100 protein-coding genes, 1 tRNA gene and 2 pseudogenes (2 of these 103 cut by a window edge) are annotated in these 115343 nt (G+C 42.5%); 75 read left to right on the forward strand and 28 right to left on the reverse strand.

Annotated features, from left to right (window positions below):
* The 4 genes in view from C7391_RS06955 to C7391_RS06965 are tightly spaced (at most 12 nt apart) and all read left to right on the forward strand, a layout consistent with a single transcriptional unit that may run on beyond the window.
* On the forward strand, positions 1-1227 hold the 3' portion of the coding sequence (locus C7391_RS06955) for a class I adenylate-forming enzyme family protein (protein WP_208107083.1). The gene continues 39 nt to the left of window position 1, outside the view; the window shows 1227 of its 1266 coding nt (coding positions 40-1266); its start codon lies beyond the left edge, outside the window; the stop codon is at positions 1225-1227.
* 12 nt (positions 1228-1239) lie between these two features.
* Complete coding sequence (locus C7391_RS08470) at positions 1240-1581, forward strand: AMP-binding enzyme (protein ID WP_279526731.1); 342 nt, start codon at positions 1240-1242, stop codon at positions 1579-1581.
* A 6-nt stretch (positions 1582-1587) separates the two neighbouring features.
* On the forward strand, positions 1588-3618 hold the full coding sequence (locus tag C7391_RS06960) for an ABC transporter ATP-binding protein (RefSeq protein ID WP_133517836.1): 2031 nt from the start codon (positions 1588-1590) through the stop codon (positions 3616-3618).
* A gap of 1 nt (position 3619) precedes the next feature.
* Positions 3620-4453 (forward strand): energy-coupling factor transporter transmembrane component T family protein, encoded by an 834-nt coding sequence (locus tag C7391_RS06965; protein WP_166627445.1) that lies wholly within the window; start codon positions 3620-3622, stop codon positions 4451-4453.
* 630 nt (positions 4454-5083) lie between these two features.
* Here the strand turns inward: C7391_RS06965 and C7391_RS06970 are convergent.
* Positions 5084-7264 (reverse strand): helix-hairpin-helix domain-containing protein, encoded by a 2181-nt coding sequence (locus tag C7391_RS06970; RefSeq protein WP_133517838.1) that lies wholly within the window; start codon positions 7262-7264, stop codon positions 5084-5086.
* Between the two features lie 418 nt (positions 7265-7682).
* Complete coding sequence (locus C7391_RS06975; RefSeq protein WP_223610971.1) at positions 7683-8486, reverse strand: queuosine precursor transporter; 804 nt, start codon at positions 8484-8486, stop codon at positions 7683-7685.
* 194 nt (positions 8487-8680) lie between these two features.
* Between C7391_RS06975 and cca the strand changes: the two genes are divergently transcribed.
* Positions 8681-10075 (forward strand): CCA tRNA nucleotidyltransferase, encoded by a 1395-nt coding sequence (gene cca, locus C7391_RS06980; RefSeq protein ID WP_133517839.1) that lies wholly within the window; start codon positions 8681-8683, stop codon positions 10073-10075.
* Between the two features lie 111 nt (positions 10076-10186).
* On the opposite strand, the gene C7391_RS06985 is transcribed toward cca, so the two are convergent.
* From C7391_RS06985 to C7391_RS06995, 3 genes are all read right to left on the reverse strand, one after another.
* Entirely contained in the window at positions 10187-10462 is a 276-nt protein-coding gene (locus tag C7391_RS06985) for a hypothetical protein (protein ID WP_166627446.1), read from the reverse strand.
* A 502-nt stretch (positions 10463-10964) separates the two neighbouring features.
* Positions 10965-11414 carry an N-acetyltransferase gene (locus tag C7391_RS06990; protein ID WP_133517841.1) on the reverse strand — a complete coding sequence of 150 codons (450 nt, stop codon included), beginning with the start codon at positions 11412-11414 and terminating at the stop codon, positions 10965-10967.
* Between the two features lie 141 nt (positions 11415-11555).
* Positions 11556-11628: transfer RNA gene (locus C7391_RS06995), tRNA-Arg, on the reverse strand.
* A gap of 256 nt (positions 11629-11884) precedes the next feature.
* On the opposite strand from C7391_RS06995, the gene C7391_RS07000 reads away from it, so the two are divergent.
* From C7391_RS07000 to C7391_RS07040, 9 genes are all read left to right on the forward strand, one after another.
* Positions 11885-13615, forward strand: a complete 1731-nt coding sequence (locus tag C7391_RS07000; protein WP_133517842.1) for a right-handed parallel beta-helix repeat-containing protein — start codon at positions 11885-11887, stop codon at positions 13613-13615.
* Between the two features lie 247 nt (positions 13616-13862).
* Positions 13863-14714, forward strand: coding sequence for an Mrp/NBP35 family ATP-binding protein (locus tag C7391_RS07005; RefSeq protein ID WP_133517843.1), 852 nt, complete (start codon positions 13863-13865; stop codon positions 14712-14714).
* Positions 14715-15051: 337 nt separating this feature from the next.
* Positions 15052-15621, forward strand: coding sequence for a biotin transporter BioY (locus C7391_RS07010; protein ID WP_133517844.1), 570 nt, complete (start codon positions 15052-15054; stop codon positions 15619-15621).
* 81 nt (positions 15622-15702) lie between these two features.
* The gene (locus C7391_RS07015; protein ID WP_133517845.1) at positions 15703-16635 is read left to right on the forward strand and encodes an ATP-binding cassette domain-containing protein; all 933 of its coding nucleotides are present in this window, start codon (positions 15703-15705) and stop codon (positions 16633-16635) included.
* Positions 16636-16716: 81 nt separating this feature from the next.
* Positions 16717-17910 carry an energy-coupling factor transporter transmembrane component T family protein gene (locus C7391_RS07020; RefSeq protein ID WP_133517846.1) on the forward strand — a complete coding sequence of 398 codons (1194 nt, stop codon included), beginning with the start codon at positions 16717-16719 and terminating at the stop codon, positions 17908-17910.
* A gap of 179 nt (positions 17911-18089) precedes the next feature.
* A complete protein-coding gene (locus C7391_RS07025) occupies positions 18090-18845 on the forward strand; it encodes an ABC transporter ATP-binding protein (RefSeq protein ID WP_133517847.1) in 756 nt (251 codons plus the stop codon).
* A 12-nt stretch (positions 18846-18857) separates the two neighbouring features.
* Positions 18858-20090, forward strand: a complete 1233-nt coding sequence (locus C7391_RS07030) for a SufB/SufD family protein (protein ID WP_133517848.1) — start codon at positions 18858-18860, stop codon at positions 20088-20090.
* Positions 20091-20509: 419 nt separating this feature from the next.
* Positions 20510-20776 carry a DUF2798 domain-containing protein gene (locus C7391_RS07035; protein WP_133517849.1) on the forward strand — a complete coding sequence of 89 codons (267 nt, stop codon included), beginning with the start codon at positions 20510-20512 and terminating at the stop codon, positions 20774-20776.
* A gap of 287 nt (positions 20777-21063) precedes the next feature.
* Positions 21064-21321, forward strand: a complete 258-nt coding sequence (locus C7391_RS07040) for a DUF2798 domain-containing protein (protein WP_133517850.1) — start codon at positions 21064-21066, stop codon at positions 21319-21321.
* Positions 21322-21491: 170 nt separating this feature from the next.
* Here C7391_RS07040 and C7391_RS08625 read toward each other — a convergent pair whose 3' ends face one another.
* Positions 21492-21965 carry a hypothetical protein gene (locus C7391_RS08625; RefSeq protein ID WP_317852544.1) on the reverse strand — a complete coding sequence of 158 codons (474 nt, stop codon included), beginning with the start codon at positions 21963-21965 and terminating at the stop codon, positions 21492-21494.
* 279 nt (positions 21966-22244) lie between these two features.
* Here C7391_RS08625 and C7391_RS07050 point away from each other — a divergent pair, with 279 nt between their 5' ends.
* Positions 22245-23564, forward strand: coding sequence for a hemolysin family protein (locus C7391_RS07050; RefSeq protein WP_133517851.1), 1320 nt, complete (start codon positions 22245-22247; stop codon positions 23562-23564).
* A 205-nt stretch (positions 23565-23769) separates the two neighbouring features.
* Here the strand turns inward: C7391_RS07050 and C7391_RS07055 are convergent, their stop codons facing one another.
* On the reverse strand, positions 23770-23991 hold the full coding sequence (locus tag C7391_RS07055) for a hypothetical protein (RefSeq protein WP_133517852.1): 222 nt from the start codon (positions 23989-23991) through the stop codon (positions 23770-23772).
* A 582-nt stretch (positions 23992-24573) separates the two neighbouring features.
* Between C7391_RS07055 and thsA the strand changes: the two genes are divergently transcribed.
* A complete protein-coding gene (gene thsA / locus C7391_RS07060) occupies positions 24574-26208 on the forward strand; it encodes a thermosome subunit alpha (RefSeq protein ID WP_133517853.1) in 1635 nt (544 codons plus the stop codon).
* A gap of 467 nt (positions 26209-26675) precedes the next feature.
* Here thsA and C7391_RS07065 read toward each other — a convergent pair whose 3' ends face one another.
* Positions 26676-26873: a hypothetical protein gene (locus C7391_RS07065; RefSeq protein WP_166627447.1), complete on the reverse strand. Its 198-nt coding sequence runs from the start codon at positions 26871-26873 to the stop codon at positions 26676-26678.
* A gap of 287 nt (positions 26874-27160) precedes the next feature.
* On the opposite strand from C7391_RS07065, the gene C7391_RS07070 reads away from it, so the two are divergent.
* The 3 genes from C7391_RS07070 (at position 27161) to C7391_RS07080 (ending at position 31723) form a co-directional block, all read left to right on the forward strand.
* On the forward strand, positions 27161-28411 hold the full coding sequence (locus C7391_RS07070) for a cofactor-independent phosphoglycerate mutase (protein ID WP_133517855.1): 1251 nt from the start codon (positions 27161-27163) through the stop codon (positions 28409-28411).
* Between the two features lie 135 nt (positions 28412-28546).
* Positions 28547-28987, forward strand: a complete 441-nt coding sequence (locus tag C7391_RS07075; RefSeq protein WP_133517856.1) for an Hsp20/alpha crystallin family protein — start codon at positions 28547-28549, stop codon at positions 28985-28987.
* A 231-nt stretch (positions 28988-29218) separates the two neighbouring features.
* Entirely contained in the window at positions 29219-31723 is a 2505-nt protein-coding gene (locus tag C7391_RS07080; protein ID WP_223610968.1) for a DEAD/DEAH box helicase, read from the forward strand.
* A gap of 37 nt (positions 31724-31760) precedes the next feature.
* Here the strand turns inward: C7391_RS07080 and C7391_RS07085 are convergent, their stop codons facing one another.
* Together C7391_RS07085 and C7391_RS07090 are read right to left on the reverse strand one after the other, a co-directional pair.
* Complete coding sequence (locus C7391_RS07085) at positions 31761-32585, reverse strand: endonuclease VIII (protein ID WP_133517858.1); 825 nt, start codon at positions 32583-32585, stop codon at positions 31761-31763.
* A gap of 156 nt (positions 32586-32741) precedes the next feature.
* A complete protein-coding gene (locus C7391_RS07090) occupies positions 32742-33167 on the reverse strand; it encodes an Sjogren's syndrome/scleroderma autoantigen 1 family protein (protein WP_133517859.1) in 426 nt (141 codons plus the stop codon).
* A 399-nt stretch (positions 33168-33566) separates the two neighbouring features.
* On the opposite strand from C7391_RS07090, the gene C7391_RS07095 reads away from it, so the two are divergent.
* The 3 genes from C7391_RS07095 to C7391_RS08370 all read left to right on the forward strand — a co-directional run bounded on the left by C7391_RS07095 (position 33567) and on the right by C7391_RS08370 (position 34832).
* On the forward strand, positions 33567-33839 hold the full coding sequence (locus tag C7391_RS07095) for a UPF0147 family protein (RefSeq protein WP_133517860.1): 273 nt from the start codon (positions 33567-33569) through the stop codon (positions 33837-33839).
* A 337-nt stretch (positions 33840-34176) separates the two neighbouring features.
* Positions 34177-34584, forward strand: coding sequence for a hypothetical protein (locus C7391_RS07100; protein ID WP_133517861.1), 408 nt, complete (start codon positions 34177-34179; stop codon positions 34582-34584).
* 104 nt (positions 34585-34688) lie between these two features.
* On the forward strand, positions 34689-34832 hold the full coding sequence (locus C7391_RS08370; protein WP_166627448.1) for a hypothetical protein: 144 nt from the start codon (positions 34689-34691) through the stop codon (positions 34830-34832).
* A 337-nt stretch (positions 34833-35169) separates the two neighbouring features.
* Here the strand turns inward: C7391_RS08370 and speB are convergent, their stop codons facing one another.
* Both speB and C7391_RS07110 read right to left on the reverse strand, forming a co-directional pair.
* Positions 35170-36051 carry an agmatinase gene (speB, locus tag C7391_RS07105; RefSeq protein WP_133517862.1) on the reverse strand — a complete coding sequence of 294 codons (882 nt, stop codon included), beginning with the start codon at positions 36049-36051 and terminating at the stop codon, positions 35170-35172.
* A 248-nt stretch (positions 36052-36299) separates the two neighbouring features.
* A complete protein-coding gene (locus C7391_RS07110) occupies positions 36300-37934 on the reverse strand; it encodes a methylamine methyltransferase corrinoid protein reductive activase (protein WP_133517863.1) in 1635 nt (544 codons plus the stop codon).
* 523 nt (positions 37935-38457) lie between these two features.
* Between C7391_RS07110 and mtbA the strand changes: the two genes are divergently transcribed.
* The 7 genes and pseudogenes from mtbA to C7391_RS07145 all read left to right on the forward strand — a co-directional run bounded on the left by mtbA (position 38458) and on the right by C7391_RS07145 (position 45606).
* Entirely contained in the window at positions 38458-39480 is a 1023-nt protein-coding gene (mtbA, locus tag C7391_RS07115; RefSeq protein WP_133517864.1) for a methylcobamide:CoM methyltransferase MtbA, read from the forward strand.
* Between the two features lie 722 nt (positions 39481-40202).
* Positions 40203-40847, forward strand: a complete 645-nt coding sequence (locus tag C7391_RS07120) for a corrinoid protein (protein ID WP_133517865.1) — start codon at positions 40203-40205, stop codon at positions 40845-40847.
* Positions 40848-40858: 11 nt separating this feature from the next.
* Positions 40859-42238 (forward strand): annotated as a pseudogene (locus C7391_RS07125) (monomethylamine:corrinoid methyltransferase).
* A gap of 839 nt (positions 42239-43077) precedes the next feature.
* Positions 43078-44490: an APC family permease gene (locus C7391_RS07130; protein WP_133517866.1), complete on the forward strand. Its 1413-nt coding sequence runs from the start codon at positions 43078-43080 to the stop codon at positions 44488-44490.
* Complete coding sequence (locus C7391_RS07135) at positions 44483-44764, forward strand: monomethylamine permease (RefSeq protein WP_133517867.1); 282 nt, start codon at positions 44483-44485, stop codon at positions 44762-44764. The genes C7391_RS07130 and C7391_RS07135 overlap by 8 nt, the downstream gene beginning before the upstream one ends.
* An 11-nt stretch (positions 44765-44775) precedes the next feature.
* A complete protein-coding gene (locus tag C7391_RS07140) occupies positions 44776-45030 on the forward strand; it encodes an AcrB/AcrD/AcrF family protein (RefSeq protein ID WP_133517868.1) in 255 nt (84 codons plus the stop codon).
* Positions 45031-45168: 138 nt separating this feature from the next.
* Positions 45169-45606, forward strand: coding sequence for a GNAT family N-acetyltransferase (locus C7391_RS07145; protein WP_133517869.1), 438 nt, complete (start codon positions 45169-45171; stop codon positions 45604-45606).
* Between the two features lie 78 nt (positions 45607-45684).
* On the opposite strand, the gene C7391_RS07150 is transcribed toward C7391_RS07145, so the two are convergent.
* The 4 genes from C7391_RS07150 to C7391_RS07165 all read right to left on the reverse strand — a co-directional run bounded on the left by C7391_RS07150 (position 45685) and on the right by C7391_RS07165 (position 50387).
* The gene (locus C7391_RS07150) at positions 45685-46038 is read right to left on the reverse strand and encodes a hypothetical protein (RefSeq protein WP_133517870.1); all 354 of its coding nucleotides are present in this window, start codon (positions 46036-46038) and stop codon (positions 45685-45687) included.
* 425 nt (positions 46039-46463) lie between these two features.
* Positions 46464-47513 carry an AAA family ATPase gene (locus tag C7391_RS07155; protein ID WP_133517871.1) on the reverse strand — a complete coding sequence of 350 codons (1050 nt, stop codon included), beginning with the start codon at positions 47511-47513 and terminating at the stop codon, positions 46464-46466.
* A 247-nt stretch (positions 47514-47760) separates the two neighbouring features.
* Complete coding sequence (locus tag C7391_RS07160; protein ID WP_317852543.1) at positions 47761-49470, reverse strand: preprotein translocase subunit SecD; 1710 nt, start codon at positions 49468-49470, stop codon at positions 47761-47763.
* A complete protein-coding gene (locus C7391_RS07165) occupies positions 49467-50387 on the reverse strand; it encodes a protein translocase subunit SecF (protein WP_133517872.1) in 921 nt (306 codons plus the stop codon). Before C7391_RS07165 ends, C7391_RS07160 begins: the two co-directional genes overlap by 4 nt.
* A gap of 110 nt (positions 50388-50497) precedes the next feature.
* On the opposite strand from C7391_RS07165, the gene C7391_RS07170 reads away from it, so the two are divergent.
* The 7 genes from C7391_RS07170 to C7391_RS07200 all read left to right on the forward strand — a co-directional run bounded on the left by C7391_RS07170 (position 50498) and on the right by C7391_RS07200 (position 58877).
* Positions 50498-50971 carry a deoxycytidylate deaminase gene (locus C7391_RS07170; protein WP_133517873.1) on the forward strand — a complete coding sequence of 158 codons (474 nt, stop codon included), beginning with the start codon at positions 50498-50500 and terminating at the stop codon, positions 50969-50971.
* A 381-nt stretch (positions 50972-51352) separates the two neighbouring features.
* Positions 51353-52381 carry a flap endonuclease-1 gene (gene fen / locus C7391_RS07175; RefSeq protein WP_133517874.1) on the forward strand — a complete coding sequence of 343 codons (1029 nt, stop codon included), beginning with the start codon at positions 51353-51355 and terminating at the stop codon, positions 52379-52381.
* Between the two features lie 66 nt (positions 52382-52447).
* Entirely contained in the window at positions 52448-54022 is a 1575-nt protein-coding gene (tgtA, locus tag C7391_RS07180) for a tRNA guanosine(15) transglycosylase TgtA (protein WP_133517875.1), read from the forward strand.
* Between the two features lie 303 nt (positions 54023-54325).
* Complete coding sequence (locus tag C7391_RS07185) at positions 54326-55273, forward strand: UbiA family prenyltransferase (RefSeq protein ID WP_133517876.1); 948 nt, start codon at positions 54326-54328, stop codon at positions 55271-55273.
* 92 nt (positions 55274-55365) lie between these two features.
* A complete protein-coding gene (locus C7391_RS07190; RefSeq protein ID WP_133517877.1) occupies positions 55366-56556 on the forward strand; it encodes an NAD(P)/FAD-dependent oxidoreductase in 1191 nt (396 codons plus the stop codon).
* A gap of 21 nt (positions 56557-56577) precedes the next feature.
* Positions 56578-57777, forward strand: a complete 1200-nt coding sequence (locus tag C7391_RS07195; protein ID WP_133517878.1) for a radical SAM/SPASM domain-containing protein — start codon at positions 56578-56580, stop codon at positions 57775-57777.
* Between the two features lie 44 nt (positions 57778-57821).
* Positions 57822-58877 carry an ArsR/SmtB family transcription factor gene (locus C7391_RS07200; RefSeq protein WP_133517959.1) on the forward strand — a complete coding sequence of 352 codons (1056 nt, stop codon included), beginning with the start codon at positions 57822-57824 and terminating at the stop codon, positions 58875-58877.
* A gap of 98 nt (positions 58878-58975) precedes the next feature.
* On the opposite strand, the gene C7391_RS07205 is transcribed toward C7391_RS07200, so the two are convergent.
* Together C7391_RS07205 and C7391_RS07210 are read right to left on the reverse strand one after the other, a co-directional pair.
* Positions 58976-59296, reverse strand: coding sequence for a hypothetical protein (locus tag C7391_RS07205; protein WP_166627449.1), 321 nt, complete (start codon positions 59294-59296; stop codon positions 58976-58978).
* A gap of 231 nt (positions 59297-59527) precedes the next feature.
* Positions 59528-59902, reverse strand: a complete 375-nt coding sequence (locus tag C7391_RS07210; RefSeq protein WP_133517880.1) for a DUF356 domain-containing protein — start codon at positions 59900-59902, stop codon at positions 59528-59530.
* 527 nt (positions 59903-60429) lie between these two features.
* Between C7391_RS07210 and C7391_RS07215 the strand changes: the two genes are divergently transcribed.
* Genes C7391_RS07215 through proC form a run of 3 tightly spaced genes read left to right on the forward strand, consistent with a single transcriptional unit; the run spans position 60430 to position 63786 of the window.
* Positions 60430-61773 carry a glutamate-5-semialdehyde dehydrogenase gene (locus tag C7391_RS07215; RefSeq protein ID WP_133517881.1) on the forward strand — a complete coding sequence of 448 codons (1344 nt, stop codon included), beginning with the start codon at positions 60430-60432 and terminating at the stop codon, positions 61771-61773.
* 15 nt (positions 61774-61788) lie between these two features.
* Positions 61789-62934: a glutamate 5-kinase gene (proB, locus tag C7391_RS07220; RefSeq protein ID WP_133517882.1), complete on the forward strand. Its 1146-nt coding sequence runs from the start codon at positions 61789-61791 to the stop codon at positions 62932-62934.
* Positions 62935-62973: 39 nt separating this feature from the next.
* Entirely contained in the window at positions 62974-63786 is an 813-nt protein-coding gene (gene proC, locus C7391_RS07225) for a pyrroline-5-carboxylate reductase (protein WP_133517883.1), read from the forward strand.
* A gap of 339 nt (positions 63787-64125) precedes the next feature.
* Here proC and C7391_RS07230 read toward each other — a convergent pair whose 3' ends face one another.
* Complete coding sequence (locus C7391_RS07230) at positions 64126-64653, reverse strand: multiprotein bridging factor aMBF1 (protein ID WP_133517884.1); 528 nt, start codon at positions 64651-64653, stop codon at positions 64126-64128.
* A gap of 329 nt (positions 64654-64982) precedes the next feature.
* On the opposite strand from C7391_RS07230, the gene C7391_RS07235 reads away from it, so the two are divergent.
* From C7391_RS07235 to C7391_RS07275, 9 genes and pseudogenes are all read left to right on the forward strand, one after another.
* Positions 64983-66557 (forward strand): proteasome-activating nucleotidase, encoded by a 1575-nt coding sequence (locus C7391_RS07235; protein WP_223610963.1) that lies wholly within the window; start codon positions 64983-64985, stop codon positions 66555-66557.
* Positions 66558-66869: 312 nt separating this feature from the next.
* Complete coding sequence (gene ftsZ, locus C7391_RS07240) at positions 66870-67991, forward strand: cell division protein FtsZ (protein WP_133517885.1); 1122 nt, start codon at positions 66870-66872, stop codon at positions 67989-67991.
* Positions 67992-68276: 285 nt separating this feature from the next.
* A complete protein-coding gene (locus C7391_RS07245) occupies positions 68277-68507 on the forward strand; it encodes a protein translocase SEC61 complex subunit gamma (protein ID WP_133517886.1) in 231 nt (76 codons plus the stop codon).
* Between the two features lies 1 nt (position 68508).
* Positions 68509-68985, forward strand: coding sequence for a transcription elongation factor Spt5 (locus C7391_RS07250; protein WP_133517887.1), 477 nt, complete (start codon positions 68509-68511; stop codon positions 68983-68985).
* Between the two features lie 225 nt (positions 68986-69210).
* Positions 69211-69696 (forward strand): 50S ribosomal protein L11, encoded by a 486-nt coding sequence (locus C7391_RS07255; protein ID WP_133517888.1) that lies wholly within the window; start codon positions 69211-69213, stop codon positions 69694-69696.
* Between the two features lie 252 nt (positions 69697-69948).
* Complete coding sequence (locus C7391_RS07260; RefSeq protein WP_133517889.1) at positions 69949-70590, forward strand: 50S ribosomal protein L1; 642 nt, start codon at positions 69949-69951, stop codon at positions 70588-70590.
* Position 70591: 1 nt separating this feature from the next.
* Positions 70592-71431 (forward strand): annotated as a pseudogene (locus C7391_RS07265) (50S ribosomal protein L10); the annotation flags it as partial.
* A gap of 74 nt (positions 71432-71505) precedes the next feature.
* Positions 71506-71811 carry a 50S ribosomal protein P1 gene (gene rpl12p, locus C7391_RS07270; protein ID WP_133517891.1) on the forward strand — a complete coding sequence of 102 codons (306 nt, stop codon included), beginning with the start codon at positions 71506-71508 and terminating at the stop codon, positions 71809-71811.
* A gap of 213 nt (positions 71812-72024) precedes the next feature.
* Complete coding sequence (locus C7391_RS07275; protein ID WP_133517892.1) at positions 72025-73062, forward strand: radical SAM protein; 1038 nt, start codon at positions 72025-72027, stop codon at positions 73060-73062.
* A gap of 16 nt (positions 73063-73078) precedes the next feature.
* Here the strand turns inward: C7391_RS07275 and C7391_RS07280 are convergent, their stop codons facing one another.
* Positions 73079-73624 (reverse strand): hypothetical protein, encoded by a 546-nt coding sequence (locus tag C7391_RS07280; protein WP_133517893.1) that lies wholly within the window; start codon positions 73622-73624, stop codon positions 73079-73081.
* 430 nt (positions 73625-74054) lie between these two features.
* On the opposite strand from C7391_RS07280, the gene C7391_RS07285 reads away from it, so the two are divergent.
* The 5 genes from C7391_RS07285 (at position 74055) to C7391_RS07305 (ending at position 77409) form a co-directional block, all read left to right on the forward strand.
* Positions 74055-74576 (forward strand): 50S ribosomal protein L16, encoded by a 522-nt coding sequence (locus C7391_RS07285; RefSeq protein ID WP_133517894.1) that lies wholly within the window; start codon positions 74055-74057, stop codon positions 74574-74576.
* A gap of 220 nt (positions 74577-74796) precedes the next feature.
* Positions 74797-75405, forward strand: coding sequence for a translation initiation factor IF-2 subunit beta (locus C7391_RS07290; protein WP_133517895.1), 609 nt, complete (start codon positions 74797-74799; stop codon positions 75403-75405).
* 64 nt (positions 75406-75469) lie between these two features.
* Complete coding sequence (locus tag C7391_RS07295) at positions 75470-76672, forward strand: radical SAM/SPASM domain-containing protein (RefSeq protein WP_133517896.1); 1203 nt, start codon at positions 75470-75472, stop codon at positions 76670-76672.
* An 84-nt stretch (positions 76673-76756) separates the two neighbouring features.
* Positions 76757-77059, forward strand: coding sequence for a hypothetical protein (locus tag C7391_RS07300; protein ID WP_133517897.1), 303 nt, complete (start codon positions 76757-76759; stop codon positions 77057-77059).
* A 14-nt stretch (positions 77060-77073) separates the two neighbouring features.
* On the forward strand, positions 77074-77409 hold the full coding sequence (locus tag C7391_RS07305; protein ID WP_133517898.1) for a DUF3784 domain-containing protein: 336 nt from the start codon (positions 77074-77076) through the stop codon (positions 77407-77409).
* 769 nt (positions 77410-78178) lie between these two features.
* Here the strand turns inward: C7391_RS07305 and tmk are convergent.
* Positions 78179-78817, reverse strand: a complete 639-nt coding sequence (gene tmk / locus C7391_RS07310; protein WP_133517899.1) for a dTMP kinase — start codon at positions 78815-78817, stop codon at positions 78179-78181.
* A 90-nt stretch (positions 78818-78907) separates the two neighbouring features.
* Between tmk and serB the strand changes: the two genes are divergently transcribed.
* On the forward strand, positions 78908-79828 hold the full coding sequence (gene serB / locus C7391_RS07315; protein WP_317852541.1) for a phosphoserine phosphatase SerB: 921 nt from the start codon (positions 78908-78910) through the stop codon (positions 79826-79828).
* Positions 79829-79952: 124 nt separating this feature from the next.
* Complete coding sequence (locus tag C7391_RS07320) at positions 79953-80807, forward strand: coiled-coil protein (RefSeq protein WP_133517900.1); 855 nt, start codon at positions 79953-79955, stop codon at positions 80805-80807.
* 362 nt (positions 80808-81169) lie between these two features.
* Here C7391_RS07320 and C7391_RS07325 read toward each other — a convergent pair whose 3' ends face one another.
* Positions 81170-81409, reverse strand: coding sequence for a hypothetical protein (locus tag C7391_RS07325; protein WP_133517901.1), 240 nt, complete (start codon positions 81407-81409; stop codon positions 81170-81172).
* A 221-nt stretch (positions 81410-81630) separates the two neighbouring features.
* Positions 81631-82461, reverse strand: a complete 831-nt coding sequence (locus C7391_RS07330; RefSeq protein ID WP_166627450.1) for a sugar phosphate isomerase/epimerase family protein — start codon at positions 82459-82461, stop codon at positions 81631-81633.
* 228 nt (positions 82462-82689) lie between these two features.
* Here C7391_RS07330 and ppk1 point away from each other — a divergent pair, with 228 nt between their 5' ends.
* Both ppk1 and C7391_RS07340 read left to right on the forward strand, forming a co-directional pair.
* Positions 82690-84864, forward strand: a complete 2175-nt coding sequence (ppk1, locus tag C7391_RS07335) for a polyphosphate kinase 1 (protein WP_133517903.1) — start codon at positions 82690-82692, stop codon at positions 84862-84864.
* An 861-nt stretch (positions 84865-85725) separates the two neighbouring features.
* Positions 85726-86631: a hypothetical protein gene (locus tag C7391_RS07340; protein ID WP_133517904.1), complete on the forward strand. Its 906-nt coding sequence runs from the start codon at positions 85726-85728 to the stop codon at positions 86629-86631.
* A gap of 198 nt (positions 86632-86829) precedes the next feature.
* Here the strand turns inward: C7391_RS07340 and C7391_RS07345 are convergent, their stop codons facing one another.
* Positions 86830-87381 (reverse strand): hypothetical protein, encoded by a 552-nt coding sequence (locus C7391_RS07345; RefSeq protein WP_133517905.1) that lies wholly within the window; start codon positions 87379-87381, stop codon positions 86830-86832.
* Positions 87382-87476: 95 nt separating this feature from the next.
* Positions 87477-90068, reverse strand: coding sequence for a CYTH and CHAD domain-containing protein (locus C7391_RS07350; RefSeq protein ID WP_133517906.1), 2592 nt, complete (start codon positions 90066-90068; stop codon positions 87477-87479).
* Between the two features lie 223 nt (positions 90069-90291).
* Between C7391_RS07350 and C7391_RS07355 the strand changes: the two genes are divergently transcribed.
* The 5 genes from C7391_RS07355 (at position 90292) to serA (ending at position 96270) form a co-directional block, all read left to right on the forward strand.
* Entirely contained in the window at positions 90292-91419 is a 1128-nt protein-coding gene (locus C7391_RS07355) for an ORC1-type DNA replication protein (RefSeq protein WP_341777452.1), read from the forward strand.
* A 13-nt stretch (positions 91420-91432) separates the two neighbouring features.
* On the forward strand, positions 91433-92206 hold the full coding sequence (locus C7391_RS07360; protein ID WP_133517907.1) for a fumarylacetoacetate hydrolase family protein: 774 nt from the start codon (positions 91433-91435) through the stop codon (positions 92204-92206).
* A 101-nt stretch (positions 92207-92307) separates the two neighbouring features.
* Entirely contained in the window at positions 92308-92613 is a 306-nt protein-coding gene (locus C7391_RS07365) for a winged helix-turn-helix transcriptional regulator (protein WP_133517908.1), read from the forward strand.
* A gap of 188 nt (positions 92614-92801) precedes the next feature.
* Entirely contained in the window at positions 92802-94511 is a 1710-nt protein-coding gene (locus tag C7391_RS07370) for a glutamate--tRNA ligase (protein ID WP_133517909.1), read from the forward strand.
* Between the two features lie 184 nt (positions 94512-94695).
* The gene (gene serA, locus C7391_RS07375; protein WP_133517910.1) at positions 94696-96270 is read left to right on the forward strand and encodes a phosphoglycerate dehydrogenase; all 1575 of its coding nucleotides are present in this window, start codon (positions 94696-94698) and stop codon (positions 96268-96270) included.
* A gap of 328 nt (positions 96271-96598) precedes the next feature.
* On the opposite strand, the gene C7391_RS07380 is transcribed toward serA, so the two are convergent.
* A complete protein-coding gene (locus tag C7391_RS07380; RefSeq protein WP_133517911.1) occupies positions 96599-97783 on the reverse strand; it encodes a mechanosensitive ion channel family protein in 1185 nt (394 codons plus the stop codon).
* Positions 97784-99285: 1502 nt separating this feature from the next.
* On the opposite strand from C7391_RS07380, the gene C7391_RS08375 reads away from it, so the two are divergent.
* The 7 genes from C7391_RS08375 (at position 99286) to rpsB (ending at position 103047) form a co-directional block, all read left to right on the forward strand.
* Positions 99286-100290 (forward strand): hypothetical protein, encoded by a 1005-nt coding sequence (locus C7391_RS08375; protein ID WP_166627451.1) that lies wholly within the window; start codon positions 99286-99288, stop codon positions 100288-100290.
* 269 nt (positions 100291-100559) lie between these two features.
* Complete coding sequence (locus tag C7391_RS07390) at positions 100560-100940, forward strand: 50S ribosomal protein L18e (RefSeq protein ID WP_133517913.1); 381 nt, start codon at positions 100560-100562, stop codon at positions 100938-100940.
* Between the two features lie 11 nt (positions 100941-100951).
* On the forward strand, positions 100952-101374 hold the full coding sequence (locus C7391_RS07395; RefSeq protein ID WP_133517914.1) for a 50S ribosomal protein L13: 423 nt from the start codon (positions 100952-100954) through the stop codon (positions 101372-101374).
* Between the two features lie 5 nt (positions 101375-101379).
* On the forward strand, positions 101380-101787 hold the full coding sequence (locus C7391_RS07400; protein WP_133517915.1) for a 30S ribosomal protein S9: 408 nt from the start codon (positions 101380-101382) through the stop codon (positions 101785-101787).
* Positions 101788-101798: 11 nt separating this feature from the next.
* Positions 101799-101987 carry a DNA-directed RNA polymerase subunit N gene (locus tag C7391_RS07405; RefSeq protein ID WP_133517916.1) on the forward strand — a complete coding sequence of 63 codons (189 nt, stop codon included), beginning with the start codon at positions 101799-101801 and terminating at the stop codon, positions 101985-101987.
* A 107-nt stretch (positions 101988-102094) separates the two neighbouring features.
* Positions 102095-102280, forward strand: a complete 186-nt coding sequence (locus C7391_RS07410; RefSeq protein ID WP_133517917.1) for a DNA-directed RNA polymerase subunit K — start codon at positions 102095-102097, stop codon at positions 102278-102280.
* Between the two features lie 140 nt (positions 102281-102420).
* Positions 102421-103047: a 30S ribosomal protein S2 gene (rpsB, locus tag C7391_RS07415; RefSeq protein WP_133517918.1), complete on the forward strand. Its 627-nt coding sequence runs from the start codon at positions 102421-102423 to the stop codon at positions 103045-103047.
* Between the two features lie 14 nt (positions 103048-103061).
* On the opposite strand, the gene C7391_RS08380 is transcribed toward rpsB, so the two are convergent.
* Positions 103062-103235 carry a hypothetical protein gene (locus C7391_RS08380; protein ID WP_166627452.1) on the reverse strand — a complete coding sequence of 58 codons (174 nt, stop codon included), beginning with the start codon at positions 103233-103235 and terminating at the stop codon, positions 103062-103064.
* A gap of 456 nt (positions 103236-103691) precedes the next feature.
* Here C7391_RS08380 and thiL point away from each other — a divergent pair, with 456 nt between their 5' ends.
* A complete protein-coding gene (gene thiL, locus C7391_RS07420; protein ID WP_166627453.1) occupies positions 103692-104819 on the forward strand; it encodes a thiamine-phosphate kinase in 1128 nt (375 codons plus the stop codon).
* A 96-nt stretch (positions 104820-104915) separates the two neighbouring features.
* Positions 104916-108758 (forward strand): S-layer protein domain-containing protein, encoded by a 3843-nt coding sequence (locus tag C7391_RS07425; RefSeq protein WP_133517920.1) that lies wholly within the window; start codon positions 104916-104918, stop codon positions 108756-108758.
* 89 nt (positions 108759-108847) lie between these two features.
* Here the strand turns inward: C7391_RS07425 and C7391_RS07430 are convergent, their stop codons facing one another.
* Positions 108848-109366, reverse strand: coding sequence for a helix-turn-helix domain-containing protein (locus tag C7391_RS07430; protein ID WP_133517921.1), 519 nt, complete (start codon positions 109364-109366; stop codon positions 108848-108850).
* A 457-nt stretch (positions 109367-109823) separates the two neighbouring features.
* Between C7391_RS07430 and C7391_RS07435 the strand changes: the two genes are divergently transcribed.
* The 4 genes from C7391_RS07435 to C7391_RS07450 all read left to right on the forward strand — a co-directional run.
* Positions 109824-110819, forward strand: coding sequence for an ABC transporter substrate-binding protein (locus C7391_RS07435; protein WP_133517922.1), 996 nt, complete (start codon positions 109824-109826; stop codon positions 110817-110819).
* A 156-nt stretch (positions 110820-110975) separates the two neighbouring features.
* Positions 110976-113915 carry a DUF3656 domain-containing U32 family peptidase gene (locus tag C7391_RS07440; protein WP_133517923.1) on the forward strand — a complete coding sequence of 980 codons (2940 nt, stop codon included), beginning with the start codon at positions 110976-110978 and terminating at the stop codon, positions 113913-113915.
* Positions 113916-114427: 512 nt separating this feature from the next.
* Complete coding sequence (locus tag C7391_RS07445; RefSeq protein WP_133517924.1) at positions 114428-114820, forward strand: DUF1699 family protein; 393 nt, start codon at positions 114428-114430, stop codon at positions 114818-114820.
* 322 nt (positions 114821-115142) lie between these two features.
* Positions 115143-115343, forward strand: the beginning of a protein-coding gene (locus tag C7391_RS07450; protein WP_133517925.1) for a hypothetical protein. The gene runs 282 nt beyond the window's last position; the window shows 201 of its 483 coding nt (coding positions 1-201); it begins with the start codon at positions 115143-115145; its stop codon lies beyond the right edge, outside the window.

Raw genomic sequence — 115343 nt, forward strand, 5'->3', positions numbered from 1 at the left:
CGTCTTTCTAAAAATGTCTTCCATTGCCCCGAACGGGAGACATACTATACATCCGCTGAGATTCTTTCAATCGCGTCGGGACTTGCCGGGAAATTGAAAGAGAAAGGAATCGGAAAAGGCGACCGTGTTTTGATTTATTTGAATAATTCTCCGGAATATTTATTTTCATATTTCGCGATTTGGAGAATTGGCGCCGTTGCCGTTCCGACAAACCGCGTTTACACAAAATTTGAATTGGATTACATGATCCAAAATGCCGGCATCCGTTTGGTGATTACAGATGAAGACGGCGTGGATTCGTTTGAAGAAAGTTCGGATTTTTCGATTTTTATTCCGACGGGAATTGAAGAGATGCGGAATTATCCGATTTTGCCGCCGACGCAAACAGAACCCGAAGATTTGTGCCAAATCCAATACACATCAGGAACGACCGGAAAGCCCAAAGGCGCGATGCTGACACACGGCAACTGGCTGGCCGCCATTTCCAACGAAACGGATGTCATGGAATTTGTGGAATCCGATGTTTATTTGGGGATTTATCCGATGGGGCATGTCGGGCTCAGCTGGGGCATTGCTGCGCTTCAATCCGGCGCGCTTTACATCATGGTGGAACGCTACGAATTGGAAAATTATCTTCATTTGATTGAAAAGCACGGCGTGACCGCCCTTTCCGGAATGCCGCCCGTGATTCATTCGTTTGTCAATTGCCCAGCGGGAACGGAAGAACGCGTCAAAACCGTTCGGGAAATCATTTCAGGCGGCGGTCCGCTTCACAATGAAATTTGGAAAACGTTCCACCACCGATACAATATTCCGATTGTCAACGCCTACGGCCTTTCCGAAACGATTGTTATCGGAACGGGAACCGTCATTCGTCCCGTCGATTACGCGACCGCCGATAAATTCCAAAGTGTCGGGCACCCGGTTTGCTTCTCGGAAGTCAAAATCGTGGATGAAAATGATGCCAACCGCGAGCTTGCGCAAGGAGAGATCGGCGAAATCGCGCTTCGCGGACCGGCTGTTGCCAAAGGATATTACGGCATGCCGGAAGAGACAAAACAAGTCTTTTTGGCGGACGGATGGTTTTTGACCGGCGACATCGGGTATCTGGATCAAGATTTGCGCCTTTGTTTAACAGACCGTAAAAAAGATATGATTGTCATGTCCGGCTGGAAAATTTATCCGACGGAAGTGGAAGATGTATTTTTAAAAAGTGGACTCGTGTAGGATGTTGCTATAATCGGAGTTCCGGATATTCATAAAGGAGAAAAACCAATTGGATTTGTAATCTCAGACTGTGCTACACACAAAGAATTAAAAGAATATGCAAAAAAACATTTGGCAGGTTATAAAGTTCCAAGAGAGATTTGGGTTGTTAGAAATATCCCTCGAATAAATGGGTGGAAATTGTCAAGAAAGAGTTTAAAAAAACTATATGAAACTTTTTGGGAAAATAATGCAATTCCAATAGATGAAGAGATCTATGATATAACAATAATACTTAATGATCCAAAAAAATATCAGGATTATGTTATACAAGAAGAACTTAAAAACGAGTTAAGAAGATTTAAAAATTATTGATCACAAATGAAATCAAGAGATATCGCGCTTGTCGGCATATTACTTGCCGCGGGCGCCATTGCCAGATATATTTCACTATTTATACCGGGCGCAATTGTCGCGAATTTGACAATCGCATTCTACTGCCTGGCGATTATTTTAGTCGTTCCGAAATACAAGGAAACACTCGGCATCGGATTAGTGGCGGGCATTATTTGCGCCGTCTTCAGTCATTCCATATTCCCCCTCGGAAATTTGATATCAGAGCCGATTGGTGCTTTTGTTTGTCTGCTTGTTTACAAAATGATTAAAGACAAAACAAAATTAGCGCCCGCGATTACGACAGCAATTGCAACACCTGCAAGCGGGTTTACATTCATTGCAATCACTTGCTTGGTCAACATTGCAACAACGGGAGCAACGACCGCCATGATGCTGTCATTTGCAATTTCAATGATCCCGATTGTCGCGGGAGCCGTCGTCGTTAACGTTATTATTGTACAATTGATTGCGATGCCGGCAACAACCGTCATGCAGAAAACACATCCGATTCAAATCGGAACACATACAAAACCTGCCGATGAAAACGCGGTCATTAAATTGGAAAAGGTTCGTTTCACTTACAATGCCGCCGAGAAATTGGAAAAACCGGCACTGGAAGATCTTACGCTGGAGATCGGAAAAGGCGAATTTGTTGTCGTCACCGGTCCGTCGGGATCCGGGAAAACAACCTTCTGCCGAACCGTTACAGGCGTCATTCTTCATTCATACGGCGGAACCGTCAACGGTGAGATCACTGTGATGGGGAAATATGCCGACGAATACAAAGACATGGAAGAACTCAGCTCATATGTCGGCATGGTCTTTGATGATGCCGACGCGCAATTGATTTTCACGACCGTCGAAGAAGAAATTAAAACGGGTCTCGAGACCCGGAAATTGACGGCGTCTGAAATTGATGACAGGCTAAATGAATTATACAAAATGACAAACACGGAAATAATTAAAGATCAAGCTCCTCATGCGCTTTCGGGCGGACAAAAGCAACGTGTCGCCTTTGCCGCCGCGCTTTCTAAAGAAACGCCGATTTTGGTTTTAGATGAAGCGACATCCGAATTGGATAAAGAAGCGCGAAAACAAGTTTATTCTGTTTTGAAATCATTGACGGAAGCAGGAAAGACAGTCATTTTGGTAGAACACATGGTTGATGAAACCGTTGATTACGCGACGCGTCAGATTCGCTTGGAAAACGGAAAAATCATTTATGACGGCGTTCCGGTCAAAGATACGGCCGTGATTCCGGAATTTAAACGCGGGTCTGATGAAAGTAAAAAATGCATCATTTCTGCGAAAAATCTGGTTCATGTTTACGGCAGCAACCATTTGAAAGCTTTGGATGATGTTTCATTGGAACTCTTTTCGGGCGAAATCGTCGCTGTTGTCGGCGAAAACGGATCCGGAAAAACGACACTGATTAAGCACTTGAACGGTCTTTTGAGACCGACATCGGGAACCGTTGAAATTTACGGCGAAGATATTGAGAAATGCAGTGTTCCGAAAATATCGGAATATGTCGGATTGGTATTTCAAAATCCGGATACGATGCTCTTTGAAAATACGTGTTTTAAGGAAATTTCGTTCGGTTTGAAAAATATCGGAAAAGCAGATGATGACGCTGTTTTAAAAGCGCTTGATGAAGTCGGCCTTTTGGAAAAGAAAGATGTGAATCCTCGCCACCTCAGCCGCGGGGAACGACAGCGTCTGGCACTTGCCTGTGTTCTTGCGATGGGACAGCCTGTGTTGATTTTGGATGAGCCGACGACGGGATTGGATTTGAAAGAATCTTTTGAAATTATGGAACTTTTGATGAAAATCCGAAATGAAGGAAAAACCGTTTTAATGGTCACGCACAGTCCGAAAATCGCGGAAATTGCGGCGGACAGAATTATTGAAATGGAACACGGCAAGATTACAAAAATGACCGTCACAAGCGTTGATGATCACGGTTCCGGAGAAATTCTTGAAAGCACGGATATTGAAATTGCGGGAGGTGTCTGAAATGGATGACATTATGCAGTACACGCCCGGCAACGGATTGTTCCATAAATTGAATGCGATGACAAAGATTGTTTTTGCCGTCGGTATGCTGATTGCCGCGGTAATGACCGAAAATCAATCTATTTTAGCGGGAATGATTGTATTTATCGCAATTCTTGCGATTGTTTCCGGCCTCGGCAAGGCTTTGCTGAAGCAGCTCCCGATTCTGATTATTCTCGGCATTTTATTGGTATTGCTGACGATTTTGACAATGAAAAGCGGAGATGTTTTGTTTAATTTGATTCCAATCGGCGCGGGATATATTCCCGTAACGATGGGGGCAATCACGTTTGCCGTTACAATGATCCTCAGATTCACGGTTCTGATTTCATCATTCCAGCTGCTTGTCATTTCAACAAAGCCGAGTGAGCTTGTCAATGCGCTTTATGTTCTCCATGTTCCGAGCGATTACGCGCTGATGTTTTTGATTGCGATTCGCTTCATTCCGACATTGCAGCGCGAGGGCGTTCGAATCAACGAAGCTCAGCTTTCGAGAGGATACAATCCGGGAGGCGGTTTTATCGGGAAATTAAAGCAAACAGGTCCCGTCATGCTCCCGCTGATGCTCAATTCGCTTGCAAAAGCCGACACGCTCGGTTTGACGATTGATATGCGCGGATACAGAAAAGCCGCGGAAAATAAAAGAAAAATCAAATACAAAGCATTGGATTTGATGATGATTGCGATTGTTTCAGCCATTTTAATCTTAACAATTGCAATCGGTTTTGGTTTGATTGATTTCAATTCAATCGGCTTTGGTTTGATTGATTTCGGTTCAATCGGTTTATCGATTTAAACCGAAACATCATTTTATTTTTTTGAAAAACCCGAACGCCCGTTAAAATCTGAAAATAAAGAACCGATTTATTATCAGAAGTTTAGTTGGCGTTCGGTTTTATTAAATTAAAAAATTAATGTTTCCATTTTTGTAAAAAATGATTAAAAACCACACCAACCACCTCCAACGACGCGTTTCACGAACGAAGTGAGTGAAAGAAGGAGTTGGAGATTCTTCCCCCTCGTTGAATAAACAAGTTTATCAGATTTAATTTCACACGAAGAAAACTCTGATTTTAATTTTACATGAAAAAAATCTGATTTTAATTTTACATGAAAAAAATCTGATTTTAAATTTTTGTCTCGTCGTGGTAGAATCCGCAATCCTCGATTTTGCGCGCTTCGCTTGCAAAATCTCCGGGTTGCGGTCGTATTTGGACTTTTCTTTAATTATACAAAAATTAAACATCGGTTTTTAATAAATCATTAAATCCGAACTCCCTTTTCAATAAAATTAAAAAAAGAAAAGAGGGAGTTCGTTTTTTCGTAAAATGAAGAAAAAACGATGTTTCATTTTTCAAAAAAATAAAAATAAAAAAACAAAACGAAAACAAAAAAAACAAAATACGATTTGATTCGATTTTTGTTTTTAATTTTTTGCTTCAAACTTTTTCTTCAGCTTTTCATAAAATGCATTCTCAACACCCGTTGACGTCAAAAACAATTTTTCAACAATCAATTCGGGCGTGCTTTTCGCGATATGATTTTTAATCGGGTTTCTGTTAACGATCAAATTTAAATCGTCATCTAAGCCGCCGGCTTCGATGCCGTCAACACGAATCGGAATGTCGCAATTTTCCATGATGGATTCAGCCAAGTGGGAAACGAAAAGTGAAAGCGTTTTGCCGTTTTCACAAAATGTTTCTAAGAGGCCGGCAATGATTTTAGCGGATGCGCCGGGCTCGGTGATGGATTCCAATTCATCGGCGAAAACCGCGCGTTCGGTGCCGTTGCTTTCGGAAACGATTGAGAAGTTCCGAAGCGTCGTTTCAAACGCGCCGGCATCGAGCGTGCCTTTGGATTTCCCGAAATAATAAAATTCTTCAATCGGCGAGAATTCAAATAATTCAGCCGGCACCGGAAATCCCATGTGTGCTAAAATCAAACATTGCCCGACAAGTTCCAAAACAGTTGTTTTGCCGCCGGAATTCACGCCGCTCAAAAGAACGGTATTTTCAACATCATAAGAAACAGGCGTAATCGCGTCAAATCCGTATTTGGAAGAGAGGAAAAGATTGCGGCCGCCTTCCAGATTGAAAAAGACGTTCCCTGATTGATTTTCGGGATTTGCCGGCAAATTCAAATTCAATTCAGTGTTTTGCGATGTTTTGGCAAAAACCGGAAACGTCATTTGATAAGCATTTGCAAAAGACGCCGCCGAATACCAACAATCAAATTCGAGACAATCATTAATCAAAAGCGACATCGCTTCTTTTCGGCCGGCCAGCTCTTTGGAAAGCTGTTTTTTCTGTTTCTGCTCAAGCTCGGCTGATTTACCGGAGATTTCTTTTTTAAACCGTGTCAGCGATTCCAAATTAAGCTTAACGGGACACTCGATTTCGTCACCGTAAATATCGGATAAAATCATTTCTTCATCGCGCTTCAATGAAAGCGTTTCGGTGATTTCGGTAAGCGTTTCCTTTAAAAGTTCACGGTAGGGTTTTGACACATTCGCCGTCACGATTTGTTTCAAATCAGCCCCGGATAAAATATGCATAAGCTGATCGCCGTCCAGCGTCAGCGTGTTTCCCGTCAAAACATTTTTCAATTTATCGGAAAGTTCAGCCGCTTTCCGGAGAAGGATTTCATCGCACATGACTGAAATATTCCTCAATCGATCAGCTTCAGGATCAATCCCCGGATTCATACTGCCGTCTGCATTCAATCTTTTAAGAAGCGTTCGAAGTTCAAGAGACTCTTCCGCGGTAAATTGTGAAAATAATCCGCTCATAGAGCCGGCGGCCAATATTTCCGCCAAACGGAGAGAAGCGTCAAAGCTTTTCAGATTTTTAACAAAATATGAAAGCGCCATTTCGGGAATGAGCTGCTCGATTTCAACCGCGTCAATGTCGCGGAAATATTCATACCCGGATTCAGGAAGATCGAATTCAGGGAAATCAAATAAAATAACGGAGCGGTAGGAGAAAAAGAAATCTGCGCATTCCTGCGGATCCGTGACAAGATGAACAGGCAGAATGCTGCCGAATTTTTCATGGGCTTCAATATAAACAACTTCGGAAAACGCCAAAACAGCGCGGTCACGAATCTTTTGAACCGTTCCGTCTTTGGTGGGAGTGATTTGAGAAAGCAACGATTGAATCATTTCGCGCTCGTCGGGAGAAAACGATTGTAAAATCGTCAAATGGGTTTCGATTTTTTCACGAACATCCAACGCCAAATCCAATCTTCTTTTCGGATAAGGAACCAGCCGCTCAATAAAATCCGCTGAAAATTCAGTGCAGCAATGTTTTTTTATAATTTTTAAAATGCCGGCATAAAGCGCTTCCGCTTCTTTTGTTTTTAAGAAATCCTCCAATGAAACGCCGTTCTGCTCTTTTGAAACATTCAAAATTAATGATTGAGCTGACTTTCGGGTCATTCCTTCAACGCGACACAATTCATGAACATCGCCTTTCAAAAGCGTTTCAAGAGCCTTTTCTTCGCTGCCGAAACAAGTGACTAAACGCTTCTCTAAAATGGACCCGATTCCCGAAATATCTCTGAGGCGCATGTTTGTTTTAATCGCCGTGCTTTCTCCATCCGAAATCATAAAAGAATAATCGGTGAAAAGACATATAAGACTCAAGCAAGCGGGGTGAAAGTATAAATTAAAAATCGTTCCGCCGCTCTTCGGGAGGCTCATGTTTTTTACAGGCGGCGGGAGGGCGGTGTTTGTAGAAAATTCGCTGCACGAATTTTTAATGGCTGCGCCGCCGAAGGCAGGCGTCAGACACAACGTTTGGAATCAGGTTTAAGTTTGCTGCTTGGAGTCAGGTTTCTGTTTCCATATGGGTTAGGGTGTTTACTTAAAAATCGCTTCGCGATTTTTAGCGGCTCCGCCGGCAGTAAAACAGTACACAAAACAGACTCATTAAGCAAAGCGCCGTCACGCGCGAACAACATCAATTTTTAACAAATAACACAAAACTAACCCACGGTTTTTAAAAAAGAAAAAATAAGAAAAAGAATCAAACTTTTTCTTCAACAAATTTAACGTTTTCTAAATCCGTTTTACCGAGCATACGCTTGTAAAGAACGAACCAGGGTGTATCAGCAACGCCGATAACCACTTTAACGACCAGCTGGTCGACAATCAAGCCGGTAACAACTTCCCAGGGCATGCCGCCGATGAGATAGAAAGCGATGACCACGAAAATGATAGAGTCGACCGCCAAACTGAACGCGTCTGTGACGAGTGAGCGAATCCAAATGTACGGGTTTAAGAAAGCGTCGCCTTTGAAAGAGAGTTCTCTCGGGCGGAGCTTGCGTTTGATGTAAGAAAACATGTATGTGTCCAGCAACGAGCAGACCAAAAAGGAGATCCAGCTGGCAAAAGTCACACCGACGCTGAGCGCGAAAATCGTTGTCCATTCCGTGTCCAATTCATAGAAAGCGGCGGCCGGAATTTTAACGGCCATTGCGATAAACATCACATAAAGAACTTGTGTCGCAAGCGCGATCATAACGGCGGCAACTGCCTTTTTTTTGCCGTAAACTTCATTGATCATGTCCAGCACTTGCGCGATGAACGGATAAAGAATCGCGGCGGCAGGGGTTGATAAAATAATGCTGTATCCGAACCATGTTCCGAAATCGAATGTCGCGAGTTTTGTCGCAATGACTTGAGAGCTGAGCAGGTAAGCGACGTAAAAAGCAGTTAACGCGGCAAATCCGTAAGCCGGGTATTTTTTAACAATTTTGACAGAAGAAATTGTCACAATTGTCATTGCAATCATCCAAAAAATAAGAATAAACAAAAGATCATAATTCATTCATGAAACCTCGGTTGACTAAAACGTTCAATCCTATAAAAAGCATTTCAAATAATTCAAGACTGAAAATAAAAATGAGGAAATAAAAACAGAGACTAAAAAATAAAATCAGCGTTGACAACTAATTATAAATATTTTTTAAACCCATGAAGTGATTGTAAGAAAATGTAAAGAAAAATCGGAATAGATAAAACATGACTGCCGACTCAAAAAAAGAAAAAATCGCTGAAATTAAAGACGAAATTTTAAAACGCGTTCGTCCGACAGCCGAAGAAAAAACAAAGCTTGAATCGGTTCGAAAAGGCATTATTGACGACATCGTCAGAATCGCTCAGGAACAAGGCCAATGCGATATCATTCCGCTGTCCGTCGGCTCGGCCGAGAGAAGCACGTGGCTTCACGGCAATCACGACATCGATGTTTTTATTTCATACCCGGAAGACATTCCGTTTGATGAATTCCATGGCCGGAGTCATAAAATTTTAATGGAAATGGCAAAAACCGGTGACACATGGGAAGACCGCCATTCTGAACATCCTTACATTCATATCACAAAAGAAGGGTTTGAAGTCGATTTGGTTCCGTGTTTTCGCGTAAAAAGCGGCGCCGAGATTAAATCCGCCGTTGACAGAACGCCGTTTCATTGCGCTTACATCAAAGAAAATATCCGCGGACTGGAAGAAGATGTTTTGATTTTGAAACAATTTATGAAAGGCGTCGGCGTTTACGGCTCGGAAGTCAGAACCGGCGGATTTTCCGGATATTTGACGGAAATTTTAACCATTCATTACGGCGGTTTTGAAAATGTTTTAACCCGCGCCGCCGATTGGAAATGCGGCGTTGTCATTGATTTGGCAAATCATCAAACACTGGAACATGACCACCCGCTTGTCGTTGTTGATCCGACGGATCCGAAAAGAAACGTGTCAGCTGCTTTATCGCTGACAAAATTCGCTCTTTTTATTGACCGTGCCCGCTCATTCATGAAAAATCCGAGCCCGGATTATTTCACGCCCAAAGAATACCCGCCGATGTCTTCTGAAGAATTTGAAAAAATGATGGCAAAGCGCGGAACGGAAATGATCGGCATTTCATTTCAAACGCCGCCCAAAGCGGAAGATACGCTTTACCCGCAGCTTTTCAGAATGGAAAAATCATTGGAAGAGCTTTTGGAACGAAACGAGTTTACGATTGTGAACACGTTTTCATGGTCGGAAGAGGGTGAAAAAAGCATTGTATTCATAGAGCTTTTGGATGCCGAGCTTCCGCCGCTTCAAAAAAGAGCCGGCCCGCCCGTTTGGAATGAAAGCAACGCGGAAACATTTTGTAAAAAATACAAAAACAATCCGAACACCTTCTCTTTCGCCATTGAAAACGAAAGATATGTCGCTGAAGTGCCGCGGAAATACAAAACCGCCGAATATTTAATTGAAGATTTGATTTTCAAAGAAGCAGCATTAGGAAGACACATTCGCGATTCCATGAAAACCGGTTACGATGTTCTTCGGGAAAAAGAAATCATGGAAATCAAAAGCGAAAGCTTTTGGAAATTTATGAACGAAAAATTAACGGCTCAAATCGAACCTTAATAGAGGGGGAAAATACCGGCGGCGCTCGCGCGAGTGCTGCACTTTCCCAGTATTTTTTAAAAACCAGGCTGTTTTTTCGAAAAATTAGAATCACGGGCAGAATTTTTAATTTCAGCAAAATACAGGGCCGATAGCGGTGCTGTTGCGGATGACAGCGGCAGAAACGGCAAGTGGCGGCAGCAACGCAAACCGTAAGGTAGCAGTAGCAATGCAAACAGTAAGGTAGCAGCGGCAATGCAAACAGTAAGGTAGCAGCGGCAACGCAAACAATAAGATAGCAGTGGCAATGCAAACCGTAAGGTAGCAGTGCCACGTTCGCGCAAGCGAACGGATGTGATAAAAAGACGCTGATGCACACAGCAATGCAGACGCAAATGCACACAGCAATGCAGACGCAAATGCACATAGCAACGCAGACGCAAATGCACACGACAATGCAGATCGTGTACACAGCAACGCAACTGCGCACGGTAATACAGGACAGATGAATCTCTTTAATTTGAAAAAATGTTCATTCGTTTTTGCTGTATCGGCCGGGTACGAATCCGCAAATTTCCGTTCCTCTCTTCGCTTTGCTCAGTTCGGAACGTAAATTAGCGGGCGGTTGTTTTGGGTTTAATTTATTTTCGTCAAAATCCGAACATCCGTTTCTCTTATTTTGTGAAAACCCGAACGCCGATTCAAATCCAAATATCAGTTTTTTAGGATTTAACAGGCGTTCGGTTTTTGTTATTTTTTAAAAAATGATGTTCGGTTTCAAAATGAATCGAAATAAAAACGAATCGAAATAAAAATAAATCGAAATAAAAAAGAATCAGGAATGAAAAGTGAGTAAAAAATGAAAGTGAGTAAAAATAAAAAAAGTGAATAAAAGGTGAGTAAAAAATGTTTAAATCTTTTTAATTAATGAGGTCGAGTTGCAGTCCGGATATTTGGAACAATTAACGCAATCCGCCCATATTTTCCACGGGAGTTCTTCACGTTTGATTTCTGTAAAACCTTTCTTTTCAAAAAAGTCGGGACTGCTGGTTAATACAAATAATTGGGCGAGGCCGATGGTTTTGGCATCTTCGACACATGCTTCCAAAAGCCGTGATCCGTTTCCTTGGCGCGTGTACGGTTTGGCAACCGCAAAAGAAACAACTTCTCCCAAATCTTCCCAATCCGGATGAACGCCGCAACAGCCGACAACTTTTCCTTCATCTTCCATCACGACAAAATCACGAATATTCGTAAAAAGACTGTCCAAGGAACGCGGAAGCATACAGCCTTCCGTTGCATAGGAATTAATTAATTCCTTCATTTCAAAAACATCACTCATCTTTGCTTTTCGAATCACGGTGCCACCCCGATTGAATTGGTTTGATTTCAAATCATCTGTGAGAATAAAAAACAATCGGTAAAGTTTCATTTTTCATGATAATTTCATTCATGAATTTGCTCATAAGGTTGCTTATACTTCCGTTTTTGTAAAAATAAGCGAGCGCGGGAGGATTCGAACCCCCGACCTGCAGCTTAGGAGGCTGCTGCCATATCCGCTAGGCCACGCGCCCGATGTGAGCAGATTCCTAATGTTTTGTCTTACATATTAATATTATGTTTTTTTTGTTTCACCGAGTTTAATCCTGCTTTCATTCTTCGTTGTTTTTTTCCATGCCTATCCATATTCTTTTTGGCATCAAATATTTTTATATATCTTCTGCTCAATTCATATTATCAGCTATATCGGAATTTTTCCCGATGTATAATCTGTTATTCTTACAAATTCTTTACAAGTAGGTTATTTACAACGAAATTAGGGGATAAATAATGCAATCCAAAATTGTAAAAACACTCGTTTTATCTGTTTTGATTTTGTTCCTTCTCACCGGTGTTGCCGCTGCCCAAGAGTGGGTTGTGACGGCTCCCGGAGATGTTGACAAAGTCAATCTCAGTATGGTCAATCTTGATAAAATGACTTTACGTGAAGCAATCGCTAAAGCCGGCTCCGGTGACACGATTGTTTTCTCGGAAAACATTTCAGCAGTTACAGTTACATATAATACATTGAACGTTTCCAAAGATTTGACAATCGGCGGCAATACTAAAGTGACGGTCGCGCGTGATTCCGGTCCAGTCACTCAAGAATTCTCCGTCTTTACCGTCTCCGGCGGCGATGTTGTTTTCAAACAATTATCCATTGAAAACGGTTACCTTATGAACGGTACCGGCGGTGCTGTTACAATTGACCGCGCAAATGTTACTTTTGAGTCCTGTACGATTCAAAGAAACAAAGCCGATTTGGGCGGCGGTGTTTATGCGGCAAACAGCAGCAATGTTAAATTTGTCTCAACATCCGTTTTCAAAAATAACGCGACGACTGACGGCAGTGCAATTTATTTGAAAGGCGGGTCGGTCGAACTCCAAAACTCCGTAATTGACGGTCACTCCGACAAATACAATGTCATCAAAGTGGAACAGGGTAAAATTATCGGTTCTCAATCCCGCATCATCAACAATGCCGTGACTTCCAAAGGCAGTCCGTTGAACGCTTCTGCCGGAACAACCGTTGAATTCAGAAACAGTACTTTCTCAAACAACACGGCAACAGAAGGTGCCGGCATAACATCTTACGGCGCGTTGCTCGTTGAAAATTGTGTTTTTAACGAAGGTAAAACATCCGGAAGTGGTGGCGGTATTCTTCTTGAAAACGGTTCAAGCGGAAACATCAGATACTCCATTTTCTCCAACGCAACTGTTGCAGATGACGGCGGCGGCATTCACATTGCATCCAATGCATCCGCAACGATTGACACATGTACTTTCCTCAACAACCTTGCAAACTACGGCGGCGCTTTCTTTAACCGCGGCACCGTTAATGCAAACGCAATTACGGCAGTCAACAACACAGCTAAATTCTACGGCGGCGCAATCGCTTTCTGGAATGACGCCAATTCAACGTTAACAAAATCCGCAATCGCAGGAAACATTGCAAAATCCAACAACACTGCAAAAGATGTCGGTGGCGGCGGTTTGAATGTTTCTAACAGTCAGGCAACATTGTCAAACAACGTGATTGTCGGAAACACCGACCCGAGAAAAGTCGACTTCGGTGAACTCAACTCAACCGTTAAAAGTGGCGGCAACAACCTTGTCGGCACTTACCACGGTAACGGCAGATTCCCGATTGACTCAACAGATGTTTCAGGCATCCAATTGGCTGATGTTTTCGTAATCGAAAACGACCTCCCCGCTGTCACAAAATCCACCGGACACACGGCAGGATATGACAAGGTTCCTGTTTACACAATCGCATTGAACAGCAGTGCAGACAACCCGGCAGCAAGCATCCTCGGCGGCGCAAACCAAACGCCGACACCGGAGCCGCCGGAAGAGAATGAAACCAATCAAACACCTCCCGAGCCCGATGGTGTACCGCCGGAATCCGGCTTAAAATGGCTGGTGTACGGTGCAATCATTGTCATTCTTTTGATTGTTGTCGTGATTGGTATTGTCGCATTCTTGAAATACAGACAAAAGAACCAATACAAATTCGGTTAAACGCTGAATGATATTCATTCGTTAAAGGCTCATTTTTAATTTGAGCCTTTAATTTTTTTCTTTTTTAATATTTTGAAATTTTGACTTTTTATATTTTGAAGTTGATTAACGTTTTTTATTTTGTATTTTGATTCGATTATTTGAAAAAATGAAATTTAAACAAATCTTAAACAAATCAAAGAGTCGAATTTTTAAATCATTTGTATTATTCATACTTTCATTCTTTTTCAAATTCAGGAGATTTTAAATGACAGAATTAAACGTTGTGAATAAAACGCCTCAAAAACCAAATCAACCGTCAAAAGCAGCACCGGCAATAGACATGAGCCGCATCAAAAATGTTTTTGTTGTGATGAGCGGCAAAGGCGGCGTCGGCAAAAGTACGGTCGCTTGCGCGCTTGCAGCAGGTCTTGCGATTCGCGGCAACCATGTCGGACTCATGGATTGCGACATGCACGGGCCGAGCGTTCCGGCAATTTTCGGCATCACATCCGGAGATTTGCAGGTTGTTGATGAAAAAATGATTCCTGCAAAACCCGAACCGAATCTGAATCTCGGCGTCATTTCAATCGGCTTGCTTTTGCCCGATGACGATACGCCCGTTATTTGGCGCGGTCCCGCAAAAGCCGGTGCCATCCAACAATTTTTCACCGATGTCGAATGGGGAGATTTGGATTATTTGATCATTGATCTGCCGCCCGGAACAGGTGACGAGCCGCTCGGCATTATGCAGTTGCTCCCGAAAAACAACGGCGCAATCATTGTCACTATCCCGCAGGACATCGCACTGACAAGCGTCCGCAAATCATTAACTTTCCTCCAAAAATTAGATGTTCCGCTGACAGGAATTGTCAGCAATATGGACGGTCTCATCTGCCCGCACTGCGATGAAAAAATTGAGCTTTACAGCTCCGGCGGAATTGATAAAGCAGCCGCAGATTTCGGCGCGTCAATTCTTGCCCGCCTGCCGATGGATCCTGAATTTTCAAAAGCACAGGAAAACGGAAAAATGGTGGAATGGATGATGAAAGAATCCGCTTGGACTCAAAGTTTCCAAAATGTTTTAGAAACGGTTGAAAAGAACAGTTCAAAACAGTAATAAAACTAAATTTCTTTTCTTCTTTTCTTTTTTTACTTTTTATTTTCCATTTTTATTTTCCACTTTTATTTTCCATTTTTATTTTCCATTTTTACTTTTTATTTTTCTCTTCCATTGTTACCCTATTTTTTTCTCTCTTCTTTACTTCCTCTCTATTCGTATTCTTCCTGTATCTCTTCTATTTTCGATATATGGTGATGACTTTTTTTCAAATTGAACTCTTGAGAAAATATATATAGCAGAAAGTAATTGTTTACTTTTGATCAGAATCAGGTTTACAATTAACTCGATTGATGTTATTTTTATATGTTTTATATTTTTATGACTTGTGATATTTATGGGTGAAGATCTCGATTACAAAGACGATTCCGTCAGAATTAAAAAAATGGTATTGGCTGCTCTTTTTGCAGCTTTGATTGCTGTCGGCGCATACATCAAAATTCCGATTACGCCTCTTGGCGTTCCGATTACGCTTCAGACATTCTTCGTTCTGCTCGCGGCTGTCACACTCGGCAGAAATTGGGGAACCGTCAGCATTATTGTTTACCTGATTGTCGGATTCATCGGCTTTCCGGTCTTTGCCGGCGGTAACAGCGGACTCGGCATCCTTTTCGGTCCGACCGGCGGTTACCTCTATTCATTCATCTTCGTCGCTTTCTTGGCCGGCTGGATGAGTGATCTTGCTAAAAATAAGAACCCTGTAACCATGTTTGGAATCGCTGCGTTCGGCAGTATTCTGATATTGGCTGTCGGTTCCGTTCATTTGGGACTCTCAACGGATATTCCGATGGGTGTCGCATTCACAGGCGGTTTTGTGCCGTTCTTTGTCGGAGATATGATTAAATCCATTGCAATCGGATTGGTTGCTCCGGCCTTAATCAAAAAAGTAAATTTCAGCGCATCGTAAATTCGGGCGCAGCATTCAATTATATTAAAAAACATTTCAAAAACGAATTTGCACTCTGTTGGTGCGAACGAGGGGATATATATGGAAAACGAAACGGGAATTTCCGATCCGGTCACAGATTTTTCTGAAACCGATTCGGAATCAAATTTAACTTTAAACGCCGAATCAAAGTCCGACAGCAGTCGCTCTTCAAACGAACGTGAAGTTGTTTTTGAAGCAATCAATTTGTCTTTTGCTTATCCCGGCAGTTCCCCTATTCTGAAAAACATTAATTTGAAAATTTACAAAGGCGATTTTACAATCATTGTCGGCCTGAACGGGTCGGGCAAATCGACTTTCGCTTATCATCTAAACGGGCTCTATCGGCCGACTTCCGGACGAATGACTGTTTTCGGCTTGGATACAAAATTCCGAAAAAATGTCTCTGCGATTCACCGCAAAGTCGGTATTGTTTTCCAAAACCCTTACACACAGTTTGTCGGAAATACGGTTGAAGAAGACATCGCGTTCGGACCCGAAAACTTAGGCTTGGACCGCGAAGAAATCAAAAAGCGCGTTTCAACGGTCTTGGAAGCGGTTCATTTGAAAGACCTTGCTTATCAGGATCCGTCCACGCTCAGCGGCGGCGAAGCGCAGGCAGCAGCCATTGCAGGTGTACTTGCAATGGATCCCGAATGTATCGTTTTAGACGAAGTCACCTCTATGCTGGACATTGCGGCCGAAGACCGCATTTTAAATCTCATCGACGGTCTTCGCGAGCGCGGCAAAACGCTTGTTTATATCAGTCACAATCCCAAAGATTTGCTGAAAGCGGACAGAATTATCGTTTTCGATAAAGGCGAAATCTCATTTGACGGCGATCTTCTCGACTACATCGCGTCCGGAAAATACCGGTTGCCGGATATGGTTGAATTGCTCAAACATCTTCGTGAAAACGGTATGAATATCTCAGAAACGATTTCAGATCCCAAAGAAGCCGCCGATGAAATCTTAAAACAAATTCGTTCAAAATAAAAGACCGGCAATTAGCAAATCAACAAACAATCAACAAACAAATCAACAATTTTCATTTCAAAATAAAAACGGAAGGTAAAGATGCATAAACAGTTTTTGGCTTATGTCGACGGCAAATCCTTTTTGCACAAATTGGATCCGCGGACAAAGATCATTACGTTGATGATATTGAGTATTATCATCTTCAACACAAATCGTATGTGGAGTTTAATCTCTCTTCTCCTTCTGTTTATTGCCGTCTCAATGGTCGCCCGCATTTCAGTCAAAAAACTTCTTTTATCCGTCAAACCGATGCTTTTTTTCATCGGAATCGTCTTTTTGCTGCATTTCCTTTTTGCGCCTGCTCCCGTTTTTTCGGATGTTACAATGTCCGTCAAATTGATGGATGACCAACTCAATCAATGGGACGATCGCTTTAATCCCGCAAAAGAATATGCGCCTTACACCCCTGTCCGTCTTCAATATTTCGAAAATTACCCTTATTTGGAAGAGCCGGAAAATGCAGGTGAATCCTGTTATGTTATTATAACTCGACCAATGCCATCGAATCTTTCAACGACTGAAATGCAGAATGTATATTTTGAGGCCGGTCATTTCAGAATCGAAAAAATTCCGTTTGATCAGATTCCGGAGGAAAAGCTTCATGAGTTCTCAATTGAATCTGTTCCGGCCGAACCGGATCCCTCAAAGCGTGTTTATTTCGGGGAGCCGGCCGTTTATCAAATAAAGGTCACGCCCGAAAAAAGCTTTTCAATTTACCCGAGCACGTACAGTTTCATGACCGGACTCGGCGTCGCTTTGAAGTTTATCTTATTGATTTTGTTCGCGTCGTTGATGGCGGCAACAACTAAGCAATCGGCATTGATTCAGGGAATTGAACGTCTCATCCGGCCGATTCCGCTGAAGTGGGCAAACATGACTTCTCATGACTTGGCGCTTATGGTTTTCTTGACGATTCGGTTCATTCCGCTTTTGACATCTACGGCGTATCAGATCAAAGTCTCTTCGCAGTCACGCGCTTTCAAGCCGTCCAAGAGTCCGCTCCGCGCCATTAAAATTATTTCCACTTCTTTAATTAATTCGATAATCAATTTCGCAGATGACGTTTCAAGAGCGATGCTGAACAGAGGGTACACAGGTGTCGGCAAAACTTCCATGAATGAATTGAAATTCAAGCAAAGAGACGGCGTTTTCTTCTGCTCGTTTATTCTTTTGATGCTTTCCATTATCATGTTTGTCGGCTGGCTCCAGCTTTCTCTCGGCGTCGGTGTTTGAAAAAACAAACATAATTTCTCTTTTCGCAACTCTTTTATAGAAATGCATCACTATTCAAGTATCTTTTTGATACTACGGTGTTTTATAGAAACACAGCAAAAGAATGATAAAAAAGGTTGAGAATCTTTTTATTTCTCAAATCGTATTTGGAATTATAATTATTAAACGGAGTCAAAACGATGCTTCAAATTGAAGACTTATATGTCGAAGTGGCCGGGCGTCCGCTTCTTAAAAATGTGTCACTGACAGTGGAGAAAGGGGAAACGACGATTTTATTCGGTCCCAACGGTGCCGGTAAATCCGCGCTTTTAAGCACGATTATGGGCTTTTCCAATTATAAAATCACTTCCGGTAAAATCTATTTCAAAGGAAAGGACATCACAGAAGCGCCGATCAATGAACGCGCGAAAATGGGAATCGGCATCATGTCACAGCGTCCGCCCAACATCGCAGGCGTTAAACTGCGCGATTTATTGGAAATCGAAACGCATAAAAATCTTTTAAATTTAGAAGAAATGGCGCGCAGCATTGACATGGAACGTTTCTTGGAACGTGATATCAACGTCGGCTTTTCCGGCGGCGAAATCAAACGCTCCGAACTCCTCCAGCTCAGCGTTCAGCGTCCCGATTTCTATCTCTTGGATGAACCGGAATCCGGTGTCGATCCTGTCAACATGGCGCAAGTCGGCAACATGATTCGGAAACTGATCTGCAACAAAAAGGCGTGTACATCACACGACCCTGAAAGAAAGGCATCACTCGTGATTACGCACACCGGTGAAATTTTAGATTATTTGGATGCTGACAAAGCGTATATTTTATGCAACGGAACCGTTATGTGTTCCGGCAATCCGAACCGTTTGCTCAAAGAAATTAAAACGCAAGGCTATGACGAATGCATTCGCTGTAAGATGAATTTAACACAAATTCAGTAAGAGGTGACAAAAATGGCAGAAAATAAAAGCAATGCAAAAGATAAAGAAACGGCAGAGCGCATTTCAAAATCTTTGGACAAAGAAGCCATGTACGGCGGGCACGTCGATTTAAAACTTTATCATATTCCCGATGAATCTATTGAAGTCAAAAAGATGACTGATTTGGATTCCATAATCAAATCGTCCTTAACGAATGTCGGCATTTCCGCAGACGGTAACGCAGGCGGCAATTTCCTGATGTACAACAATAAAGTTTCTCACCGCTCTTCCGCTCAAGAAGGGTTGGAAATCATGTCCGTCAAGGAAGCGCGTGAAAAATATGACTGGCTGGAAGATTATTGGTGGAAGCTGGTGAGTCCGGAGGCTGACAAATACACAGCCCGCAGTTACATGGAAGATTCTGACGGCTATTTCATTCGCGTGCTGCCCGGCACTAAAATCACATCGCCTGTTCAGTCCTGTTTAATGATCGGATCAGAAGAAGCGCTTCAGACGGTTCACAATATTATTATCGTAGAAGAAGGTGCCGAGCTTGAAGTTGTGACAGGCTGTCTGACGCATGACGGTGTTCAACGCGCGCTTCATATCGGTGTTTCAGAAATGTATGTTAAAAAGAACGGCAAGCTGACGTTTTCCATGATTCATGATTGGGACGAATCAGTTGAAGTCCGTCCGAGAACAGGCATTCGCATCGAGGAAGGCGGTCTTATGACCAACAATTATGTCTGTCTCAAGCCGGCTAAATCCATTCAAACAAATCCGTCCGCTTATTTGGAAGGCGAAGGCGCAACAGCTTATTTCAACACAATCGCTGTCGCCCATCCGGACTCTGTTTTGGATATGGGCAGCCGTGTCTTTTTGAATGCGTCGCACACCAAAACCGAAATTATTTCCCGAACGATTACAATCGGCGGCGAAGTGATTTCCCGCGGCGACATCATCGGAAACGCGCCCGAAGTTTACGGACATTTGGAATGTAATGGTCTTGTTCTCAATGAAAACGGCTCTCAAAAAGCTATTCCTGCGCTTGAAGCACACGCAATGGATGTTGAAATGACACACGAGGCCGCCATCGGCAGAATCGCTCGTGACCAAGTGGAATATCTCATGACGCGCGGTTTGGATGAAAACGAAGCGACAAGTTTGATCGTTCGTGGTTTCCTGAGTGCAGGCATTGAAGGCATTCCTGAAATTTTAAAAGAAGATATTGACGATATTATTAAAAAGACGGCAGATGCTTCCTGATCTTGCCGTTTTTCTTTCTCTTTTTTTCTCTTTTTTATTTTTTAAAACATCATTTCCGTTTTTCCCTTTTTCTCAAAAAAACATATTTCGTTTTCTATTTTTTAAAAATTTGTACGGCTCGCGCGTGCGGGCTGTCGGCAGAGGCAGTACCGGACTTGGTAAGGAAACGGCTTAATCTTTTTTTATTTTTGGATTTATAAAAAATGTCATTCAATATTCATGACAAATATACTTTTGCGAACTCCACCCTCTGCTTCTGTTTTTTGCTATAACTCATCTCTTACTATGAAATTCATATGCAAAATGCTTAAATACTTTTTCAAAAAGGTTGAAGCTGCATATTGAATATTTGAAAACGAATTTTCTAATATGCCTCTTTGCCTGAAAAGGATTATTTAAACTTTACATGAGGTATATTTATGGTTAAAAGAAAACTTATTACCGCTTTCTGCATGACATTTTTCATGTCCTGCGGTATGTCTTTAATTATGCTTTTGATGAACGCCGGTTTACCCGATCCGTTCTTAACAACTTGGTTTAAAGCATGGGCAATCGCATTCGTCTTTGCATTTTTGCTGACGAATATCATTTCTCCGATTGTGCTGACTAAAATCGTTCCGTTTATTATGGGCGATAATCGTCAGGCAGCTGCAGAAAATATGACAGCCGTTCCGGCTGAAAGCTAAATGTTCAATTAAAAAAGTAATATCGAAAATGTTAATTTTAAGGTTATTAAAATTCAACATTTCATTTTTTTGATTTTTTCACATTTTTTGATTTTATTTATTTTTTAATTTTATTTATTTTTTAATTTTATTCTATTGTTCACTTTTTTTAACGTCTTTATATCTTGTTTTCAAACACCGCTTATACATTACTGTTTAATTGTCAATGCGATTTTCAACATTTTAAAATACAATATGGTTGACTCTAAAAAGAAATATTTATATACGGCTTCCTCAAAGAAAATGGCATGAACCGAAAACAGTTTCTTTCCAATGTTGTCATGTCTGTTTTTATGTCCGGCTGCATGTCGCTTACAATGGCAGTTGTCAATCTCGGACTCGGTCCGCATCTCCCGTACGCATGGGCGCGCGGCTGGGCAATCAGTTTCTTAGTGGCACTGCCGCTGGTCTGTTTTATTGTTCCGCGTCTGCACAGCATTGTCGGCAGGTTCTGTCCGGAAGACTGTACGCCTCCATCTGATTCTGTTTCGGTTTCAGATGAATAAATGCCATTTCAGATCAAAATTCAAAATTTGAAAAAGGCGTCGAATCTTGATATAAAGAAAAAATAAGGTCAAAAATTAAAAAACGTGAAAACAAAGAAAAAATAAAAACAAAGAAAAATAAAATCAAAAAAAATTAAACAAAAAGTAAAAACAAAAGTGAGTCGAAGGTCTTATTCCTCATCCTCTTCAGTTCCATCTGATTCGTCGTTTTCTCGCTGTTCTTTCATTTTTTCGCGTCTTTCAGCTTTTTCCTTTTCTTTTTCCATACGTTTTTTGTCAGCCAACTGCTGTTCGTAAAGTTCTCTTTTTTCTTCGTTTGTTAAAACAACATCTGTTTGACCGATGAACCGCTGAAGCGTGCCGGCGGTGGTAAAAACTTTTTCACGTGCGCCTTTCTGGTTAATCATCAGACCGAGGAAAACAAGACCCAATCCGAGAAGTTGCATTGATTGGATTAAGAAAATGCCGAGCAGCACGACGGATGAAGCCAGGATTCCTTTTAACGCGCCTTTTCTGTAAGAAACGTAGCCGGTTCTTCTGAAGATACGCATGTCTCTAAATGTCAGGAATAAAATCGTAAAGTAGGCGAAGACGCCGATTCCGATGTAAATAAGCGTCAATGTATCAATGTTTTCCAATACCATATTTTCCCTCTGTTGTTTGTTAAACCGTTCTGTAAAAGTTAAATTAAAACCGTTTTGATTCTATTAAAACATGGTGCAGGTTTGATTCAATTTTAAATACGTTTATATTGAATGGAATTTATCTTACGCTTTACATTTAATCATTAATTTACAATCAATCTACATCTAATCTTATCTACATCTAATCAATCTACGTCTAATCATTAATCTTCAATTTACTTCTATTTTCAAAACAGAAATTCTTCGACAGAGAATTATTCTTTTAAGAGTGCATGAATTATGGAAATTCCTTTGACTTTTTGGTATGTCCTGTTATTTATTTTGCTGGCTTTGTCCGCTTTTTTCTCGGCAACGGAAACGGCTTATTCAACAGCGAATAAACTTCGTTTAAAAGCAATGGCTGAAAACGGAAACACAGCCGCGACACGCGTTTTAAAAATAACGGAAGATTACGATAAGTTCATTTCAACCGTTTTGATCGGCAATAATATTGTCAATATCGGTGCGTCTTCAATCGCAACAATTCTTTTTGCGCGTTTATTTCCGGAAGAATTGGCGGCGGCAGTTTCAACGGTTGTTGTGACGGTCGTTGTTTTGATTTTCGGGGAAACGCTTCCAAAAAGCATCGCAAAGGCGAATGCCGAAAAATACGCTTTGATCACATCAAGAGTGGTCGGTATTATTATGGTTGTTTTTTCGCCGCTTGCGTTCATTTTGGTTAAACTGATTAACGTATTCAGCCGGAAAAAAGAATCTGAAGCTCCCTCTGTTACGGAAGATGAATTGAAATATATTATCGAATCCATTGAGGAAGAGGGCATTTTAGAAGAAGATGAAAGTGATCTTGTTCAGTCGGCGTTGGATTTTGACGAGACGACGGTTCAGGAAATCATGACGCCGCGCTCAAATATCGTGGCGATTAATATTAATGATGATATTGATGCGATTTTAAAAATTATTATTGATGAAGGCTACACGCGCGTTCCTGTTTACAAAGATAATTTAGATGATATCCGCGGCATTATTAATGTCAAGGATGTTTTAATCCGCATCGCGACGCACAAGCGTGTTAACATCCGTGCGCTGATGAAGCCGGTCACGTTTGCTTACGTGACAATGAATATTTCACCGCTTCTCAATGAAATGCGCGCGGCCAAGTCTCATCTCGCGGTTGTTGTCGATGATTACGGCAGCACGAAAGGCATTGTCACGATGGAAGACATTTTAGAGGAGCTCGTCGGTGAAATCTGGGACGAATACGATGAAATCGTTGAAGAAATCGTTGAAGTGGATGACGATACTTACGAAGTCAGCGGCAACATGAACATCGATGATTTGTTTGACTATCTTGAAGTTGACAACCGCGATTTCGAATGCAATTACAATACGGCCGGCGGTTGGGCATTGGATGTGTTTGAGCGCATCCCCAAAGCAGGGGACGTTTTCTCTTACAAAAACCTGAGAGTAACGGTCTTGGGAGCAGACGAACAGCGCGTGACAAAACTCAAAGTCGAAATAATGGACGAGCCGATTTCTGATGAAGAAACGAAATGCGGCATCGAAGAAAAAGCAGAAGACCCCGATTCCAAAACAGAATAATCGAATCGGTTGTATCTGTTTTTCTTTTTCATTTTCTTTTTGATTTTTTTAATCTTTTCAAAAAACGGATTGTTCTTTTTTGATTTTTTGTAAACCGCGGAGTGGCTGTGCCGGAGCGCGGTTGCCTGTAGTGACAAATCGCGGCGAGCGTATGGCAGGTGATAGCACGAACGCAAACGGCAGGTAGCAGTGGCAAACGCAAACTCTAGGTGACATCGCGAACGCAAACGGTAGATGACAGCGCAAACGCAAACGGCAGGTGACAGTGGCAAATGCAAACGGCAGGTGACAGTGGCAAACGCAAACGGTAGATAACAGCAATTCCGTTCGCGCAAGCGAACGGGTGTCCTAAAAAGGAGCAGATGCACGCAGCCAACTGAATGCATGCAGTCAACTGAACACACGCAGTCAAACAGATACATGTCATAAACAACATGCGTAGAAATAATCAAATGAAAAGGTGTTTTAATTTTGCTGTATCGGATGGGTACGAATCCGCAAACTTTCGATTTCTCACTCCGCTTTGCTTCGTTCGAAATCGTAAGTTAGCGGGTGGTTGAATCGGGTTTCAAACAAATCAATAAAGGACACGGGAACGGGTTCAATTATTATGGGCGCGGTTTCAATTTTAATTACTTAATTAATGTCTTGGCGTTTTCAATATTTTCAATATTTCCTCAAAAAACGCGGATTTTGAATCTTCCTTTTATTGCTTCTATTTCTGTCCTCTGCTCTTCTTTTTGCAAAATGGTCAAGGGTAATTCTTATATAGAAGCGTTTACATTAGTTTAATTCCAAATCTGAGTTACAGATGCATGAAACAGTCCCTCTAAATGATGATTTTATATCGGCTGTTTCGTGAAAAATTTAAAATCGGATTTTCGGCTTGTTCGAAATCCGGCGTTTAATGCTTGTTTAAGCTTGTTTAAATTTGTTTAATATTTATTTGCCGGCGGCTTTTGTCAACCGGCAGCGATCTTACAATTTATCAAAGGAGGATTTAGTAATTATGTCCGGACAACCTATCTTTATTTTAAGTGAAGGCAGCAGAAGAACAAGAGGTTCCGATGCCCAAAACAATAACATTATGGCAGCCAAAGCTGTTGCCGAAGCAGTCAGAACAACGCTCGGCCCCAAAGGAATGGACAAAATGCTTGTCGATTCCATGGGTGATGTCATCATTACAAACGACGGCGCAGCCATTTTAAGAGAAATGGATATTGAACACCCGGCGGCAAAAATGATTGTCGAAATTTCCAAAACACAGGACGCTGAAGTCGGTGACGGAACAACCACCGCCGCTGTTTTGGCAGGCGAACTTTTGGCAAACGCCGAAGAACTTTTAGAAGATGGTATTCACCCGACACTCATTTCTGCCGGTTACCGCATGGCATCCGAAAAAGCTCAGGAAATTGTCAACTCCATCGCATTAAACGCATCCGTTGACGATGTCGAAACTTTGAAAAAGATTGCCGCAACCGCAATTACCGGCAAAGGCGCAGAAGCGCACAAAGACAAACTTTCCGAATTAACCGTCGAAGCTGTCCGCTCCATCACAAAGACCGACGCGCACGGCAAAGTCGTTGCCGACACCGACAGAATTAAAGTCGAAAAGCGCGCAGGCGGAAGCATTGAAGACTCTGTTTTGATTGACGGTGTTATCATTGACAAAGAACGCGTCCACCCGAACATGCCGACCAGCATCAAAGACGCTAAAGTCCTTCTCCTCGGCGCAGCAATTGAATACAAAAAGACGGAAACCAAATCCGAAATCAAAATTACTTCTCCGGACCAAATGCTCAGCTTCATCGAACAAGAAGAAGCCATGCTTAAGGAAATGATTAACAAGGTCCTTGCCTCCGGTGCAAATGTGATTTTCTGTCAGAAAGGCATCGATGATCTTGCTCAATATTATTTGGCTAAAGCAGGCATTTTGGCCGCACGCCGCATTAAGCAGAGCGACATGACCAGACTTTCCGAAGCCACCAACGCCAAGATTTTGACAAACATTGACGAAATCAAAGCTGAAGACCTCGGATCTGCTGACCTTGTCGAAGAAAAAGAAACAACCGGCTCCAAGATGATTTACGTCACAGGCTGCCCGGGCACAAAAACCGTTTCACTCTTCCTCCGCGGCGGAACAGAACACGTTGTTGACGCATTGGACCGCGCCATTGAAGACGCTATTCGTGTCGTCGGCGTTGCCATTGAAGACCAAAAGGTCGTTGTCGGCGGCGGTTCTCCTGAGATTGAAATCTCTCTTCGCCTTCAGGAATACGCAGCAACACTTTCCGGCAGAGAACAGCTCGCTGTCGCCAAGTTCGCATCTGCGCTTGAAATCATTCCGCAGACCCTTGCAGAAAACGCAGGTCTTGACCCGATCAACATGCTTGCTGAAATGAAAGCACAGCACGAGAAAGGCAACAAGAACGCCGGTCTCAATGTTTATGAAGGAAAAGTCGAGGACATGTACGAAAACAGCGTCCTTGAACCTTTGAGAATTAAAACACAGGCCATCAACGCCGCAACCGAATCCACAATCATGATTCTCAGAATTGATGATGTGATCGCATCCGCAAAAACCATGCCGATGCCCCAGGGCGGCATGCCGGGAATGGGCGGAATGCCTCCCGGTATGATGTAAACAAAAATTCCTCGCTTCGCTCGGAATTTTTCAAGGGCAGGTTAGGGCGGTGTTTTCGAAAATCGCTTCGCGATTTTATGGCTCCGCCTTTGATTGGAGGGTGATGTTTGTGAAACGCTTCGTGTTTTATGGCTTCGCTGTTCCTTTCAAGTCCTTCCATTCTTATTTCGATGCTTATCAAGGCATTGCAGGAAATCTTACGGTTTTCGGCTGCCTTTTCAGCCTTTATAATCACTCTCTTAATTTATCACCAAACTCTCTCTATAAAGGCTGTTTTTCTTTTTTTGTTTATTTTCTTTTTTTGTTTATTTTCATTTTTTTAATTCTTATCTCTTCAATTCTGATTTCTTCAATTTTATCCAAATAACTTGTTTTATTTTTTAATATCTCGTCGATTTCAGTTTTTTGAAGATGTGTCATTTCCGTTTTTAGGTCCTAAATAAAATTTATATACAATTAAAATCTATTCAGAATTGCACAATTTTACTTGATTTGAGATTATTCTCAAGACCTCCAATCCTGAATATCTTAAATCCCTCCGATAAAGCATCGGGTAAAAAGCCCTCTCTCGGCTTTCTTTCTTTTTCAAAAATTGTGCCGGATTTACATTCATCAAAATCCGTACGAACCATAAAACATACACACACAACAAAAACCGCTTTCATATCGACCCCGCGAAAGCATTTCATTCCCCCCGGTATAAATGCAACGGAAGCGGTATCAGTAATACGGCAGCACTGCATTTTCCGAAATGGTGCAGTTGCTGCCGGACTGTTTTTCAAATCTCAAATATTCAACAATTTTTAGCAATTTTAACAATTTTAACAATTTTAGCAATTTTAACAATTTTAACAATTTTAGCAATTTTAACAATTTTAACAATTTTATTGAATTATTTTAAATCATTTCAGAATCAGAGAATTCAAATAACAATAAGGCATCACTCATTTTCATGAAATATATCGTTATTATCGGAGACGGCATGGCTGATCTCCCCATTACCGAGTTGGGCGGAAAAACAATTTTGCAAGCTGCAAACAAACCGAACATGGATTATATGGCTGAACATGGCAGGTCCGGACTCGCCGTCACTGTTCCTGAAGGTTTTTCTCCGGGCAGCGATGTCGCGAATATGTCTATTTTCGGCTACGATCCCGCTGTTTATTACACGGGACGCTCTCCGCTTGAGGCGCTCAGCATGGGCGTTTCTCTTCAGGGCAATGATTTGGCTTTTCGTACTAATTTAATTACAATCGGCAACGCTGACGGAACGGTCGGTGCTGACGGTCCTGTTTTGAATGATGCATATATTATTGATTACAGCGGCGGGCACATCACTTCCGAAGAAGCCGAAGAATTGATCAAAGCTGTCGACAAAGAGCTCGGAAACAGCAGGTTCAAATTTTATCCGGGAATCAGTTACCGTCATTTGCTTGTCGCGCAGGACAATTACGGTAAAGAATTAATGTTCACGCCGCCGCATGATATTACGGGGAAAAAAGCGTCTGACTATTTCCCTAAAGGGGACGGCGACGCGGCTCAAGTTTATTTGGATATGATGGCGGCATCTTACGCTGTTCTTAAAGATCATCCCGTTAATCGGAAACGTGTTGCAGAAGGAAAACTCCCTGCCAATTGCATTTGGTTTTGGGGTCAGGGCAACGCGCCCAAATTTGAATTGTTTGAAAAAATTCATCATAAAACGGGCGCGGTCATTTCCGCTGTTGATTTGCTCAAAGGAATCGGCATCTGCGCCGGATTGGATGTCATTGAAGTGGAAGGCGCAACCGGCTTTTTGGATACAAATTATATGGGAAAAGCAGATGCGGCAATTGATGCGCTGAAAACGAAGGATTTTGTTTTTGTTCACATTGAAGCACCGGATGAATGCGGTCACATCGGGGATTATCAAAAGAAAATGCAGGCCGTTGTTGACCTTGATTCTAAAATTGTGGCACCGCTTTTGGAATATGCAAAATCGCTGAACGAACCGTGCCGAATTTTGGTCATGCCGGATCATCCGACGCCGGTTGCTTTAAAGACACACACAAGCGATCCGATTCCTTTTGTCTTGTATGATACGCGTGAAATAAATGCGGATGGCGTATTGGTTTATGATGAATATTCCGCCCGAAACGGCAGTCTCGGGGAAATATATGCGCCCGATTTGGTCTCTTTGATGATTGATTCTGAAAATGAATAAAATTGGGTAATTTGAAGCATATTTTGAAATAGATTAATATATTTCTAACTCTTCTTAACTCAAATAATATGGAAAAATAATATATTTACTATTTATCTCAAAATCAAAAACGTCCGTTAGGAGGGATGAGGGGAAATGAATCCGTTCCAGAAAAAACCATCAAAAGAAAAGGATGAGCATGAATCTGAAGCTGAAAACAAATCATCAATTTTCAGCAAAATTACATCATTCGGAAAGCAGACAAAAGAAAACGCTTTCGGTGAGTTCAGGCAAACGCCGCTGATGGATTTAATTGAGCGCAAGAACGATATTGTTTTAAAAGCGGATCTTCCCGGCGTCACCAAAGATGATGTGACTCTTGAAATTCAAGACAGACTTTTAACGGTGCGCGCGGAATGTCTGACAGACATCGAAGAAGGCATTTACGTCCGCCGCGAAAGATTTTATCGAAAATATGAAGGCTCTGTTAACATTCCCGTTCAAATTGATGAAGAAAAAGCAACGGCGAAATTGGCAAACGGTGTTTTAACCGTTTTCCTTCCGAAAAAAATCGATACGATCGAAGTCGAAGATTAATTTTTTATCTTTCCCCTTTTCTTTTTCTCTTTATCACAGGCGACCGCTGCACGCGTCTCTCTCCCTCTCCATTTCGGCAATTTTAATAAAAACGCTGCCGATTGTATTTTTATTTTCTTCCTTTTCTCTTTTTCAATTTAATATTATTCAATAGTTTCACTTCGCAGGCTGATTATTTATAAGAAAAAGCGTCATAGAGCTATACAATAAATGAACCGGTTGGAGATACCTGTGTCGGAAGAAGCAGTAAACAAGCAATACATCAAGCATCCGCTGATTTTGGAGAACGCTGTTGAGCAGCGTCTGTATCAGCTCAACATTGTTGCCGGATGCACAACGAAAAATTCGCTTGTTGTTCTGCCGACGTCTCTCGGAAAAACGGTTGTCGCACTTCTTGTCATGGTGATGCGGCTTGAAAAAGTCGGCGGCAAGGTTTTGCTTCTGTCCCCGACAAAACCGCTGGTTGAACAGCATTTTGATTTCTTTTCGCGTGTCATGAAGTTGCCGGAAGGAAAAGTCAAAGCATTCACGGGCAGCATTTCGCCCGAAAAACGCCGGGAAATGTGGCAGGAAGCGGATATGATTATTGCAACGCCGCAAGTCATTGAAAATGATCTGCTCAATTCACGAATTTCTCTTAATGATGTTTCTTGTATTGTTTTTGATGAGGCGCACCGGTCTGTCGGCAATTACGCTTATACTTATATCGCTGAAAAATATGTTGCGATGGCTGATTCTCCTCTGATCTTGGGAATTACGGCAAGTCCCGGCAGCGAAAAAGAAAAAATCGATGAAGTCTGTAGCGCGCTTTCGATTGAAAATGTTGTTGTGAAAACGGAGGGCGACGCCGATATTAAACCGTATGTCCACAAAAAAGAAATTGAATGGATGACGCTTGAGCTTCCGAAAGAATTGGCCGAGATTCGTGAAGCTTTGAAAAAAATCTTAAATGAAAGATTGGACAAGCTGGCTGAGTTCGGGTATCCGCTGGATAAAAAATTCTTAGCCAAGCGTGATTTATTGGCGCTTCAATCTCAATTAATGGCGGAACTGAGAAATGAGACCGCCGATTCAAGCATTTATCAAGCCGTCTCCGTCATGGCGGAAATTATGAAAATTGAGCATGCGGTCGAGCTGATTGAAACGCAGGGCACAAAAGCGCTTTTGGCTTATTTGAAGAAAATGGATGAAGAAGCCGGAACTTCCGGCGCGAGCAAAGCCGTTAAGCGATTGGCAGCCGATCTCTATTTCCGCCAGGCACTTCATCTGACTGAAAAATGCGGCACCGAGCATCCGAAATTTTATGCCGTTCAAAATATTGTCAGCGAACAGCTTTCAAAATCGCCCGATTCCAAAATTATCGTTTTTACGAATTTCAGAGAAACCGCAAACATTGTCAAAGAAGCGCTTTCTGAAATTCCGGACATTCGCCCCGTTCGCTTTGTCGGTCAGGGATCGCGCAACAAAGACAAAGGGCTGACGCAAAAACAGCAAACTGAAATCATTGAACAGTTCCGCGCGGGCGATTATAATGTTTTAATCGCGACATCCGTTGCTGAAGAAGGATTGGACATTCCGTCAACAGACATGGTTTTGTTTTACGAGCCCGTGCCGTCTGAAATTCGAAGCATTCAAAGAAAAGGACGAACCGGTCGTTTCCAAACCGGCCGTGTCATTATGCTCATCACAAAAGGAACGCGCGACGAAGCGTATCGGTGGAGCAGCCAGAACAAAGAAAAACGTATGCTTTCCGAAATGAAAAGCCTTCAAAAAGAATATTCCGGAAGCGGTGCCAACCGACTGTCGAAAGTCGCTGAAAATGATCATCAAAATCAGAAGACATTTTTGGATTTTGAAAAAGACTTCAAAAGCAAATACGAAAATAGAAAATCGGAGCAGGTTTCAAATAACTCAACAGAGGTCGAATCCGGTTTAAAATCTGTTTCAGAATCCGGTTTAGAATCCGTTTCGTCTTTTAATGACACCCTCTCGGATTTTTCCAAACCTTTTGTTCGCTCTCATGCATTTTCTGAAAATTTCATTTCCGAATCCGACATTGAAATTCCTCAAGAGCCCCTTCAAGAGCAGCGGTTGAAAATATTAGCGGACACGCGTGAAATAAAAAGCGGTGTTTTGAAATGCTTGGACGCTTACGGTATCGAACTCAAAACGATGAAATTAGATGTCGCCGATTACGTTGTCAGCGACGACATGGCGGTGGAGCGCAAAACAATTGCCGACTTTAACGCCTCGTTGATTGACGGCAAGCGCAATTTGTTTTCTCAGCTGGTTGACCTTTCCAGAACTTATAAAAAACCTGTTTTAATCATTGAAGGCGATGCTGATTTGGCGGCCGGCCAAATGCATGAAAATTCCGTTCGCGGCGCGCTGCTTTCAATTGAAATTGATTTGAACGTTTCGATTTTTTACACAAAAAACGAAGAAGAAACCGCTTTGTTGCTGAAAATGATGGCCAAAAAAGAGCAGATCAATGAGAAAAAAACGGTGAATCCGCACGGCAAAAAGCCTGCCAAAACAACACATGAGCAGCAGGAATACATCCTGTCTTCCATTTCCGGCGTCGGTCCGAATGCCGCTCAGCTTCTCCTTCACGAATTCGGGTCGCTCAATAATATTTTTAATGCAAGCGAAGAAGATTTATGCCGCGTCAAAGGAATCGGAAAAGTGACGGCCAAACGCATTCATGAAGTCATGAAAGCGGAATATAAAAAATAAAATCAAATAATTCTTTCAAAGAATAAATATTTCCGATTCAGAGTTTTTGGCAGCCCGGACAAATATAAACCGTACCGCCCATCATTGTTTCTTTTTGAATCTCTGCGCCGCAGATTTTACACGGCGTTCCAACTGTTTTGTTGGACAGAAGCGTTTTGTAGCCGCCGAAGTTGCCGTAAATATCTTTTTCAACATCTCGGCCGCCGTCATCCGCCATTTTTTGAAGTGTTTCCTTGATGCTTTTAAAGAGCACCTTCTTTTCTTCATTCGAAAGCGAATTCAATTTTCGTTTCGGGTGCAGTTTAGAATTGTATAAAATATCCTGAAGAACACCGTTTCCGAGTCCGGGAATTCGTTGTTCTGTTGCTAAAAATGATTTTAAGTTCAGTGTCGGTTTGGAATCAATTATTAATTGATTAAAATAAGTTTCATCGAATTCATTCGAAAGCGGTGACGGTTTTTCAACAGCAATTGTGTAATACGGATTATCATTTTCACCTTTCGGATAAGCCCACATGCCGCCGTACATTTGAATCGAACAAACCAAAGCGGTTTTGTCTTCAAATTCAACAAGAAGCTGATGTTTTTCCGGTCTCTTCTCCTCTTTTTTTAAATATCGGATATTAACGCCTTCGCCAAGGAGCAGAATTTCATTTTCCAAAGAGATTTCAATGTATCCTGCAATCGGATTAATTTCTGTGATTGTTTTACCGTTCAAAAGAGACGGATAATTTTGAGGATCGCCGTAGAAAAAAGCGAATTTGTGAGGTGATTTACCGGCAACAATCAAGGATACGGTTTTTCCGGGAAGGATTTCTTTCATTTGATTTGAAATGACATAACATTCGGGCAATTCAATCATGTTTTCAGTTCACCGCCAATCATGTACCGGAAGTTCAAAATTTCCTAAATTAACGAACATTAAAACGAAAATAAATTTTAAAATTGTTAAAAAACTGAATCAAGTTAAAAAATGAATAATTGAAAAATAAAATGAATTTAAAATGAATCAAACGACTCAGTAGAGCCGTTCAATTAAATCCAAACCCTTTTCGATGATTTCCAAATATTCAAAGACGCGGCGCGGATCATTTTCATTTTGCATATCTTCGGCAATCGCGGTGATTTTGAGAAGGATTAATTCACGAAGTTGATCTTCTTCCGCGGAACAAGCCGTCGGTTCAATTGTACGGGCTTTGATTTCATCCATCGGCGTTCCGGATGCGGTTTGTTTTCTGCTTTCTTTTTTAGGTTTTTGAGTTGCGGCACTTTTTGAAATCGGCGCAGGGGTTTCGTTTGTTTCAACGCCGCTGCAAAGCGGACAAATGATTTCGCCTTTAAATCTGAACAAAGGCGCGCCGCATGTATCGCAATGATTGGCAAGCATCGTGCCGCCGTTTTCAAGGAATCGCGCTATCTTTTTTACGTTATCGTCTGAATCCATTTTTTCACCTGAATAATATATTGAATTTGAATAGAATTGGATTTTTCCCGTAATTAATCTTTCTCACGTTTTCGGGTTTTATCTGTTTATTTTTTCCGCTGTTGTTTTTTTGTCCGAGCGGATTTGTTCAAAGGTTAAATTTAAATGAGAGTTCTCTCTACTCAATTAAGTCCAAAAAGACGACATATACATAAAAGTAATAATCTATAACTTTAATTTAATTATTAATCAAATTTATTTATCAAAGAGTCCGAATCGGAATTTCAAAAACAATCATGCTTTGATTTGAAAAGGCCGACGGTGAATTTGTTTTGCCTTTTACGGTTTATCTTGCGTGTTTTTAGAATCTGTCAACGGGATAACGGCAGATGATTGATTCGACTCTCCTCAGGTGATATTATGGCATCCGATGAATACCAAAAAACTATTGATCAATGTATTGCGGAATTGGATATGATCGCAAACGACACATCCGTTCCGAGAAATATCAGACGTTCCGTGACGGAAATTATTGATGTTCTTAAAGATGAAAATCAAGAACTTTTCCTGCGCGCCGCGTCCGCACTCAAAACTCTTTCCGATGTCAGTTATGATCCGAACCTCCCGATGCACACCGGAACTTACATTTGGAGCATTCTCGGAAAGCTCGAAACAATTCCGCCGGAAGTTTAATCCGGTTTATTCTTTTTATTGTATTATTGCTATGCAATTTCTATCTCAAGCATCTCTTGAGTTCGGTCGGCTGTGTTCGTACCATGGCCGAAACATTTCTTTTTTATTTTTCATTCTGTTTAACCCGGTTTATTGTTTTTCATTCTGTTTAACCAGGTTTTTGTTTTACATTCTGTTTTTTATTTCTGCTTTATTTTGTTTTTCAGTTTTACATCATCCTGTATTCGAAAATCATTTCAAATAATTAAAAATAATTATATACTAATTAGGCATATTTTTATTCGCGGCATATATTATTTGGTTTTAATATTCTGTCGTTTAAAACGGGTGGTCAAAAATGAGTTTAAAGAGTATACTTCATCGAACAAATCTGAAAACGAAGCAGTTCACGGGAACCAATGGCGGTAATGCGGTTGTCGGTATTCCCGAGAATACAGAATTTGAATTGGTTAACGAAACTTTTATTTCAACGAACACGGCTGTTTATGTGGAAATTACATGCCGGAAAGATCCGTATCAGGATTTTGAAGCCGTCGACAATGAAACAAAAAAAGAATATCCGATTCAACCGGTTAAAAAACTCCGTCCTCGAACTGTTATTCGTATGCGTCCGGGGAAAGCCGGATATGAAGCGGACATTTATAACGAGCGCAATGATCAGGCCATTACGATTATGGTCGGTCCCGAAAATGATCAGAATTTGGATTTGCTTTTGGATATGATTAAATCGGCCAAGTTCATTTAATTTTTCAAAAAATTCACAAATAATACTATTTATAGAAGTTCTGAAAATATCTCTAATGTTGATTTATCAACATAAAAACACAAATCAAAAAAGGTGAATTAAAAATGAAAAAATTAATTGAGCTTTTGCTTATTATTACAATTCCGATTGCTTTGATTGCCCTTTTAATGCACCACCGTGAAGGCGGATGCTGCGGATCTAAATGCAAAAAGGACAAGAAAGCAGGCAAAAAAAAGCACATTTGGTAAACCCGGTTCACCAAATTCATTTTATGTAAAACAGAGACAGATTTGACAAAAAACGAAGGAAAATGATTTTCATTTTCCATGAAGTCTTTTTTTAATTGAATTATTTTTAAAGAGCTTTGCTTTTATTTTTAAAATGATTTTTAAAATGAGTTGCTCGGGTTTTATTTTGAAAAAAGTTTGCTGAGATTTTTTTATTGATGTAAAAAAATCCCGCTCCGTTTTTAATTGCCTTGCGCCGCTAAACTTCTGCGAAGTTTAGCTTATGCTCGGCCTCTCAAAGCTTCGCTGCGCTCAGCTTTTCGACGCCTCGCTTAGCTCAGCTTCTTCGAAGCTTCACTCAGCTCAGCTTCTTCGAAGCTTCGCGCGCAAAGATAAACTCTCTCATTAATTTTGTCGCCAATATTGCGGATTGCCCGTTATCATATTCCGGTGCAATTTCCACAATATCAAACCCAATCGTTTTCGGCGCAAACGCGCGCAGCACTTCACGCACTTCGCGGTCGGTCATGCCGAACGGCTCGGGCGTGCCGAGGCCGGGGCAGAAAGCGGGATCAAGCGCATCCATGTCTAAGGACAAATAGATGTGGTCGCTGTTTAAGTATTCCATGGTTTCCTTGATGATTTCTTTAATTCCCATCTCGAAAACGTCTTCGTTGGAATAAAATTTAATGCCTTCTTCGGCGGCATATTCCCATTCTTCGCGCGGGCCGCTGCGGATGCCGATGGAGACGTATTTTTTGGTAATGTCTTCCAGAATGTGGCGGGAAACGCAGGCGTGATTGTTTTTCAGGCCGCGGAAGTCTGTTCTCAAGTCGAAATGCGCGTCTAAAACCAAAACGGCGAAATCGTCTTTTTCGTCACACGCGTCATAGCACGCTTTAACAGGCGCGTACGTCAGAGAGTGTTCGCCGCCGAGCATAATCGGGAATTTACCGTCATCAACGATTTGTTTGGCGTCTTCATAAATCCATTCCAATGTTTCATCAATGTTGACGGAAACGAATGCATTGCCGGCGTCATGAACCAAAATGTCGGTCATGTCCAAATCATATTTCGGGCTGTACGTTTCAAAATTAATGGCCATTTCCCTCATTTTATCCGGTGCCCAGCGGCTTCCGGTTCTAAAAGATGAGGTGTTGTCAAACGGCGCGCCGAAAATAACGTATTCGGCGTCTTCATAATCATAGATTGCGTCAAAGAAAGTGGTCGGTACAAACATTTACCTATTTCCTCTTAATATTAAAAAACCGCATCATTTACTTGTTTCTCAAAGCACGATTGCGGGTACTAACAATCAAGTAAAATAAAATATCAGTATTTAAAAATTCGTTTTTTAAAATTTGAATGATTTGTTCTAAAAAAATAAAGAAAATAAAAACAGAAAGTAAATGTAAAGAAAATAAAAATGTGAAACCGAAAGTGAATTCCGGTTTCCTGGATTGTTTTTCCAATCTTTGTTTTTAAAATTTAAACATTTTCTTTATGAACCACTTTTAAAATGGAATGATTGACCGCATTTTTCGGGCAGTTCGTAATGCAGCGTTTGCAGCTGGAACCGAGACATTTTTGACTGTCAATCACAATGTAATTGTCGGGCTCTTCTTTGCGAACCGTAATCGCATTTTCCGGGCATGATTTCTCGCATTTGTGGCAGAAAATGCATCCTCTGGCAGGTGCTTCTAAGAAAACGCCGATGTGTTCGACCATTTTGACGCCTTCTTCACCGACATCATCAATGTCGCGGACAACGCGGCGTTCGACGTTCGGTTCCGGCGTGTCGTGCGGGAACGGCCTGAGCTTAAACATTCCCAGCATTTCATCGTACATTTCCATCGGCATACCCTGTTCCCAGTAAGACAGTTCGCAGACATAGATGTCTTTAAATGTTTGGGAAGTTGCCATCATCAAGTGGTCGGCCTGAATTTTTTTAGCCATTTTGTTGACTTCTTCCAATTGCTCGGGATGAACCGCCAATTTACGGGCCAATCCGATGGACGTGTTGCCGAACTGGATGATGTTTTTGGCATAACTCGGAACTGATCCGAGGTAAGCCGCTTTTTTGCCGTCAACATATGTGCCGGTCGCACCTGAAATATAAGCGTATTCGAGCTGATCGTAATCTAATCCGGCTGCTTCCATTAATGTCAATTGAGCCGCGCGAATGGCACCGATGGCTTTTCCGATTTCAACAACATCTTTTTCGGTAATTTCGATGCCGTCGCCGAGGATAACTTTGCCGTTCGGGAGGTTCGGAATTTTTGTCATCAATTTGCTTTTCAGCATGATGGACATACAGGAAATGACACCGGTTCCGGTGATGCCGACGGCTTCAATCTCACCTTTCTCGATAATTTCGCCGGTGACAGGATTGACCAAGTCGCCTTTGCCGGACTGCATCATCTCATCCAGCACGGTTAAGCGCCAGTAGTCACCTTCGATGTTGACATCGCTGATGGCGCCTGGTGCTGCCAGCATGCCGCACGGAATGCCCTGTCCTTCAATGGACGGACCGGCAGCGGCACTGGCGGTAATAATTTTATCGCCGACTTTGATTGCCATTTCCGCATTGGTGCCGTAGTCGGTGACCAAACACGGTTTTGTTTGATTGATGAAATCGGTTTCTGTCATCATTGCCAATGCGTCGGCACCGATTTCGTGTTTAATTGCGGGAGGGACGATGATTTGACAATTCGGCAAATCCATAACGCCTTTAAACAATTCATTTGCCGGGAAAATGCGCGCATCACGCTGAACGTTTTCAACGCCCAGTCTCTTCTGCTTTGTTTCGCCGGCATAAGCCAAATCACGGATTTCAATGTTCTGGAACAAAGAAAGCTGAATCGGGTTTCCGCAAATCGAGATGTAATTGATGTCTTTTAAATCGACATTAAAAGCGTCCAAGATTCTCTTAACTGTCTGAAGCATAACCTCATTGGCAACGTCTTCACCGGTCACGATTGCAAATTCCAAATGGTCAATCACGTTACCGCCGGGGAGCGGGTGCCCCATTGTAATGACGGTTTTAAGTGTCTCATTCGTTTTTTGATCAATCAGTTGCGCCCGAAAGCCGCTTGTTCCAAGGTCTAGTGCAATCACATACATTTTATAATCCACCTAATGCAGTTTTTGAAAATAATTAATGGTTATGAATTTCCCCGAAGCCGTTTAAATCTATCGGATATTCTAAGGATTATATGTTTGTTTAAGGGTCGTGTATTTACAAAAATCAATCTAATTGTATTTTTACAACAGGTTTGTTATTTTCTTGCCTTCAATGGATTTTATTCTCCCTTTTCTCTTTTCCTTTCCTCTACCTCTCTATTTAGGATAAATTATAAGAATCTTTAATGAATATTACGATTAAGTTTATCCGTTCGATTGGGTTTTTGAACATTTTGTTTTTGCATTTGCGCAAAATCATTGTTATTTGAAGACCCGTCAGATTTAATCGTAAAAGATAAACCATTTTACACGACATTTTGACGGTTAAATCGTCGAAACGGTTTACTGCTCGTCTTTTTCGGTTTACGCCGATTATTTCGAGCCGGCAATCGTGTACAAAACGATAACATGTGAATTATGTAATTTTCAACTTTGACTAAATCCTATTTGGGGGAGACAAGTTATGACAGAATACACACCTAAGGAAAGATTATACCGCGCGTTAAAGAAAATGGATGTTGACAGAATGCCCGCTGTCTGTTTCACACAGACCGCAACTGTCGAACAAATGGAAGCCTGTGGCGCCTTCTGGCCCGAAGCTAACGAAGAACCCGAATTAATCGCAAAACTCGGAGAAGCCGGTCACACAGTTGTCGGTTATGAAGCAATCCGTGTTCCTTTCGACATTACCGCTGAAGCAGAATTCTTCGGCTGCAAACTGAAAGCAGGAACCCGCGAGCAGCAGCCCTCCGTTGTCGGTCACGTTGCAGCAACACCCGAAGATGTCGACAAATTAAAAGACTTCAAATTCGGCGGCGACGCACGTGTTGACAGAGTTATCAAATCCATCGCCATTTTGAAAGAAAAATACGGTGACGAAATCCCGATTATCGGCTCTATGCTCGGTCCGTTCTCACTTGCACAGCACCTTAACGGCGACAACTGGTTCATGGGCCTCATGACCGACGACCCTGTCGTTCAGCCGTTGATTGACATGACCACAGACTTCTGTGTCCGCTATGCACAAGAAATGGTTAAAGCAGGTGCCTGCTGTATGGTCATCATCGACCCGACAGCCAGCTACGAACTCCTCGGCGACCAGTTCTATGAGAAATTCGCAATTCCGTACCACAAGAAGATTGCCGATGCAATGAAAGCATTGGATGTTCCGACAGTTCTCCACATCTGCGGTGACACAACAAAAGGCATCTACTTAATGGACCGTGCAGGCGTTGAAGGTATCAGCGTTGACCAGAAAGTGAATGTCAAAGCCGCTTCCGAAGCAGCAAAAGAAGCAGTTATTGTCGGTAACCTTGACCCGGTCCAGCTCCTCTGGAAAGGCACACCCGAAGACGTTAAAGCAGAATGCGCAAAAGTCTATGCAGACGGTGCAAGAATTGTTACCGTTGGCTGCGGTACTGTTTCCGCAACCCCGACAGCAAACTTAAAAGCACTTGTCGAATTCGCAAAAGAATCAAAATACTAATTTAAATTATCAGAATGATTTATTCATTCTGATCCTTTTTCTTTTATTCTTATCCGTTTTTTTCATGTTTTCGCATTTTTTGTTTTCTATTATTACATTCCTTTGTTTTTGTCTTTGGTTGATTTGTTTTAACTTGTCTTATCTCCCTGTCTTCCGGCTGATTATGGTCTTTTTTGGTGGCGGGAGGGCGTTCTCTTTTAAAACTTGCGGTTGAAATCTCGTTTTTGAAAATTTTAAAATTTATTTTTTATTCTTTTTTCGGAAATTTCAGTTTTGTTTTTTCATAAAAATAAAAAAATTAAAGTTGTTTTTGAAAAATTCTGTATTTTTTTTGTTTTTCATTTTCAATCAGTCTCTCTATTGGTCTTGTTTTCGTCCATTTTTCATTCTATTTTTTTAAAAACCCCTCTCTATTTTTTATCAACTTATATCTTTTGTAACGCTTTATTATTTTACAAAAGCCTTGTTAATTGTATAGGGGAATTGAAAAGTTCACTTAGATTTAAGTTATATAGGAAATTCGCCCAATGTAAAGAGTGAATTACACTCGTAATTCATTCATAGCAGATTGAAATGGGGATTTTAATCTGTCTAAACGTTTTGTGTCATTTCGCATCGTAACGATATAACAGGATAACTCATTCGTATATTCCGTTATACGCGCGCAATGTGAAATGAGTGTACGATTTTAGACGTACATGTTTTGTACGGAGGTAAAAAATATGTCAGATATCTTTAAGGAATTAGCAGACGCCGTTATGACTCAAAACATCAACGGCACCGTTGAGAAAACAAAAGAAGCTCTTGCAAACGGAACACCCGCTCTTGACATCATTCAGAAAGGCCTTTCCGAAGGTATGAAAGTTGTCGGCGAGAGATTCGAAACCGGAGAACTTTTCTTACCGCAGATCATGATGTCCGCAAAAGCAATGAGCGGCGCAATGGAAATTCTTGAACCCGAACTCGCAAAAGGAGACGGTTCCGAAAGCGCAGGATACTGCATTTCATTCGTTCAGGCAGGCGACATCCACGACATCGGTAACAGATTGGTTTCCACAATGCTCGGTGCAAACGGTTTTACCGTTAAAGTTCTCGGTGTTGACATCGAAAACGAAGTTGTCGTTGACGAAGTTAAGAAAGCAGGCGCTGACAAAGTTCTTCTTGTCGGTTCCGCACTCATGACAACCTCAATGCTCGGCCAGAAAGACTTGATGGTCATGATCAACGAAGAAGGCATCCGCGCAAAAGTTAAATGTATGTTCGGCGGCGCACCCGTTTCCCAGTCCTGGATTGACGAAATCGGCGCAGACGGTACAGCCGAAAACGCAGCAGACGCAGTTGTTGTTGCAAAGAAGATTATGGCCTGAGGTGGTTATAAATGGCATACAAAAGATCAATTGATGCATTCGAATTCTACAACCGCGCAAAAACCGGTGAGAAATGCACCCAGGATGACTGGGACTTAATGCACATCCCGATGAAAGCAATGGAATTGAAACAAAAATACGGCCTTGACTTCAAGGGCGAATTTGTTCCGACCGATTCCGACATGATTGAGAAACTCTTCAAAGCAGGTTTCGACATGCTTCTTGAAGCAGGTATCTTCGTGACAGACACCAACAGAATCGTCAGATACACAGAAGACGAAATCTGGGACGCAATCCGCAACCCCATGCCCGAATTCCAACTCGGTACCGGCAGAGACGCCGTTACAATGAGAAGAAGAACAATCGGCGACAAGAGAGGACCCTTGATCCAGGGCGGTCCGACCGGTTCACCTGTTTCCGAAGACATTTTCTACGAACTTCACATGTCCTATGCACTTGAGAAGGAAGTCGACACCATCGTTAACGGTGTTATGATGACTGTCCGCGGCTACCCGCCGGTTCCGAAGACACCCTTCGAAATCCTCGCAGCAAAGACAGAAACAAGACTTATCAAACAGGCAGCTGCTGTTGCAGGTCGCCCGGGAATGGCCGTTTAGGGCCCCGAAACCTCACTTTCCGCACAGGGTAACATCAGTGCAGACTGTGCAGGCGGTATGCTCCCCTCCGACAGCCACGAAGTTTCACAGCTCAACGAATTGAAGATTGACCTTGAAGCAATTTCAGTTATCGCCCACTACCACGGCAACAGTGACATCATCATGGATGAACAGATGCCCATTTACGGCGGTTACGCAGGCGGTCTCGAAGAGACAGCAATCATTGACGTTGCATCATCCATCAACGCATTCGTTATGTCCGGTGCAAGCTGGCACCTTGACGGTCCGGTCCACATCAGATGGGGTTCCACCAACACCAGAGAAACCCTCGCTGTTGCAGGATGGGCAAGTGCAGCAATCACCAACCACACCGAATTCATGCAGGGTAACCAGTACTACCCGTGCGCAGGTCCGTGTACAGAAATGTGCTTCCTCGAACTCGCCGCACAGGCAATCACTGACTCCGCATCCGGCAGAGAAATCCTCTCCGGTGTTGCAGCCGCAAAAGGTGTCGTTACAGACAAAACAACCGGTATGGAAGCCCGTATGATGGGAGAAGTCGCAAGATCCGCAGCAGGCGTCGACATCGCTGAAATCAACAAGATTTTGGACAAACTCGTCGCAAGCTACGAGAAAGACTACGGAAACGCACCTGCAGGCAAGACCTTCCAGGAATGTTACGACATCAAGACCATTACACCCACTGACGAACACGTTAAAGTCTATGAAGGCGCAAGAAAGAAGCTCGAAGGCTTCGGTCTTGTCTTTAAATGATTTAACTGTCAGTTTGCTTATTTCTTAAAAATAAGCTTTCGGCAATTATTGCCGTAGGTGAAATATCCTGACATAACAGTTTTAAATCAAAGCCGAATCCGGTTTTTAAAATCGGATTCGGTTTACAACTTTAAAACAAAATCAGGATGTTTACATCACTTGAATTTATGAAGTGTTGATTCAATCAACGTTTGGAAGCATTATTGTGGTTTGTTGCTTCCGCCGGTTTGTTTGTTTGTGGTCCGGTACAGGTTGAAGCGAGCAGCATTTCTTTTCCGGAAACGGAAATCTCAATGGTATAGAATTTAAATAGATTCTTAAATCGGGGGTTTGTTGTCAGATTATTGACGATGTGTGTGTCAATTATTTTGAATATATGGGACAGGTTAGTGTGGTTTAATCATCAAAAGTCTTGCACTTTTATCGAATTCAAGTTTAAGATTGAAATATTGTGAACCGTAGGTCATGTGATTTTATCGGATTTATCCGGGGAAATCTCAAGGTTTTCATGAATCAATGATTTTCGTGAATCTCAAGGTTTTCATAAATCAGTGACTTTCGAAACCCTCAAGTTTTCGAATTTCGCAAAATATTTTCGTCTGTGATTTCGTGTTGCAATTTTATATTTTGATGAAGCCGTTTACTTTTCATCTCTTTCCCTTTTTGTTGATACGACTTCAATGTTTACCTGCAACCCCACTTCGAAATGAGGTGTAATGATGGATACAGGAACTATCATCAATTTGTTAATTTATTTGTTAGCATTCGCCATTATAGGCTACATGTGCTACGATGCCTACAGAGTTTCGAAACTGAAAAAATCAGGAGAGTGAAGTCCTATGACAGAACTTGAAAAGAAACTTCGTCCATATCACGTATGGGCTCTTGGTGTCGGTATCGTTTTGGTCGGCGAATATATGGGCTGGAACTTTACAGTCGCAAAAGGCGGTATCATCGGTGCCCTTTTCGCTATGCTCGTCGCCGGTTTGATGTATATCGTCGTGTCGTTGTGTGCCAGTGAACTCGGCTCTTCAACAAAATTGGCCGGCGGTCCGTATGACTGGGTCAGACTTTTCGTCGGTCCGGGAGCGGCTGCAATTGTCGGTCTTGCGGTATATATGGAATATGTCGCGCTTTCTGCCGGTGACGCTATTGTCGTCGGTCAGCTGTTGGCTGCTTACGTCGGCTGGATTGATGTTCGAGCAGTAACATTATTGATTCTCGCGATTTTGACTTTCATCAATTATCGCGGTGCAGTGACAGCTTTAACGCTGAATTTCTTCTTGACATTCGTTGCAGCGGCAGCGGTTGTGATTTTCTTCTTGTCTTCGGCAACCGGAATCGGTGTTCCGAATTTCAATTATGAAAATATGTTCCAGGGCGCTATGCCTTACGGTTTGGTCGGCGTTTTCGCGGCGATGCAGTTTGGTCCATGGTTCTATCTCGGAATTGAAGGTGCCGCCATGTGTGCTGAAGAATGTAAGAGACCGACACGTGCTGTTCCCTTGGGTCAGCAGGCCGGTATGATTACACTTCTGTTGATGGCCGGAATGACACTCTTTATCTGTTCCGGTTTGATCGGTGTCGAAAACCTCGGCGCTTCCGTTTACCCGCTCTTTGAAGCAGCGCAGAACAGTGGCGTCAGCATTCTGATTCTGTTGCTCGCAATCGGTACGCTCTTTACGTGCCTTGCAAGTTCAAACGGATGTATCAACGACTCTTCCAGATCTTGGTTGGCACTTTCCCGTGACGGTTTCATTTCCGAATGGTTCTCGGATGTCCACCCCAAGTACAAGAGTCCGTACAAAGCAGTTATCTTTACGATCCCGGTTTCAGCCGGTTTCGCATTCAGCGGTTACCTTGATCAGGTCATTACGTTCTCCATTATGTCCGGTCTTGTCTGCTACGTGTTGATTCCGTTCTCCTTGATCCGTTTCAGAAAGATGTATCCGACAAGCAACTCCTTGATCCGTCCGTATATCGGTCCGCTTCAACCCTACGTTTCGTTGCTTGCAATGGGTATTGCAATCGTCATTATGTCCACTTTCTTCTGGGCATATCTGTTGAACCTGCTCTTCGCTCTGGTCTTCTATGTCATCGCCTACTTCTACTTCAGCTGGCGCTATAAGAAGATTAAGCAGGAACGGGCAAAAGAATTCAGCTGGCAGGACAAGCTCGGCTGGCCCGACCCTGAAGTCCCGCAAGGCACAAAGAACTTTACAGCACAAACAGGAGGCAACAGCAATGACTGATATGACCGGTATTGATGAAGCAAAATACAAGAAGTGGTTCCTTTTGGATTCTCTCTTGATTATCGGCATGTGGGGCTTCCTCGTTCTTTCAGAAACATTCGTGACGTACACGATTCTGAATGCGGCTGTTTCCCGCGGCTTGGAAATCCCGATGGTTTTGCTGGCACTGTTCGTCCTCGTCTTGCTTTTGATGTTCTTCATCAACGGCATGGCCTGTTTGAATGTGTGGAAATCCATTAAGGCGCACATGTATGAATTCAAATACTACGACTGAGGTGAGAAGAAATGACAGAAAAAGTTACAGAGAAAAAGCAAGGCTTGGCAATGAAGATTTTTGATATTATCTTCATTTTCGCATTGGCTTTCGCTTGTGTCGTTATTCCCGTCTTTTTAAAAGGCGCTACCATTGTCGGTGAAGGCGGTTCCGGTGTCGGCGACCAAATTGTTTGGAACGCTCCCGGATACTTCGGAACACTTGCAGTCATCTTGATCTTCTTTGGTGTGATTTTGTATCACTCTGTGAAGAACTATGACTACTAAGCGACTGAATTTACATACAAAACAAAATTTGACGGGTTTGCCTTTTTTGGTAAATCCGTCTTTTTTTTGGCATACTAATTTTTATTTAGATTTAATTCATATTTTATTTAATAAATAAAAAACAAAAAGGTCGAAAAAATGAAATTTTCTGAATTTACGCAAGACCGAATTCCGGATGTCACGGAAATGTTTATCAAAGCATTCAACACGCCGCCGTGGAGTGATAATTGGACGGAAGAAACCGTTGCAAAACGTTTAACGCAGCAAATCAGCTCTCCCTATGATTACGGTATCATCGGCGAAATTGACGGAAAAATTGCCGGCATGATTGTCGGAAATGAAGAGCAGTATGACAATGAACTTCATTTTACCATCAAAGAATTCTGTACAAGCGTTGACTGCCGCGGCCAAGGAATCGGTCGGAAAATGATAAACGAACTTGAAACCCGCCTCAAAGAACGCGGCGTTGACAAAATCTTTTTAGCCACGATTCAAGGAGAAGGAACCGTCGGCGTTTACCAAAAATTAGGATACGACGTCTCCGCCGATATGGTCATGATGGAAAAAAAGATTTAATTTTTATCACTTTTTATCCCGCTTTTTTATTTTATTCCCTCTCATTCGGTTTTATTTTGTTCAAAAACCGAGTCCGTTTTATTTAGTTGTCAAACCGAATGCCGTTTTTTCATAATTTTTAAAGTGGTGCGGCTCGCGCGCGGCAGCAAGCGGAGGCGGCAAAGTAGCAACAGGCGGAATCGTCAAGGTAGCAGCGGAAAACGGAATCGGCAAGGTAACAACGGAAAACGGAATCGGCAAGGTAGCAGCGGAAAACGGAATCGGCAAGGTAACAACGGAAAACGGAATCGGCAAGGTAACAACGGAAAACGGAATCGGCAAGGTAACAACGGAAAACGGAATCGGCAAGGTGGCCGCAGAAAACGGAATCGGCAAGGTAGCAGCGGCACGTTCGCGCAAGCGAACGGATGTGATAAAAAAGAGCAGATGCACGCAGCAACGCTGACAGCAGCAACACAGATACACAACAACACTGACACATAACAATGTCAGCACATCGCAACATCGGCACGCAGTAATATAGACACATAACAACACTGACACACACAACATTGACACACACAGTAACACAGACAAACAACAACACTGACACACACAACACTGACACATAGCAATGTCAGCACACAGTAACGCCGGCACACAACACAAAATATAATAAAAATCTTTTTTGTTTTTGCTGTATCGGCTGAGTACGAATCCGCAAATTTCCAATTCCTCTCTCCACTTCGTTCCGTTCGGAATTGAAAATTAGCGGGAGGTTGAATCGGGTTTATATTTTAAAAACGAAATGGCTTCTACTTTGAAAAAAGAGATAGTTCTATTTTGAAAAAAGAAATGGTAAATTTTTTTTGAAATTTTTACTCATTATCGAAATTCGCAATCAGATTCTCAAGTTGAATTCTCTCATTTGACGCTTGCGCCAATCGGCTGTCACAGTCGGCGATTTGAATCAGGCGTTTTGCGGTTTTCATTTCATCGCCGCTTTTTTTCTCCTCGACCCAAACCGCGTTTTCAAATCCTTCCAAAATTTCGCTGCCGGTCAGGCCGTCATCAATTAAAAGCGTATCCAGTTTATTGCGCGCTTCCATGAAGTTTTTATCGTAAACGGTTGAATTGAAAAGATCCATCGTACCGTCTTCGCCTTCCAATTGAAATTGCATTTGAATCATAGAAACGGTTAGTTCCGTATTGATTTCCTGAGCTTCCAAAAGCGCGGTTTGCAGAACTTCTAAAGAATCGCCGACATTGCCGTGGGTTTGGTATGCGATTTCAAAAAGAACGTCTTCTTTGACACTGAATCCCTCTTTTTCAACAATCTCCTGCATGAACGGAACGAGTTCCTCGGACGCGACAGGGCTGAAGAAAAGCGTTACGCCTCTTGAGCGCAACGGCGGAATAATTTTTGAAATGCTTTTGGAAGATAAAATGAAGCGGCAGGTTTTGGAATATTTTTCCATAATCCGGCGAAGAGCTTGCTGCGCTTCCATCGTGAGCGCTTCGGCCGAATCAATGCAAATAATTTTGTAATCCGCATTCATCGGCGCAATCGCGGCGTATTCATTAATAATATCTTTGAAAACATTAATGACACTTTTTTGAATCTTTTTCGGATCATCCGTTCCGAGAATCCGATAAAAGCGCGGGTCTCTGACCAAATAATTCTTGCCCTGCTCAAAAAAGTCGGACGCATTGAAGTAAGTAAAATTCAATTCCCTTTCATTGCCGTAAATCCGGTTTGCAAGCGCCAGCGCCGCCGTAATTTTTCCGGAATTGTCGGGGCCGAATAAAATCATATGCGGGAGTGTTCCGGAAGCGGTCAGACTCTTTAAAGTCTCAACAGTTTGACGGTTTCCGAGAATGCCGTCAAATGAGTCGGGGCGGTATTTGAGTGTCCAAACATCTTTCATATTCTTTCTTCCGGTTTGAAATTCAAAATAATCGTAATAATAATTGTAATAATAATTGTCATAATTTCGTAAATAATAATCGCCATAATGTCTTAAATGATAATCGAAATTCAATCATCAGATAATCATTAAATGATAATTAATAAAAATCAGATAAACGAATGATTTGATTCATTTTGAATCTTTTCATTCGTTTTATTTTCATTTGTTTCATATTTCTGTCCAAGCAATGGCTGATGATTTCGAATTACTCGGTTATTTTTTCATCAATCATTCCGCGTCGGGTCAAAATATATCTCAGAACCGCAGCGTAAGCCGGGCGCGCAATGAGGACACCGATGAAAACGCCGGCAATCGTTACAATCGCAAAGCCTTTCAATGTGCTGAATCCGAGGAAGAACAGCGGCGTCATTGCAATAATTGTTGTTGCAGCAGCACCGAAAATGATCATAAAGGCTTTTCCGATACGCGCTGAATAAACTTTATCCGACGGCGATTTTCCTTCATGGACCACTTCTTCGGTAATAATCACCAAGTGATCAATGCCTGTACCAATAACGGCAATAATACCGGCGATGGCGGCCAAATCCAAATCCTGCATAATCAGAACCGAAAATCCAATCAGCATAACGACTTCACTCAAAGATGTCGCAATCATCGGAATCACGATTTCAGGCTTTTTGTAACGGTTGTAAATTACTAAAGCAACAGCGATCAGCGCAATAATTCCGGCTAAAATGGCGCCTCTTAAAAATCCTTGTCCGAGCGTTGCATCCACTTGACCCGCGTTGACAATTTCAACATTGACCGGGAGTGCACCTGCACGCAAGTGAATCTGAAGTTCTTTCGCTTCTTCCTGCGAACTTGTTCCGGCTTGCCATGAATAAATCGGATAGGTGTTCAGCTGATTGGCGGCACTCTGGCTGAGCGGCGCACTGTAAACAACTTCATCGTCCAACATCATCATTAAATTATGAGCCATCGGATTCGTTGTCGCGCCTGTGCTGATTGCGGCTTGCTGAAGCGCTCTTGCACCTTCTTCATTTAATTTGAACGGGACATAATACGAGCCGGTTGAAGGATCTTGTCCGACAACGCCGACACTTTCAATTGAATTGCCGTATAAAACATGGACTGTTTCGTTGCCGGTTGTTTGGATTCTGATCTCGAATTTACCCGGCGTTTCCACCAATTTTCTCGCATCTGCCAAATCCACGCCGGCAAAGTCTATTTGAATATATTCGTCACCGATTGCGCGAATCGGGAGGTCTTTAACGCCTAATCCGTTTCCGAGTTTGCTGTTGAGAACTTCAATCGTCGTCTGCATTGTTTCTTTTGTCGTTCCGTCACGGTAAAGCAAGTCTCCTGAAGAATTCTTTAAAACGCTGCCGTTTGCAGCCTGCATATAACCGGAAAGCTGTTCTTCTGTGGTTGCCGTCCGAATCTCATATTCCACGCCGTTTGCAATGGCGTACGGAACAACTTCGGCGTTGTACACATGAGTCAAATATGATTTGATAAATCCGATTTTTGATGTGCTGACATTGATTTCAGAGACATTTCCGGATGTTCTCACATAAACGTCACTTGTATCAAACATATATTCTAATCGGGTTTGGTTAACGGGGTCCGTGGTTCGGAATGTCACGTAGGCGGAACCGTTATCCAATACGGATGAACTGACGATTTCAATGCCGCTTGGATATTCAGCGGTTGTCATACTTTTGACAATATCACGCGGCGCGGCATCGACTTGCGCGACAGCACCGTTTAATTTGAGGTAAATCGTAGATCCGCCTTTGATGTCAAGGCCGTAGTGAATGTTTGTGATTCCTTCCTCTTCTGAAAAATATCCGATCGGGCTGAAAATCGCCGCGGCAGCAATCAGGAGGGCGAGCATTAAAACAACAACTTTATAATCCTTGTAAAGAGGCTTCTCTTTCTTCTCTTCCATCATGCGCGTCTGCCTCCTTTCTTTGATTTGGATTTCGGTCTTGTCAAATACGCTCTTAAAATTCCGACATTTAAGAACCACGTGTTTAAAATGTCAGCCAAAAGGCCGATGAGAACGATGAGCGAAATTTGGGACAAAAGCGGAATCGGCGGGATTCCGGGAATTATATAATGTGCAAAAGTTGAAACAATAAACATCACCAAAAACGCGGCTGCTGTTGTTGTTGTCATCAAAAGGCCGGTGCGCATGGCGCCTGCGATTTTATCATCCATGTTGCCGCTTCGTTTCAGCAATTTGTTTGTCAGTAAAATATCACTGTCAACAGAATAACCGATGAGCATTAAGAGGGCGGCGACTGTTCCAAGTGTCAATTCAATGCCGAATATGTCCATAAACGCAATCGGAATGATGATGTCAGACGCTGCTGATAAAATGACTGCCAATGACGGAACGACTTGCCGGAACAAAATGAAGACGACAACGGCCATCCCGATAAATGATAAAACGACCGCGATTAAAGCTGTTTTTTGAAGCTGTTCACTGAATATGGGTGAAACTTGCTGTTCTTCAATATCTCTGAATGCTGAATTGCTGTGAATTATATTCGAGAGTTCCTGATATTCTTCACTGCTTACTTGACTGAATTGTAATATGGCGCGGTTTCCCGATATGCGAATGTCGTTGAGCGGATAATCCGAAAACATTTCTTGAAGCTGCTCCTCCGTCAGGGTTGTCGTTACCGAAAATTGCGTTCCGCCGACAAAGTCCATGCCAAGAGCAATCGGGCTTCCGGTTTGTATTGTCGTAAAAGCGATAATTAAGAGCGCAACGGCTAAAACCGCCAACGGGATTGCAATCAATTTTTTATTGTCCGTTTTTTGGACAAAAGGTTGTATATAATGATAAAGTTCAAATTTCATAGTCAATCCCAATCTTTTTTGCGTTTTTATAAAACGCGAAAATTAACAAAAAGAATATTTCAATTAGTTTTCAAGTAATTTATATATCTTTGTCTGTCTTTTTTGTTTGCATGTCTGATGAGAGTTTGAATGATGAGAGATTAACAGCGGATGAATATTTCGTCGAGATTGCGACAACCGTTGCCAAGCGCGCAACTTGTCTTCGAAACAAAGTCGGTGCCGTCATTGTCCGTGACAATCGCATTTTAACAACCGGTTACAACGGCGCGCCGCGCGGGCTGGCACATTGTTTAGACATCGGCTGCATCCGCAAACAACAAAACATTCCGTCCGGAACAATGCATGAGAAATGCCGCGCCGTTCACGCCGAACAAAACGCGATCATCCAAGCCGCCGTTCACGGCGTTCAAACCTCCGGCGCAACGCTTTACTGCACCCATCAGCCCTGTATTCTCTGTACGAAAATGATTATCAATGCAGGCATCAAACACGTCATTTATGTCAATCCGTATCCCGATCCCGACTCCATGGGTTTCTTTGAAGAAGCGGGCGTGACGATTGAGCAGTATCAGCCGAAAATTTGATTCTTATCTTTCTTTTCATTTTTTTATTTTCATTTTTTTATTTTCATTTTTTTATTTTCATTTTATTTTTCATTTAAAACTCTTTTTTTATTTTTTCCGATTCTATTTTCATTTTTTGAAAAAACAGATTTTGTTTTTTTGTTAATTTTAAAAATCTGTGCAGCTCGCATGCGGTCGGCGGCGGGCGAATGGCGGCGGGCAGCAGGCAGCGGGAGAACCCGGCACCGCAGGAAGCCGCTAAAATCGCGAAGCGTTTTTCTCAAACACCTGACTCACATCGGAAAACCGAGAGGTGAACGTTTTTATAGAACGGGGCACATTTATTCGAAAAAATTCATTGTTTATAAAATCAAATGCGGTCAAAAGAAAGGAGGCGGATTTATGGGTGTAGCCATCGGCGATTTATTGGAAAGGGATGAAATTTCCCGCTCGGATCTGAAAGGTAAAATCGTCGCGTTTGACGCGTATAATGTGATTTATCAGTTTTTAACAACCGTTCGCGGCCGCGACGGCAAACCGCTCACGGACTCAAACGGCAACCCGACATCGCACCTCTCAGGCGTTTTGTATCGTACCTCCAGTTTTGTTGAAGACGGCATCAAACCCGTTTTCGTTTTTGACGGCGTTCCGCCCGAACTCAAAGCCGAAACGCTTGACAAGCGCCGTGAAATTCGCGAGGCGGCACATGAAAAGTGGGCGCTTGCAATGGAACGCGGCGACACGGCTGAAATTTTAAAATATTCTCAAGCCGCCGTTAAAATCGATCCGCAAGTGGTCGAAGAATCCAAAATGCTGCTTTCTCTGATGGGCATTCCCGTCATCGAAGCGCCGTCGGAAGGAGAAGCCCAGGCGTCTTACATGGCAGACAAAGGCGATGTCGATTTCGTTTCGTCTCAAGATTACGATGCTTTCATTTTCGGCGCAAAAAGCGTCATTCGCAATTTAACGGTGTCCGGCAAACGCAAGCTTCCCGGAAAAAGCGTTTATGTCGACGTTTTGCCCGAGAAAGTGGATTTGAACAAAAATTTGGCGCGCATGGAAATTTCCAAAGATCAGTTTATTGATCTCGCGCTTTGTGTCGGTACTGATTTCAACAAAGGGATTGACCGCGTCGGCGCGAAAACCGCGCTCAAATTAATTAAGGAATACGGCGGCTACGCCGAGATTTTAAAATCCAAAGGGCTGGATGAACAAATCGAGCGGTACGCGGCGGCAAAGGAGTTTTTCAAAAACCCGCCGGTAACGGATGATTATACAATTCAGTGGACAAAGCCCGATAAAGAAAAAATGATCGAATTCTTGTGTTCCAAACGCGATTTCTCAGAAGAGCGTGTCACTTCCGCCTGGCAGAAAATCAATGCCGCGTTTGAAACGAAAACAAAACAGCCGACTTTGGATCAATGGTTTTAATCAGGCGGCGGTTCATTTACGGTTCATTTATTATTCAATTGATTGATTTCATTTCAGAGGAATAAAATGTCAAAAATTTTTGAAATTATTGAAAAAGACGCCGCCGGACGAATCGGCCGCTTAAAAACGCCGCACGGGGTCGTTGAAACACCGACAGTCATGCCGGTGATTAACCCGAATCTGCGGATTGTCGATCCTGCCGAAATGCGTGAATTCGGCGCGGAGATCTTGATTACGAATTCTTATATTATTTACAGCAAACCCGAACTTCGGGAAAAAGCGCTCAAAGACGGTCTTCATGAATTAATCGGTTTTAACGGCCCGATCATGACGGATTCCGGTTCTTTCCAATTATCGGTTTACGGCGATGTCAACGTCGAAAATCATGAAATTATCGCTTTTGAACAGGCGATCGGAACCGACATCGGGGTTCCTTTGGATATTCCGACCGCGCCCGACGTTCGTTATGATCAGGCGAAAGAAGAATTACAAATAACAAACGAACGGCTCTCTGAAGCCCGCCGGTTGGTCGAAGAACGCCGCACGTCGGCTGCTGAAAACGCCGCCGCAGGTCTTGAAAAAAAGCGCGGCGATGACATGCTTTTGGCCGGTCCGATTCAGGGCTCGACATATTTGGATTTGCGCGCTGAAAGCGCCGCTTTTGTTTCCGATTTGGATTTTGATGTTTATCCCATCGGCGCAGTCGTGCCGCTCATGGAAAGTTACCGCTACGAAGATTTGGTCAATGTCGTTGCCGCCGCCAAGTCGACGCTTGACCCGACCGTTCCCGTTCATCTGTTCGGCGCAGGACATCCGATGATGTTTGCGCTCGCCGTCGCACTCGGCTGCGATCTGTTCGACTCTGCCGCGTACGCGCTGTACGCCAAAGGCGGCCGCTACATTACGGTCAACGGCACCTACCCGCTGGAACGCCTCAAATATTTGCCTTGCTCCTGTCCGGTTTGTTCAAAGAACACGGCAGAAAGCATTCAAAAAGCGGCAAACAAAGAAGAGTTGCTTGCGCGCCACAATCTTTACGTCACGTTTGAAGAAATCCGCTTGATTAAACAGGCGATTCACGAAGGGAAGCTCATGGAATTGGTTGAGCTGCGTTGCCACTCTCACCCGCAAATGGTCAGTGCGCTTGCGGCACTTTACAATCACGCCGAGTGGCTGGAGCAATGCGACCCGGCCGTCAAATCAACATTCTTTGAATGCAGCGCCGAGTCATCCAAAAGACCCGAAGTTTTCCGTTATTCCAAACGCTTGAATCGATTTACATTGTCGGGCAAAGTTCTCATCCGCCCCGCCAAATACAATAAAAGCGGTTTAAAGGATGCCGATTTCGATCATGTTCTTTATTTCAAGCCGCCTTTCGGTGCTTTTCCGTCGGAGCTTGAAGAAAATTATCCGTTCAACGCGGAAGTTCAGAACCGGCCGGCAGAATCCTCTTTGAAAGCCGCGCTTGAAAATACCGCCGCTTTGATTCGCGCTAATCCGAACGCGGAATTTACATTTGTTAAAGGAAAGCGGTTGAGCGATTTTGATGATTCGTATTTTGAAGCGTTGAAAGAAATCTGTCAGGTGATTGAGAATCCGGCTTCAAATAAAATAGAAGAGTCGGATGAATCGGTTGACTGAATTGGGATGAATTAATTGGGATGAATTAAAGGAATTGAGTCGAAAATATCGAGGGGAAAAGTTGAAAATAACGACAATCGGCTAAAAAATTATTTGTAAAAAAGCGTTGATGCAAATAGTTTTAAATAATTCAGGTTGTTACTTTGGTTATTACAGCTATATATTATGCTTATTTCATACAAAATGGTTTGAAAAGATTTTTCTTTTCATTCTCTAAAAAAACATAAAATCGGTTTTGGAAATCCTTTCTTTTCAGGCAAATTTTGCCGTTGCGGTTTGAAGGATGCCGGTTCAGGTGATACTTTGTCAATAACGAGTAAAATGAAAGCTTATATTTCGCTGCTTCGGCCGCCCATCATGTTTATGGATATTACGCTTCCTGCGGCAGCGGCGATTCTTGCGGCTTATTTCGCAACCGGAGCGCTTCCCGAATTCCTGCCTTTCGTTTTGGCAACCATCGGCGGTTTTTGCGCCATTACAAGCGCGTATACATTTAATGATGTTGTTGATATTGATATTGACGCAATTAATCTGCCGAACCGCCCGCTTCCGGCAAACGCAATTACACAGAGATCTGCATTTCTCTTCGGGTTGCTTCTCGGCGTGATTTCAGCCGCGTGCGCGATTTATTTGAATCTTGAAGCATTCGCTGTTTTAATCGTTGCGACAACCGTTATTACGCTTTATACGGTTCTTTTCAAACGGTCGACACCTTTCAGTTTTATCCCTGTCGGCATTGCTTACGGTTTGGTGCCTGTCGGCATTTGGCTCGCGATTGATCCTGCCGGTATTTTAATGCCGTCTGTCAGCCCGTACTTGCTTCCGCTTCCCGGATTGCTGTTCGGTTTGATGATTTGTATGACGGATTGGGGCTTTACGCTTGCCGGCGTCTGCCGCGATGTGGAAGGCGACCGCGCAAAAGGCGCGCCGACGCTGCCTGTCACTTACGGCATTCCGATGACTTCCAAATTCATTTTGATTATTTGGATTATCGGTATTTTGCTTTCATTGGCAATCGGTTATACAGTCGGGCTCGGTCCTGTTTATTATATTCTCGCGTTGGCTTCCGGCATTTGGATGCTTCGACGCTGCATCCGCTTTATTAAAAATCCCGAGCCTGAGCTCGGCGGCAAATTATTCGTCGACGGTTCCAATTACCGCGGCGTTATGTTTTCGGCAATGATTATTGATGTCGTTTTGCTGATTTACGCAAACGGCTACATGAGTTTGACAAGTTTGATTTTTGGTTGAATATTAAAAACTTAAATAACAGCAAAAACGATTATAAAAACAGAATAAAAACATAAAAAATTCATTTTTTTGCGATTAAAGAGGCGATACATATGGCAACTAAAACAGACATTGCAGTCATCGGCGCATCTCCTGCCGGCTTAATGGCAGCCCGCTACGCAGCGCTCGGCGGCGCAAAAGTGACGCTGTTTGAACAAAAAGAAGAAATCGGCAAAGACCCGCACCCGGCCAATTCCGTTTATAAAGGCATGATGACCATCACGGGCGAAAAAGTCGACTCCTCCTACGTTGTTCACACACTCAAAGGCATGAAATTGATTTCTCCGGACGGTCATAAAATTAAAGTGAAAACAGAAGGATACGCTTTAGACAAAGGGGCTTTTGACCGGTTCTATGAAAAGAAAGCGCTTTCTGAAGGCGTTGAAATTAAAACGGGAACAGAAGTTGTTAATTTACGCCATAAAGAGTCGGGCGTTGTTTTAAAAACCGCTTCCGGAAATTCCGAGACGACTGAACGCGTGAAAGCGAAAGTCGTTATTATCGCTGACGGCATTTTGTCTAAAAACGCGCAGGCAGCCGGTCTTCATACGATGAAACATCCCGAAGACATTGCCTGGGGGACTGAATTAACCATTCGCGCGCCCGGAATCGGCGAATCCGATTTTGCCGAATATTTCGTCGGAAGCCATGCGCCCGGCTGGAAATCCACTTATCTTCCGCGCGGTGCTGATGAAGCGGCCATCGGCGTTTATGTCCGCCATTACGGTCAAGATGTTTCCTCTTTCCTGGATTCCTGGATCGCCCGATTCAAAGATCTCAAAAACATCGCCGATGACGAGTTTGAAATCATTGAAAGAAAGAGTTCCGGCGATCCGATTGTCACAATTCCCGATCAAACGTACACCGACAACATTATGGTTGCGGGCGGCGCTGCCGGTCAATCCGGTATCGGGTACGCGATGCATGCCGGTCAAATCGCCGGAAAAGTCGGTGCGATGGCCATTGCCAAAGGCGATTATTCTGCAAGAATGCTTTCCAAATACAGATCCAACTGGCGCAGTTCACTTTACACGGAACACGTTTTCGGCCGCATCGGTCTTGAAACGCTTCGCAAAATGGAAGACAACGAAATCGACGAACTCTTTGAAGTCTTTGAAGACGAAGACGTTTCCTCTCTCATTAAAGGAAACACATTCAATCAGGGTCTTTCTGTTCTTTCCTTGATGCTTCAGAAGAAACCTGCGTCTCTCTTGAAAGCAAGTGCTTATTTCAGAAACAAATAATTTCTTTTTCGGGGCGCAGAAATGAAATATTCGATTTACAAAAATCCCGTTTTTCGGGTGGATATCGAACCGTCGGCCGGTCAAACAAAAGTAACTGCCGGCGGAATTCTGTCTCCCGTTCTTCAAAAGGCGGTCACGCAGGAAATGGCTTTTTTTGATAATCAAAAATACATTGCCGAGCTGCGCGAAGAAACTGCTGACCCGACTTTTGCGAGTTATTACCGCCGGTACAAAAGCGCGCTCATTTATTCGACATGGATGCCGCCGATTCCGTCTCCCGCGTTTAAGAGAATGGTTAACGGCCGCATGAAATCCGCGCTCGGAAAATACCGCCCCGAACAGGTCACCATTTCCATTACGGAGGAATGCCCGAACAGGTGTTTGCATTGCGCGCTTCCGAATAAAAACAATCATTCCAAGTTAACTGTTGATGAAACGAAAGACGCGATTGACCAGGCAATTGATGCCGGCGCGACAAATATTATCTTTGACGGCGGTGAGCCGCTCGGTTATGCCGGTTTGGAAGAATTGATCTCTTACGTTGACCCGAAAAAAGCGATTGCGTGCATGTTTACATCCGGTGTCGGTCTGACCGAAGATAAAGCGAAATCGCTTAAAGATGCCGGTCTTTATTCCATCAGTGTCAGCATTGACAGCCCGTTTGAAGAACAGCATGATCATATGCGCGGCGTTTCAGGCGTTTTTAAAAACGCGGCGGCCGGAATTAAAAATGCGCTTGCCGCCGGTTTATTGGTGAATATTTATGTCGTGTTGGCACCGCATAATGTCAATGATTTGGATGCCGTTTACGATTTTGCGAAATCGCTCGGCGTTCATGAACTTTCTTTTTATGAAATCGTCCCGACGGGACGCTGGATTGACAATACATCTGATATTTTAACGCCGGAGCAGCATGAAATTTTCAAACAATTTGTTGAAGAATGCGGCAAAGATAAAACCGGTCCGAAACTGTTTTCGGGACCGCTTGTTGTTAATGAATTCGGCTGTATGGCCGGGCGGCAGTGGATGCACATCACGCCCGAAGGGGATATTTTGCCGTGTTCCTGTGTTCCGATTCCGTACGGCAACGTCAAAACGGGCAAAAACGCCGTCAAAAAGGCGTGGAAAAAAATTCGGGCTGATCCGGCTTACAGCAGAGGCGCAGATTGTTTGATGCGAAACCCTGAATTTCGGGAAGAATACGGTGAACAGTTCCGATAACCGTTAAATATCGGGACATTTAATTTATTACCAGGAGAATGGGCATGGAGCCGTCGGAATTTTTAGACATTTTGGGAAATGAGAATCGCCGCAAGATTCTTGCGCTTCTTGCCGACCGGCCCTATTTTGTCAGCGAAATTTCAAACCGTATTGACGTTGCTCCAAAAGCCGTCATCGGTCACCTTTCTTTGCTTGAAAGTTCCGGTTTAATCGAAAGCAGCGTTGATGACCAGCGCCGCAAATATTACAGCATCTCAAAGAGTTTGCTGCTTGAAGTTTCCGTGTCTCCTTATTCTTATTCTGTTCATGTGAATAATTTCAAATTGGAAATTCCGGAAGAGCCCGTTTATTCGCTTTCTGTTTCTTTCAATGCGAATGAAAAGAAATCGGGGCGCCGCAGAAGGCGGAAAAAAGACCGAACCCTTCCGACCGGCCCTGTCATTCATTTGGCTTCTTCTTATGCTGATTCGACGGGCAGCGAATTTAAAATCGAATTGATCGGGCCGAATCATCCGAGTTATGTTCATCTCGGATTGATTGCCGGAATTGAAAATAAATTCTATCTCTCTTCCGGGTCAGGAGAAACTAATTTTGACGCAGAGTCTAAACGGTATTTCGAAGAAGAATTGAATACGGTTTACGATGATTCCAAAGCGGATAAAAAGACGCCTGAATTTATTTTTCCGGATTCTGACAAGGATTCTTCTGATAATGCCGGCGGAAATAAAGATCAAACAGAAGGTCGGTTGAAAAGCCGCGAAGGCTATTTCTTATCTCAAATCTTTAAGGTTCGCAATGATTTGGCGGATTTATGGGACGAACAGGAAGAGCTTTCCCGAATGCAGGAAGAGATTTCCATTCGCCAAAACAATTTAATGCGTTCTTTTGTTCATTACGCGACGCAGCTTTCTGAAAACAAAGTCGATTTGGATATTTTGTTCCGTTTGCTGAAACAGGACATGAACACCGCCGATTTGTGTCACGCAACCGGCCACGCCCCGTCATTAATCTTGCCGCGCCTGAAATCTTTTGAAGAAAAGAAAATGGTTGAAAAATATCTTCAGGACGGAGACTTTGTTTGGCGCCTTAAAGGCGAATAAAACGAATTCTTTAATTTTTAATTCTTATTCTTTATTTTTCCTTTTTTTATTTTCACCCTCCATCGGTTTAAATGTATAATTCCCGTATCTCTTTTTCATTATCTTTTAAAACTGTCCTTCTGTTTGCAATTATTAAAAATGCAGCAGCTTGCGCGCGCGATGCCGGTGCCGGCAGCAGCCGGCAATTCGAACGGAAGGTAGCAACGGCAATTCGAACGGAAGGTAGCAACGGCAACTTGAACGGAAGGTGGCAGCGGCAATTCGAACGGAAGGTAGCAGCAGCAACTCGAACGGAAGGTAGCAGCAGCAATTCGAACGGAAGGTAGCGGCGGCACGTTCGCGAAAGCGAACGGATGTGATAAAAAGAAGCTGATGAACGCAGTAACGCAGCAGCGTACACACAGCAATGCGATTGCCACGACAACACAAATGCCACAGCAATGCAAGCGCAGGCGAAATGTATATTCTCTTTGGGAAATGTTTTTTCAATTTAGCTGTATCGACTGAGTACGAATCCGAAAATTTCCATTCATCGTTTATTGGACAAATATGGTTTCAGAAATGCGTTTTTCTATTATAACTGTAATATTAAGCATTTGAAAAGCAACTGCTATTCGCGTTAATTCAAAAAAGGAATGTTGAGAGTAAATTTATTCTGCCTTTCTCTCTTTAGGCGCGTTTGTGAATTTCCGGTCAAAGCCCGGGAAGTTATCATAGTTTGAAGCCAGCTCTTCATAAATGACTTCATGGCGCGGGCTGATGATGATAATGTGTGCCGGCGGGTGAATCTTTTTCAAGTTGCTGATTGCCGCACCCGGTGGAGTTTCTAACCGAACCAAGGATGCTGAACAGCATTCTGTTTTAAGCGTTACGCTCATGACACTTGTCAAGATTTGGTCAGCATATTTTGTTGCGATATTTTTCGGATTTTCACTGAATTGCATGTGACCGTATGTTTCTAAATCGTGTAAAGCTATTTTGACTTTGTCGGGGTCGTCTGCCCGAATTAAAGCGAAAGATTTCATTTTTCCACCATATTTTGTACTGTTATTGTACGAATCACCACGATATTGTTTTTGTTTTTCCGGATAGAGCCGTTTTTTACCCTAACCCAATTTTTGTGGTACATCTGCTTAATATTGTTTTATATCCCTTTGAACGATGTACGTTCTTTGATTTTCGTTTTACTGTTTTTTCCTATCCCCATTTTTCAAATGGTGGTTTTGAAAGTTTTTAAAATGCCCATTCTATAATAGTATAAAACGTTCATATGAGTGAATGACACACAGAAATTTAAACCTTTTCTGTTTTTCCTTTCTATAATTTGTCATCATTTTTTTGAATTTATCATTACAAATCCGTGTTCACTTCTTGAATGACCGTTAATTTGTAAAGATTACTCTAAAATATATTTATTATCAAAAATTTAAATGTATCGCTTAATAAAAATTTTTAAAACCTTTTTCAGAATTGAAAACAAAAGGTATATTTATCGTCGTTGTTTTTCTTTACGCATATTTAATAACCGAATTTTGGTAAATTGAGGATTATTATGGGAAATCAAATGCAGGAAAAAGCATCCAAAGCAAAGGCGGCTTCTGTTTTGTTGGCCAACGTTTCAACGGAGGCAAAAGATAAAGCGTTAGAAGCAATGGCTTTGGCACTTGAAAAGAACAAAACGTTTATTTTTGAGGCCAATCAGAAAGATTTGGACGCTGCCAAAGCAATGATTGAAAAGAGTGAAATGTCAACCGCGCTTTATGACCGCTTGAAATTAAGCGACGCGAAATTCAAAGACATGGTTTCCGGCATTCGCGATGTCGCCAAGCTGGAAGATCCTGTCGGCAAAACACTTTCAACACTCGTTTTAGATGACGGTCTGACACTTTATCAAATCAGTTGCCCGATTGGTGTCATCGGCGTTATTTTTGAAGCGCGTCCCGATGTTGTTCCTCAAGTCATGTCTCTTTGTTTAAAGAGCGGCAACGCAACTATTTTTAAAGGCGGCAGCGAAGCGAAAAATTCCAACCGCGCGCTTTTTGATGTTCTTGTTGAAGCCATGGCAACCGTTGACGGAATCCCTGCCGATGCTTTCCAACTGGCCGAAAGCCGTGAAGATGTCGCTGAAATGCTGAAATTGGATCAATATATCGATCTTCTCATTCCCCGCGGTTCCAACGATTTCGTCAAATACATTCAGAACAACACGCGCATTTCCGTTCTCGGTCACACCAGCGGCATTTGCCACGCGTATGTCGCCGAGTCGGCTGACTTGGAAACAACATACGCCGTATGTTTGGATTCAAAAATCCAATATCCTGCCGCGTGCAACGCAATTGAAACGCTTCTCGTCAATGAAAAAATCGCGGAAAAGTTCCTCCCCAAAATGTCTGAAATTTATCAAAAGAACGGCGTTGAACTTCGTTTCGATGACGCTTCTTACAAAATTGCCGAAAAGGCCGGCTTCACCGATTTGAAAAAAGCAACCGATAAAGACTGGGACACGGAATACAACGATCTTATTCTTTCCGTTAAAATTGTCAAATCGGTTGATGAAGCCATTGTTCACATTAACAAACACGGCTCACATCACACCGATGTTATTTTGTCAACCGATCAAAAAGAAATCGATAAATTTACCGGGTTGGTTGACTCTTCAAGCGTAATGATTAACGCGTCTTCCCGATTCGCTGATGGTTTCCGTTACGGTAAAGGAGCGGAAGTCGGTATCAGTACCAACAAAATTCACTCCCGCGGTCCTGTCGGCATGGAAGGGCTGATGATTTACAAATATATTCTTTCCGGCAGCGGGCATTTGGTAAAGGATTATGTCGGTGACAGCGCAAAGCCGTACAAACATGAAAAGACGCAGGAAAAGTACTGCCGGTTGCAATAATTTAAAGGAATTCATATGCAGAAATCAAAGGGTCAATCCAGAGAAGATTTATTTCAAAATGTCTCCCGAGTCGTGATTAAAATCGGGACGACTTCTATCATGAAAGAAGAATCTTCGGTTGATACGGCTTTCCTGGACCGCGTTGCAGCACAAACGGCAGCACTTTTAAAAGACGGCAAAGAGGTCATTCTTGTAACGTCCGGGGCAATCGGTGTCGGTTTGAATCTGCTCGGTATTCCGACCAAGCCGCGCGAAATTCCGATCCGCCAAGCGGCGGCAGCTGTCGGTCAAGGCGAACTGATGCGTTATTGGAGTGAAGCTTTTCAAAAGCACGACATTAAAACCGCTCAGATTCTGCTCTCTTATGACTTTTATTCCGACCGCGTCAAATATTTGAATTTGCGAAACAGCATCGGGGCACTCCTCGGTTACGGCGTTGTTCCGATTATTAATGAAAACGACAGCACATGCACTAATGAAATTGATACGGTTTTCGGTGACAATGATCGTCTTTCGGCAATGGTTGCCAGTAAAATTGAAGCGGATTTGCTGATTATTCTTTCCGACATCGACGGGCTTTATGATAAAAATCCGAAGCTTCATGACGATGCCGAATTGATTCCGTTTGTTGAAAAAATTACGCCTGAAATTGAAAAATACGGCGGCGACCCGACAAGTACAAAAGGAGTCGGCGGCATGCGCACAAAAATCATCGCGGCGAAAATTGCGGAAAAATCCGGCTGCCACATGATTATTGCCAACAGCCAAATCGAAAATGTGATTACGCGTTTGGTTGCGGGTGAAGAAATCGGTACGCTGTTTTATGCTGAAGCGGAAGAGGCTTCCAATAACAAAATCCGGTGGGTTTTGCTTTCCAAATCCTCGGGAACAATCACGGTGGACCGCGGTGCAATGAACGCGCTGATGACAACAAGCGGTTTGCTTCCGAAAGGAATTGTTGCCGTTTCCGGCGATTTCGAACGCGGCGACATTGTTGATATTGAATGCGGCGGCGCGGCTTTTGCGAAAGGCATAACGGATTATGACGCCGAGGAAATTCAAAAAATTAAGGGCGTTCATACAGATGATATCGAAAAAATTCTCGGTCACAAGGATTATGATAACGTCATCCGAAAGGAAAATCTGGCGCTGCTGGATTAATTATTTTTATTCTTATTCATCATTTTAAAGGAAATTCATATGACATTAAAAGAACAAAAAATCGGATTTTTGGGTGCCGGCAAAATGGCATCCGCTATTATTAAAGGACTTTTGAAATACGGTGTTTCTCCGGCAAATATCACTGCCGGCGAACGCTGGGCGCCTGCTGCGGAAGCCGCGCGCAAAGAGTTCGGCATTTTCGTCACGGAAGACAATGCTGATATCGTCAAACGCTCCGACATTTTGATTATCGCGGTCAAGCCCAAAGACATCGAAGAAGCCTTGTCAACCGCAGGCGACACAAAAGACAAACTTTTCATTTCAATTGCCGCCGGCGTGACCATCAACAGTTTGGAAAAGCTTGTCGGTGACGGTGCCCGCGTAATTCGCGTGATGCCCAACATCTGCGCGACCGTTCTTCAAAGCGCAACCGGTATCAGCCGCGGAACAAACGCGACCGCAGAAGATGCGGCAATTGCGATGGAAATCTTTTCCGCAATCGGCGTTGCCATGGAAATTAACGAGAATTTATTGGATGCCGTGACCGGTCTTTCCGGCAGTGGTCCCGCTTTTATTTTCCAAGTAATTGAAGCGATGGCAGACGGCGGCGTTTATGCAGGTCTTGACCGCGCAACAGCGCAGACGCTTGCAGCGCAAACCGTCCTCGGCGCGGCAACGATGGTCGTTGAAAGCGGTATGCACCCGGGCGCACTCAAAGACATGGTTTGCTCTCCGGGCGGCACGACGATTGAAGGCGTCGCCGTTTTGGAAGAAAAAGCCGTTCGCGCCGCGTTCATGGATGCCGTGATTGCCGCAACGGATAAATCAGAGCAGCTTGGGAAGAAGAAGTAAGTACTTTTCTTTCCGTTTTTTCATAAAGAATTGAGGCATCGAAGATGCTTCTCTAAACGCATCCTGTTGTCCCCCTGCCTTGAAAAATTGTGACCTGAGCGGAGCGAAGGTTGTAATTTTTGTTCGCAAAATTTGCTCGCTTCGCTCACAAATTTTTATGGTGGAGGGAGGGCGCTGTTTGTGGAAAAATCGCTGTGCGATTTTTCGGCTTCGCTGCTGAAACCGTGTGTCTATGGCCGTTTGCATGGCGGTCGCCGCGCGCGAACGAACGGATTTTTAAAATTAGAAAAACTCAAAGATCATTTTTTTAAATAAAAAAGGAAAAATAAGACAAAAGTCTTATTTCTTTTTGACAAAAGCGATGTCTCCCAAGGTTGCGCCGCCGGAACTGCGGCTTTGGAATGTTTCGCTTGAATCGAATGATTCCGTTAATTTGATGCTGAGCTCCTTCTCGAGCTTTTTCATCACGGATTCTTCGGGGTGGATTTCTTTGCGTTCGATTTTTTTAATCAAGGTCGCTTTTTCTTTAATTTTTAAAGCCAAATCTTCTTGGCTGAGACCTTTTGCTTCACGCGCTTTTTTAATAACCATGTCGTAGTCTTCGACAAGTTCATTCTCAAGGCCGGCAAAATAATTTTTCGGTCTGGATTTTTGGGTGCCGCTGTAGCCGCTGACGCTTTGGGGGGCGTATTTGATCGGTGCGGGCGTTCCGTAAGCTTTGCCGGTCTGGGTTGCGGGTCTTCTCTCGATTACTGTTCCGAGTTTTGAACACTCGGAGCAGGCTTTAAATTCCGCGCCTTCTACTTTTACGGCTGTCGTCGGAAATTTCGTTTTTTTGCCGCAAATTTCACATTCATAAGTTTCCATCGGATCTTCCATCCTTGTTTTTTCTTTTTAATCACTTATGTATTAAAATAAAACTATTCAATAGAATTGTGAGATTCAATTCATTTTAAATTTTTGGTGTTTTCAAAAATAAATGAACAATTGGTTATTTGTTTTAATCATTTTAATTATTCCGTTAAGTTCTAATACGTTCGTAATTTCAGAAAAGTATATATTTTCACCAAACGAATTAAAATATACAGATGTCATACTGAAAAACAGAACAGTCTGTTAAACAAAACGGCGACAGCATTCGCTTTCGCTGATGTCGGCATTTTCATTGTACGGCAATTACAGAGGAGTATTCAAAAATGGAAAAAATGGTCAAACCGAAGGACAAGCCCGTTTATACGACAAGTAAGCGCGCCCCTGATTCGGATGACATTAGGAGATCTGAATCCGAGTTGGATTTGGAAATTGAGCGTCTTTCAGCCGAATTGAAGAAGGCGGAGACGCTTTTGAAGAGGACGAAAACAATTTCGGCGCAGAGACTTGAAGAAATTAAGTCTTTAAAGGAATCGGCTGCCGCTGAAAAAGAAAGACTTTTGGGAGATGTTGAACGCAGCCAGGCGGTTTATGATGCGCTTCAAGCTGATTATAACACTTTAATTGAAGAAAAGGTTGAAATTCAAACCGCGCTCGAAAAGTCAAAAGGTGAGTTAGCCACCGCTAAAGAGAGCTTAAACAACACACGCAGCGAGCTTGTTAAAAGCCATAAGGATTTGTCTGTCACGCGTGAAGAGGTTATCCTCTCTCAAGGCATTATTCAACAACTCGAATCTCAAAAGAAATCCATTGAATATGATAAAATCCACTTTGAGCGCGAAACCAAACGTCTTCGCGTTGAACTGGATCGCATGAAAACAACGCCGCTTTTAATGGGAACTGTTGTCAAAATGATTGACAATGACCATGTTGTCATTCGCAGCTCTGCCGGCCCGCAGCTGGTCGTCAGCGCGCCCATGGACTTAACGGAAGCGGAACTTGCGCCCGGCGCAAATGTCGCGCTCAATCAGCAGACCTTCTCCATCGCTGAAGTTCTTCCGGTATTGGAAGAGCCTGAAGTGTCTGCGCTTGAATTGATTGAATCAACCGATATCACTTATGACCAAATCGGCGGTCTCGGAGATCAGCTTCGCGAAATTCGTGAAGTGGTTGAGCTGCCGCTCGTCAAACCCGAAATCTTTGAACGCATCGGTATTGAGCCGCCCAAAGGCGCGCTTCTTTACGGCCCGCCCGGTACCGGCAAAACCATGATTGCCAAGGCGGTTGCCAACAAGACAAACGCAACTTTCATCAGAGTCGTCGGCTCCGAACTCGTTCAAAAATACATCGGTGACGGCGCTAAAATGGTTCACGAGCTTTTCGAGATGGCTCAAAAGAAAGCCCCTTCCATCATTTTCATTGATGAAGTGGATTCTATTGCTTCCCGCAGAACGGATGATACCACGAGTGCTGACCGTGAAATCCACAGGACGCTCATGCAGCTTTTGGCGGAAATGGACGGGTTCAACCGCCGTTCCAATGTCAAAATCATTGCCGCAACCAACCGGTTGGATATTTTGGATCCTGCCATTTTGAGACCGGGCCGCTTTGACCGTATGGTTTTCGTGCCGCTCCCCGAAGCGGACGGGCGTGAATCAATCTTTAAGATTCACTCCGCTAAAATGACACTGTCCGATGAAATTGACTTTGCCGAACTTGCAAAGATGACGGAAGGCGCAAGCGGTGCCGATATCAAAGCTGTTGTCACGGAAGCCGGTATGTTTGCCGTCCGCGGCGAAAAAATGTCGGTTGAAAAAGCGGATTTCATTGACGCCATTCACAAAATTATGGAATCTAAGAAAAAGGAAGAATTGCCTGTTCCTGAAAATATGTTCTATTGAATGGGTTTTTCTTTGTTGAATTCTTCTGAATCGAAGAATTCATCAATTTCTTTTTTAATTTTTTTAAAAAATTTTTAATTTTTATTTCGGAGTTTTTTCTTTTTAAGAATTTGAAAGCGATAGTAACTTTTTTAAATTTGAGCGTTTATAAAATAGTTCACCATAGGAATTATTAAATATTTCAGAAACTTATTGATTCCATTTATGATTTAATGATTTGATATTTATCAACTATCATTTCATCTTTTACATACGCTGTTCGGTAACGTCACACGAGCCGGCATCGTTTTTTATAAACACAGAGGTTCACACATGAAATCCATCGTAGAAGAAGCATTAGCCAGAAGCGCCCGCGAGGACCGCACTGAAGCACCCCGTTATTCTCCTAACATCAACCTTCAAGGCGAAGAAGTGGATGAAGAATTACGCGCATTTTTAGAAGGCTTAAAGACAAACATCAAAGTTATCGGCTGCGGCGGCGGCGGTTCTAACAGTATCCAGAGAATGCTTGAAGAAGGCATCTCCGGCGCTGAGCTCTATGCCGTCAATACTGACGCCCAGCATCTTTTAAAGATCGGTACCAACAAGAAAATCCTCATCGGCAAAAAGAAGACACGCGGTCTCGGCGCAGGCAGTCTTCCGCAAGTCGGTGAAGACGCAGCCATCGAAAATGTCGATGACATTCGCCGCGCTGTTGAAGGCGCTGACATGGTTTTCATTACAACCGGTCTCGGCGGCGGTACAGGTACCGGCTCCGCACCCGTTGTCGCTGAAGCTGCCCGCGCAGCAGGCGCACTCACAATCGCTGTTGTGACCTTGCCGTTCGGCGTGGAAGGTATTGTCAGAAGAACAAACGCAGAAGCAGGTCTTGAAAGACTCCGCGATGTCGCTGACACTGTTATCGTTATCCCGAACGACAAACTCATTGAAATGGTTCCGAAACTCCCGCTCCAAGCTGCTTTCAAAGTTTGTGACGAAGTTTTGATGCGCGCCGTCAAAGGTATCACAGAATCTATCACTGAAGACGGTCTCGTGAACGTCGACTTTGCCGATATCCGCACCATTATGCAGAACGGCGGTGTTGCAATGATCGGTCTTGGTGAAGCTTCCGGTGAAAACAAAGCTGTCGAATCCATCCAGAAAGCACTCCGAAGCCCGCTTTTGGATGTTGACATTTCCGACGCAACTTCTGCGCTCGTTAACGTTATCGGCGGTCCGGACATGACGATTGAAGAAGCACAATCCGTTGTTCAGGAAGTCCACAACCGCATTGACTCCGGCGCTCGTCTCATTTGGGGTGCCAGAATCGATCCGAAACTTGAAAACAAGATTCGTACAATGATTATCGTGACCGGCGTTAAATCTTCACAGATTTACGGTCAGGGCAGCGGTACATTCATCACCGCAAAATACGGCATTGACTTTGTCGAGTAATCTCGACAAATCAATCTTTTCTTTTTATTTTCTCTCACGTTCTTTTGATTGTTTTATTCTTGTTTTTCTTTAGTTTTTATTGTGTTTTATTTTCTGTTTTTTCATCTTTGTTCTTCTTATCGTTTCTCATTTCGAAAAAAGGACAAAGTATATTAAGTATGAATGTATTAGAATCGCTATCTTTTTTGAGTTTTTAGTTTTTCGGATATCTGTTAGATTCGAAAAATTTTCAATTCAAATTTTAATTTAATCGCTTCTCTTGAAGCTTATTCGGATGTGAATAATTTGGCAGAAAACAATACGGCAGATAAAGTTAAGGACGGCATTTCAAACATCGGTCCGACACTTCGCTCTTATCTCAGAATTTTAAAATTGGCCCGCAAGCCGACCCGCAAAGAATTCTTTACCATTGCAAAAGTTGCAGCACTCGGTATTCTCGCAATCGGTGTCATGGGCTTTCTCTTCTATGTCTTGATGGATATTGTTCCGGAATACTTCATCCCGGTCAGGTCATAAAATGTTTGAAGAAGAAAATAATGACGACGTTAACATTTTCATTGTAAAGACGACCGTCAACCAGGAAAAATCCGTTGCCAAGTCGATGGCGCTGGTGGCAAAAAAAGAGCATTTGGACGTCAGAGCCGTTCTCGCTCCTGAGGAGCTGAAAGGGTATGTTTTTGTTGAAACGCCCCGTTCCGCAGTCGTTGACAGTTTGATTCAGGCTGTTCCGCATGCAAAATCCATGTTGAAAAGCCCGACAAAACTCAGCGAAATTGAACACTTCTTAAAGCCCAAACCCATCTCTGTCGGCATTACCGAAGGCTCGATTATCGAAATCACATCCGGCCCGTTCAAGGGCGAAAAAGCCAAAGTCAAGCGTATCGGTGCAGGACAGCATGATGAAATTACGGTGGAATTATTCGACGCCGTGGTTCCCATCCCGATTACCATTCGGGGAGACACAGTTCGTGTCTTGAAAAAGGAAGAAGACTAAATACAAACGCAGACAGTTCAAAAGACTGTTTGCCGATTTACTTTTTTCATTATTCCTTATGCAGCGTTTCGTCGTTGTTCTTGAACAACTTCGTATTCCCGAAATTTCATGAGAAAGCTTTAAATCAAAGAATTCGATTTATTAGAATCTCTTTCAGAATAAACTCATTTACATTTATCTGAATTATCAATTCAAATTAAATTTATTATATCCACGGTGATTTTAATGGCAAGTTCAGTAGAAGCATTGGTCCCCGGAGGAAAAGCCACTCCCGGTCCGCCGCTCGGTCCGGCATTGGGTCCTCTCGGTGTCAACATTAAAGACGTTATTGATCAAATCAATGAAAAAACAAAAGACTTTAACGGCATGCAAGTTCCGGTGACGGTGGTTGTGGCCGACGACAAGAGTGTCACAATTACAGTCGGTACGCCCCCGACATCCTCTTTGCTTCTTCAGGAAGCAGGTGTCCAAAAAGGCTCCGGCAAACCCAACGTTGAAAAAGTCGGAAACATTACCGTCCAGCAGGCTGCAAAAATCGCACGCATGAAGAAGGACGACATCCTTTCATACGACTTGAAAGCAGCCATCAAAGAAGTCACCGGTGTCGGTGTTTCAATGGGCATTACCGTCGAAGGCATGGACGTCAGAGACTTCCAAAAAGCAATTGACGCCGGTCAGTACGACGACGTTCTCAGCAACGAAGAATGGTAATCTTTTACCGTTCTTTTTTCATATTTATTTAAAGCACCTTTCGAATAAAGCCGGCTTTGGTCGACATGAACATTATTATGTAATGCCGATTGCGTTGACATTATTCTGAAAACAGCTTTTTCATTTAAAACATCAAATTAACCGTAGAAAGTCGAAATGACTGACGCACGTTAAAATGCCGTGCAACCGAAAACATTCGGCTGCTTCACTTTTTCGGTGTTTTAATTGGCGGGACTACGGGGAGGCCTTAAAATGGCAGATGTATCTATCGAAGAAATCGTAAAAAAATTATTAGAGGAGTCCCCTCAACGCAAATTCTCAGAAAGCGTTGACATTGCGATTAACCTCAAAAACCTTGACCTCAACCAACCCAAAAACAGGGTTGATGAAGAAATCGTTCTCCCGAACGGTCTCGGCAAAGAATTGAAGGTCGGCGTTTTTGCAAAAGGCGAAGTTGCATTGCAGGCCAAACAGGCCGGGGCAGCATACGTTTTTGACGATGCGGATATCCAGGAAATGAAGGACGACAAGGCACGCGCAAAAGCCGTTGCCGATGAATGTGACTTCTTCATTGCGGAAACCCAGTTCATGGCAACAATCGGTAAAACAATCGGTACCGTTCTCGGTCCGAGAGGTAAAATGCCGGTTCCGCTCCTTCCGGGAAAAAGCATCGGTGAAATGATTCAGTCAAAACAGAGCGCTGTTCGCGTCAGATCCAAAGACAAGATGACGTTCCACGTTTCCGTCGGACGCCGCGACATGCCCGCTGACAAATTGGCTCAGAACATTGAAGCCGTCGTCTCACGTGTTGAGCGCGCACTCGTCAAAGGAAGACACAACATTAAATCCATTTATGTCACAACGACAATGGGAAAATCCGAGAGGGTGATGTGATATGGCAGAAACTCGAGGCGCAGAAGCAATCCCGCAGTGGAAAATGGATGAAGTTGCAGAACTCAAAGATCTCGTCAAAAATTACAACATTTTCGGTGTTGTCAGCTTTGAAAGTATCAGTGCCGACCAGCTCCAGAAGATGAGACGCAACTTAAGAGAATCAGCCGTTTTGAAAGTCACACGTAACACTTTGAACGAAAAAGCGCTCAAAGAAAGTGACGGCAGCGTTCCTGACATGGTTCAATACATTGAAGGGCAAACCGCTTTGATTTTCACAAACGACAACCCGTTCAAATTATACAAAATGTTGGCCCAGACAAAGACACCGGCCCCCATTAAAGCAGGCGCAGTTGCTCCTTTTGACATCACTGTCAACAAAGGTCCGACCAGCTTCCCGCCGGGTCCGATGCTCAGTGAATTCCAGGGCGCAGGCATTCCGACAGCTGTTGAAGGCGGTAAAATCGCTATCAAAGAAACAAAAGTCGTCTGTAAAGCCGGCGAAAAAGTTTCCCAGAAATTAGCAAACGCATTAAGCAAGTTGGAAATTTTCCCGATGGAAGTCGGTTTAATTTTAAGAGCTGTTTACGAAGACGGAACTGTTTATCTTCCGGAAGTCCTTCACGTTGACGAAACTGAAATGTTCAACAAATTCGTCACCGCGGCACAGGAAGCATTCAACTTGTCCGTAAACGCAGCCATCGTGAACAAGGATAACATCGAAGTTCTCATCCAGAAGGCACACACAGAAGCCGTCAATTTGGGTGTTGAAGCCGTTGTCTTTGAACCTGAAGTGATGGACAAATTAATCGGCAAAGCCAACGCACAAGCAACATCCGTTGCAAAAGCAAGCAAATACGAATTATAAATTAACGAATCATAAATAAAATTTAAACATAAATCAAAAGGTGAAATAATATGCAGTACATCTACGCAGCACTTTTAATCTACAAGAGCGGAAAAGAAATCACAGAAGACTCAGTCAAAGCAGTCCTTGCAGCAGCAGGCGCAGACGTTGACGATGCACGTGTCAAAGCACTCATCTCAGCACTCGACGGCGTTGACATCGAAGAAGCAATCGCAAAAGCAGCATTCGCAGCACCCGCCGCAGCAGCACCCGCCGCAGCAGCAGAAGCAGCACCCGCAGCAGCAGAAGCAGCACCCGAAGAAGAAGACCACTCCGAAGAAGAAGGTATGGCCGGTCTCGGTGCACTCTTCGGTTAATTTCGGTTTCCGAAATTTGTACCACTCAAGCCCGGGGGATTTTTCCCTCGGGCTTTTTTTTTAATATATGGATTTTTGGTTTTTCTGTTTTATTTTGAAAAAATCATTCTTGTTTTAAATGAAAAATTTCGAGCAACGCGAGGAATCTTTCGGGTTAACTATAAGTCTCTTTGATTTCTTTTTCTTTTCGTGTCAAAATTCGATCCCGTTTTTATGGCGAAAAGCGCTTGGCAAATGAAAATTCGCCGCCGTCCTGTGACAATTTCTCATACCGTCAACTCCGGTTGTAATTTAAGATGTGTTTTTTGCGATGAATGGAAAAAGAGTTTGAAAACGGATGATGAATCTGTTTCCCGAAGAGAGCCTTCTTTTGAAGAAGTTTGTAAAATTATTGATTTGGCCGTTGACTTCGGTATCGGCTCTTATAATGCTTGGTCGACCGAGCCTTTTTTGAGAAAAGATTTGCCGGATATTATGAAATATGCCAAATCGAAAGGGATGAAGACATTTACGATTACAAACGGTCTGCTGCTCAAAAAAAGAATGCATGAGCTCAAAGATGTGGATTATATTTCTGTTTCTGTTGACGGGCCGACAGCAACGCGTGAAATTCGCGGTGCCGATTATGAAATGATTTTAGACGGCATCCGGTATGCGTCACAAAGCGGTTTGCTGAATGAACCTCTCTTAATGAACTGTGTCATCAGCCGCAAAAATTTAGACGAAGTCGAAGATTTGCTCCGGTTTGCTAAAGATCTCGGGAATGTTAAAATGGCGGTTGAGCCGCTTTATGTTTTTCAGCGAATGGGCGATACGGATTGGGATGATTTATCAATCGGCGAAGCACAGCAGGAAAAATTTGTTTCTTTGATGAACACGCTCATCGATATGAAAAAGAAAGGGTATCCGCTGATTAATTCCAAAACTTATTTAAAACAAATCCGTGACGGTAAAAATATTAAAAATTGCCGGGTTGATCGCGGTATTTTAGCGGTGGATCATCACAGCAACATGTACAATTGCCGCATTCACAACAAACCGCTCGGAAACGTGATTGAAGAGTCTGTCTTTGATAATGAAAATGACGAAAAAATTGTACAAAACGGAATCACAAAAGTTTGGAATCAAACGAAAAAAGAAAGAAAAGAAATGATTCAAAATTGTGAAGGCTGCCGTTTTTTCGGATACGCCGAATTAACGCTGATGAACAATTACAATATTGAATCTTTTTACGGCTACGAATGGCTGTAATTTTTTTATTTATGTTTTATTTTTGAAGCGAATATTTGGAGTAATCACGTCCCAATTGGATGTTGATTGCCGTCATTTTCTTTGAAATGTCTTCAATAATCGCTTTTGATAAAGTGATGTTTTCGGCAAGTAATTTATCAACTGAATCCAATTGTTTCAAGGTATCTTCGACACGGTTCTCTTCTAAAATTGCATCCGTCATCATATTTTTAATAGATTCTAATGTGACGATAATTGTTGTCGAATTCTTAACCTGTCTTTTTCCAAGATGCGGGTACGGTCTTCCTAAAAATTTGCCTTCATTGATGTAATAATCCAATATTTCCGTTAATTTGTCGCTGTATTTTGAAATCGGAATTTTTACAAACGGCGGAGTTGTTTTGCCGTCTTCAACCAATTCAGCCCTTAATGCCTGCAAATCTGCTTTTAATCTCAAATTTAATCTTTCGGCGGGATAGAAAAAAACATCAATCGCATGCTGGTAATATTTGTAATTTTCAATATCAATCATTTGCTTTTGATATTCGTTCAACTGATCCAGTTTTTTTTCCGTTGCGCTCATTAACTCACCTTTTTAAACCAAAAATCTAAATTAATATTGTTTTTAGGATAACCTTTAAAATACTCCTGCCAGATTATATATTTTATCTCAATATTCTATATATATTTGAAGCCGTATTTTTTTGCCTGATTTTCGGTCACGACGGTTCAATCTTTCTTATCGCGGCCGAAGAATAAACTTTATAAACCCTGAATGTATTAAGGGGTTACAAATCGGGCTTAAAGTCTGTTGTTTAATCCGCGCCAAACGTTTAGGCTAACCGTCATACATAGGATGTTTCTTTAGAATGGCTGAAGAAGCAATGATGCACAAGCGGATTGTTTTTTGATGTTTAACAAACGGTTGGATTTATCGTTTTGTTTCATCGCATTCAAATTTCAATTTAATTAATACAATTAATTTACAATTTATTCATTATCGGAGAATTATTATGGTTAGAAAGCCGGCAAGTATGTACAGAAACATCAGACAGCGCTCCTTCACCAGAAGAAAATATATGGGCGGTGTTCCGGGTGTTCAGATTATCCACTACGACATGGGTAACTTAACAAGACAAGACTACCCTGTCAAATTATCATTGCTCGTTGAAGAAAAATGTGCGATCAGACACACAGCTCTTGAAGCTGCCCGTATTACCGCCAACAGACACATGGTCAACAAGGCAGGCAGAGGCAACTTCCACATCAAGTTGCGCGTCTATCCCCACGAAGTTCTCAGAGAAAACAAGCAGGCCACCGGCGCCGGTGCTGACCGTGTTTCCAGTGGTATGAGAGCAGCTTTCGGTAAGAACGTCGGAACCGCAGCACGTGTTGTGCCGCTCCAGAAAATCTTTACCATTTCCTGCGACAAGGAATATTTCCTCGCAGCAAAGAAAGCACTCCAAAACGCAGGACAGAAACTTCCGACACCCACCAGAATTATCATTGACCAGGGTGCCGATTTGGTTTTGTAAGCGCGTTGTTTTTAAAATAAATCCTTTTTAAAATCCGAATCTTTCGGATTTCTTTTTTCATTTTTATTTTCATTTGCAGCATTTGTTATTCTTATTTCAAAAAGCGGGCAGCTTTTTTTTAAAAGCGTTTAAAATATGCGCGTTGTAAAACCTTTTATAATATCTGGGTCTTCTGAAAAAGCATATATTATCATATTATCAAAAACAAAGAGGGAAAATTATGGACGATTATGAAAAACTTTTAAACAGGGCGATTGAACAGCTCCCTGAAGAAGAGACGACGGATGAGCGTTTCACTGTTCCCGAAGCAAAACTCTTCTCGGAAGGTAAAACAACCGTTTTAGATAATTTCTCAAATATTGTCGGTGTTCTCAGAAGAGACCCTGACCACGTTATGAAATATCTCACGCGCGAACTGGGTACCGCCGGCAAAATTGAAGGCGGTCGCGCTGTTTTTCAGGGACGCTTTACAAGAGATCAAATGGATGCCAACATTCAGAATTATGTTGACGAATACGTCATGTGTTCCGAATGCAACCGTCCGGATACAACGCTCGGCAAGCGCGAACGTGTTTTGATTTTACAGTGTGCTGCCTGCGGTGCGCACCGCCCTGTCAAGAAAAGACAGACAACGACAACCAAAGCCGTTGCCACACTCGAAGAAGGCAACACTTATGAAATCAACATCGAAGCGGTCGGCTCAAAAGGCGACGGCATTGCCAAGTTTGATAAATTCACGATTTTCGTTCCGGGCGGCGTTAAAGGCCAAACTTTGAACGTTAAAATTAAGAAAATTTCCGGTTATTTGGCTTTTGCCGAAAAAGTCTGATTTCCTATAGCCGTTTATTATAAACGGCTTCATTTTTTTATATTTATTATGCGGGTGTGATGAAATGCAGCAGCCTGTCAATGTTTTTAAAATGCCCGGCCTTTCCGTGAATGCGGTTCGGACCGATGAAGGCAAAATCAATCTTTCTGCCGGCGGTTTTTTAAAATTCGCGGCGCGTCCTTTTTTATCGGTTGCCAACAAGCATCTGAAAGATGAAAAGCCGGCCCTTGTCACAGAATCTGCCGTCTATCCGTCCTCCTGGCTTCCGCCGATTCCGAGCCCTGTTTTCAAACGTCTCGTGAAAGATGAAATCGGTATCGGCTTTGGAAAATATGTTCCTGAAACGGTTTCAATCGAAGTGACGCGTAAATTCAATGCAAACGCTGAAAGGTATGCCAAAAAAAATCGCACGGCAAATGTTAATTTTGATAATCCGCATTTTTCAGTCGACCCGTCCGCACCGCTCATTGAAAAAGCGATTGATGAGGCTTTGGGTATGGGTGCCGTTGTCATTACGTTCACGGAAGGTGACCCGCTGCTGAATGAAAATATTGTTGATTATGTTCGTTATGTTGATAAATCAAAAGCAGTTGTCATGGCTTATACATGGGGGCTGGATTTTGATTTGGAAAAAGCGAAGCAACTCAAAGAAGCCGGTCTTCAGACGCTTTTGGTCAGCATTTATTCAACCGATCCGTCTGTTCATGATCAAAAACGCGGTATTTCAGGCGCGTATGATAAAGCGGTTGCTGCCATTCAATTCGGCCTGGAAGCCGGACTCATGGTGACGATGGCAACGCATTTGGATGGCGCGAAAGTCGGTGAGATGGAAGGCTTATGGAAATTAGCAGGCGATCTCGGCGTTCATGAGTTTTCGATTTGGGAATCTGTTCCAACGCTTGAAGGCGAACGCAGGATGAGTGATGCCGAACGCAAAGTCATTAATGATTTTTACCGCAAAGTCAATGCGGTTGATGACGGTACGCCGCGTATTTTCTCTAACACGATTTTCGAAGGAGAAATGTTTGGCGCAATGGCAGGACGCCGTTGGTTGCATGTAACGACGGAAGGGGAAATGCAGCCCGACCCGTATATTCCGTTTTCTTACGGCAATCTGGATGAGGTGTCAATGAAAACCGCATGGAAGCGGATGCGCAAAGAATCTGCGCTTCGGGAAAAACGCGGGATGCATGTGCTTTATGACCCGATTTATCTTCAAAAGGTTCGGGAAGCCAACGGGTGGGATTTCAGAACACCGAAAGAATAAAAACGGCTGTAAACCTATTCATTACTTCATTCGTAATTTCAAATTTATTTGTGTTATTTTAATTCATGACAGGAGACTATTCATATGGCAAAAAAAGACGATATGGAAGAAATCATCGCTGATATTGACGATGATGACACACCGACCGCATATACGGAAATTAAAATGGGCGGCGGCTGGTATATGGCGATTTCTTTGGAAAGAAGCGAACGCTTTGACAAGGAATATGTTGAAATTTCAAAAGAGCGCGCCGGTAAAAAAAGAGCCCGCTTCAACTTAAGCCCCAAACACACCCGCGTTTTGGGCGAAGCGCTCATCAGATTCGCCGACGAAAATGATTTGGATAATTTTGTCAGCAAAAGCAGCAGTAAAGAAGATGACGAATAAGCGCGGCGATCACAATGGCGTTTGAAACTTCTTATCTCGCTTTTCTTTTTCCGGTTTTTTTGGCTGCGATGGCGCTGTATTTTTTCAGCGGCCGCGGTGCTTTCTTAATTTCAGGATACAATACGCTTCCGAAAGAAGAGCAGGAGAAATATAATCTGAAAGAGCTGACACGCGCGATGGGAATTTTTACAATCGTTCTGGCAGTTCTGATGACAGCAACTCTTTTTGCCGGGATCGTTTTAAACAACAGCATGTACGCTCTTGTCGGCATCATCTGCATTTTGGTTTTTACAGCCGGCTGGCTTTATTATATGAACCAAAGCAAAAAAATGAAGAACACACCTTTTTGATTCTTCATTTTTCGTTTTCATTTTTTTTGTTTTCAATTTTTTTCTTCATTTTCGTTTTCTCATTTCTATATCTTTTTAAATTGAAGAAAAGTTCGCGAACGACCGCAATTTTCGGTTTTTGTGAGCGAAGGGAGCAAAAATTGAAAAATGCGGATTATACGACTGCGCTGCCAAAAACAAATATCCCGACTGAATATGTCTGGAATAAATACTGCTGTTTAATGTGTTTTATTCAACGAATGGGACGAATCTCCAACTCCTTCTTTCACTCGCTTCGCTCGTGAAACGCGTCGTTGGAGGTGGTTGTTTTGGTTTTTCAATATTTTTGGGATAATCCGAAACATCTTTTTTGTCATATTCGTAAAACCGAACGCCGTCTAAACCTTAAATAAAAAATCTCTTTTATTTTTGGATTTTATCGGGCGTTCGGGTTTGAAAAAAAGAAAAAATGATGTTTCGTTTATTGAATTGAATAAAAGTTCACAAACGACCGCAAGACGAGATTTTGCGAATGAAATGAGCAAAATTGAGACTTGCGGATTCTTCTCCGCCGTTATTGAAACTACATAATACTTTAAGTCTGAATTTGTAAAATCAGGTTCTATCTAAGGGTTTTATTTAACGAATGAGTACGAATCTCCAACGCCTTCTTTCACTCACTTCGTTCGTGAAACGCGTCGTTGGAGGCGGTTATGTCTTTTTTTCGATTATTTTTCCAAAACTGCGTTTCAACACACGAAATTATAAAAAAAGGTTAAGTAAAGAAATATTATTTCAAAATCGCACGTATTTTTTCCAAAATGATTTTCTCATTCTCTTCCGGTGCCGCTTCGGCGTTCAAAATCACAAATCGGTCCGGCTCGCGTTCTGCCAGTTTCTTGAAATTTGCCGTCACTTCTTTTAAGAAATCGACGCGTTCGAATTTGGTTTGTGCGCCGCGGTCTTTGCAGCGTTCACAGGAAACTTCCGGGCGAATGTCAAAAAGAAATGTCAGGTCAGGCTTTCTCGTCCACGGCTCGTGCAGGCGGCAGACAAAGTTAAAGGCGTCGGAGATGGTTCCGTTCAGCGTCGCGCCTTGGTAAGCGCATCGGCTGTCAGAGTAGCGGTCGGAAACGACAAGCTTACCGTTCTCCAGTGCCGGAAGAACCGTGTCGGACAAATGTGCGGCATGGTCTGCCAGGAAAAGAAAGAGTTCGGCTAAGGGGTCGACATTATTTTCAATTGCCGCATATACGGCTTTTCCCGTGAGCGTCTCTTTTGTCGGCTCGCGCGTAAAAACAGATCCGCTGCAAGAGAGCGGCTCGGATTCATCGACTTTTTGGAGGCGGGAGAGCATTGTGCTTTTTCCCGATCCGTCGATTCCTTCAAAGGTTACCAACTTTCCTGATTTTCCCAACTTTTCGGTCATCAGTCAATCTTAGCGTTTGAATGATATTATTCTTTTCGTTCTTTCCTCATTGTAAATGATTTCTTGTTTTATCCACAAGGTTTAAAAGCAATGCCTGTCATTCATCAAAACTATTGCGATTCGATGTGTCAATTAATTTCGGTTTTTGTTAATATTTCAAAAAGCGACGGCACAGTGTCCGAACAGGTCAAACCGTTCGCCGCACAGCGCGGAGATACTTTGTATTATGAATCAATTTCTCTGGCGCGGCAATACTATCCCACAAAGCAGACAGGTTATGATTCTGTGAACTTTTCTCATTACAACAAAAAACCGGAAAATAATACATTTAAACTCTTTGTGTTCGACATGGACAGCACTCTGATTGATGCAGAAGTGATTGACGAACTTGCAAAGGCGGCCGGCGTTGAGGAAAAAGTTTCACGCATCACGGAAGCGGCAATGAGCGGTGAAATGGATTATACGGAATCCTTTCAAATGCGTGTCAGTTCTTTAAAAGGACTTTCTTACGACAAAGCGCTTGCGGAAACCGGCAAGATCCAATTGATGCCGGGCGCGGCCGAACTGATTCAATACATTCATGAAAACGGCGGGAAAACAGCGATGCTGACCTGCGGTTTCAGTATCATGGCCGACAAAGTCAAAGAGCAGTTGGGTTTGGATTACGTTTATTCAAACGACTTGGTTGTCAAAGACGGTTATTTAACCGGTGAAGCAACCGGACCTTTAATGGTCACGAATGCGAAAGAAGTCGTTTTGGGCGAACTGGTTAAAAAAACAGGCATTCCGTTTGAGGAATGTTTGGTTGTCGGCGACGGTGCCAATGACATATGCCTGTTTGAAAAAGCAGGGTTTTCGATTGCGTTTAACGCAAAACCGCGCGTTCAGGAAAAAGCGCATGCGGTTGTTTCCAAAAAAGATTTACGCAGCGTGATTCCGATCTTGGAATCCGTGACCGCGCCGACCGGAATGTCCGCGCCGTCTGAATCAAACTCAAACGCCGAAAACTAAAAACGAATTGCAAAATAATTTCACATTTATGAAATCCGAATTTCGGACAATCATAATTTAAGCCGCTTGGCTTAACGTACAGAAACCGGCCCGGGAACGTTTTTCCGGGAAGGGGGACCAAAATATGACGAATGAACTGCAAATCCGAAAAGCAGAATTGAAAGACATCTCTGAAGAGGCAAAAGAAAAGAGAAATCAGTTAAATGCCGAAGCAAGCAAATTTGCTGCTGAAAGAAATGAATTAAACAACAAGACAAAAGAATTGATTACAGTCGCACAGGACTTGAAAGTGAAACGTGACGAAGTGAACGTCAACGTCAGCAAATACAAGACCCTCCGCGATGAAACCAACGCAAAAGCCAACGATCTTTTCGCAAAGGCGGATGAACTCAGAAAGGAAGGCGGCCTCGCCGGTCCGTCCATTAAAGAAATCCGCAAGCAAATTGACGAACTTGAATTCAAGCAGCAAACCGTTGCGATGAACCCGAAAAAGGAAAAGGAACTCGTCACCAAAATCAAAGATTTGACGCTTGAATACAATGAAAAGAAGAAGCAGTTGGAAGAAAACAGCGACTTGAAAGCTGTTTTGGACGAAGCGCAGGTTATCCGCGACGAAGCATCCGAATATCATGCACAATTGGCTGTTTACGCTTCTCAGGCACAGGAATTCCACGAACAGATGATCGGCACCTTCAAGGAAGCTGACAAAATCCGTGCGGAATCTGATGTCGCGCATAAAAACTTCATCCGCGCGCAGGAAGCTGCTGATGAACAGCACAAAGTCTTCATCGAAGCCCAAAAAGAAATCCGTGACATCGACAAAGAGAACGGAAAGGCTAAGAAGAAGGACAAAGACGCAAAAACCAAAGTCGACAAAGAAGAACAGGAAAAAGATGCGCAAGACATCTTCGACAAGTTCAAAGACGGCGGAAAACTCACAATGGAAGACCTTATGGCCCTCCAGCGTTCCAAATATTAAGCGTCGTGTCGCAAGTTGAGATTATAATTATTGAATCAGCTTAAGGAGAACTCATTACTGTTTTTCTCCCGCGGCTTTAAAAAATCGGTCCCCTGAAAAGGCGGCAGCGGAATTATTCCGCTGTCTCTTTTTCAAACATCCTTTTTTTTAACGATTTCAATCCGCTTGTTTATTTCATTGAGCGAAAGCTATGGCTCTGAAAATTCATGAAATCGCAGTTTTTTAATTCTTTTTTCAGTTCTCTTATTGCCGGTCTTTTTTTTGTTTGTTTTCAGACGATGGCGTTTTTCTGTTTTGTTTATTTTTAAGTGGTGGTGTTTTTTTGTTTATTTTTTAAGCGGTGGTATTTTTTTGTTTATTTTTTAAGTGGCAGCAGGGGTTTGTTTTATTTTTAAGTGGTGGGGTTTGCGCGCGGCGGGCGGCAACGGCAGTAATGAGCAGCGAACATGAACGGTAGGTGCCAGCAGCGAACGCGAACGGCAAGGTAGCGATGCAAAACGGAATCGGCAAGGTAACAGTGCCACCGTTCGCGCAAGCGAACGGGTGTGATAAGAATGAGCAGATGCACACAACAAAGCAGATGCATACGGCAAAGCGGACACGCACAGAAAACCAGATATCGGAGAAAATAGAATTGATTTGAAAAACAGTTATTCGTTTTTGCTGTATCGACTGAGTACGAATCCGCTAATTTCCGATTCTTCACTCAGCTTCGCTTCGTTCAGAATCGAAAATTAGCGGGCGGTTGTTTTGGGTTTATTGTATATTTCAATCGAAATTTGAAGTTATCATTCAATAAATTCGGTTCAATCTTTATTTTGATTTATTCCGCGCCGGCTTTTTTCAGCATTTCTACTGTTTTCAACGCTTCTTCGACTGTTTTATTTTCGGCGATTAAAACGGCTTTGTCTTTTTTCGCTTTTTTGACAATCTGTTCCAAGATGTTAAATCCGATTGTTCCGTTTCCGAAACCGAGATGATTGTCAACATCGCCGGCGTTGTCATGAATATGATAATGAGCGATTTCTTTTTCTAAAAATTCGTTTAAATTGCCGGCGGTGTTCGCGTGACCGATGTCTAAAATGAATTCAAGGTTTTTTGATTTTAAATTGATTTTTTTCTCATCTTCCGGGGTTTTGAAAAGATAAATTTCGGCATTCGGCATGTTTTCAATGCAAATTCGAACGCCTGTTTCTTCTTTGATTTTTTCCAGCTCGGCCGTTGATTTTTCAAATGATTTGTATGCGGCAGGCAACGTTTGAACATCAGCGGCATAGCCCGGATGAACAACCAAAATCTCAATATTGTTGTTCATGCAAAAAACGGCGCTTTCATTGATGATCTCAACGCCGGCTTTTCGAATTTTCTCACGAACGGCGGCCAAATTAATGTCCAACGTCGGCGCATGAATCGAGTAAGAAAGAGAAAATGAAGATAATATTTCTGAAGAGTTTTCCGAATCGGGGCGAATAGTACCGGGATGGATGACATCGGGATGAATGACATTATGAATCCCTTCCGAAAAAATCTCCGCGTGCTTCGCTGATTTTTCAATTTCGGATAAAGCAAACGTCAAAGATTTGTTTGAATAAGCAAGCGTTGAAATCCCGATCATAAAAATAAATTTGAAATCAATGATAAATAAGTAATCCAAGCAGTATCCAAATAATATTGAACAATAGGGTTGAACAATAGGGTTGAACATCAGGGTTGAACAGTAGGGTTGAACAACAATGTTGATCAACATTATTCATTTTTTGTGAACGCTCCTGCTCGAAAAAGCCAACCGTTTTATATAACAATGGGCTTATAAAAATAACTGTGATTTAATTTAATGGTTATAGTTTAATAGTTAAATCTAATGGTTAAAAATGGTTTTATTATGAATTCGGATTCGCTTCCTCCCGCTGCAAAAAAAACGACAGATGTTGTTGATATTCCGGAATATGAAGATATTGTAACATCTTCTGATCCCGACCTTTATATCGATCGCGATTTCAGCTGGCTTTATTTTAATGACCGCGTCATGGAAGAAGCGTTGGATGGGAACAATCCGCTCCTTGAACGCGTCCGATTCCTTTCGATTTTTGCAAGCAATTTAGACGAATACTACATGGTGCGCATTCCGACTGTCAACAAAAGCATCTTAGAAGACAGCATGAGCCCGGGAACTGAAAATCACATTTATCAGGAAATGCAGAAAATTTACGCCGAACTTCCGGTCATGCTCGGGGGAATGGAAAATTGCTGGAGTAATATTCTGATGCCGGAGCTGAAAGCTCAAAACATTCACATTTTAGAATATTCCGAATTGGAAGATTTTCAAATCGAATACGTCAGCAAATATTTCAAGAAAAATATCTTCCCGCAATTGACGCCGCTGGCCTATGATTCCAGTCATCCGTTCCCGTATATCGCAAATCAGAGCGTTAATTTAGCAGTCATCCTTTCCGATACCGCTTACGGAAGAATTTTTGTCCGCATCAAAATCCCGTCCAACGTGAGACGTTTGGTTCAGGTGCCCTCCAAAGAAGACTTAAAATCAGGCAAAGTCGAAGACAATATGGCAGCCGGAAAATCCGGTAAATTCAATTTTGTTTGGGTCGATGATGTCATTATTGCTAATTTGGATCTGGTTTTTCCGGGTCAGGTGATTCAAGAAGCACACGCTTTTAGAATTACGCGTGACGGCGATTTGGGACTGGACGACGACGGTGACTTCAATTTAATGAAATCCATTGAAAAGAAATCAGGTGCCAAATATTTCGGAAATCCGCTTCGTATGGAAATCAATGACGGCATGTCTGATTACGTTTTGAAAATCTTAATGGAAAATTTAAAATTGCGTTCCACACAAGTTGAGGCACTGGCATCTCCTGTCGGGTTGTCTTCCATTTCAGAGCTTTGCGACATCAATCGCGCGGATTTAAAATATGAACCGTTTTCGCCGAAGAAAAAAGAGTATCTGAAAATCACAAAGAAAAACAATATCTTTTCAAAAATCAAAGCGAAAGACGTTTTGATTTATCGCCCTTACGACAGCTTTGAAACCGTTGTCGATTTTGTTCAGGCCGCGTCCGTTGATCCGGATGTTATCGCCATCAAAATCACGCTTTACCGCGTTGATAAGAAATCCAGAATTATCCAATACTTAAAAGACGCAGCTGATAACGGAAAACAAGTTGCCGTTTTAATCGAACTCAAGGCCCGCTTTGACGAAGAAAACAACGTCGCCAAAGCCAAAGAGCTGGAGCACGCGAATATTCACGTTGTCTACGGGGTCCCGAATCTGAAAACGCATGCGAAAGTCTGCATGGTTCTGCGCAAAGAAGAAGACGGCATCACTCCGTATGTTCATATGAGTACCGGCAATTACAACGCAACAACAGCCAGAATCTACACGGATTTTGAATACTTCACCGCCGACCCCGATATCGGTCAAGATGCGGTCGATTTGTTCAATTCGCTGACCGCTTACTCGCGCAAATTAAACTACAGAAAGCTTCTCGTCGCGCCGAACACGATGCGGGCCGAATTGATTTCCAAAATCCGCCGCGAAGTTGAAAATCATAAAACAAACGGCAACGGGTACATTCTTTTCAAACTGAATTCGCTTGTCGATCCCGAATGCATTGCAGAATTGTATAAAGCATCGGTTGCAGGTGTTAAGGTGGATCTTCAAGTCCGCGGCATCTGCTGCCTCCGTCCGCAAATTCCGGGATACAGCGACAACATTCATGTCACTTCAATTGTCGGCCGTTTTCTGGAACACGTTCGCGCCTATTATTTCTACAACAACGGCGATGAAGAATTATATCTCGGCAGCGCCGATTTAATGCAGCGCAATTTAGACAGGCGCGTTGAAATTTTATTCCCCGTCAATGCCGATTATTTAAGAAAAATCAAAGATGTCATCTTAGAAACACACTTAAAAGACAATGTCAAACTCAGAGTCGGTCTCCCTGACGGCTCATTCAAAAAAGTCATTCGACCGAAAAAGGAATCACCGCTGGACTCTCAAATTTGGATGACAGAAAATCAGGAACAATGGGATTAAATTCTCTGAATTTAATCTGCTTTTTTATTTTTTGTTTTATTTGTTACCTTTCGTTTTTGTTCTCTCTCATTTTTATTACCTTCCGTTTTTGTTCTCTTTCATTTTTTGTTACTTTCTTTAGTTACCTTCTGTTTTTATTTTCATTCTATTCTATCCAATATCGTCTATTCTATGTGTCTCATGCTTGTGTTTTTCCTTTTTCCTTTATTTGTCATCTCATTTATTCTATTTGTAATTATTTTATTAAATTTATTTTCTGTGTATTATATATAAGGGGTAGCGTCTTCTCACTCCGTTTTCTTAAATCGCTTGGTATATTATTTCTTGACGTTCTATATATTATTAGTCAAATTATTTAGATAACTTTAAATATACTCAATTTATACTTTACTATTGAGAAAGCTGCATCGATTGGGTATATCCCGATTGAAAAACGGTCTGCAGTTTTCTCACATTCGCAAATCACAATCGGTTTTCGAATTTGATTGAAATAGCGAAAAACAAACGTGTAAAAACTAAAGCCCATTAAACCAAAAAGTAAGCCTCTTAAACGCTCAGAAGGCATACCCCTAAAATAAAAACGAACGCCAAAAATCCTAAAACGAAAGAAGCAGGTGATTTTCATCTGTTTCTTTCGATAAAAAACGAAAAAAGAACTCAACATGAAGAAATCAGTACGAAATATTCTCCGATATGATCTCCATCTGTCACACCATTTTAAAGTCGGACATAAATTAAAAACACACACAAAAAAACTGAAAACATCTGTTCCGCGAGCGATATATTTTTCCTTATTTTCCGGGTGTTACCGGTTGATATCACTTGTTTTTTCCGGAATTAGTTACAACGGAGGAGGTTTAAATGCCAAAAATATTTCATAAAACCATTTCGGCTTTTCAAAAACAGTCGAAAAAGACAAAATACGCGGCAATCGAATGCCTGATTTTTTGTCTGGTGGCATTTACAACTCCTCTTCTCTATTTCCTTCCCGTTTTGGTAAATTATTCTTCCATACCAAACGGCAAAGAGGTTCTCATCTATACATTTTGGCAGTTTGTCAGCATGATTCTGCCGTTCATATTGATTATTTTAGTCGGAACTGTTCTTTTCATCAATTTTCGAATTGTTTTTGATTATAAATTGAAAGTTTGGTTCTACGGGATCATGTTTTCCGTCTCCAGCATGTATACTTTCCTTTTTTACAACAGTGCCATTTTGGTTGCCAATCCGTTAGCTTTCCGGCCGGAAGTCGGTCACATATATTGGCTTTTAATTGTTTTCTTCTATCCGCTCATTCTGAATTCTATTCTGTTATTGAAAGAATTTTCCGCCGCGGAAAAAAGTGAAAATTTTCAGCTCAGAATTACTTCAGAAGCTCTCCTTCTTCTGATTTATCTGATATTGGCAATTTCTGTCGGCCATTTGGAAGATCCGGAATTTGTCAGAGAATTCAATTTAACATTCCTTCTTCTTGTTCCCGGGACAATCGTCTTATTGGTTATGTATAAATTCCTGTTTCAAAAATCCGTTACCAATCGCAGCATCGCTTATATGCCGCTCGCTGTTTTTTTGGTTTACAGTTTCAGTTTTCAAATCGCGCCGGGCTATCCGGAAATGCTGTCGCGCAGCTTTGTCCTCTCCGAATATGTTTATTACATGGTCGTCGGCTGTGTCGTCTCATTCTTCTTTATGATTTTTGTCTGGTTCGTTAACCAAATCGGCTCCAAAATAATTCAGCAAATTTCAAAACCGGAGCCGCAAAATTAGGAAGAAAAATAAAAATGAAACGAAAAAACGAAACGAAAAAACGGAATGAAAAAATGGAATGAAAAAATGGAATGAAAAAATGGAATGAAAAATGGAATGAAAAAATGGAATGAAAAATGGAATGAAAAAATGAAATGAAAAAACGAAAAATAAAAACAAAAAATAAAAAAGAAATAAAAAGGCAAAAGGTAAGGAGAATTATTTCCAAAATTTATACCATTTTTTGGATTTTGATTCTATTTCTTTTTCCGTTTCTGTTTTTTCTTTTTGTTTTATCTCGTCTCCTGCTTTCTCTTCCTGTTTTATCTCGTTTTCTGTTTTCATTTCAGTTTGTTTTTCACTTTCGTTCGACAGCTTTAACTCCGACGCTTTTTGAAGCTGCGCCGCTTCAACCATCGGCTGTACTTGGAGCATATACGCCTGATATGTTTTCATTAATTCTCCGTAATTTTTATTAGACGTTTCCAGCTGGTCTTTTAAATCCGAAATGTGGCGGCGCTGAATTTCAATAATATTATTGTCAATTTCTTTTTGAAGCGCATTTTCTTGACGGCGGCCTGATCCGTTATAATAATTTTCCAAAGCTTTTGCCATGACCGCTTCCGGGTTCTTTTCCGAATTCATCTTCTCCTGAATATTTTTCGGCAGCGCAGGAATCATTTTTCTGAAATCCTTCTTTCCGGCTTTAACTGCTTTGATTTTCTTTTTGTCAACCAATTTATTTTCCGATTTCTTTGATTTTCCGGCCATTTCTTTTCACCGCATTTTCATCTATTTAAGACATTCTATATTCATTTTAAAATCCATTCTATATTTATTTTAAAAATCCGTTTGATAAATCCATTTTAAAAGTTCGCGTCCGCTATTATTTTTGAAATTCTTTCATTAAAGAAGCGACGATCCATCTTTTCCCATTTCAAATGGAACTCTGAAAGCAATATATCCATTTCTTCTTCCCGATAATTCTTATATTTTTCAAGCATCTCAAGCGTTGTTTCAATTTCTGCAACTCTCGTTTCGTCAGTGTTTCTCTTGCTTTCGCTTTCTTTTTCAATTCGCTCAATATAAGTGCCGATGACTTCCGCGGCAACCACTGCGTCATGGAAATCGCCGAGAATGTCTTGCAGCTCTTTGAATTCTTTAATCAGTTGACCGGCAGCATCTCCCAAACATTCTTTAAAGAAATCCAATGTGTAGCGGAAGTTTTTTGCCGCAATGCGAAGACGGTGTAATTTATCCACATAAATGTACGCGCCGTCCATCCATTCATGATAAGCGGTTATGTCCGCCGCCTTTTCGTACAAAATAGACGGCAAAATGTCGCAAATGCGAACCGGCGCAACATCTCCTTTCTTATTGATGCGCGGCATACCGAGGTAAGTGCTGTCATCAAATGTTTCTTTCAAATCGTCCATGAATTTCGTATATTCTTTTGACGTCAAATACTCAACAGCGACAACATGCGCTTTTTTTCTGTCCGCCGTCACAAAATCATAAAAGACTGACATTTTTTCTCGTTCAATCTTTTCTGATTCCCGCCACTCATCCGTCTTTTCTAAAAGAACATCCAAATCTCTCAATTCGCCGAGTCCCGAAAGCGTCTTCTTAATGCCCGCTTCCGTTTCGGTTAACCATTCCGGGTCTAAGAAATCTTTAAAAATCAAGTTTGACGAGCGCATTTTTCGAAGCGCGACACGCATTTCGTGAACATCTTCAATGTCTTTTGCCGCCAGAACGCCCGGCTCCGCCTTTTTGACTTCCGAAAGGCGGGCGGAAAGTATTTTCTCGGCGGCAACGGCCATCATGTCAGTCGCTTCTATTTTTAACTCCGATTTCAACGGTTCGCAGGGCTCATCCGTTTTCGGAGCATCGTTAATCGGATAATTAAATACAATCTCCGCGAGTTTTTTCTTCGGGATTTCTAAAACGGCTGCCAAAATAATTGCTTTCTTTTGATAAACGGGCGGCACGAAGAATCCTTTTTCCCGAATCGCCTTTTTGATTTTTTCCGGCGTCGGGTTTTTAATTTCTTTTATAATTAAGGTGAGCGCTAATGTTTTGATTTCATTCAGCGCGAGTTTTTCAATCGGATGCGTCAAAATAATATCGGCAGCAATATTTACATTTCTTTCAACCGATATTCCTTTTCCGATTTCCGAAAGCTGCGCTGCCGCGTTCAATATTATTTTGTCACTTTCAAAAAGACCGTGGGCGGGGGCAACATCATCAAACAATTTGCCGGCGCATTTTTCCCGTAATTGCGCGTGTGCAGGATCTAAACCGTAATATCTTGCCAATTCGCCGGCAGACCAAATTTTGCCGTCTTCAATCGGTTTTTGATAATAATAAAGTTCTTTTTCCTCCGTTTCAAAAACGAACGGAAACATATCGAGGCGGTTTTGATCGAATTCGGCTCGAATGTCTTCGATTTCGACCGCGGTTAAACTGAATGCCCGTGCCGCGAAAGCTGTCGTCATGCCGCTGTCAAGCGACAACAATATCGCCGCGCTGCGTGAAAATAAATCGCCGGTTTTTTCATTTTGATTTAAAAATCCGGTGCTTCCGAAATAATCTGTCGGGTCGGCTGTAAATTCTTTTTCCGAAATCTGAAACAATGCTGCTTTTTCCCGCGGCAGCAAAAAGCCGGAGCTTGTCGAGTCATATTCCAAAACGCTGTCCTCTTCTTCAGCTTCGTCAACATTTGTGAAATAAGATTTCTTTTCAATGCCGGAAATCACATTTCCTTCAATTTTGTCGCGATTGAAATATAATATCAAGCCGCGTTCAAATTTCGAAAAACGGCTGATTTCAATATTTTCTTGAAGGGCGGGGAGGGCTTTTATCGTGTCAATAAATTCCTGCAATTCACTTTCCGTTCCGTTTGCCAATTCAATTTCAAGTTCCGTAAAAGTGTGTTTCTGCTCCGAAAACTTCAAACTGACCAAATCCACCGACAAATCGCCCAATCTGTTTTCCGAAGGATTCAGAGTAATGTCTTCTTCTCCCGTTCCTTTTTTATAAACGGTTTTAAAAACACGATCCTGTTCCATCGTTAAAATTTCGGTAAGAACGGCGTCGCCGAGAATGTCTGTTAACATCTTTTCAAAAGCAGGATCGGATATGTCTTTAACAGTCGACTCAAGCGGCAGAGATTGAATCATTTCTTTGCGCCGGCAAGCGTCATCTTCTGACGCATCTGCTTGTTTCAGCGTCCAAACGGCATCTTCTCTTCCGGTTTCCAATCTTTTTCTCAAGTAAATGCCGAGCGAAAAAAGCAGCAAATCGGGCGTGTCATAAAAAATATCCGTGAACAGCGGGTGAGATTTGTCTTTGATTAGATAGTCTCCCGCAACCGCCAAGGTCGTTAAAAAGTCAAACGTTTCAGCATCTTTGATGCCGAATTTATATTCGATTTCCATTTTATTGATGCCGGACATTTTTGAATCAACCGTCTGTTTTTGTATTTCTAATTCTTTCTTCGAATTTATATGCCGCTAATATATAATATGGTTGCTGATTTGACTAATTTTCCTCTTCCCTTTCTCTCCTCTCTTCCCTTAAATCTTCAATTTTTTGAAAACGATTATATAATGTGCGGCAGTAGTCATTTTATCATTTGAACTCATTCATTTTTTGAAATTATTTTTAAAAACCGGAGACGTGGATACGTTGACAACAGAAAAAGATATGCTGATGTGGGATGAAACTCTTTTTCGGGAATCCGATATTTTTGAACTGGATTATCTGCCGGACTACTTTCCGCACCGCGATAATCAGCTCAATTCCATCCGCTATGCGCTGAAGCCCACTGTTCGCGGCGGCCGTCCGCTGAACTGTCTTTTGTACGGTCCGCCCGGTACCGGAAAAACAAGCGCCGCGCTGAAAATCTTTGACGAGCTGAAAGAGTACACGGATAAAGTCATCACCGTCAAAGTGAACTGTCAGATCGACTCCACCCGGTTTGCTGTCATCTCACGCATTTACAAAAGCGTTCTCAACATCGCGCCGCCGGCTTCCGGCGTGTCGTTCAACCGCATTTTTGACAAACTCGCTAAAAAACTGATTGACACGGATAAGGTGCTTATTGTTGTTTTGGATGATATCAATTATCTTTTTTATGAAGGCCACGCCGACGAAGTGATGTATTCGCTTCTCCGCGCCCACGAACAGTATCCCGGCTCCAAAATCGGCGTCATGGCAATCGTGAACGACCCTGAAGTGATTTACGGTTTTGACAAACGCGTCACCTCCGTTTTCCTGCCGGAAGAAATCGAATTTCCGCGTTACGAGTGGTCGGAAATTGATGACATTTTAGCTGACAGAATTCAGCGCGGCTTTTTCCAGGGCGTTGTTTCCGATTCAGTTCGCGAAGCGATGACAGATTATGTCGCCGAAAACGGTGACCTTCGTGTCGGTATTGACCTGATGAAACGCTCCGGGTTGAACGCAGAAAAGCGTTCGTCACGCAAAATTGATGTGGAAGACGTCAACAAAGCGTATGCTGCTTCCCGCTCTCTTTACCTTTCCCGAATGTTTTCGGTTTTAACGGATCATGAAAAATATTTGGCAATTCAAGCCGCGGAAGCCGGTGAAATTTCTGCCGGTGATTTGTATGAAAAGTTCCGTGACCATACCGGCATCGGCTATACGCGTTTTTATGAAATTGTCAATAAAATGGTTTCTGCCGGCTACTTGACGGCTGATTTCTCAGGCAAAGGATCTAAAGGGCGGACGCGCATGATTCGCTCGGGATTCAAGAAAGAAGAGTTGGACGAGCTTTTGAAATAAACGCGGTGATCGAATGCTGGGACGTTTTCAGTATAATGATATTGTTTTTTCGGGCGAAGTCTTTGAAGATATTGTTTATCCCGATCCGATTTATCAGCAGCTTGATGATGAATATCCGCTGTCTTCTCTTGTGATTTTGCCGCCGGTCAACCCGTCCAAAATCGTCTGTGTCGGTCTCAATTACACCGACCACGCTAAAGAATTAAACATGGAATTGCCGAACAACCCGATTTTGTTTTTAAAACCGCCATCTGCCGCGTTGGCACATGAGGGTTTGATTCAGTATCCGCCGGAAAGCGAACAAGTGGATTACGAAGCGGAACTCGGCATCGTCATCGGAAAAACGTGCCGAAATGTTTCGGAAGCTGACGCATTTGATTATGTTCTCGGCTACACTTGTTTTAATGATGTGACGGCGCGCGATTTACAGCGGGCGGACGGGCAGTGGACGCGCGCCAAAAGTTTTGACACGTTTGCGCCGTTCGGACCTTTTATTATCACGCCGGAGGAGCTTGCACAGCAGAATTTGGCGCCGGGCAATCTTTCAATCGTGTGCCGTGTCATTCGCAATGAAAATGAAGAAATTCGGCAAAACTCATCAACGGCTGAATTTATTTTTGATATTCCGAAACTGATTGCGTTTATTTCTTCCGTGATGACGCTTGAAAAAGGAGATATTATCGCGACGGGAACGCCGCCCGGTGTCGGGGAATTGCTTGTCGGCGATGTCGTTGAAGTTGAAATCGAAGGGGTCGGAATTTTAAGAAACACGGTTGTTTCGGAATGACCGTTTCGGAATGATAAATCCCGGAATTTTTTAAAATCAAGAAGAACTTATATGAATGTAAAGACGTTAAGAATGAGCATTGAATGGATTCAGGTTTTGTTATGTTATTTGATCAGGCCCGTAATGAATTGGAATTAATCGACAGGCACACGCAGGTGCTGAAAATCGTCATTGAAAACGGACCGATCGGTATCTTAAAATTGTCCGAAATTACAGGCATGCAGGCGCACAAAGTGCGTTATTCGCTTCGTATTCTGGAGCAGAACGGATTGATTAAAGCGTCACCGCAAGGCGCGGTTGCAGGCGATTCTGTTGATGAATTCTTGAGAACCGCCAATGAAAAATTCCGCGAACTTAAAGACCTTTTGGAAATGATTGAAAAGCACGGCGATGAAATCATCCGCTGATTTTTGTTTTTATGCCGCGGTGCCGTGTGCAAACGGGTTTGTTTTTAAAATATTTGCAAATCATTTTTGATTTTATCACTAATTTTCGTTTTCGGTTTGGCTCATATGAGCATCTTTAAATATCTAAAAAGGAAATTCTGTTCTTTCATCTAATTGTTATTTTTATATCATTGAAATAAGGGAAAATTATGGCATTAGACCCCGAAGATTTACTCACGATTGAAAAATTTACGCTTCAAAACGCTGTTAAATATGAAGCGGTGCCGCAGGAGAAAGCGGTTCTCGGAAAAATTATGGGCATCCTCCCGCAGTTGCGCAGCCGCGTTCCGGAAGTGACGGAGGCAATCAAAGAAATTGCCGCGAATCTGAACAAAACAAAGCCGGAAGACTGGCGCCAAAGATTGGAATCCATCGCGCCCGAATTGCTTGAAGAACTTTCCGTTAAGAAAGAGCCGGAGAAAGGACTCAAAGCGCTTCCGAACGCCGAGAAAGGCAAAGTCGTGATGCGTTTTGCCCCCAACCCCAACGGTCCGCCGACAATCGGCAGTTCCCGCGGCATGGTTGTCAATTCCGAATACGTCAAAATGTATGACGGCAAATTCATTCTTCGTTTTGATGACACTGATCCCGACCAGAAACGCCCGATGCTTGAAGCGTATGATTGGTACGTCGATGATTTCAAATGGCTCGGCGTCACGCCCGATGAAATTGTGAAAGCGTCTGACCGTTTTGATACTTATTATGAAATTGCCGAGCAGCTGATTCTCGCCGGTCACGCTTACGTCTGTTTCTGCGACGGTGAGACTTTCAAAGGATTGAAGGATAAAAAGCAGGCTTGCCCGCACAGAGAAGCGGCACCTGAAGACAATTTGGCGCATTGGAAAAAGATGCTTGCCGGCGATTATGAAGAGCGTGAAGCGGTTCTCAGAATTAAAACCGATATCCAACACAAAGATCCCGCGCTTCGCGACTGGGGGGCTTTCAGAATTTTAAAGAAAGACCACCCGAGACCCGAAATCGGCAATAAATACATTGTTTGGCCGCTTTTGGACTTTGAGGGCGCGATTGAAGACCATTTGCTTGGAACAACGCACATCATTCGCGGCAAAGATTTACAGGACAGCGGCAAACGCCAGAAATATATTTACGATTATCTCGGCTGGACGTATCCGGTGACGCTTCACTGGGGCCGTGTCAGAATTGAAGAATTCGGCAAGCTCAGCACAAGCGGTATCCGCCGTGACATCGAGGCCGGCGTTTACACGGGCTGGGATGACCCGCGGCTGCCGACGGTTCAGGCGATTCGCCGCCGCGGCATTCAGGCTGAAGCGCTTAAAAAATTCATGATCGAAATGGGTGTCGGGGAAACCGATGTCAGCATGAGCATGGATTCGCTTTACGCGGAAAACCGCAAGTTTGTCGACCCGATTGCGCACAGGATGTTCTTCGTTGCCGATCCCGTTGAAATGAAGATTGACGGCTACGCCGGCGGGGTCGTTGAAGCGCCGCTTTACCCGAATCAGCCGGAAATGCGTAAAATCGAAACCGGCAATCTCATTGTCGTAACGCGCGAAGATGCCGGCAATTTATCTGTCGGCTCAAAAGTCCGCCTGAAGGATTTGGGCAACGTTGAAATCACATCCGTGTCTCCGCTTGCCGGCAAATACATTGACAATTCAATGGAAACGACCAAGAAAGAAAAGATGAAAATCATCCACTGGGCACCGGTTGACGGCTTGAAGGTGACGGTTCTCGGTCCGGAAGGCAATTTCGAAGGCATCGGCGAGCGTAATATCACGGCCGAGCTTGATAAAGTTGTTCAGTTTGAGCGTTTCGGATTCTGCCGTATTGATTCAGTCGACGGTGAAAATGTTGTTGCGTATTTCGCGCACAAATAAGCAACAAATAAGCAACAAATAAGCAACAAATAAAGCAAAAAATCCGAAAGAGAAAGCAAAAAGACCCGAGAAAGCAAATCGGATGAAAAAGGAAAAGGGATATACGGTTTGAAATTTATTCAATCATACTTTCAAATATACTTTCAAATATACTTTCAAATAATTCATTTTGGAGTTAAATAATATGAAAATTTTAGTCAGTGATTCCCTCTCGGAAGAGGGATTGACGATCTTAAGAGAAAGCGGTTTTGACGTTGTTGTCGATACCGGTTTGTCGGAAGATCAGCTTGTTGAGAAGATTAAAGGCGTTGACGCGCTTGTTATTCGCAGCGGCACGCAAGTGACCGCACGCGTCATTGAAGCGGCGGACCAGCTCAAAATCATCGGCCGCGCCGGTGTCGGTGTTGACAATGTTGACACGGAAGCAGCAACCAAGAAAGGCATTATCGTGTCCAACACGCCCGACGGCAACACGCTTTCGGCAGCGGAACACACTTGCGCCATGATGATGGCGGTTGCCAGAAACATTCCGCAGGCTTGCGCTTCTCTCAAATCCGAAAAATGGGAGCGCAACAAGTTTATGGGCGTTGAATTCAACAAAAAAGTGCTCGGTGTCATCGGTCTCGGCCGTATCGGCGCTGAAGTCGCCAAACGCTTCCAATCTTTTAACATGACGGTTCTCGGCTACGACCCGTTCGTTTCCGAAGAGCGCGCTAAATCAATGGGCATCACGCTTACAACCGTTGAAGACATTTGCAGAAACGCGGATTTCATTACCGTTCACACGCCGTTGACGAAAGACACAAAAAATCTCATCAACGCGGATATGTTTAACGTGATGAAACCGACGGCACGCATCGTTAATTGCGCCCGCGGCGGTATTATTAATGAAGAAGATTTGGTTGAAGCCGTCAACTCCGGCAAAATTGCGGGCGCCGCAATCGATGTGTTCGTCGAAGAACCGCCGTTTGCTTCCGGTCTCATCAAATCCGATAAAATTATCGTCACACCTCACCTCGGTGCTTCTACAGTCGAAGCTCAAGTGAATGTGGCAATCGACATCGCGCACGAAATCATTTCCGTTTTGAACGGCGAAGGCGCAAAGAGCGCGGTCAACATTCCGGCCGTTCGCCCTGAAGTGATGGAATTCATTTCACCGTACGTCAAACTCGCGGAAGTTTCCGGCAAAATCGCGGCAACGCTGATCGGAACCGGCTACGATAAAATCGAACTTGCTTACAACGGTGAAATTTCCACAAAAGATGTCCGAACCGTCACGCTTGCAGCTCTTAAAGGCGCGCTTGCAGTCGCTGTCGGCTCCGGTGTCAATTACGTCAACGCGCCCGGCCTTGCAAAATCCCGCGGTGTTGAAGTGAGTGAAAAGAAGTCTGAGACATCCGGCGAATATGCTTCTGTCTTTACCGTGACAGTTGCAGGCGGCGGTAAATCTGTCAGCGTTTCCGGCACAGCTGTCGGCAACGACATTAAAATCATTCAGATTGACAAAACACGGGTCGATGTTTATCCGTCCGCACACATGATTTTTGCCGACCATGTCAACAAACCCAATGTGATCGGCCCGTGCTGTCAGATTCTCGGTGAAAACAACATCAACATTTCCGGCATGCAAGTCGGTCATGTGAAAGTCGGCGAATCGACCATCATGGTCATCAGCGTTGACAGCGATGTTCCGGAAGCCGTTTTGAGTAAATTGACGACGGTTGACGGCGTTTTGAGCGCGAAGATCGTTGCGATTTAATTTTTGAATTTAATACAGATTTTATTTTTTAATTTGAGTCGGCAGGTTTTATCCTGCTTGCTTTTTTTCTATTTTGTTTATTGTAAGCTCGGTTGGAGATTGTGCCTCCACCGGGGGCACAATTGAGTTCGGTCTGTTTTGCTATGTTTTCCTTCTTTTTGCAGCTGCTGTCGCGCGCGAACTGCACCATTTTTCAAAAATTAGCAAAAACGCAAGGTTAGGTTTTATCTTTTTGTTTTTCGATAAAACAGAGGGAGGGGAGTGTGTCACCGCCGGTGACACAATTGAATCGGATAAATCATTTGCTGATTTTTCTAAAAAGATCTTCTCAGTCATTCATCCCGTCATGACCGCCGTAATAATCATTTTCATCCTCAATTCCCATGCTGTCATATGTTCCGGTGCCGATGGCAACGCCGGGCAATACTTTGTTTCTGACGTAAATCTTACGTTGCGGGATGGGAAGTTCAACGCGTTCTGCACGGAATCTGTGAAGGACTTCGCTGTTGATGTAATCTCTGGATTCCCATTTTCTGTCATAACGGTTTGAATAAAACGTGACCATGTATTTCAGGCGGTATTCTTCAATATCCAAAAGGAAAACTTCGGGAACCGGGTCGTCTAATATAAAATCGAAGTTGTCAGCGGCTTGTGTTGCGACTTCCAACAATATTCTTCTCACTTTTTCAATGTCTGAATTCGGGCTGACATAAAAGGTCAGGCGGACTTTGATTTTGACATCCGGAAGCGCGTAATTTGTAATAATGCTGCTTGAGACGGTGGAGTTTGGAATCGTCATCAATTCGTTATCCAATGTTTTTATGCGTGTGCTGCGGTTTCCGATATCCATGATGTCGCCGACATGTTCGCCGATTTTGACACGGTCGCCGATTTTAAAGGGACGGTCGACGTAAATCATGGCGCTGCCGAAGAAGTTGCCGAGCATATCCTGGGCGGCAAGCGCGATTGCGATACCGGCAATACCTGCGCCGGCCAAGAGCGGTGTCAGGCTGATGCTATACAGTTTTAAAATAACCAAAAACGCGACAAACCAAATAACATAAACGGAGATCAAATCCAAAAGACCTAAAAATCGGGCGGTAAAATCTCTTTTAGAACCGCGTGCCGTTCCGTGAATGAATTTCCGGCCGTAAAATTCCATGACATTTTGAACCAACGCCGACAAGAACCAAGCGGCGACAATGACGAAAAAGACTTCATTTAATTCCGTCTCTCTGTAAAGTTCCAATCCTTCCGGCGTCAGGATATATTTTGAAAAACCGTAATATGCCGGCAGAAGAAGCAGAACAATCGTTGTCGGCTTTCCGAAGGATGCCAACAGAATATCGTCCCATTTTGTTTCCGTTACCTGCACTTTCAAAAGCAAAGCCTTTCGAACTTTTCTCATTACAGCAAATAATAAAAATCCGAGTGCTATGAAAAAAAGACCTGTTATGACCATATCATTTTGATTGATATACGGCAGTATAAACTCTGAAATAAACGTATCCATCCTGTTTGCCCCACGCTTTGAAGATTTTAAGCCTTACTCTATAATTAAGTTTTCGTCTGCTGATTCTTGGCAAACTTCCTTCATTTTTTTCATAAAAATATTTATACACCTGTTTATTCTACACTATCAAAACATTTTATTATCAGGGTTTGATTTTTGAGCAAGTTTAACAAGGGGAAAATATGCGATTACGTTCGGTTTTATCTCAATTTCTATTGATTGTTTTAATTTTATTTTGTTTGACGGGGGCAGCTTCTGCTGCAGAGCTTGTTTCGAGTGACGGTTCTGGCAATGTCATAATTACTATTGATCCCGGATTGTATGGCAACTCTCTACCAATAAAAGGGACCGAAGATGTTGTGTATACAGATGCGATGTATGTTAATGTCGGGCATTATAAATCTAGCAGCAGTTTGGTAGATTTCACTTATAATATCTCAAATAATCCCTCTTTTCATATTTTTATTAATGATTCAGGTGTCCAAAATCTTACTTTGAATTTAGTTGGTCCCACATCAACTTCTTTAGATTTTCTTAATCTTGCACTGGGTCCCTCCTCTTCTCTTAATGTCACTTTCAACGGCAATGGACATAACATCCTATTCGGGAATTTTGTTGCGAATGGGGGTACCAATGGGTTTGGTAATTTTGAAATTTCCGGATTGAATCTGTCAAATGGTAATTTGGATATCTCAAATTTGAATTCAACTTCTCAAAAATTGAATATTAATAATTCTAAAATCAACGGGTCTGTTTTAATTTCTAATGCAGCATTCGGTACAAACCCGACAAGTTTAAAATTCAATTTCTCGAATTTAGCGGTAACAAACGGACATTTGGACTTGTCAGATATTCGCGCAACGGATTTGCTTGTAAACAATTCAACATTTGAAAGCGGAGGCATATTCATTTCTTCTTCTTATTCCGACAATATTCCAACGAACATTGTCTTAAATAATGTAAGTGTAATGTTGGAAGGAGATATTGAGATCGGGTCCGGATCATCAGGTGCATTTGGAAACTTGAATGTTTCAAATTTGACTTTAACAAACGGTAGTTTTAATGCTTTTCAATTTGATATTTCATCCCTTGATATTGTTTTTAAAGATTCATATGTTAATGGATCAGTTCTCATCGATAAAGATTACGGGGGGGTTTCCACTCGTAACGTTACGGTTTCAAATTTAACTTTAACAAACGGGTCATTGGAACTGTCCGGAATAACTTCTTCTAAATTGTTAATCCAAAATTCTAACCTTTCAAATACTTCCTATCTCGGTTCCTATTCTCCGGGCATTATCCTCAATAACATGACAGCGACTGATGGAAAAATTGTTAATACAACAGTAACCCTTGGAACTTTTTCTTTGATTTTTTCAAAAGGGGCATATGATATTTCCGGGAATAGATTCTCTAATTCGGGGTATGTCTTTGATTTTCGAGATTTGAATTTTGTAAGTCCCGTTGGTGTAGACATATATAATAACAAACTTTGCAGTGATATGGATTATATTTTTTCCACTGGTGATTTTTCTGCAAATGTAACTTTTTATAAGGCACCGACTTCCGGCAGAAGTATTATGGGCGGTTCCAATATTGCAGGTAATTATTGGACAAATTCCGATTTTACAGGGCATTCTGATTTGTTGAGCGTATCCGCGTTGGGATATTCTGATGTGCCTTATTTAATTCCTGCATCGGTTGGTGTCTATTCTGATAATTACTCGCTTACAAAACCTCCTTCAAACGGCGGTGGCGGCGGCACTGAAGGTCCCGCTCCGATTGTAATACCTCCTGCTGAGCCTGAACCTGAGCCGCCTCAAACACCTCCGGCTAATCCGGAGGATCCGACTCCCGAGACGCCCGGTCCGGGTGCCGAACCTCCGTCCGGCTCTTATAGTGCCGGTTCGGGAAGCGGTACGAATCAGATTTTAACCGAGTTGAAAGATGAAGGCCTTTCCACAGAAGAAGTTGTGACAGGATATGTCGCGCCTGCATCTGTTGTTCTCGGCGCGACAGCAGGATCTGTCTTATTAATTATTTCCGGTATCATTGACTTTTTCTTTGATGTAACGTCCGGTCAGGTTCGCGGTTTGGCAAAGGGCAAAGCCAGTCTGAAATTTAATCCTCCGGGATTGTCTCAGATTTTTTCGGCACGAACCGCTTACATGGTGCTGTTCTTCATTTTCGGTATCGGTGTGATTGATACGTTTTTGGGGGATGCGGTTGAAGCGTCAATGAACGGCGGTCTGCTGACACCTTTTACAGCTTACATTTCCCCGCTTGTCCTTTCAACAACCGTTAATATCGGCGGCGGATTGTTCTTTGATGAAGTTTTGGAATTCATCTTCAAAAGAATCGGAAAATATGTCAACCAAACTACGGGAATCTTGGATTTAATCAAGTTCGGCGGAACCGCAAACGCAATTGTTTTTGTCTGTTTGATTGGGTTGGCCGGCGGATTGCTTGCATTCTGCGTTTATTTCCTGGAATGGACTCTCATTTAAATTCAATTCAAAAAATATTTGGTGCTTAAAACAGAATCGTGCAGCATCCTTGTTTTAAATCGCTGTGCGCTGTTTTAAGAAACCTTTATATGCCATTACTCCTTTCTAAGCGGTCACCTATAGGAAAATAGCGTATATCTGATTTTGTAAGATATCTTTTTTGATATTAATTTCAGGGTACTTTATTTTCGAACGCAACCTGCTTTTCATATTTTTAAGCAAACTGCGTGAGTAGGATTTTTATTCAAAAAATCTTGCGGAGGAAAATAATGGGTAAGAGAACACTTGTAAAGCTCTCGAGAAAGACAAATCCGAGAATGATTAACCTTATTTTGACGCTTAAAAGCGCCAGTACAGAAAATGATGCACCGATCTGGGCCGCAATTGCCAAGAAATTGGAAAACCCGTCCAGAAACTATGCCGATGTCAATTTGAGTCAAATCAACAGACACGCAAAGGAAAATGATGTCCTTTTGGTTCCGGGAAAAGTCCTCGGTGCCGGTGACGTTACCTTCCCCGTGACCGTTGCAGCTTTGAACTTCAGTGTCGGTGCGTTTGAGAAAATCACCGCAGCAGGCGGCACATGTGTCCGTATCGAAGACATCATCGAAGAGAACCCGACAGGTTCCGGCATCAGAATTTTCCAGTGAGGTGCAAAGACATGACAGTTATTGACGCAAACGGATTAATTATGGGACGTCTGGCAAGTATTGTCGCAAAGCGTCTCCTTGCCGGTGAAAAGATCGATATTATCAACGCCGAAAACGCGGTTGTTTCCGGAAACAGATACACTATTTTTGCAGACTACCGCCACTCTGTCGAGAGAGGAAGACCCGAATACGGTCCCTACTTCCCGAAGAGACCGGAGAGAATCTTGAAAAGAACAGTTCGCGGAATGCTCCCTTACAAAAGACAGAGCGGCCGCAATGCAATGGCAAATCTCAAAGTCCACATGGGTGTGCCGGCAGAACTGAAAAGCGCAAAAGCCGAAACAATTGAAGCCGCAAGTATGACACGCCTCAGCTCCGCAAAATATGTGAAGCTCGGTGAAATCGGCAAGAATCTCGGCGCTAAAGTGGAGTGATTCAAATGGCAGAAAAAGTTGTAAACACTTCAGGTAAACATAAAACCGCCGTTGCCAGAGCAACCGTTAAGAGCGGAACAGGCATCGTCAGAATTAACAAAATCCCGCTTCCGATTTACGGCAACTGGCTCGTGAACCAAAAAGTTTCCGAACCCGTTAACATCGCCGGTGAAGCGGTCATTTCCAAGCTCGACATCATCGTCACCGTTCAGGGCGGCGGCTTTGTCGGCCAGGCAAACGCAGCCCGCACAGCAATCGCAAAAGGTATCGTTGAATTCACCAACGACACAGCTGTTCGCGATGCATTTGCAGAATTTGACAGAAGCTTGCTTGTCAGCGACTCCAGACAGAAAGAACCGAAATACTTCGGTGGTCCGGGCGCCAGAGCAAAATACCAGAAATCTTACAGATAAAGTGATAAAACATGTTACCGGTCCGTTGTTTTTCATGCGGGAAAGTCATTGCTTCCGGATATGAAGAATTTAAAGCACGCGTTGAAGCAGGTGAGGATAAAGGCCAGGTCTTAAATGACCTCGGCTATTCCAGATATTGCTGCAGACGAATGCTTTTGAGTCATATCGAAATGGTTGACGTGATTGCGCCGTATCAGTAAAAACTAAAAAAATCAATTGAATTGATGCACAAACGACAGAGGCAGTTTATTCCTCTGTCCGTTTCACATTCAGAAACAGCAACGGACATTGTTCCGGGTGAAAGGGTATGAAACTTCAAGTACAAGAATACACGCGGTTCGAAAGAGCCAGAATTGTCGGTGCCCGCGCCCTTCAAATTTCAATGGGTGCCCCCGTCTTAATTCAAGATTATGAAAAATCGGGCGTTGATCCGCTCTATATCGCTCTCGAAGAGTTTGAAAGAGGCGTCGTTCCGATTACCGTCAAAAGATAAAACAGATCCGGCGGTTCAAGTCACGAATTCGAGTCGGCAGGATTCGAAGAAATATTGTGATTACAATCATCACTCATCGAATTAAGGAAATTTAAACATTAAGGAACCAAATTTAAATTCAATTTTCAGGTGAATAATCTATGGAAAATCAAGAAACACCCGCAGTTGAAGAAACTGCAGCAAACGAACAGAATTACCTCGTCTCAATTGACGAATACTTGGCAGCCGGTGTCCACATCGGTACCCAGCAGAAAACAAAAGACATGATGCGCTTTGTTTACCGCGTCAGAACCGACGGTCTTTATGTCCTTGACATTCAGTCCACCGACGAAAGAATTATCGCAGCAGCAGAATTACTTTCCAAATTTGACATTTCTCGTGTTTTGGTTGTCTCTTCCAGACAATACGGTCAGTACCCTGCAAAAATGTTCGCAAAAGCAACAGGCTGCCGCTCCGCACTCGGACGCTTTATTCCGGGCATGCTCACCAACCCGAAAATGGACAGCTATTTCGAACCCGAAATCGTTATCGTTACAGACCCGGCCGGTGACGCTCAGGTGATTAAAGAAGCTTATGACATCAACATCCCTGTTGTTGCGCTTGCTGACTCCAACAACCTGACCAAGAACGTTGACCTTGTCATTCCGACAAACAACAAAGGAAGAAAAGCACTTTCACTCGTTTACTGGCTTTTGGCAAGAGAACTCTGCAAAGCAAACGGAACACCGTTCAACTACGAACTCTCCAACTTTGAAGTTCCGTTGTAATTGAGCTGATTTTTTCAATTAATTTTATTAACTCTTTGAACAAGGTTTCCTTGTTCATTTTTCTTTTCTTTTTTCTCATCTCTGATTCTTTTTTTGGTTTTTCTCATTTCCAATTCTTTTCTTTTGGTTTTTTTGTTTTCTATTCTGTATTTGTGTGCTCTTCTTTCTCTCTTTTCAATTTTATGCAACAGTCCAAACTTCTAAAAAATTTTTAACTTCAATTCAAATTGCAGTTAAAGTAAGTGATTTAATACATCGGCCGTTTTATTCCTTGCTCCTTGAACGAAAAACACATTATACACTTCCCGAAAAACGATTTATCCTGTAATCCACGGATATGAACCCCTCGTTCCAAACCCGAACCCATTCCCGCAAAGTGTTTGTTTTTCGTTCGAGGTTTGATCTAATCACTGATAATCGCACTGACAATCACTGATATTTACACCGGTAATTGTTCTCAAATCGGTATGGTGTTCGCAATTTTGTTTGATTGTTTTTAAACAACTTTAAATACCAAGTATCAGATAATATACTTTAATTCGAAGCAACTCGATTGAGGTTTTTTGATAAATACGCTACAAGCAAAACATTTTTTCTAAATCGTATTCAAATTGTTTTTAAAAATGGATTCCGGTGTCATTTATATGAGCGTTCTGCCGACAGAGAAAGATTTCATCCGCGTTTTTTCAAATGTTTTTCGGCTGAAAAATAAACCGCTTCTTTCCGGTTCGGAATTTGACGATTGCGCTGCTTTAAGACTTGATTCTTTTTCTCAAAACTTGTTTGCCGATTCATTGACTTTCAGTACAGATACCGTTCGCGAGTCAACCGATTTTCCGGCCGGCATGACGCTTTGGCAAAGAGGATGGATGACTGCCGCTGTTAATCTCAGCGATTTGGCAGCGATGGGATCTAAACCGGTTGCTTTTCTTTTTTCGGCCGGTCTGCCCCGCGGATTTACGCTTAAAGATGCGGAAGAGTTTGCGCAAGGAATTCAGGATTGTGTTTCATTTTTCGGCGGCGAAGTCATTGGCGGCGACACCGAATTCAACGAGGAATTCACAATCACGGGAACCGTCATCGGAATTTCCGATAACAAAAATCTGATTCTTCGAAAAAATGCTCAGCCGGGGGATCTTCTTTGTGTCACGGGTTTTACCGGGTCGGCCGGGGTCGCTCTTTCGGTTATGCTCAATAAAATCCGAGTGCCGGCATCCAATCGTTTTTTGAAAAATATAATCGAGCCGTTCCCGCGCATTTTTGAAGGCATGATGCTTGCACAAAGCGGTGCCGTCAATTCAATGATTGACACAAGTGACGGTTTGGCTTCATCCGTTTACGAATTATCGGCGCTTTCGGGCGTCTTCTTTGAAATTGATGAGCGCAGTCTTCCGCTTGAAGACGAAGCTTTGTCGATTCTTTCAACTTCTTTAAAAAACGAGCTCAATGGAGAGCAAATCGGTGCAAAAGCACAATCTTTGCTTGTTCATGAAGCGCTTTATACGGGCGGCGATTACGAATTGTTGTTTACGATTCCTCAAGACAAGCTTTCTCTTGTCGAAGAATTGTTTCAGACACTCAACACGACTGCAGCAATGCGATTTGGCTCCCTTTCTTCCGCCGGCAAATCCGGCAGATCTCCCTGCAAGTTCACGGTTATCGGAAAGGCAATCGCCGAAAAGGAAAACGTCATTATCACACAGTCAGGTTCAGGGGAACAACGTCTTCCTTTATTGAAAATGGGTTATGATTCGTTCACAAAATATATATGATATGAAATTGTGAAACAAATTCATCTGTTTTTACTTTTAGAGTAAAAATTTAAGGAACTATTTCACAAAATATGATAAAAATAAGGAAAAAATATTATGAAAAATATATTAAAATACGCGGTCGTTTTGCTCATCCTGTTTGCGATGATCGGGACGGCGAGTGCTGATGTAGGTACAGTTACCGCATCCGCCGAAATCCATTCTACAAATGATGGAAATTATAATGTTACTGTATCATGGACTGGTACAGGCAGTGCCCCCTATACTGTTACTATTGAAGGGACAGCCATTCCTGCAAATGATACAGGTGTGGATTCTGCTACTTTTAACGATGTTACATTAACTCCTGGAAATACTTACACTGTTAATGTTACAGATAGTGCCAGTACGTTTGAAATAACAACTTTTGCTGCTCCTATACCTCCTACTCCGTTGAGTCCGCCGGTTATGGACAATTTTGAATCCACTACAACAGCAGGATCTAATCTCTACAGTTTAACATGGGATTGGGTTACATATCCTGCAGGAACTATTTTACTCTATAACAATTCCGGTACATGGGTTACTGTGACTGTTGTTCCTTTTGAAGTTTCAGGAAGTCCTGCTTCTGACCAAAAATTTGAGTTTAAATTAAATGATTCCACCGTTGATAGTACAACTACTTCTTTTGAATTTAAAAAAATCGGCTTTGATAATGCAACCACCGAAAGTAAAATTACGTGGACTTTGGATACTTCTGGTTGGGATTCTTTTGAATATAATGTGACTAAAGGTGACGGTTCTGAAATTGTTCCGATCACTACAAGCAGTTCTGCTACAATCGTTACACCTGATACACTTGAGGCTGCAACTTCTTACACAATCAATGTTCGTGGAATTAATGGATATGGATATGGATTGTGGACATCGAACTCTACTACAACAGGAACAGCAACAGTTGATTTTGTTGATAATTTTGAATCCAGTAAAGAAATTTTCAATGACGATAACAGTTCAAACGGAACTAAAGATTTCACTGCTGAGGCCGGAGTCACTTTCTATATCAACATGACTGCAACCAAAGAAGTCGATTTCACATGGAAACTTGAAGTTTACGATGAAGATGCAACTACTTGGGGTCCTGTTCCTTCAACTGTAAAATACAATGTTGAAAATGATGCTGCCAACAACTCAAGCAACTTTTCATGGAAGCCGAATGAAAAAGGTAAATACAGATTAAATTTGACAATGACTGATACTTCCACGACTCCTGATACGGTGCAGGAATTATCTTGGGTTGTCACTGTCACACCCAGCACAACAGGCGACCGTATTTGGGACGAGTCTCTCGGTATGCCCAAAGACAAATACACATGGACCGCCCGCAGTTTCTCCGGGTTCTATTATGATTTGGACACCGGCGAAGGCAGCGAATATATGACGATTTCTAATATCGGCCGTACTATTTCCAAAGGCGACATCTATTATGAAACAACAACATCAGATGTTGATTTCGAATATGACGGCTGGGGATCTTACCAGATTGTCGGTTTCATGGGCGACAAATATTATGCCGGTTCCGGTTCTGACAGCTTGATGAAGAACGGCAATTTGTCCAAGGTTTTACTTGATGTTGATGACAGTGAAAATTACCGTGTCGGTCAATACCTTGCTCTCGAAGAAGGGTATTCCATCAGAATCGATCAGATTGACGTTAACGGAAACGCTGCTTTGCTTGTTGTCGAAAAAGACGGTAAGGAAGTGGACAGCGGTATTGTCAATATCAACAACAACGCAACATTCACCTATGAGAAAAACATCAGCGGTACCAAAGTTCCGTTTATCATGATTCACGTCAAAAGCGTTTTCATGGGTACAGAAAGCAGTCTCGTGACAATTGACGGTATCTTCCAAATTTCTGACAAATTGCTTAAACTCGAAAGCGGAACAGAAATTGACAAAATGGAAATCGACAGTGTCAGCGGTAATACCATTACGATGTCCAACAGTGAAAAAGTCAGTTTGAGCAGTGACTCTGAAGTCACTTTAATGGGCAAATTGAAATTCATTGTCGCCGACAGTGATACTTTAAGATTCGCTCCGACAATCGAATACACCGATCCGGGTATTTACGAAATCAGAGGAACGGTTTCTGACTTCAGCAACAATGAATATATTGTTGACTTGTGGACACCGCAGAACTTCGAAGGATTCTATTATGATATCAATGACGATATCGAAAACTCTGAAAGCATTAAAATCGATACCGATTTAAGCTCAACACGCAAAATCGCAAACGGTGAATTAACATACACCGCAAACACAACAATCGCTGACTATGAATATGAAACATGGGGTCAATACACCGTTATCGGTTTCATGGGTGAAAAATACTATGCAGGAACCGGCGGCGGTCTCTTAAGCAACGGCAACTTGTCCAAAGTCTTAGTCGATACCGATGAAAAGAGAAACATGTATGTCAACCAATCCGTCTCTCTTGAAGAAGGTGTTTCCGTCAGAGCCAGTCAGATTGACGTAAACGGTAACCGCGCTTTATTGGTCGTTGAAAAAGACGGCAAAGAACTCTATTCCGAAATCGTTCAATCCGGAAACGACTTGAACTACTCAAAGAAAATCGGTTCCGGCAGTGAAAACACAACTTTCGTTAAAGTTCACGTCGATGCCGTTTTCATGGGTACTGAAAGCAGTCTCGTGACAATTTCCGGTATTTTCCAGGCTTCGACTGAATTAACAAAGATTGAAGAAGGAACAACATACGGTAAAATGGAAGTGACCAGTGTCAGCTCCACCGGTATCATTCTTGAAAACGACGGATCACTCTCCTTGTCTGACGGTGATGATGTTGAATTCATGAAAGTCGGCAACAGCACAATGTATTTCAAAGTCGGTGACAGCGATGACAGCACTTTGAGATTCGCACCGGTCGTCGAAAAAGAAATCGGCTCCACCGATCCGTTGAATGTTAAATTGTCCAACTCCACAGTGACTTCAAGCGATGTCGTTACAATCACGGTCGAAGATCGCGGTGTCACAATTGAAGGCGTTACGGTTACAGTCAACGGCTCAACTGTCGGTACAACCAACTCTTCCGGCCAGGTTAACTACACAACCAATGCGGTCGGAACATTCAGAGTCAATGCTGAAAAATCCGGTTACACAGCAGGCAATGCCAGTTTGACCGTAAACGAAAAACTCATCAACATGACTGTCCGCGTCTCCCCTGAAACCGTTTACTTCGGAACGGCCGGCACAATCAAAGCCACAGATTCTTTGAACGGGTCTGCCATCAGTGACGCAACGGTTTACATCAGCGGTGAAAGCATCGGTAAAACGAATTCTTCAGGCGAACTGAATTATACGTTTAACAAAACCGGATCCGTGACAATTGATGTTGCCAAAGAGAAATACAACAACGGAACAACCACTGTCAATGTTTCTCAGGAAGTTGCTTTCGCGTATTCCAATTTCGCATTGAAGCCGGATGAACCGTCTGCCAAAAAGGCCATCAAACTTTCATTTGATGTGACCAACAACGGTATCAAAGACGGCTCACATGACGTTTCTTTGATCTTGAGAGACGGCAGCGGAAATGTGGTTGATCAGGACAACAAGACGGTTTCTGCCAACATGGGCAAATCCAAGAGTGTTTCCTTGTCTGTTAAAGCACCGGAAGAAGGCACTTACACATTGACATTGGTCGAATCAGACAGCAACAGAACAATCGACTTACCCTCAAGCATGTCTAAAGTTTCAGTCGGTTCCGCTAAACTCGGATCAACCATCCTGTACATCATCTTAGCCTTTCTTGCAATCATTGTCATTGCAGTTATCGGATTTGTGGCATACCTTTTCGGTGTGAAAGGCGCAAACAGAGACAATTATAAGATGGTGGCAAGCGAAGTTGTCGATGACATCAAATACAAATTCCAAAGAAAATAAGATTTCAATCCGATGATTGAAACAAAATGAAAGGTTTGGTTTTTCCAAACCTTTGCTCTATTTTTTTATTCATTAAAAAAGAAATTTATTTACCCGATTTTTCTCATTGCGATTTCAATCGCTTCTGTGATACTTTCTTTAGGCATAATCGTGGTCACGGGAATCGAGACGATTTTTTCAACGGTGTGGCTGACAATCGGTGCGCAGACCAACGCTTTGGCACCGTCTCGTTCGGCACGCGTTGCAACAATAATGGCTTCTTCAATCGAATTTGCCGAATATTCTTTGACCGTGATTAAACGGCCGCCGATTTTTCTTTTTGTTTCTGTAATTGTGTCTAAAACCATACGGGCGGCAATGACTGCGATAAATTCATCTGTCGGCATTTCGTGTTTTCGAACCGTATTCACGATCTGGCGTACGGTTTTTATGTTCGGCGCGCGCGTTCCTGATAAAATCTTGTATAACGTGCTGTGCGGAATGCCGGCTTCTTTTGAAAAGTCAACAGCACTCATGTTTAAATCTTCTTTAATCACACGGTGAAGCACGATTTGAAAATTTTCATCTGACTCAAAAGCCGCTTTAATCAAACGGTCTGAAATATTCATTTCCTCATCTTTCCTTTTTACATTTTAGTTTGTTTTTGATATTTTTCTCTTATTTTAATTATTACTGTCCATAACAGGAAAACAGGTATAAAATATTATCACAAAAATGATAAAAACAAGACGATTTCGGATAGTTTTTTATATTAATTTCAGGCAAATTAATATTTACGGTTTCATTTGAGCCGTACCCCATTAACATTGCCGTATCTGAATTCGGCTCAATAATTCGGAAAAAGTGTTTCGAGGAAAAATCAAAAAACCTTGTGGGCATACTTAATCAACTCTAAGTGTGTCACTTTTCATTCCCCTGTATTACGCCGTTTCCATTTTTCTTCGAAACACTTCAATTTAATTGAAGTTTAACTTATCGGATTTTAATAGAAATTCAATTCAAGAAATACAAATTCATTTAACGACAAAACGATTGATATTGTTTTTGAACTTTCGGAGGTTTACTATGAAAAAAATAATGTTTATCAGTCTCTCACTTTTGCTGATTGCGGCCGTTGCATTTTCCGGCTGTTTAAACAGCGGTGACAAAGAAACGACAGATGTTGTTATCGGCTACCAGCCGAGCACACACCAAATGGCTTACACCAGCGCAAAAGAACTCGGCTGGTGGTCCGACAACTTAACGAAAATGGATGAAGTCACAAAGGTCAGCGACAAATCCTTCCCGAGCGGACCGTCTGAGGCAACTTCTCTTGCATCCAATGCCATTCAGGTCGCATACATCGGTGCCGCGCCGCTGATTCCGGCTGTCGCGCAGAACAACGCTGATTTGAAAATTATCGCTGCCGTCCAAATTAACGGCTCCGGCCTTGTTATCCCGACAAATGCAACTTACACCGACCCGACGTACTTTGAGGGCAAAAAGATTGCCACTTTCCCGCCCGGCTCCATTCAGGACACACTTCTCAAACAGTGGCTCACCGATAACGGCGTGGACTTGTCAAAAGTCGAAATCAAAGGCATGGACTCCGGCGAAGCGCAAACCTCTTTAAAAGCAGGGTCCGTTGACGCAGTCTTCTTGCCGCACCCCGCACCTTCCATTATCGTGAAAGCCGGTGACGGAAAAGTCATTATGGACTCCGGCGAAATGTCACCTGACCACGCCTGCTGTGTTTTGGCCGTCAGCCAGAAGTTCATTGATGAACACCCCGATGTCGTTGCGGAAATCGTAAAAATTCATGTCGATGCAACCAAATACACAAACGAAAACCCTGAAACGGCCGCAAAATACTATGCGAACGTGACCGGCGTTTCCGAAGACATTATCCTTTCATCCATCAACGAATGGGACGGCGCATGGGTTTCTGATCCGCATCTCATTGAAGAGTATGTCGTTGCCTACGCAAAATCCCAATATGAGCAAGGATTGGTTCCCAGACAATTAACCTCTGAAGAACTCTTCGACATGTCATTCTATGACGCTTATGTCAACAAAAAATAATTTAATTGTTTGACACCCCTCATTAAAAAACGAACGGATTGCTGAATTCGGCAATCCGTTTCCTCATTTTATTTATCAGCTTTTCCAAAAAAGGAAAGTTATTTTAAAGTCTTATCCTGTTTTGTGTTACTACGATTTCTTTTTCGAGGTATTTTTGTGTCCGCGTCCAAGCCGTCTGAATATTCCGATTCTGTTTCCGTTTCAGATTCAGTTTCGAATCCCGCTTCTGATTTCGCATCAGACTCTTCTTCCGAACTTTTGGCACCGGCAGGGACGCTGATTTCATTGCTTGCAGCTATCCAAAACGGCGCAGACGCGGTTTACATGGGTGCCTCCCGCTTCAGCGCGCGCGCTTACGCGGGCAACTTCTCCGACTGCGAGCTTGCGGCAGGAATTGATTACGCGCACGCATTCGGGAAAAAAGTTTATGTCACGCTGAACACACTTTATCGGGACGATGAATTGGATGATGTTATGCTCTTGTTTGACGAGCTTTACCGTCACGGGGTTGACAGCGTTATTGTTCAGGATTTAGGGTTGCTGGCAAGGGTTGCCGATCAATATCCGGGCTTTGCCGTCCACGCGAGTACGCAGATGACGGTTCACAATTCTTATCACGCCGCTTTTCTTCAAAAAAAGGGCGTTTCACGCGTTGTTCCCGCACGCGAAAATTCCATTCCGGAATTAATCGAAATTAAAAAAACAGGCGTTGAAGTCGAAACTTTCGTTCACGGCGCGCTTTGCATTTGTTATTCCGGTCAGTGTTTATTCAGCAGTCTCGTCGGCTCCCGCAGCGGCAACCGCGGGAAATGTGCGCAGCCGTGCCGAAAGAGATATGTTTTTTTAGTCGGCGGTAATCCTGTTTCCACAGACGGTCAATATTTAATCAGCCCGAAAGACTTGAACGCTTCGGAAAATATCAGTGCTTTAATTCAAGCCGGCGTCGATTCTTTTAAAATCGAAGGACGCATGAAAAAACCGGAATATGTCGCAGGCGTTGTTTCTGTTTACCGACATTTGATTGACAGAATTATTTCAAATGACTCGTCTTCTCAAAAAGTTCCGACACGCATTGAAAAAGAAAAATTAAAAAAACTTTTCAACCGTGATTTTACGGACGGATATTTCCTGAAAAATCCGGGAAACGAATTGATGAGCCGAAAACTGCCCTACAATAAAGGCATTTTAATCGGCAAAATCGTCAGCGTTGACCGCCGAAAATTCAATATTACCGTTCTTCTGACTTCAGATTTGTCGGCGCATGACGGCATTTCAATCGGTGACATCGGCAAAAACATGAATTCAACCGAAGACCCGCGTATCGGATTTACGGTCAAGAAAATGTATGTCGGACGCAGCATTTGCAGCAAAGCCGCTTCCGGCGATTCCGTTGAAATTCCGCTTCCGCAATTGGGAGCCGGCGAAAAACTTCTGTTCCCCTCAATCGGTGATTCCGTTTATAAAACATTTGACTTTGAACTCCAAAAAGAGATTTCAAAAACATTCCCCGCCGCAACTGTCAGCGAAGAAGAGCGGGATGTGTTCATTGAACAAACCGTTTCAGACGCCTACAGTCAAGCGGCTCTGCCTGCTTCCCTGCCCGCTTCTCTGTCTGTTTCTTCGTCCGTCTCTCCATCAGACTCTTCACCGGTCGCTTCATCAAATTCTTTGTCAGACTCGCTTGCTCTTTATTCTTCTTCAACCGTTTTCCCGATTTCTGAAATGATTGAAAAATTGTCTCCTGCCGAATCCGTTCAAATAACGGTTTCATTCAATTGTCAAATTGAAGCCGGAAAACCCATTCAAATTACTGTTTCCGATTCAGAAGGCTGTCAAGTGACTGTTCAATCCGATTACATTATTGAAACCGCTCAAAAAAATCCGTTTTCAGAAAACCAAGCGCGTGACCTTCTTCTCAAACTCGGCGGCACAATTTATCGGGTTCACTCTGTTGATATTTCCATCGTCGGAGATTGTTTTGTTCCCGTCGGCGAATTTAAAACCGTTCGCAACAAAGCGTTGCAGGCGCTGTTAAATGAAAGAATCATCTCCCAAAGAAGACAATCTCCGGTCGGGGCTGTTTTTTCAAATAATGGAATTGAAAAGACAGATGTGATTGCAGGTGACGTTCTTCCGGCTCAGGTGTCGGTTTGCGTTTATTCCGAAGATGAATTGTTTGCGGCATTAAACGCAGGTGCTGACAGAGTTTATATTGGCGGCGACATTTTCAAAGATCCGCTGACTCAGATTGAATACGGCATCACGGTTGACATGATTCCGAACATTTTCGATAAATTGTCGGCATCTGATAAAGAAAAAATATTTTTCAAAACGCCTTTTATTACAAAGGAAACGGATTTCGAATCTTTAAATCAAAATTTAATCCGTCTCAAAGAAATCGGAATTTCAGGAATTTCGGCATCTAATATCGGTGTTTATGAATTTATTCGCTCCAATCCGGTTTATTCGGGTTTTTTCAGAATTGCAACCGATTCGGCTTTTAATCTTTTTAATTCAGATGCCGCTTCTCTTTTCTTAAAAGACGGCGTTTCTTCTGTTCTTTTATCGCCCGAGCTTTCGATTTCGGAAATTGAGCAGCTGATTCGGTCGTCTGTTTTAGAACACGAAGGAATCCTCCCGCCGGTTGAATGTATTGTTCATGGCAGGCAAAGATTGATGGTTACGGAACATCCGCTTCTGCAATCTCTTTTAAAAGATATGAAACAAAAAGACATTAAACAAAAAGACATGAAATCGGCAAGCGAGTCTGCCGGCTCCGATAATAAAACGCTGCCGTTTTTCGAATATGCGATCAAGGATTCTAAAAATTATACATTTCCGGTTTTAGTTGACGCCGTCGGGCGAAATTATGTTTTTAATTCCCGCGAATTAAATGCGTTCGATTTGCTGCCGCGTCTTCTTGAAGCGAATGTCACATTTTTCAGAATTGACGGAATCGGGCACACGCCTGACGAAATTGGCGCATTGGTTCGACATTATAAAAACGGTTTAAGCAATTCGAATGATGTACCGAAAAATAATTCGAATGACGGCGCAGAATTTACAAAAGGCAATTTCCTGAGAAGTGTTGATTGAAGGAAAGGTTAATTGAAATTTGTTCAAAATGACAAATATTTCAACTATAATTTTTATTATATGTTTCTTCTCATGTTTTTATTTTTTATTTGAAATCTATTTCTTTTTTATTATAGTTAATTCAATCTAATTATTTCGATTAAATTTAAATAAAATCAGATATTTTGTCAATTTTACAAAACAGTTTAAATGTTGGGGAAATTGCATGGGTTTGCTTCTTTAACACATACTTAAATTTGTCACTCGTCGTTTTAGATGAATCATTGGCATTATTTTTTAACTGCTCAATTTGATTATATTTACAAGCGATTACTGTTTACAAAAATTAAGTAGGTGTTAAGGTATAGGGTTATATAAAAAAGATTTTGAAACAAAACCTTTAATTATGACCGTTTCAGTATACCTTTTATTAACTATCATCAATGATTATTTTCATACGAAATTTTTTTCGAATGAACAATCATGATGACCCCCGATATAAATTCTTCTATCAAAAAACAGAGAGAGGGACAATGAAAATCAGAATTATTAGTTCTAAAGATGAAATAGGAACATTGAAAACAGGTGATAAAATTGTTCACTTAGCATTTCGACCTTCAAATAAGGATATTATGACATTGGTTTCACTTTGTCCGAGTGTAAAAGCGATTCATATTCCAAGCTCTTACAAAAAAACGTTGTCTGAGTCAATTCAGATGTTTTTAACAATGCATAATGTTGTTCTTTTGGAAGGGGATGTTTGGGGACACAGAAAAGATATCAATGAATATTTTGAAATTCCCGCAGAAACCGTTAACATGATTCATGAATTGAAAGGAACAGGTGCCTCTACCGACGATATTATTTCACGTCTTCGAGAAACCAAATTAAGTGCCGATTTAGTTCGTTTTGTGTTAACTTCTTAAAAAATATCTCTTACCGGTTACAGCTTTATCTTTTTTTGCAGTCGGTGCTTGTTGAATTTGATGTTGCCTGTTTCGGCACATCACTATTTTTATTCACGTCTATTATATCTTATTATTCCAAATTTTATATTTTGATGATTTTATGTTTTAATTGTTCCATGTTTAATTATTTTTTATGTTTTCAATGGTTTTATGCTTTGATTTTACATCACAGAATAACTCCTGTCAACAACTTCTTTCATGTTAACAACTATCTTTCATGTTGCGAATACTTTCTCTCCGCACGGCAAGTTCTCATATAGCTGTATGTCTATTTTTCAATATGACTGAATTTGAAAGAGGCTTAGTGACTTCTTTTAACAATTATTTTAAAGAAAATAATATGCGCGGCATTTCCTACCGTTTAAAACAACACCGGTTTACACCGCAGTTTTTAGACGTTTTGGTTGATTCGCTTCATCCTGATTATTACCTGGGAATCGAGTGTAAAAGCATTTCCGTTGAAAAAGGAACGAAAGCCCTT

This window comes from Methanimicrococcus blatticola, from assembly GCF_004363215.1.
Taxonomy (GTDB): Archaea; Halobacteriota; Methanosarcinia; order Methanosarcinales; family Methanosarcinaceae; genus Methanimicrococcus; species Methanimicrococcus blatticola.

Coding starts and splice junctions, on each gene's coding strand:
- C7391_RS06960 (WP_133517836.1), top strand. CDS start 1,588: ATGAAATCAAGAGATATCGCGCTTGTCGGCATATTACTTGCCGCGGGC.
- C7391_RS06965 (WP_166627445.1), top strand. CDS start 3,620: ATGGATGACATTATGCAGTACACGCCCGGCAACGGATTGTTCCATAAA.
- C7391_RS06970 (WP_133517838.1), bottom strand. CDS start 7,264: ATGATTTCGGATGGAGAAAGCACGGCGATTAAAACAAACATGCGCCTC.
- C7391_RS06975 (WP_223610971.1), bottom strand. CDS start 8,486: ATGAATTATGATCTTTTGTTTATTCTTATTTTTTGGATGATTGCAATG.
- cca (WP_133517839.1), top strand. CDS start 8,681: ATGACTGCCGACTCAAAAAAAGAAAAAATCGCTGAAATTAAAGACGAA.
- C7391_RS07000 (WP_133517842.1), top strand. CDS start 11,885: ATGCAATCCAAAATTGTAAAAACACTCGTTTTATCTGTTTTGATTTTG.
- C7391_RS07005 (WP_133517843.1), top strand. CDS start 13,863: ATGACAGAATTAAACGTTGTGAATAAAACGCCTCAAAAACCAAATCAA.
- C7391_RS07010 (WP_133517844.1), top strand. CDS start 15,052: ATGGGTGAAGATCTCGATTACAAAGACGATTCCGTCAGAATTAAAAAA.
- C7391_RS07015 (WP_133517845.1), top strand. CDS start 15,703: ATGGAAAACGAAACGGGAATTTCCGATCCGGTCACAGATTTTTCTGAA.
- C7391_RS07020 (WP_133517846.1), top strand. CDS start 16,717: ATGCATAAACAGTTTTTGGCTTATGTCGACGGCAAATCCTTTTTGCAC.
- C7391_RS07025 (WP_133517847.1), top strand. CDS start 18,090: ATGCTTCAAATTGAAGACTTATATGTCGAAGTGGCCGGGCGTCCGCTT.
- C7391_RS07030 (WP_133517848.1), top strand. CDS start 18,858: ATGGCAGAAAATAAAAGCAATGCAAAAGATAAAGAAACGGCAGAGCGC.
- C7391_RS07035 (WP_133517849.1), top strand. CDS start 20,510: ATGGTTAAAAGAAAACTTATTACCGCTTTCTGCATGACATTTTTCATG.
- C7391_RS07040 (WP_133517850.1), top strand. CDS start 21,064: ATGAACCGAAAACAGTTTCTTTCCAATGTTGTCATGTCTGTTTTTATG.
- C7391_RS08625 (WP_317852544.1), bottom strand. CDS start 21,965: ATGGTATTGGAAAACATTGATACATTGACGCTTATTTACATCGGAATC.
- C7391_RS07050 (WP_133517851.1), top strand. CDS start 22,245: ATGGAAATTCCTTTGACTTTTTGGTATGTCCTGTTATTTATTTTGCTG.
- C7391_RS07055 (WP_133517852.1), bottom strand. CDS start 23,991: ATGACATGTATCTGTTTGACTGCGTGTGTTCAGTTGACTGCATGCATT.
- thsA (WP_133517853.1), top strand. CDS start 24,574: ATGTCCGGACAACCTATCTTTATTTTAAGTGAAGGCAGCAGAAGAACA.
- C7391_RS07065 (WP_166627447.1), bottom strand. CDS start 26,873: ATGAAAGCGGTTTTTGTTGTGTGTGTATGTTTTATGGTTCGTACGGAT.
- C7391_RS07070 (WP_133517855.1), top strand. CDS start 27,161: ATGAAATATATCGTTATTATCGGAGACGGCATGGCTGATCTCCCCATT.
- C7391_RS07075 (WP_133517856.1), top strand. CDS start 28,547: ATGAATCCGTTCCAGAAAAAACCATCAAAAGAAAAGGATGAGCATGAA.
- C7391_RS07085 (WP_133517858.1), bottom strand. CDS start 32,585: ATGATTGAATTGCCCGAATGTTATGTCATTTCAAATCAAATGAAAGAA.
- C7391_RS07090 (WP_133517859.1), bottom strand. CDS start 33,167: ATGGATTCAGACGATAACGTAAAAAAGATAGCGCGATTCCTTGAAAAC.
- C7391_RS07095 (WP_133517860.1), top strand. CDS start 33,567: ATGGCATCCGATGAATACCAAAAAACTATTGATCAATGTATTGCGGAA.
- C7391_RS07100 (WP_133517861.1), top strand. CDS start 34,177: ATGAGTTTAAAGAGTATACTTCATCGAACAAATCTGAAAACGAAGCAG.
- C7391_RS08370 (WP_166627448.1), top strand. CDS start 34,689: ATGAAAAAATTAATTGAGCTTTTGCTTATTATTACAATTCCGATTGCT.
- speB (WP_133517862.1), bottom strand. CDS start 36,051: ATGTTTGTACCGACCACTTTCTTTGACGCAATCTATGATTATGAAGAC.
- C7391_RS07110 (WP_133517863.1), bottom strand. CDS start 37,934: ATGTATGTGATTGCACTAGACCTTGGAACAAGCGGCTTTCGGGCGCAA.
- mtbA (WP_133517864.1), top strand. CDS start 38,458: ATGACAGAATACACACCTAAGGAAAGATTATACCGCGCGTTAAAGAAA.
- C7391_RS07120 (WP_133517865.1), top strand. CDS start 40,203: ATGTCAGATATCTTTAAGGAATTAGCAGACGCCGTTATGACTCAAAAC.
- C7391_RS07130 (WP_133517866.1), top strand. CDS start 43,078: ATGACAGAACTTGAAAAGAAACTTCGTCCATATCACGTATGGGCTCTT.
- C7391_RS07135 (WP_133517867.1), top strand. CDS start 44,483: ATGACTGATATGACCGGTATTGATGAAGCAAAATACAAGAAGTGGTTC.
- C7391_RS07140 (WP_133517868.1), top strand. CDS start 44,776: ATGACAGAAAAAGTTACAGAGAAAAAGCAAGGCTTGGCAATGAAGATT.
- C7391_RS07145 (WP_133517869.1), top strand. CDS start 45,169: ATGAAATTTTCTGAATTTACGCAAGACCGAATTCCGGATGTCACGGAA.
- C7391_RS07155 (WP_133517871.1), bottom strand. CDS start 47,513: ATGAAAGATGTTTGGACACTCAAATACCGCCCCGACTCATTTGACGGC.
- C7391_RS07160 (WP_317852543.1), bottom strand. CDS start 49,470: ATGATGGAAGAGAAGAAAGAGAAGCCTCTTTACAAGGATTATAAAGTT.
- C7391_RS07165 (WP_133517872.1), bottom strand. CDS start 50,387: ATGAAATTTGAACTTTATCATTATATACAACCTTTTGTCCAAAAAACG.
- C7391_RS07170 (WP_133517873.1), top strand. CDS start 50,498: ATGTCTGATGAGAGTTTGAATGATGAGAGATTAACAGCGGATGAATAT.
- fen (WP_133517874.1), top strand. CDS start 51,353: ATGGGTGTAGCCATCGGCGATTTATTGGAAAGGGATGAAATTTCCCGC.
- tgtA (WP_133517875.1), top strand. CDS start 52,448: ATGTCAAAAATTTTTGAAATTATTGAAAAAGACGCCGCCGGACGAATC.
- C7391_RS07190 (WP_133517877.1), top strand. CDS start 55,366: ATGGCAACTAAAACAGACATTGCAGTCATCGGCGCATCTCCTGCCGGC.
- C7391_RS07195 (WP_133517878.1), top strand. CDS start 56,578: ATGAAATATTCGATTTACAAAAATCCCGTTTTTCGGGTGGATATCGAA.
- C7391_RS07200 (WP_133517959.1), top strand. CDS start 57,822: ATGGAGCCGTCGGAATTTTTAGACATTTTGGGAAATGAGAATCGCCGC.
- C7391_RS07210 (WP_133517880.1), bottom strand. CDS start 59,902: ATGAAATCTTTCGCTTTAATTCGGGCAGACGACCCCGACAAAGTCAAA.
- C7391_RS07215 (WP_133517881.1), top strand. CDS start 60,430: ATGGGAAATCAAATGCAGGAAAAAGCATCCAAAGCAAAGGCGGCTTCT.
- proB (WP_133517882.1), top strand. CDS start 61,789: ATGCAGAAATCAAAGGGTCAATCCAGAGAAGATTTATTTCAAAATGTC.
- proC (WP_133517883.1), top strand. CDS start 62,974: ATGACATTAAAAGAACAAAAAATCGGATTTTTGGGTGCCGGCAAAATG.
- C7391_RS07230 (WP_133517884.1), bottom strand. CDS start 64,653: ATGGAAACTTATGAATGTGAAATTTGCGGCAAAAAAACGAAATTTCCG.
- C7391_RS07235 (WP_223610963.1), top strand. CDS start 64,983: ATGGAAAAAATGGTCAAACCGAAGGACAAGCCCGTTTATACGACAAGT.
- ftsZ (WP_133517885.1), top strand. CDS start 66,870: ATGAAATCCATCGTAGAAGAAGCATTAGCCAGAAGCGCCCGCGAGGAC.
- C7391_RS07250 (WP_133517887.1), top strand. CDS start 68,509: ATGTTTGAAGAAGAAAATAATGACGACGTTAACATTTTCATTGTAAAG.
- C7391_RS07255 (WP_133517888.1), top strand. CDS start 69,211: ATGGCAAGTTCAGTAGAAGCATTGGTCCCCGGAGGAAAAGCCACTCCC.
- C7391_RS07260 (WP_133517889.1), top strand. CDS start 69,949: ATGGCAGATGTATCTATCGAAGAAATCGTAAAAAAATTATTAGAGGAG.
- rpl12p (WP_133517891.1), top strand. CDS start 71,506: ATGCAGTACATCTACGCAGCACTTTTAATCTACAAGAGCGGAAAAGAA.
- C7391_RS07275 (WP_133517892.1), top strand. CDS start 72,025: ATGGCGAAAAGCGCTTGGCAAATGAAAATTCGCCGCCGTCCTGTGACA.
- C7391_RS07280 (WP_133517893.1), bottom strand. CDS start 73,624: ATGAGCGCAACGGAAAAAAAACTGGATCAGTTGAACGAATATCAAAAG.
- C7391_RS07285 (WP_133517894.1), top strand. CDS start 74,055: ATGGTTAGAAAGCCGGCAAGTATGTACAGAAACATCAGACAGCGCTCC.
- C7391_RS07290 (WP_133517895.1), top strand. CDS start 74,797: ATGGACGATTATGAAAAACTTTTAAACAGGGCGATTGAACAGCTCCCT.
- C7391_RS07295 (WP_133517896.1), top strand. CDS start 75,470: ATGCAGCAGCCTGTCAATGTTTTTAAAATGCCCGGCCTTTCCGTGAAT.
- C7391_RS07300 (WP_133517897.1), top strand. CDS start 76,757: ATGGCAAAAAAAGACGATATGGAAGAAATCATCGCTGATATTGACGAT.
- C7391_RS07305 (WP_133517898.1), top strand. CDS start 77,074: ATGGCGTTTGAAACTTCTTATCTCGCTTTTCTTTTTCCGGTTTTTTTG.
- tmk (WP_133517899.1), bottom strand. CDS start 78,817: ATGACCGAAAAGTTGGGAAAATCAGGAAAGTTGGTAACCTTTGAAGGA.
- serB (WP_317852541.1), top strand. CDS start 78,908: ATGCCTGTCATTCATCAAAACTATTGCGATTCGATGTGTCAATTAATT.
- C7391_RS07320 (WP_133517900.1), top strand. CDS start 79,953: ATGACGAATGAACTGCAAATCCGAAAAGCAGAATTGAAAGACATCTCT.
- ppk1 (WP_133517903.1), top strand. CDS start 82,690: ATGAATTCGGATTCGCTTCCTCCCGCTGCAAAAAAAACGACAGATGTT.
- C7391_RS07340 (WP_133517904.1), top strand. CDS start 85,726: ATGCCAAAAATATTTCATAAAACCATTTCGGCTTTTCAAAAACAGTCG.
- C7391_RS07345 (WP_133517905.1), bottom strand. CDS start 87,381: ATGGCCGGAAAATCAAAGAAATCGGAAAATAAATTGGTTGACAAAAAG.
- C7391_RS07350 (WP_133517906.1), bottom strand. CDS start 90,068: ATGTCCGGCATCAATAAAATGGAAATCGAATATAAATTCGGCATCAAA.
- C7391_RS07360 (WP_133517907.1), top strand. CDS start 91,433: ATGCTGGGACGTTTTCAGTATAATGATATTGTTTTTTCGGGCGAAGTC.
- C7391_RS07365 (WP_133517908.1), top strand. CDS start 92,308: ATGTTATTTGATCAGGCCCGTAATGAATTGGAATTAATCGACAGGCAC.
- C7391_RS07370 (WP_133517909.1), top strand. CDS start 92,802: ATGGCATTAGACCCCGAAGATTTACTCACGATTGAAAAATTTACGCTT.
- serA (WP_133517910.1), top strand. CDS start 94,696: ATGAAAATTTTAGTCAGTGATTCCCTCTCGGAAGAGGGATTGACGATC.
- C7391_RS07380 (WP_133517911.1), bottom strand. CDS start 97,783: ATGGATACGTTTATTTCAGAGTTTATACTGCCGTATATCAATCAAAAT.
- C7391_RS08375 (WP_166627451.1), top strand. CDS start 99,286: ATGGATTATATTTTTTCCACTGGTGATTTTTCTGCAAATGTAACTTTT.
- C7391_RS07390 (WP_133517913.1), top strand. CDS start 100,560: ATGGGTAAGAGAACACTTGTAAAGCTCTCGAGAAAGACAAATCCGAGA.
- C7391_RS07395 (WP_133517914.1), top strand. CDS start 100,952: ATGACAGTTATTGACGCAAACGGATTAATTATGGGACGTCTGGCAAGT.
- C7391_RS07400 (WP_133517915.1), top strand. CDS start 101,380: ATGGCAGAAAAAGTTGTAAACACTTCAGGTAAACATAAAACCGCCGTT.
- C7391_RS07405 (WP_133517916.1), top strand. CDS start 101,799: ATGTTACCGGTCCGTTGTTTTTCATGCGGGAAAGTCATTGCTTCCGGA.
- C7391_RS07410 (WP_133517917.1), top strand. CDS start 102,095: ATGAAACTTCAAGTACAAGAATACACGCGGTTCGAAAGAGCCAGAATT.
- rpsB (WP_133517918.1), top strand. CDS start 102,421: ATGGAAAATCAAGAAACACCCGCAGTTGAAGAAACTGCAGCAAACGAA.
- thiL (WP_166627453.1), top strand. CDS start 103,692: ATGAGCGTTCTGCCGACAGAGAAAGATTTCATCCGCGTTTTTTCAAAT.
- C7391_RS07425 (WP_133517920.1), top strand. CDS start 104,916: ATGAAAAATATATTAAAATACGCGGTCGTTTTGCTCATCCTGTTTGCG.
- C7391_RS07430 (WP_133517921.1), bottom strand. CDS start 109,366: ATGAATATTTCAGACCGTTTGATTAAAGCGGCTTTTGAGTCAGATGAA.
- C7391_RS07435 (WP_133517922.1), top strand. CDS start 109,824: ATGAAAAAAATAATGTTTATCAGTCTCTCACTTTTGCTGATTGCGGCC.
- C7391_RS07445 (WP_133517924.1), top strand. CDS start 114,428: ATGAAAATCAGAATTATTAGTTCTAAAGATGAAATAGGAACATTGAAA.